We start from the raw sequence: 108,761 nt of genomic DNA on the forward strand, positions 1-108,761 counted from the left end.
TACTGCAGGGGGGACCCTGTGGGAGAGTAGGACGCCGCCGAACAATTTTTAGGGAAACCCCCGCACCATTGGTGCGGGGGTTTTCTGCGTTCCGGGTCTTTTTCAGAAGACGACGTCCGCTGTTTTCACGACGTCCGCGTCCCGGCCCGGTGCGCTGTGGAATTGCCAGTACAGGTTGGTGTGCGCGATGACCTTGTCCGGGGTCGGGGCGCCGTACTGGGTCAGGTCCTCGGTAGTGTGGGCGTCGGTGACCAGGGCGGCGTCGTAGCCGCGGGTGATCGCGCCGTGCAGGGTCGCGCGGATGCAGATGTCCGTCTGGGCGCCCGCGACGACGATGCGGCCCACCCCGCGATCCGCGAGGACGGACTCCAGGTCCGTGGCCTCGAAGGAGTCCGGGTAGTTCTTGTGGACCAGGGGCTCGTCGTCGTGCCGCTTCAGCTCGGCCACGTACTGCCACTGGGTGCTGTCCCGTGGCATGTCCTCGTCGGCGTGCTGGACCCAGATGACGGGGACCCCCGCGGTGCGGGCCTTGTCGATCAGAGAGTCGATGTTCGCGATCACCTGGTCGCGGTCGTGTGCTTCCGCCATCACGCCGTTCTGCACGTCGATGACGAGCAGCGCGGCGTTGGGGCGGTCGGGGAAATTCGTCATGGGGTCACAGTAGAGGCGTATTACCGTGGGCGGCATGGGAGTTGAGCGAGGTCAGGGGTATGTCGTGCGGGCTGTGCGGGAGGAGGAGTGGGGGGATGTGAAGCGGTTGCGGCTCGACGCGCTGCGGGACCCCGTTGCTCATCTCGCGTTCCTGGAGACCTATGAGGACGCCGCCGCCAAGCCGGACGCGTTCTGGCAGGAACGGGCGGCGCAGGGACGCGGGGTGCGGCAGTTCATCGCCGAGGCGCCCGGTGGCGAGTGGGCCGGGTCGGTCACCGTGCTCGTGGAGGAGGCCGGGGGCACGGACTGGGCGGGGAACGCGGTCGAGCGGCAGCAGGGGCATGTCGTCGGGGTGTTCGTGCGGCCGGAGCACCGGGGGAACGGGCTGATCCAGGAGCTGCTGGACGCCGGGGTGGCGTGGGCCTGGGAGCAGGAGGCGGAGCGGGTGCGGCTCTTCGTGCACGCCGACAATCCGCGGGCTCAGGGTGCCTATCTGCGGGCCGGGTTCGAGCCGACCGGGCTCGTGGTGTCGTTCTCGAAGAACGAGGACGAGCGGGAGCTGGAGTTCGCGCTAGACCGGTAGGTCCAGGTCCTCGTGGGGCCAGCGGGCGCGGGCCTGTTCGCGGGAGCGGAGCAGGGCCAGTGTGGGCAGGCCCTGGGCCGGGCCGGTGGTGAGCAGGTCGGGGAGCTGGGGGACGGGGGCCACCGCAGCCACGTCGTCCAGGATCAGGGTGAGTGGTGGGTCGAGCCGACCGGAGGATGACCGTTCGGCCATGCGCCGGCCGTGCTCGACCACGCTGGAGACGAGGGCCGTCAGCAGGGGCATCGCGCCCGGCCGTGTCCTGGGGTCCTCGATGGGTTCACCGACCACATAAAGCGTGCCCCCTTCGTGCACGAAGGAATCCAGGGCGAGCGTGTCGGTTCGGTGTGGGGTGCACGATTCCCGGATGTTGACCGTGAGGAGCGCGGACAGCGCCCGGCTGGTCAACTCCTGCGCGATGTCCCGGCGTTCCGGGTACGAGGTGAGGGCCGCCTCCAGCTCGCCCGCCGAGCCGGGGGCGGCCTTGGGGTGGGTGCGCAGGGTGCGTACCGCGTCCTGGAGCTGGGTGCCCTGGGTCCAGCGGTGGACGTGGCGGATGGTGCGGCCGTCCAGTGCGGCGGCGTGCAGGTAGCTGCGCAGCAGGGTGGTGGCGGTGTCGGTGACGGCCTGGTCGATGCGGGCGGTGGGCCGGACGGGGGCGAGGAGTGCCGTCGCGCGGCTCAGGGCGGTCGCGCGGTCCTCGCAGCCCGCGGTGGGGGACCAGTGCAGGCGGGCCGGGGTGTCGCAGCGGTGGGTGGGGTCGTAGAGGAGGACGGGGCCGAGCTTGGCCCGCGCGTCCTTGGTCTCCTGCCACAGCGCCGGGTTCGAGGTGACGACCAGCGCGGGGCCGGGGGCGTCCTGGAGGGCCGCGCCGGCGGAGGCGTGGCGGGTCTCGGGGGTGGCGTAGAGCAGGGGGCCCTGCGGAGCCGGGACTTCGGGTGGGAGCTGTTCCACGACGGGCTCGGGTGGTGCCGTGGGGGTCGGCTGCTCGGCGCGGGGCTCGGGAACCGTCTCCGGCGCCTTCTCCAGCGCTCCTTCCGGCACTCTTTCCGGCACCGGGGCCGCCACGGGCCGCGTGTGTCTCCGTACCCGCCCCGCGCGCCAGCGGGCGATCGTGCCGAGGGCGAAGACGGTCAGGACGAGCAGGATCAGCAGCTGGCCGATGAACAGGCCCCAGAACAGGCCCCAGCCGGGGAGCTGGGCCGGTGGGGTGCCCGCCCAGGCGCCGGTGATGTCGTGCGGCTGGGCGACGAGATGGCGTATGGCCAGCGGGGTGCGGGTGAAGGCGAGCGGGGTCGGCCAGGTGCCTCGGGCGAAGAGGGCGGCCAGGCCGGTCGCCGTCCAGACCAGCACCGTCATGCCCAGGAGGAAGCCGAGCAGGCCGACCAGCAGGCCGTCCGGAATGCCGCCGCTCTGGCCCGCGCGTCCGGTGTCCCGGCCGTCCCGCTCGTCCGTGCGCACCCGCTGCTCCCTACGCCACCGTCGATTCGGAGTCGGCCACGTGCTGTTCCACGAAGGCCGCGGCCCGTTGCTCGGCCTCCAGCTCGGCGGCGCGCAGGGCGTCGTCGGCGAGGTCGTCCGAGGACTCGGTCATCGCGCGGTCGGTGAAGACCAGCGCGCGTTCCGTCTCGGTGACCAGGTGTTTGACCACCTGGACGTTGCCGTTGACGTCCCAGACCGCGATGCCGGGGGTCAGCGTCGGGATGATCTCGACGGCCCAGCGGGGCAGGCCGAGGACGCGGCCGGTCGCTCTGGCCTCGTCGGCCTTCTGGGCGTAGATGGTCCTGGTGGAGGCCATCTTGAGGATCGCGGCCGCCTCCTTCGCCGCCGCGCCGTCGACCACGTCGGAGAGGTGGTGGACGACGGCGACGAAGGACAGGCCGAGGCGGCGGCCGAACTTCAGCAGCCGCTGGAACAGCTGGGCCACGAACGGGCTGTTGATGATGTGCCAGGCTTCCTCGACCAGGAAGATGCGCTTCTTGCGGTCCGGCCTGATCCAGGTGTGCTCCAGCCACACACCGACGATCGCCATCAGGATGGGCATGGCGATGGAGTTGCGGTCGATGTGCGAGAGGTCGAAGACGATCAGCGGGGCGTCCAGGTCGATGCCGACCGTGGTGGGGCCGTCGAACATGCCGCGCAGGTCGCCGTCGACCAGGCGGTCGATCACCAGGGCGACGTCCAGGCCCCAGGCCCGTACGTCGTCTATGGCCACGTTCATCGCCTCGGCGGACTCCGGCTCGGGGTGGCGGAGCTGCTCGACGATGTCGGTGAGGACGGGCTGGCGGTCGACGATGGTCTCGTTGACGTAGGAGTGGGCGACCTTGAGGGCGAAGCCGGAGCGTTCGTCCAGGCCGTGGCCGAGCGCGACCTCGATGATCGTGCGGAGCAGCGCGAGCTGGCCCGTGGTGGTGATCGCGGGGTCGAGCGGGTTGAGCCGGATGCCGTGGTTGAGCGCGGAGGTCGGGTCGAGCCGGATGGGGGTTATCCCCAGCTCCTCCGCGATGAGGTTCCATTCGCCGACGCCGTCCTCGCCCTGGGCGTCCAGGACGACGACCTGGCGGTCCTTGAAGCGGAGCTGGCGCAGGACGTACGTCTTCTCCAGCGCCGACTTGCCGTTGCCGGACTCGCCGAGGACCAGCCAGTGCGGGGCGGGGAGCTGCTGGCCGTACAGCTGGAAGGGGTCGTAGATGTAGCCCTTCCCGGAGTAGACCTCGCGGCCGATGATGACGCCGGAGTCGCCGAGGCCGGGTGCGGCCGTCGGCAGGTAGACCGCCTGGGCCTGCCCGGTGGAGGTGCGCACCGGGAGCCGGGTGGTCTCGACCTTCCCGAAGAGGAAGGACGTGAAGGCGTCGGTCAGGACGGACAGCGGATCTCGCATGGAGAGCCTCTACCTTCGGATGCCGGTGGCGAACGGGAGGGTGTTCACGAACGCGCGGTGGTGCTCGCGGTCGCACCACTCCAGCTTCAGGTACGACTTGCCCGCCGAGGCGCGGATGGTGCGCTTGTCGCGGTTGAGGGCCTCGGGGGAGCGCGCGGAGACGGTGATGTAGCCGACGAGGTTGACGCCCGCGGCTCCGCTGGCGAGGTCCTCGCCGCGCTGGTCGAGGCGGGAGTGGGCGGCGACGTCGCGCGGGTCGACGGTGCGGTTCATCTTGGCCGCGCGTGAGGCCTCGGCCTCGTCGTTGGTCTTCTCCGTCAGCATGCGCTCGATGGCGATCTCGGTGGGTTCGAGGTCCATGGTGACGGCGACGGTGCGGATGACGTCCGGGGTGTGGACGAGGAGTGGGGCGAGGAAGTTGACGCCGACGGGGGTCATCGGCCACTCCTTCACCCAGGCGGTGGCGTGGCACCAGGGGGCGCGGGTGGTGGACTCGCGGGTCTTGGCCTGGAGGTAGGTGGGCTCCATGGCGTTCAGCTCGGCGGGCCAGGCGTTGCGCTGGGTCATGGCCTGGATGTGGTCGATGGGGTGGTCCGGGTCGTACATGGAGTGGATCAGGGAGGAGAGGCGGCCCTGTCCCAGCGGCTGGCGGACGCGGATGTCGGCTTCCTGGAGGCGGGAGCAGATGTCGGTCAGCTCGCGGGCCATGACGATGGCGAGTCCGGCGTCGCGGTCGAGCTTGCGGCCTGCCTGGGGGCGGGCGGCGCGGGCCATGGCGTGGGCCTCGGCGGCCAGGTCGCGGTTGTAGCTCATGCAGGCGACGAGGTAGGCGCGGTGCTGCTCGCTGCTGGTGGAGACCATGGACTGGAGCTGGTCGTAGGAGTTCTGGAGCCACTCGGGGGAGCGGCCGTCGCCGCGCAGGACGACGTCCTTGGCGTGGGCGTCGGGGTCGGCGGGCAGCGTGCGGGCGAGCATCTGGATGCGGGTGACGAAGCCGTCGCCGTTGGCCACGTGCTTGAGGAGGGTGCCGAAGCGGTCGACGAGGGCTTCCTGGTCCTCGGAGTCGCGCAGGCCGACGCCGGGGCCCTCGATCTCGATGGCGGCGGTGACGGTCTTGCGGTCGGCGTGCAGCAGTACGGCGATCTCGTCGGGGCCGAAGGGTGCGGCGAGCCAGTTGATGCGGCCGATGCCGGGGGGCGGGCCGATCTCGACCTCGCGGCCGTCGAGGCGGATGCCGGACTCCATGACGGGGGAGCGGTAGACGGCCTCGCGCTTGACGGTGCGCTTGTAGGAGCGGTTGATCTCGAACCACTTGTAGAAGGTGCGGCGCTTGTACGGCACGTAGACCGCGGCGACCGCGAGCATCGGGAGGCCGCTGAGGAGGGCGATGCGCAGGGGGAGGGCGGGGACGAGGAGGCCGCACATCATGCCGAGGAACGCGCCGACGACGATCAGGGCGATCTCGCCGGACTCGCGGTTGCGGCCGACGATCGCGTTGGGCCGGGCGCGGCCGATGAGATAGGTACGGCGGGGCGTGACCGGATGGGACAGGTGGGCCTCGGTCGTCAACGCCCGTCACCTCCTGAGCGGTTGGTGCTGCTGTTGCGGGTGTTGCCTGCGTGCGGGGTGTTGACCGGGCTGGGAGCGCGGGGTGCGGGGGCCGCGGCGGGGGCGCTCTGGGGGGTGCGGCCGCTGTGGGCGGCGACGCCGCCGGAGGCGGGGTTGGCGGGGCGGGGGGTGCTCGCGCTCTGTCCGCCGCCGCCCGCGCCGGTGTCGGCGCGGGTGCTGTGGGTCTTGATGCCCTGGGCGACGAGGGTGGCGGGGGAGCTGATGACGGCGGCGGCCTTGCCCTCGGCGCCCTGCATGATGCGGTTGTTGCGGGAGCCGGCGATCTCGTCGCCGAAGCCGGGGACGAAGCGGTAGATCATCGCGCTGGCGAAGATGGCGAGCAGGATGATGGAGAGGCCGGAGACGACGGCGCCGAAGGCGTCGGGGCCGCTGGCGCCGGAGAGGGCGCCGGCGAGGCCGAGGACGATGACGATGACCGGTTTGACCATGATGACGGCGATCATGATGCCGGCCCAGCGGCGGACGTGGCCCCACAGGTTCTTGTCGACGAGGCCCGCGTAGACGACGGTGCCGAGGAGGGCGCCGACGTAGAGCAGGGCGGCGCGGATGACGAGTTCGAGCCAGAGGACGCCTGCGGCGAGGATGCTGACCAGGGAGACGACGATCAGCATGATGGGGCCGCCGCCGATGTCGTCGCCCTTCTCCAGGGCGCCGGAGAAGGTGCCGAAGAAGGTGTCGGCCTGGTCGCCGGTGGCCTTCGCCAGGACGTCGGTGACGCCGTCCGCGGCGGAGACGACGGTGTAGAGGATCAGGGGGGTGAAGGCGGAGGCCAGCACCGTGAGCCAGAGGAAGCCGACGGCTTCGGAGATGGCGGTGGTGAGGGGGACGCCGCGTACCGCTCGCTTGGCCACGGCCAGGAGCCACAGGACGAGGGTGAGGATGGTGGAGGCGGCGAAGACCACCGCGTACTGCTGGAGGAACTTCTGGTTCGTGAAGTCGACGTTCGCCGTCTCCTTCACCGCGTCGCTCAGCTTCCCGATCGTCCAGGAGGCGGCATCGGCACAGCCCTTGGCGAGCGAGGCGAGGGGGTCGAGGGAGGAGGTGAGGGGGTTGTCGGTGGTGAGGCCTTTGCGGGAGGAGCCTCCGCCGGTGCTGTCCTTGTCGCAGAAGTCGCGGGCCGCGCCGTGGATCAGGTCGCAGGGGTCGTTGCTCTTCGTGGGCTTCGGCGAGGGCGCCGCGAGGGCGCGGGTGGCCGTGAGGACGGCCGTGGCCTGGAGGGCCCCGACGATGCCGGTCAAGGTGAGTACGCGGTGATCAGCGCGCATAGGTGAACCCTCCGTACTCCTCGACCGTCTTCGACATGTCGTCCGCGCTGGAAGCCTTGTCGTCGCCGGGGACCGGTGCCGGTCCTTCCTGCTGGGAATGCGTGATGATCTTCCAGTCGTCGGCTGCCCACTGGAGTTGCATCGTGATGGTGAACCAGCTGTTGGTGACCGGGTTGGTGGACTTGGTTCCCGCCAGTCCCAGCAGCCCGCTGCACCAGACCGCGACCGTGGCCGTGTCGTCACCGGGCGCGGTGACCTTGGTGCCGATCGGGCTGGTCCGTGAGACGAAGGTGGACCCCTCCGGGGCGGCGCCGTCCGCACTCAGGCCGAGACTCTGATTGAAGGCGGACGTGTAGGCCTCGTCCATCTCCGCCTTGGAACTCTTCACTCTGGAAGGGGTCATGACGGTCTGGAGGACGGAGTCACGCCGCGCTTTGTTGAACATCTCCGCGGAACCCAGCGCCACCGCGTAGTTCGCCGCCGCGCTTTCCGCGCCCTGTTGGGTGTGCGGGAAGTGGGTGGGGATGCCGTTTTCGGTGGTGGGGACCGGGGTGGTGCCCGAGGCGGCTGTGGGGGCGGCCGGTTGGTGGGGGGCGCCCTTGGTGGGGGTGGAGGGTGAAGAGGAGTTGTCGCGGTTGGCGAAGGCGATGGCTGCGATGAGGAGGACGACTACGCCGACGACGGTGATGAGGCTGCGGGAGGAGGAGCGGGGGGTGCGGCGGGGGGCGCCGCCGTAGGGGTCGCCGCCGGGGAGGTGGGTGCGGGTGTGCCCGGTGTCGGGGTAACCGTGCTCGCCTGAGGTGCTCATGCCGCGTCCGCCCTCTCCGCCTTGTGTTCATACGACGGTAGCCGGGCTGGCCCTCGCGCGGGCGCGGTGTGGTGACTGGACATCAGGGAAACGCGACCTCGAGTCCGGGCGTCAGACGGCCATGCCGTACACGATGGTGAACAGCGTGCCGAGGGAGCCGATGATGAAGACCCCGGTGAGGCCCGCGATGATGAGTCCCTTGCCCTGTTCCGCGCTGAAGGTGTCCCGCAGCGCGGTGGCGCCGATGCGCTGTTTGGCCGCGCCCCAGATGGCGATGCCGAGGCAGAGCAGGATGGCGACGGCCATCACCACCTCGATCATCACCTTCGCCTCGTTGCCCAGGCTGCCGAAAGGCCCCCAGTCCGGGGCGATTCCGCCGATGATGGTGTTGATGTCTCCCTTGTCGGCCGCAAAGAACATGTAAGTCACCGCCCCTGATGGGTAGTTGTGCCGCTCCTCTGCGGTGCGCAGAGGTTGGGACTCATTGTCGCCGACAACGTCGCCGTCGTATGTCGACTTGGCGGCATTCACAGGCGGGTCTCGTACATTTGGCGCGTACGGTCACTCTGTGTATCACGGCAGGTCACGCCGGGCAATGACGCGGGAGCGAAACCTGTGGTGTGGTTCCGTCGTTGGGCTCTTTTACGGCCCTTCGGCTTCCCGGCACGGTTTCTGACGGCCGGTCGGGTGAGGCGTCGAGACGATGTTCTCACGCCGGGTCAGCGCGGTTTGAGTCCGTGCAGCAGCAGGTGGACGTGGGCGTCCAGCCCGGCCAGGGCCTCCTCGGCGTCCAGGGCGCAGCCCGCGATGAGGGCGGCGAGACCGTGCAGGCTCGCGGCGGCGGCGAGGGTGATGCGCTCGGGGTCGCCCTGGACGATCTCGCCGCGTTCCTGGGCGTCGACGAAGGTGCGGGTGAGGGTGCCGAGCGACTGGTCGACGGCGGTGGCGAGCAGGTCGGAGCTGTCGGGGTCGTGCTTGCGCGCGAACATCAGCTCCAGCAGCTCGGGGTTGTCGACGGCGAAGCCGAGGTAGGCGCGGGCGAGGGCGGTCATGCGCCGTTCGAGGTCGGCGTCGGGGTCGTCGGCGGTCGCGGCGGTGAGGGCCTGGTTCAGCCGCTGGTAACCCGCGAGGGCGAGGGCGTCGAGGAGGGCCTGCTTGTCCTTGAAGTGGCGGCCGGGGGCGGCGTGGCTGACGCCGGTGGCGCGGGCCAGCTCGCGCAGGGAGAGGGCGGCGGCGCCCTTCTCGCGCAGGGTGCGTTCGGCGCTCTCCAGCAGGGCGGCGCGCAGGTCGCCGTGGTGGTACGGGCGGCTGGTGGAGATGCGCGGCATGCGGGTCATCGTATCCCGATGTTGTCGGTGCCAGCTTTGTTGGCGGTGGCTGCATTGTTGTCGTTGACATCATTGTTGGCGTTGCCTACATTGAGGCCATGGCCGATACGAGCGAAGCGCGCGGTGCGCGCCAGTGGAACGTGGACCGTCTGCCCGATCTGAGCGGCCGTACCGCCGTGGTGACCGGTGCCAACAGCGGGATCGGCTTCGCCGCCGCCTTCGCGCTGGCGCGGGCCGGGGCGCATGTGGTGTTCGCGGTGCGGGACCCGGCGCGGGGCGCCGCCGCCGCGGGGCGGGTGAGCGGCAGCACCGAGGTGCGCCGCCTGGACCTGGCGGACCTGGACTCGGTGCGTGAGTTCGCGGCCGGCTGGGACCGTCCGCTGGACCTGCTGATCAACAACGCAGGCGTGATGATGCTGCCGGAGGGGCGGACGAAGCAGGGCTTCGAGACCCAGTTCGGCACCAACCACCTCGGGCACTTCGCGCTGACCAACCTGCTGCTGCCGCACGTCACCGACCGCGTGGTGACCGTCTCCTCGGGGCTGCACCGGGGCGGGGACGGCCGGATCAGCTTCGACGACGTCAACCTGCGCGGCCGCTACACCCCGACCCGCGCCTACGCCCAGTCCAAGCTGGCCAACCTCCTCTTCACCCTGGAACTCCAGCGGCGCCTGGCCGAGGCGGGGTCCGGAGTGCGCGCCCTCGCCGCCCACCCCGGCTACGCGGCCACCAACCTCCAGAGCCATGCCGCCAGCCCGCTGGCCCGCCTCTTCATGGGCGTCGGCAACAAGGTGTTCGCCCAGGACGACAAGGGCGGCGCCCTGCCCACCCTGTACGCGGCGACCGTGGACCTGCCCGGCGCGTCCTACGTCGGCCCCGGCGGACTCGGTGAGATGCGCGGCGCCCCCGCGCTGGTCGGCCGCAGCGCGGCGGCGAGCGACCCGGTGGCCGCACGGCGGCTGTGGACGCTCTCCGAGGAGCTGACCGGGGTGGACTGGGGGCTCGGGGCGCCCGCGACCGGGGATGTTGACAGGGTGTGACCGTAGGGCAGGCGGAGTGTGACCGGCATCGATAGGGTGGACGGGCCGACGGCGGGCCCGTGACGGGGAGATTCACAGGAGAATCTCAACGACGGCCGGGCAGGTTTCTCACCCTGGGGGGACAGAGTGAGGACTGATGAAGCGCAGCGTACGCAACCCGGTCACCTCGCGGCCCGCCCTGCTCGGCGCGGTGGTGATGCTCGCCCTGACCTCGGCGTCGGTCGCGGCCGCCGACGACGGGCGCGGCCCGCTCGAGGTGACCGTCACGGCGCCCGCCGACGCGCGGACCGCCCGGGTGGGCGCGCTGTTCGACGCGGACCGCGCGGGGCGGCCGGAGCGCGCCCACTTCTGCACCGCCTCGGTCGTGCACAGCCCCGCCCACGATCTGCTCGTCACCGCCGCGCACTGCGTCACCCACACCGGTAGCAGGCTGTTCTTCGCGCCGGGCTACCGGGACGGCCGGGCGCCGTACGGGATGTGGCCGGTGGGGGAGTGGGTGCTGCCGGAGAGGTGGACGGCGGACCGGGACGAGGACAGCGACGTGGCCTTCGCGCACGTCGGTGAGGTGGACGGCAGACGGGTCGAGGACGTGGTCGGCGGGAACCGGTTCGCCGCCGGGACCGTGGCCGGGGCGAGTGCCGTCACCCTCTTCGGCCTGCCGGACGCCCGTGAGACGCCGGTGATGTGCACCGACCGGCCGGTGGCGCGCGGCCGTACCCAGCAGCGGGTGCACTGCCCCGGCTTCAGCGGCGGGACGAGCGGGAGCCCGTGGCTGAACGGGTCCGGGCAGGTCGTCGGGGTGCTCGGCGGACACCAGCGGGGCGGGTCGACGGCGGACGTCTCCTACAGCGTGGTGCTCGGCCGTGCGGCGGCGGCGCTGTATCGGACGGCGACTGGGACCTGAAAGCGCGTCTGAACGGTCACGGATAGGCCGAATTATTGGCCCGAGGGTCGGCCACGGGGGCAAAGCGGCCTTGAACCGCCACTTCATGGGGGAGGGTTGACCCGTGCGCAAAGTATGGGTGGCCGGGGGCGCCGCGATCGGGCTCGGACTGAGCTTCGTGATGCTGCTCGTCGTCGGGGTGTACATCGTCGCGGGCAACCTCGCGGGCGGGGTCGCCGCCGGCGGTGTCGGGCTGGCCAAGGGGGCCGTCCCGGCGGCGTACCAGACGCTCGTGCAGAAGTGGGGCAATCTCTGTCCTGCCATCAACCCGGCCTTGCTGGCCGCCCAGTTGTACCAGGAGAGCGGGTTCGACCCCGGTGCGCGCAGCCCCGCGAAGGCGCAGGGGATAGCGCAGTTCATCCCCGGCACCTGGGCCACCCACGGGGTGGACGGGGACGGTGACGGCGACCGGGACGTGTGGGACCCGGCGGACGCGATCCCCTCGGCCGCCTCATACGACTGCGAACTGGCCAAGTACGTCAAGGACGTTCCCGGTGACGCCTCGGCCAACATGCTGGCCTCGTACAACGCGGGCGCGTACGCGGTCATCCGGTACGGGGGCGTGCCGCCGTACCGGGAGACGCGGAACTACGTGAAGACGATTCAGACGCTCGCCAAGAGCTTCGCCGCGCCGGTCACCCGCGTCGACCCCTCCCGGCAGGCCGCCGGGGCCATCGCCTACGCGCAGAGCAAGCTCGGCACCCCGTATCTGTGGGGCGGCACCGGCACGACGGCGCAGAGCGGGCGGTTCGACTGCTCGGGGCTGACGCAGGCGTCGTACGACCAGGTCGGGATCAAGCTGCCGCGGGTGGCGAACGACCAGTACAACGCGGGACCGCATCCCGCGCGGGACGAACTGCTCCCCGGTGACCTGGTGTTCTTCTCGCACGATCCGAACGACTCGCGGGCCATCCATCACGTGGGGATCTACGTGGGCGGCGGCTACATGATCGACGCGCCGCGCACGGGTGCGGTGATCCGGTTCGACCCGATCGACGGGGGAGACTACTTCGGTGCCACCCGGGTCACCGAGGATGGCGCGAAAGCGCTGCCCACCCGGGTGTAGCGGAGCGTCAACCCACCCCCTGAGCTGCGGGTACGGGTATCTCTTCGATAACGTACGCGTGATCATTCGGTGGAGGGTGGAACGTATTCACAGGTGCTGTGCGTTCCTGTTCACGTAGCCGAGCAGACGTCAGTGCGCCAGTGCAACGGAAGCGGATCTACGACCCACGGGGGTTGGCGCGACGCACACTGGGTGCGTCCGGTAAGACGACGAAGGGGCCGCAGCACCATGGCTGTACTCGCCGAATCCGGATCGAACCCCGACGTCGAACTGCTGTACGACATCAACGGCCTGGCGAAGTCCGCTCCGCACTGGTTCGACCGGGTGATGGAGTTCGTCGGTGAGTACGGGCTGCCGGTGGCCATGGTCCTGCTGGTGCTGGCGTGCTGGCTGACGGTCCGGCGCAAGGGCGGCCCGGACGCGGTGTCCTCGGTGGCCGCGCTGGTCTGGGCGCCCCTCGCGGCGGCCGTCGCCGTACTGGTGAACGTCCCCATCCGGGGCTTCGTGGAGCGGCCCCGCCCGTTCCTGGACCACCAGGGGCTCGACGTCCTGATCGCGGGCAAGAGCGACTACTCCTTCGTCAGCGACCATGCGACGATCACCATGGCGCTCGGCGTGGGTCTCTTCGTCGCCAACCGCCGCTTCGGCATCGCCGGTATCGCGCTCGCCCTGCTGGAGGGCTTCTGCCGGGTCTACATGGGGGTGCACTACCCGACCGACGTGATCGGCGGCTTCGCCCTCGGTACGGCGGTCGCGCTGCTGCTCTCGCCGCCCGCGACGGCGCTGCTCACCCCGCTGGTGCGGGCCATCGCCCGATCCCCGCGCGCGGGACGGCTGGTGAGTGCCCGTCCGGTGGGCGGTGAGCGCGGGGACGCGCTGTTCTCCGGCGGGCGCGAGCCGGCCGGGACGGGGGAGAAGGACCTGGCCGCCTAGGGGGCGATCACAGACTCACCGGGAAGGCCGCGGCGCATGGTTGCCGCGGCCTTCCCGTATGTCACAGGCCCTGCGCGTAACCGAAGAAGCGGTCCGGGTCGTAGCGCTTCTTCACCTCGGCGAGCCGGGTGCCCGCGCTGCCGTAGTAGGCGCGGCGCCAGTCGGTCAGGGCGGCGTCGGTGTAGTTCTGGTAGGCGGCGCCGGAGGCGTGGGGACGCATCGCGGTGTGGGTCGAGTCCAGCCAGGAGCGGGCGGCCGTGCCGGAGGTGCCCGCGTCCCAGGAGGCGAGGTACTGGGCCAGCATCCGGGAGCGGCGGTGGACGAAGGCGGTCGCGGTGGGGGAGACCCGGTTGACGGCGCCGCCCAGCGCGGTGAGCGCCACACTGCCCGCGCCGCCGGACATCGCGCCGACCCGCTTCAGCACGGTTTCCACGCCCGCGGCGGACAGCGAGCGGTCGAAGAAGTCGGAGCGGGCCGCGTAGGTCTCGCGGTGCAGGGCGCCGCGCGGGGAGCGGCCGGGGGCGGTGCCCGGCAGATGGCACTGGGCGTCGGTGGCGAAGGCGGAGCAGCCCGCGTATATCTCCATCGCCTCCTCGTAGCCGTGGCGGCGGAGGGAGACGGCGGAGGCGTCGGCGCCCGCGCGGTGGGCGAGGCGGTCGACCGCGTTCTCCAGGTCCACCCGGGTGCCCATGGAGAAGACGGAGACGGAGACGGTCGGGGTGCGGCCCCCGGCGCGTTCCAGGTGCAGCGCGGACCAGATCTCGTCCGGCTGGGCGGGCCCCCACTCCTGCCAGGCTTTCAGCACCGCCGCCGCCTTCGCCCAGGGCCAGCGCAGCGAGGCGGTGACGGCCTGCGGGGCGGGGTGGGTGGTGAAGCGCAGCTCGGTGACGACGCCGAAGTTGCCGTTGCCCGCGCCGCGCAGCGCCCAGAACAGGTCGGCGTTCTCCCGGGCGTTGGCGGTACGGGTACGGCCGTCCGCCGTGACCAGGGTGGCCTGGGTGAGGTTGTCGCAGGTGAGGCCGTAGGCGCGGGAGGCGACGCCGTGGCCGCCGCCGAGGACCAGCCCGGATATCCCGACCGTCGGACAGGAACCGGCCGGTATGGTCGCGCCCTTGGCGCCCAGCGTCCGGTACACGTCGATCAGCTTGGCCCCCGCGCCCACCACGGCGTGCCCGCCCGAGACGCCGACCCGGTTCAGCGCGGACACGTCGACGATCAGCCGGCCGTCGCCGGAGGAGTAACCGGCGTACGAATGACCGCCGTTGCGGATCGCCACCTTGATCCGGCGGGCACGGGCGTACGCCAGCAGGGTGCGGATGTCGGCCGGGTGGGCCGGGTAGGCGACGGCGGCCGGGCGCAGGGTGTCGAAGCGGGTGTTGTAGAGGCGGCGGGCCGGGGTCCAGGCGGCGTCGCCGGGGCGGACCAGGGTGCCGTCCAGGTCGCGGGCGAGGGCGGTCCAGTCGGCGGCGGCCTTCACGGACGCCGTGGTCATGGTCGTGGTGGCCCCCGAGAGGGCGGCACTGGACCCGGAGGGCCCCGGCCGGGCCGAGGAGCCGCCCGGCGCGCATCCGGTGAGTGCGGTGAGGGCGGTGGCGCCGCCCGTGAGAAACGTCCGCCGGTCCATGTCGCTCGCCGTCCCCTCGCCCCTGCGGTGACCCTTCGGGGAGCCAGACGGTGCGCGGGGGGCCGGGGTTCCGGGCGGGGGCGAGAACGCGTCAGATGCGGGCGGGCGCCGCGACCTTCGTGTGTCCTGGCCGTGAGCGTTCCGTAACCTCACCGGGCCGACGGCAGGGGTTCACCCCTCGTTCACTTCGGGCCATCGGCGGCTTCACCTGTTCTGCCTAATTTCGGCCGTAGCCGGTACGGAGTGCGGACAAGATGCACTCGCGTACCACCCAACGTCGCACGCCGCCTTCGCGGCGGCTCCTGGAAGGAACTTCCGAACGTGAAGCTTCAGCGCAAGAACCGGCTGCGCGCCCTCTCGCTCGGTGCGGTCGCCGTCTCCGGTGCCCTGGCCCTGACGGCGTGCGGTTCCGACGACACGGGCACGAAGCCGGGCGGTTCGTCGTCGTCGGCCGCGGCCGGTTCGATCAAGTGCGACGGCGCCAAGGGCCAGCTGCTGGCCGACGGCTCCTCGGCGCAGAAGAACGCGATCGACGCGTGGGTGAAGAACTTCTCCCAGGCGTGCGGTGTGCAGATCAACTACAAGGGCGCCGGTTCCGGTGCCGGTGTGACCTCCTTCAACCAGGGCCAGATCGCGTTCGCCGGGTCCGACTCCGCGCTGAAGCCGGACGAGGTCGTCGCCTCCAAGAAGGTCTGCAAGGGCGGCCAGGGCATCGACCTGCCGATGGTCGGCGGCCCGATCGCGCTCGGCTACAACGTGCCCGGCGTGGACGACCTGGTGCTGGACGCCCCGACGCTCGCCAAGATCTTCGACAGCAAGATCCAGAAGTGGAACGACGCGGCGATCAAGAAGCTGAACCCCTCGGCGAAGCTGCCCGACCTGAAGATCCAGGCGTTCCACCGCTCCGAGGACTCCGGCACCACGGACAACTTCACCAAGTACCTGATCGCCACCACCCCGGACAACTGGAAGTACGAGGGCGGCAAGGCGTGGCAGGCCAAGGGCGGCCAGGCGGCCTCCGGGTCGGCCGGTGTGGCCCAGGGCGTCAAGCAGAACCAGGGCGCGATCGGCTACTTCGAGCTGTCCTACGCCAAGGACATGACCACCGTGGCCGTCGCCACCGGCGCGAAGACCCCGGTGAAGCCGTCCACCGACTCCGCCACCGCCGACATCGCGGCCGCCAAGGTCGTCGGCACGGGTGCGGACCTCGCGCTGAAGCTGGACTACAACACCAAGGCCGAGGGCGCCTACCCGCTGACCCTGGTCACGTACGAGATCGTCTGCGACAAGGGCAACAAGCCCGAGACGCTGCCCGCGACCAAGGCGTTCCTGACCTACCTCGCCAGCGAGGACGGCCAGAAGGTGCTGTCGCAGAACGACTACGCGCCCATCCCCGAAGAGATCATCGCCAAGGTCCGCACGACCGTCGCCTCCCTGAGCTGACCTGATCCCGCGTGTGCGCACCGGCCCCGCTCGTGGGGGGCCGGGCGCACCGTCCGGTGCACCGCCGCCCGGAGCCGTACCCCGCGTACGGCTCCTGTGAGCCGCCCCGCGCGGCTCAGCAGACCGGAGAACCCGATGGACATATCGACGACAACCGACGTACCCCCCTCCCCGCGGCCCGACGCCGACGGACGGCGGACCGCCCGCGGTGTGAGCCGCCCCGGTGACCGGGTCTTCCTGGCCCTGTCCCGCGGCTCCGGCATCCTGCTGCTGGTGATCATGGCCGCGATCGCGGTCTTCCTCACCTACCGGGCGTGCCTGGCGATCAGCGCCGACGACGGCAACTTCCTGACCACCTTCGAGTGGAACACCAACGCCGACCCGCCGGTCTTCGGCATCGCGGTGCTGGCGTTCGGCACGGTCGTCTCCTCGGTCGTCGCCATGGCGCTGGCCCTGCCGATCGCGGTCGCCATCGCGCTGTTCCTCACGCACTACGCCCCGCGTCGGCTGAGCGGCCCGATCGCCTATGTGATCGACCTGCTCGCCGCCGTGCCCTCGATCGTCTACGGCCTGTGGGGCGCCCTGATCCTCGTCCCGCACATGCAGGGCCTGTACGGCTGGCTCGACGAGTTCCTCGGCTGGACCGGGATCTTCGCCTGGAACGGCGGCGCCCCGCGCGCGATGCTGACCGTCGGCATCCTGCTGGCGATCATGATCCTGCCGATCATCACCAACGTGAGCCGCGAGGTCTTCCGCCAGGTGCCCCGGATGCACGAGGAGGCCGCGCTGGCCCTCGGCGCCACCCGCTGGGAGGTCGTCCGCATGGCGGTGCTGCCCTTCGGGCGCTCCGGCGTGATCTCCGCCGCGATGCTGGGCCTCGGCCGCGCGCTCGGCGAGACGATGGCCGTGGCCACCGTGCTCTCCCCGAGCTACGACATCCAGGCCAGCCTGCTCGACCCCGGCGGCGGCACCTTCGCCCAGAACATCGCCTCCAAGTTCGGTGAGGCGTCCGTGCAGGGCCGGGACGCGCTGATCGCCTCCGGTCTGGTCCTGTTCGTCATCACCCTGCTGGTCAACGGCGCGGCCCGCGCGATCATCGCCCGCCGCAAGGAGTACTCGGGGGCCAACGCATGAGTACCGCACTGAATCCCCTGGACGGCGCCGGTGTGCGGCGCGGCGCCGGGCTGCCGAAGTGGTCCCTGTGGGCCGTCGCGGCCGGGTCGGTCGCCCTGGCCGTCGGCATCGGGCTGGTGGCCGGCCTCACCAGCCGCGTCCAGTGGGGCCTGATCGCCGCCCTGCTGTACGTCCTCGGCACCTACCTGGTCGCCGCCCGCGCGGAGGGCCGACGCCAGGCCAAGGACCGGGTCGCCACCGCGCTGGTCTGGGTGGCGTTCCTGCTGGCCCTCGTCCCGCTGGTGTCGCTGGTCTGGACGACCGTCTCGCGCGGTGTGAAGGTCCTCGACGGCTACTTCCTCAGCCACTCGATGGGCCTGGTCGCCGACTCCGAGCCCGGCGGCGGCATCTACCACGCCATCCTCGGCAGCCTGGAGCAGGTCGGCCTGGCCACCGCGATCGGCGCCCCTATCGGCGTGCTGACCGCGATCTACCTGGTGGAGTACGGCCGGGGCAGGCTCGCCCTGGTGGTGACCTTCTTCGTCGACGTGATGACGGGCATCCCGTCCATCGTCGCGGGCCTGTTCATCCTCAGCCTGATGCTGATCCTCGACCTCCAGCCCTTCGGGTTCGCCGGTTCGCTGGCCCTGGCGATCCTGATGATGCCGGTGGTGGTGCGCTCCACCGAGGAGATGCTGAAGCTGGTCCCGAACGAGCTGCGCGAGGCGTCCCTGGCGCTCGGCATCCCGAAGTGGCGGACCATCCTCAAGGTGGTCCTGCCGACCTCGCTCGGCGGCATCACGACCGGCGTCATGCTGGCCGTCGCCCGGATCGCGGGCGAGACCGCGCCGGTGCTGCTGCTGGTGTTCGGCAACCCCTTCATCAACGCGAACCCCTTCGAGGGCGCCCAGGCGTCGCTGCCGCTGTACATCTACCAGCAGTACGCGCAGAGCGCGGGCTCGGGAGCGGCGTACGACCGTGCCTGGGCGGCCTCGCTGACGCTGATCGCGTTCGTGATGATCCTCAACCTGGCGGCCCGCGGCATCGCCCGCTGGAAGGCCCCCAAGACCGGTCGCTGACGCGACCTCCTCAGTGACCGACTGGAAGTGAAGCAATGGCCAAGCGAATCGATGTGAGCGGGCTCACCGCCTTCTACGGCGCCCACAAGGCGATCGAGGACATCTCGATGACCGTGGAACCGCGTTCGGTGACGGCGTTCATCGGCCCCTCCGGCTGCGGCAAGTCGACGTTCCTGCGCACCCTGAACCGGATGCACGAGGTGACCCCCGGCGGCCGCGTCGAGGGCAAGGTGCTGCTGGACGACGAGGACCTGTACGGCAGCGGCGTCGACCCGGTGTCGGTGCGCCGCGAGGTCGGCATGGTGTTCCAGCGTCCGAACCCGTTCCCCACCATGTCGATCTTCGAGAACGTGGCGGCGGGCCTGCGCCTGAACGGCGGGTACCGCAAGAGCGAGCTGGACGACGTGGTGGAGAAGTCGCTGCGCGGGGCCAACCTGTGGAACGAGGTCAAGGACCGGCTGAACAAGCCCGGCTCCGGCCTCTCCGGCGGTCAGCAGCAGCGGTTGTGCATCGCGCGGGCCATCGCCGTGCAGCCCCGGGTGCTGCTGATGGACGAGCCGTGCTCCGCGCTCGACCCGATCTCCACCCTCGCGATCGAGGACCTGATCGGGGAGCTGAAGGAACGGTTCACGATCGTCATCGTGACCCACAACATGCAGCAGGCGGCGCGCGTCTCGGACCGTACGGCCTTCTTCAACCTCGCCGGGGTGGGGCAGCCGGGCAAGCTGGTGGAGATCGACGACACCGAGCGGATCTTCTCCAACCCGTCGGTGCAGGCCACCGAGGACTACATCTCCGGCCGCTTCGGCTGAGCCGCCGAGCTCCTCGCGGTGCTGCATGGCGGTGCCACCGCGAGGAAACGGAAAGGGCCCGCCCCCGGTGATCCGGGGGCGGGCCCTTCTCCTTCTGCCCGGGCGGTCCTACAGCACGGCCAGATTGACCAGCTCGAAGGCGCCCGCCGCGACCAGCGCGGCGGCCGGCATGGTGATGAACCAGCCGAGCACGATGTTCTTGGCGACGCCCCAGCGGACCGCGTTGACCCGCTTCGTCGCGCCCACACCCATGATCGCCGAGGTGATGACGTGGGTGGTGGAGATCGGCGCCTTGAACAGGAACGCCGTGGTGAACATGATCGACGCGCCGGTCGCCTCGGCGGCGAAGCCCTGCGGCGGGTCCAGCTCGATGATCTTGCGGCCCAGGGTGCGCATGATGCGCCAGCCGCCCGCGTAGGTGCCGAGCGACAGCATCAGCGCACAGGAGATCTTGACCCAGACCGGGATCGGGTCGCCGAAGGTCTCGTTGCCGGAGATCACCAGGGCGAGCACCACGACACCCATGGTCTTCTGCGCGTCCTGGAGGCCGTGGCCGAGCGCCATGCCCGCCGCCGACAGCGTCTGGGCTATGCGGAAGCCGCGCTTGGCCTTGTGCGGGTTGGACTTGCGGAACAGCCACAGGATGGCCGTCATCACCAGATAGCCGCCGATCAGACCGACGACCGGGGAGAGGAACATCGGGATGACGATCTTCTCGACGACGCCGCTCCACAGCACGTCGATGCCGCCCGCCAGCGCCGCGCCCACCATGCCGCCGAACAGCGCGTGGGAGGACGACGAGGGCAGGCCGAAGTACCAGGTGGCGAGGTTCCAGACGATCGCGCCGATCAGCGCGGCGAAGAGGATGGCCATTCCGCGTGAGCCGTGCGGGGTCTCGATCAGGCCCTCGGAGACGGTCTTGGCGACGCCGGAGCCGAGGAAGGCACCGGCGAGGTTCATCACGGCCGCCATCGCCAGCGCGGCGCGCGGGGTCAGCGCGCGCGTCGACACCGAGGTGGCGATCGCGTTCGCGGAGTCGTGGAAGCCGTTCGTGTACGTGAAGCCGAGCGCGACCGCGACGGTCACGATCAGAGCGAAGGTGTCCATCGACGCCTCAGGACTCCTTGACGGCGATGGTCTCCACCGTGTTCGCCACGTGTTCGAACGCGTCCGCCGCCTCTTCCAGCACGTCCACGACCTGCTTGAGCTTCAGCACCTCGATCGCGTCGTACTTGCCGTTGAAGAGCTGGGCGAGCAGCTTGCGGTGGATCTGGTCGGCCTGGTTCTCCAGCCGGTTGACCTCGATCCAGTACTCGGTGAGGTTGGACATGGTGCGCAGGTTCGGCATCGCCTCCGCCGTCAGCACCGCGGCCCGCGCCAGCACCTCGATCTGCTGCTCGACGCCCTTCGGCAGCTCCTCGATGTTGTAGAGGACGACCAGGTCGACGGCCTCCTCCATGAAGTCCATGATGTCGTCGAGCGACGAGGCGAGGTTGTAGATGTCCTCGCGGTCGAACGGCGTGATGAAGGAGGAGTTCAGCTGGTGGAAGATCGCGTGCGTGGCGTCGTCACCGGCGTGTTCCGCGGCCCGCATACGCTCTGCGATCTCGGCCCGGGCGGAGGAGTCCGCCCCGAGCAGTTCCATCAGGAGCTTCGAGCCGGTGACGATGTTGTCCGCGGACGCGGCGAACATGTCGTAGAAGCTCGTCTCCCTGGGGGTCAGACGAAAGCGCACGTGTGGTCCTCGGGATGCTTTGGTTTCGGTCAGGCTGATGCTAGGCGCATCATCCGGCCACGGCTATCGGGCCATCCCCCAGTGTCGCCCATCGGGCGCCGTGCTCGGCACGGGGGACCTTCGACCGGTCCGCTACCCCGCGAAGTTCGTTACCATATACCCACCAGGGGTATATGCCCCCGACCGTCCCGAGATGGAGGCCCGCGATGACGACGACCGAGGCCGGCGCCACGCACGGTTACCACCACCAGAAGGACGAGCACCTCCGGCGGCTGCGCAGGATCGAGGGCCAGATCCGGGGCCTCCAGCGCATGGTCGAGGAGGACACGTACTGCATCGACGTGCTCACCCAGGTCTCCGCCTCCACCAAGGCCCTGCAGTCCTTCGCGCTCCAGCTGCTGGAGGAGCACCTGCGGCACTGCGTGGCGGACGCGGCCCTCAAGGGCGGCGACGAGATCGACGCGAAGGTGGACGAGGCGACGAAGGCGATCGGCCGCCTGCTGCGCACCTGAGCTAGGCGGCGGCCACGCGGTCCTCGGTGACCCGGAGCACCTCGTCTATGTGTGCCAGGCTCAGCCGGTCCTCGGCGGCCGAGGCGGCGATCATCAGCTCGCCGCACAGTTCTATCTCGGCCAGGGCCACGTGGTCCTGCACCGCCGTACCGCCGACCGGAGCCACGCGCGTCACCTCTTCCTAGCCGGTACCGGCTTCCTAGAGTAGGGATCGCGCCACACGCCGCGCATGGCACGGACGGGCTAGTCCACGCGCGACGGTCTGACTAGGGGCCTGCCCGGCGGATCATGGCGCGGACGCGGGGCCTGGCACGCCCATCTGCGGCGTTGTCGTCACTCGCCGACGCTCCGCGTCGACTCCCTCCTCCGCCTTGCAGCTGGACGCACCAGGCCCCGCTCGCCGGGGTCGATCGGCACCGCTGCTTCCCCGCACCCTGATCCGCCGGACAGGCCCTAGTCGGCCGGGGCCCCCTCCTGGTCCTCCGCGAGGCGGCCCGCGTAGATGTCCTCCGGGCGGGGGAGCGTCACGTCGGCCTCGGTGCCGAAGGCGTGCAGCAGGGTGGTGGAGGCGACCGCGACGGCCGCCGCCTGCCGTCCGTTGACGAAGCTGAAGCGCTGACGCAGCTTGCGGACGCGGCCCTCGTCGTCGAGGTACGCGTCGAACGGGACCTCGGCCGTGGCGAACCCTTTCGCCGCCGCGGCGAGCGACGCCCGGTTGTCCGCCGAGGCCGCGCGGGCCGCGCTCGCCAGGTCGGCGGTGCCCCGGTAGTGCCGTACGGGGGTCCCGCCGACGCTCGTACGGCCCACATAGGTCGCGGTGCGCGTCCCGCGCAGCACCTCGGCCGCGGCGTACGGGTCGGTCGCGCCGCCGGTGACCAGGTTGCCGTCGGAGGCCGTCGCGGCCGCCACCCGGACCCATTTGTCGGCGGGCACGCCCGCGCCCCGGTTCTTCATGAACAGGGCGCCGGGGGTGAGGAGTTCGGTGATGGGCCGGTGCTCCGGGGTGCCGGTGGGGTCCGCCGGGAGGACCACGGTCAGCTCGCCGAGGCGGCGCCCGAAGTCGTAGACGCCCCGGCCCCGGATGGTGACCCGGGTGCCGCCGGTCGCCATCTCCATGGAGGTGGTGGCCCGGGCGGTGCCCGCGTCGCGCAGGGTGTCGGCGGCCTGTCGGAGCACGGCCACCGGCTCGCCGCCCGCGCCGTTCACCCCCTCGGCGGCGACTCCGCTGCCGGAACACCCCGAGGCGCCCGCCCCGAGCCCGACCGTGAGTCCCATGATCCCCACCGCGACGCCGGTCCTGCCCGCGCGCGTGTGCTGCCGCCGATCCATGGCCTGCCTTACCCCCAGCCGGTTATGTCCGTCACTGGCCCCCTGTCTTCCCGGTTAACGACGGGTAGGGAGTGCCGTCACGCGCTGTCCGGGCCCAGGAGCGGACGGGAGGGGGCCGGGAGGGGGCAGCGCACGCCCCGGCGCGCGGCCGGTAGCGTGGCGCCGTGGCGTCTGAGGAGGGCCCCGAGGGGGCGCGGGAACACCGTACGGAGACGGCCGAGCAGGGGCGCTTCTGTGTGGCGCGGTGCAGTTGCGGCTGGCGGGGCCCGGCGCGCCGGGCGCGCAGCCAGGCGCGGACCGACGCGGAGGGGCACCTCGGCGGAGCGTGAGCGCTCCGGCGCGCGCTCCCGACTTTTTGCCCGCGCTTTCAGTGGTGTTCGAGTTCAGGGGTGTGCGAGCCGCCGGGTGAGGGCGTCGAGCAGATCGCGGTCGCGGGGATGGCTGATCCGGGTACGTGCCTCGGCGGGCGTCAGCCACTCCACCCGGTCCACCTCGGAGTTGGGCACGAAGGCACCGGAGACGGCTTCGGCGGCCCAGTACCGCACCTGCTTGGGGCGCCCGTCGACCGGGTAGCGCAGCGTCGGCAGCTCGGCCCCCAACTCGGCCGCGTAGCCCGTCTCCTCCCCCACCTCGCGTACCGCCGCCGCCTGGGCGGACTCGCCCCGCTTGAGCTTGCCCTTGGGATGCGACCAGTCGTCGTACCGGGGGCGGTGCACCAGGCACACCTGGAGGGCGCCGGTGCCGGGTGCCCGGCGCCACAGGACGCAGCCCGCGGCACGGATCAGCTTGGGGAGCGCGTGGGGGCCTGCGGGCACGGGGGCTCCTCCGGGGTCAGGACTGCCAGGTCTGCTGGAAGGTGAACCGGGCGGCTTCCACCTCGTGGCGCTGGTCGGCGTGGAGGACGCCGAGGGCGTAGGCCGTGGCGGTGGCGATCCGGGGGGTGCGGGCGGCCTGGGCGGCCTCGGCGGCGGCCTCGGCGGCGTCCCGGTGCCGGGTCAGGGCCTCGGCGGCCGGGCCCAGCCGGGGGTCGGCGGGGGCGGTGTGCGGGATCTCGCGGGCGTAGCGGTGCAGGCGGAGCAGGAGCCGGACCTGGTGCCAGGGGCCGTCCTGGGGGTGCGGAACGGGGTCGGGGGAGAGGCCGTGGATCAGGGCCTGCGCGTTGTAGGGGTCCCCGGCGGTGACCAGGGGCAGTGCGGCGACGGCACCGGCGAGGCGGTCCTCGGCCGCGGCGGCCAGCGGGCCGAGTCCGGTGCCGGGCGCGGCGGGCGCGAGGGGGACCTCGCTGGCGAGCAGGGCCACCCGGTCGGCGACGGCATGGAAGCGGGCGGAGCCCAGCGCCTCCAGCGTCGCGGAGTGGGCACGGGTCCGGGCCAGGGTGAGCCTGCGCTCCAGCAGCGCGCCCGCCTTGGCCGCGCCCACGGTGAGGCTGCCGCGCTCGGCGACCGGTGCCGGGGCGCCCGCGTGGACTACGGCCCGTACCGGTACCGGAGTTGACCCGGACAGCCGGTGCAGCGCGAGCAACAGCCGGTCGAGCCGGGCTTCTTGTGCGTGCTCCAGTGCCAGGGTGCCCGACAGCCAGGCCAGTTCGGTCCGCATGGCGTCGGCCCAGGCGGGGTCGAGCAGGGTCCGGAAGGTGTGCAGGGCGGCGCTGATCCGGCGGGCGGAACGGCGCAGCGCGCGGCCGGCGTCGGCGGCGCCCTCGGCGCCGCCCGGCCCGTTCCCGGTCTCCCGGAGTGCCCGCAGGAACTCGGTGGCCTGCGCCCGCAGATACGCGGCGAGGTCGTCCCCCGCGGGGTCCGTCCCGGCGGGGAGAACCCCCGCCGGGACGGTCTCCGGGTGGGGCCGGTCAGGGTGTCGTGGTGCCACGCCGGCGCCTCCGGGCGTCAATGAGCATCTCCTGGACGTTGCGCAGGGGCTGGCCCTCGGCGTCGGTCGCGTGCCGGGTCCACTCGCCGTCGGGGCCCAGGTGCCAGGAGGCGGTGGTGTCGGACATGCCGGTGTCCAGCAGGCGGTTGAGGGCCGCCCGGTGGCCGGGGTCGGTGACCCGGACCAGGGCCTCGATCCGGCGGTCGAGGTTGCGGTGCATCATGTCGGCGCTGCCGAACCACACCTCGGGCTCGCCGCCGTTGCCGAAGGCGAACACGCGGGAGTGCTCCAGGAACCGGCCGAGGATCGAGCGGACCCGGATGTTCTCGGAGAGGCCCTCGACGCCGGGCCGGACCGCGCAGATGCCGCGCACCCAGATGTCGACCGGCACGCCCGCCTGGGAGGCCCGGTAGCAGGCGTCGATGATCGCCTCGTCGACCATGGAGTTGACCTTGATCTTGACGAAGGCCGGACGGCCCGCGCGGTGGTGCTGGATCTCCTTGTCGATGCGCGATATCAGGCCGTCCCGCAGGGACTTGGGGGCGACCAGCAGGCGGCGATAGGTCTCGCGGCGGGAGTAGCCGGAGAGCCGGTTGAAGAGGTCGGAGAGGTCCGCGCCGACCTGCTGGTCGGCGGTGAGCAGCCCGAGGTCCTCGTACAGCCGGGCGGTCTTCGGGTGGTAGTTGCCGGTGCCGACGTGGCTGTAGCGGCGCAGGGTCTCGCCCTCCTGGCGGACCACCAGCGACAGCTTGCAGTGCGTCTTCAGCCCGACCAGGCCGTAGACGACGTGGCAGCCCGCCTCCTCCAGCTTGCGCGCCCACTTGATGTTGGCGTGCTCGTCGAAGCGCGCCTTGATCTCGACCAGGACGAGGACCTGCTTGCCGGACTCGGCCGCGTCGATCAGGGCGTCCACTATCGGGGAGTCGCCGGAGGTGCGGTACAGCGTCTGCTTGATCGCCAGTACGTCCGGGTCCTGCGCGGCCTGCTCCAGGAACGCCTGCACGGAGGTGGAGAAGGAGTCGTAGGGGTGGTGCAGCAGCACGTCCCGCTGGCGCAGCGCGGCGAAGATGTCCGGCGCGGAGGCGGACTCCACCTCGGAGAGGTCGCGGTGGGTGCCCGCGACGAACTTGCGGTACTTCAGCTCCGGCCGGTCCAGGCCGTGGATGCGGAAGAGGCCGGTGAGGTCGAGCGGGCCGGGCAGCGGGTAGACCTCGGCCTCGGAGATCTTCAGCTCGCGCACCAGGAGGTCCAGCACCTCGCGGTCGATGTCCTCCTCGACCTCCAGGCGGACCGGCGGCCCGAAGCGGCGCCGCATGAGTTCCTTCTCCAGCGCCTGGAGCAGGTTCTCCGCGTCGTCCTCCTCGACCTCCAGGTCCTCGTTGCGGGTGAGCCGGAAGGCGTGGTGCTCCAGCACCTCCATGCCGGGGAACAGCTCCTCCAGGTGCGCCCCGATCACGTCCTCCAGCGGGACGAACCGGCCGGGGCTGCTCTCCAGGAAGCGGGACAGCAGCGGGGGCACCTTGACGCGGGCGAAGTGCTTGTGGCCGCTGACCGGGTTCCGTACCACGACGGCCAGGTTCAGCGAGAGGCCGGAGATGTACGGGAAGGGGTGCGCGGGGTCCACGGCGAGCGGGGTCAGCACGGGGAAGATCTGGTGCCGGAACAGGGTGAACAGGCGGGCCTGCTCCTTGTCGGTCAGCTCGCTCCAGCGGACCAGGTGGATGCCCTCCTCCGCGAGCGCGGGGGCGACGTCCTCGTGGTAGCAGGCGGCGTGCCGGGCCATCAGCTCGCGCGAGCGGGACCAGATCATCTCCAGCACCTCGCGGGGCTGGAGCCCGGAGGCGGATCGGGTGGCGACCCCGGTGGCGATACGGCGCTTCAGGCCGGCCACCCGGACCATGAAGAACTCGTCCAGGTTGCTGGCGAAGATGGCGAGGAAGTTGGCGCGCTCCAGCAGCGGGGTGGTCGGGTCCTCGGCCAGCTCCAGCACGCGCTCGTTGAAGGCGAGCCAGCTGCGCTCCCGGTCCAGGAAGCGGCCCTGCGGCAGCGGGGCGCCGTCCGTGACCCGCTCCTCGTACACGTCGAGGTCGGCGTCGAGATCGGGTTCCAGGTCGGAGACGGTCGCCGCGACCGTGTGCGGCCGGTGGGCGGCGATCGAGCCCACGGGGGGCTGCGGCCGCAGGGTGGCGTCGGGGGACGGGTGGGCCGGTACCTGGGCTTCTCGCTGACTCATGAACCCATTCTTCCGCGCCAGGGGCGTTACGGCAGCGTCTGTTTCCAAGTGATCCGCGGGAACGGACGCGCCGCCTTCGGCCCCCTCGGGGCGCGGCTCGGGGTGGGGGGCCACGGGTTCCATCGCCCGAGGGTCGCAAGCGGTTCTGAATCAAGGGTTACGGGCACATGACGTCCGGGAAATCGGGGGGCGGCCCGCAGGGGACCGCCCCCGCCGGTCAGCCGGTACGGCGGCGCAGCACCGCGAAGGAGGCCGCGGTGAGCAGCGCGGTCACGACCAGCAGCACGGCGCTGGTGGTGAGCTGGAGGGGCCAGTAGTGGGAGGCGGGGTGGAACTCGGAGAACAGCCCGGTGCCGCCCTGCTGTGCGTACAGCTGCTCGCACGGCATCCTCAGGTGCCCCGTGCACTCGGGCGTGGGGACGTGCGCCCCGGTCCGGGTCACCATGCCGTGCGCCACCTCCACTCCGGAGAACTCGCCCGCGTACCCGTCCCTGAATCCGGTCACCTCGGTCACCGGCGGCCACAGGTACGGCATGAGCCAGTGGGCCCCGCCGAACAGCAGCGCCGAGACGGCCACGCTGATACCGAGGGCGGCCAAGGTGCGGCGGACCAGGAGGCCGGTCAGCGTGCCCACGGCGAGCGCGGTCAGGCAGGCGACGACGATCGTCGGGCCGTTGGCGTGGAAGGTGAAAGGAGCCCACCAGGCCGGGCGGCGGTCCGGACGGTCCTCGAGCGCCCCCCAGGCGGACCGGTGCAGGGCCACCAGGAGGGTCGCGCCCGCCGTGAGCACCGCCGCGGGCAGTGCCAGCCGGACCGCCAGCCAGCGCACCGGAGTGACGCCCTGGGTCCAGGCCATCAGCGCCGTGCCCGACTCCAGCTCCCGCGCGGTCAGCGTGGCGCCCGCCCAGGCGGCCACGACGAACGGCAGCAGCATCATGGCGTACGTCAGGAACGTGTAGACGGTGGAGTACGAGCCCATGTCGATGGCGCACGTGCTGAACCGACGGCACGCCTCCAGTCGGTGCCAGGCGCGATCCTCCTCGTCCGCGAGGGGACCCGCCGCCCACAGCAGCAGGCCGCCGATCACCACCACCAGGGCGGCCCAGACGATCAGCGCCCAGCGGTGCAGGAGGAAGGTCCAGCGGGCCTGCCGCGGATGTGCGGGGGCCGCTGAAACGGTCAGGGTGCTCACGCGGCGCGCTCCTCGGTCAGGGTGAGCGCGGGCGCGTCCGCGCCGCGCAGGTGGGCGAGGACGAGGTCCTCCAGGGTGGGGGTCTCGGTGCGCCAGTCGCCCGGCACCGGACCGGTCGGCCGGATCAGCGCGGAGAGCTGGCGCCCGGTGGTGCGGGACTCGACCACCGTGTGCCCGGTCAGCCCCTCGTTCTCGGCGGGCCCGGCGACGCGCAGGTGAGCGGCGAGCAGGTCGTCGATGTCGCCGGCCAGCCGGACCCGGCCGGAGCCGATGAGCAGCAGGTGGTCGCAGGACTCCACGACCTCGGCGACGACATGGGAGGACATGGCGATGGTGGTGCCGTGTTCGGCGGCCGTGCCCATCAGCACGCCCATCAGGTCGTGCCGGGCGAGCGGGTCGAGGTCGGCCATCGGCTCGTCCAGCAACAGCAGTTCGGGCCGCTTGCCGAGGGCGAGGGCGAGTGCGACGCGGGTGCGCTGGCCGCCGGAGAGGGACCGTATCCGGGCCCGGGGGTCGAGGTCGCCCCCGGCCACGATCCGCTCCGCACCGGCCGCGTCCCAGTGGCCCGGGTTGAGGTCGGCGCCCATGCGCAGCGTCTCGGCGACCGTGAGCTGCGGGTAGAGCGGCTTGGTCTGCGCGACGTAGCCCACGCGGGTCCGGGCATCGGCCGGAGCGGTGCCGAGGACGCGCAACTCGCCCTCGGTGGGCGGGACAAGACCCGCCGCGATCGCGAACAGGGTGCTCTTACCGGCCCCGTTGGGACCCACCACGGCACAGACCCGCCCGGCGGGCAGCCGGAACGCGCAGTCGCGCAGTGCCCAGCGGCCCCGCCGCCCGTACCGTCTGCCGAGGCCCACGGCCTCGATCGCGGTGTCGCTCATGAACGTTCTCCCTGGAAGTTCTTGTCGAGTACGGCCGTGAAGAGGGCCGCCATGTCGTCCCGGTCCCACCCGGCCCCGACCGCCCGCGCCGCCCACTGCTCCAGCTCGGCCCGCAGTGGCGAGTCGGCGGGGGCGGCGCCGAGCGCGCGGCGGACGAAGGTGCCCATGCCGCGCCGTGCCTCCACCAGCCCCTCCCGCTCCAGCTCGCGGTACGCCTTCAGGACGGTGTTGGGGTTGATGGCGGTGGCCTCCACCACCTCGCGGGCGGTGGGCAACTGGTCGCCGGGGCGCAGCAGTCCGAGGCGCAGGGCCTGTTTGGTCTGCTGGACGATCTGGACGTAGGTGGCGACCCCGCTGTGCCGGTCGATGCGGTATTCGACCACGCGCTGAACCACCCTTTCACTAATTGAGTAGTGAAAGGGTGGGGTAGAAGAGGGGCGCCCGTCAAGTCCGGACGCCCCTCAACTCAGTTCACACAGGCCAGGGTTCACGTCTCCGTGCGGTACATCAGGTCCGTCTCGTGGGTGGTGAAGCCCAGCCGCTCGTAGACCGACACGGCCGCCTTGTTGTCCGCGTCGACGTAGAGCATCGCCGTCGGCAGGCCGCGTCCGGCCAGGTGGCGCAGGCCGATCGTGGTGAGCGCCTTGCCGAGGCCGCCGCCCTGGCGGCCGGGGCGCACCCCGACGACGTACACCTCGCCGAGCCCCTCCTCGGTGTGCTCCTTCGTCCAGTGGAAGCCGGTCAGCTCGCCGTCCTGCTCGGCCAGGAAGAACCCGGCCGGATCGAACCACGCCTCGCTCTCCCGGTCGTCCAGGTCGCGCCGGGTCAGCGAACCCTGCTCGGGGTGGTGGGCGAACGCCGCCGCGTTGACCGCGAGCCACGCCTCCTCGTCCCGGCCCGGCTCGAAAGCCCGCACCGTCACGCCCTGGGGCAGCACCGGATCGGGCAGCTCCAGGCCGGTCAACGGCCGCCGCATCTGGCGCAGTTCGCGGAACAGGGTCAGCCCCAGCACCTGGGCGAGATGCCGGGCCGCCGGATGCCCGCCGTGCGCCCACACCCGCAGCCGCTTGCCGGAAGCGGCCAGCAGCGCGGTGCCCAGCGCCCGGCCGTGCCCGCGTCCCCGGTGCGAGGGCCGCACGACCAGCTCGGCGGCGGGCGCCTCCACCGGGTCGGTGTCCTCCAGCTGGGCGTAGCCGACCAGCTCGTCCCCCGCGTACAGCAGCAGATGGGAGACGCCCGCGCGGGCGCCGCCGCGCAGTTGCAGCCTGCCCTGCTCGGACACCGGCTGCTGACCGTCCTCACGGGCGGCCTCGGCCAGGAGGGCGAGCACGGCCTCGGCCTGGCCCGGCGTGAGTGCGCTGTGCGTCTCTAGGGAGCGGGCGGGGAAGGACCGTACGGAGTCGTCGCTGCTCATGCGTACGAGGGTACGGCGCGCGCCCCGCGCCGGGTGCTGAAGGAATACCGTTTCCGTGCCGAGGGGTCGGGCGGGGAGAATGCGGGGCATGGGACATCTGGACGTGGCGCATCTCGAGTACTACCTGCCGGACGGGCGGGCGCTGCTCGGTGATGTGTCGTTCCGCGTCGGTGAGGGCTCGGCCGTGGCGCTGGTCGGCCCGAACGGCGCGGGCAAGACGACGCTGCTCAGGATCATCGCGGGCGAACTCGACGCGCACGGCGGCAAGGTGAGCGTCAGCGGCGGCCTCGGGGTGATGCCCCAGTTCGTCGGCGGCGTCCGGGACGGCTCGACCGTCCGCGACCTCCTCGTCTCCGTCGCCCCGAAGCGCATCCGTACGGCCGCGAAGGCGGTCGACGAGGCCGAGCACGCGATCATGACCGTGGACGACGAGGCCGCGCAGATGGCGTACGCCCAGGCCCTCTCCGACTGGGCCGAGGCCCAGGGGTACGAGACGGAGACCCTGTGGGACATGTGCACCACGGCCGCCCTCGGCATCCCCTACGACCAGGCTCAGTGGCGCCAGGTGAACACCCTGTCCGGCGGTGAGCAGAAGCGGCTGGTGCTGGAGTACTTCTTCCGGGGCCACGACGAGGTGCTGCTGCTGGACGAGCCGGACAACTACCTGGACGTGCCCGGCAAGCGCTGGCTGGAGGAGCAGATCCGGGCCACCCGCAAGACGGTGCTGTTCATCTCGCACGACCGGGAGCTGCTGGCCCGCTCCGCCGAGCGGATCGTCAGCGTGGAGCCCGCCGAGGGCGGCGCCGACGTCTGGACGCACGGCGGCGGCTTCGCCACCTACCACGACGCCCGCCGCGAGCGCTTCGCCCGCTTCGAGGAGCTGCGCCGCCGCTGGGCGGAGAAGCACGCCCAGCTCAAGAAGCTGGTGGTCACCCTCCAGCAGGCGGCCTCGGTCAGCCACGAGATGGCCTCGCGGTACGCGGCCGCGCAGACCCGGCTGCGCAAGTTCGAGGAGGCCGGGCCGCCGCCCGAGCCGCCGAAGGAGCAGGACATCCGGATGCGGCTGCGCGGCGGCCGTACCGGCGTGCGCGCGATCACCTGCGAGGCGCTGGAGCTGACCGGGCTGATGAAACCGTTCGACCTGGAGGTCTTCTACGGCGAGCGGGTCGCGGTCCTCGGCTCCAACGGCTCCGGCAAGTCCCACTTCCTGCGCCTGCTGGCCGGGGCGGACATCGCGCACACCGGGCTGTGGAAGCTCGGCGCCCGGGTGGTGCCGGGGCACTTCGCGCAGACCCACGCCCACCCCGAGCTGGTCGGCCGCACCCTGCTGGACATCCTGTGGTCCGAGCACTCCCACGCGCGCGGCCCGGCCATGTCGATCCTGCGCCGCTACGGCCTGGACCGGCAGGCCGAGCAGAACTTCGAGCGGCTCTCCGGCGGCCAGCAGGCCCGGCTGCAGATCCTGCTGCTGGAACTCGCCGGGACCACCGCCCTGCTGCTGGACGAGCCCACCGACAACCTCGACCTGGAGAGCGCCGAGGCCCTCCAGGAGGCGCTGGAGGCGTACGAGGGGACCGTGCTGGCCGTCACCCACGACCGCTGGTTCGCCCGCTCCTTCGACCGCTTCCTGGTCTTCGGCTCCGACGGCCGGGTCCGCGAGACCCCGGAACCGGTGTGGGACGAACGCCGGGTGGAGCGCGCCCGCTAAGACTCCTGGTGCGTGTCCGGCGGGGGTGTCGGTGCGCCCGGCAGCCGGACGGTGGCGACCGTGCCGCCGTCCGGGGCGCGGTCGAGCGTCACCTCGCCGCCCGCCTGCTGCACCGTACGGGCCACGATGGACAGCCCGAGGCCCGAGCCGGGCAGTGCGCGGGCGCTGGGGGAGCGCCAGAACCGGTCGAAGACGTACGGGAGTTCCTCGGCGGCGATGCCCGGACCGTGGTCCCGTACGGTCAGCACGCCGTCGGTCAGCCGGACCTCGACCGTGCCGCCCTCGGGGCTGAACTTCACCGCGTTGTCCAGGATGTTGACCACCGCGCGCTCCAGCGCGGAGGGCTCCGCCCGGACGAACCAGGGCTCCAGGTCCGCCATGAGCGTCAGCTCCGGCCCGCGCAGCCGGGCCCGGCGCAGCGCCTCCTGAACGGTCTCCTGGAACGAGAACACCTGGACCCGCTCCCCGCGCTGCCCCTCCGAGCGGGACAGCTCCTGCAAGTCACCGATCAGCGCCGCCAGTTCGGTCATCTGCGCCTTCACCGAGGCCAGCAGGGCCTTGCGGTCGGCGGCCGGGATCGGGCGGCCCGTCTCCTCGCTGCGGGTCAGCAGCTCGATGTTGGTGCGCAGCGAGGTGAGCGGGGTGCGCAGCTCGTGCCCGGCGTCCGCGATCAGCTGCTGCTGGAGGTCGCGGGACCCGGCCAGCGCGGTCGTCATCGAGTTGAACGACCGGGAGAGCCGGGCCACCTCGTCGTCGCTGTCGTCGGCCACCGGGATGCGGACGGCCAGGTCCTCGGTGCGGGCCACGTGCTCGACCGCCTCGGTCAGCTTGTCCACCGGCCGGAGTCCGGCCCGCGCCACCGCGAGCCCGGCCACACCCGCGCCCACCACCCCGATGCCGGAGACCAGCAGCAGGATCAGCGCCAGGTCGTTCAGGGTGCGCTGGGTGTCCTTGAGGGAGAAGGCCACCATCACGGCGACCTCCGGGTACGGCTGCGTACCGGGTGCCCCGCCGACGGGCACGGCGCTGGTCATGACCCGTACGTCGTCCCCGTTGGAGTCGACGCCGTCGCGCAGGGTGCGGCGGCCGAGGGTGGCGTTGCGGGCGGCGGCCACGTCCGCAGGGGTGGTCTTCACCGTGCCCTCGGAGAACGGGGTGACGCAGGTCTTGCCCTCGGCGGTGACGATCTGGAGGTACAGGAAGGACGGCGGGCCCTCGTCGGCACCCGGGGACTGCGGGCAGGTCAGCAGCAGCGTGGTCACCTGGTCGGGGCTGAGCGGCCGGCCGAGGCTCTGCAGCCGCTCGTCCATCTCGCTGTAGAGCTTGCCCTGCACGATGAACCAGCAGGTCACCGACACCGCGGCCACCGCGAAGGCGACGGCCGCCGCGACCAGCATCGCCAGCCTCGCCCGGATCGGCAGCGCCCGGTAGCGGCGCATCAGCCGCCTCACTCGGCGCCGCCCGGCCGCAGCACGTACCCGACGCCCCGGACGGTGTGCACGAGCCGGGGCTCGCCGCCCGCCTCGGTCTTGCGGCGCAGGTACATCACGTACACGTCCAGGGAGTTGGAGGAGGGCTCGAAGTCGAAGCCCCACACCGCCTTGAGGATCTGCTCCCGGGTCAGCACCTGGCGCGGGTGCGCCATGAACATCTCCAGCAGCGTGTACTCGGTACGGGTCAGCTCCACCGGCCGCTCGCCCCGCCGGACCTCCCGGGTGGCGAGGTTCATCCGCAGGTCGCCGAAGGTGAGCGCCTCGTCCTCGCGGGCCTCGGCGGACACGGTTCCCGCGTACGAGCTGCGCCGCAGCAGGGCCCTGATACGGGCGAACAGCTCGTCCAGCTCGAAGGGCTTGACCAGGTAGTCGTCGGCCCCGGCGTCCAGTCCGGTCACCCGGTCCCCGACCGTGTCACGGGCCGTCAGCATCAGGATCGGGGTGGTGTCCCCGGTGTTCCGGATGCGGCGGGCGGCGGTCAGACCGTCCATGCGGGGCATCTGGATGTCCAGCACGACCAGGTCGGGCCGGTAGTCCCCGGCCTGCTCCAGCGCGTCCGCTCCGTCGACGGCGACCCGGGTGTCGTACCCCTCGAAGGCGAGGCTGCGTTCCAGGGCCTCGCGGACGGCCGGTTCGTCGTCGACGATCAGGATGCGCTGGGGGTCACGGTCGCCTTCGGCGGGGCTCATCGCTGGCGGTACCTCGTGGGTGCGGTGGGGCGTGGACGAGAGGTTCTCAAGCCTCGCACGTTTCGGCTCCGCCGCGTCCGAGGCCGGGGGGTCAGACCCCGGCCGGGGTCAACCGGGTCAGGGCGTTGAGCCGGTTCAGCGGCACCTTGCGGCGGTGCGGGCGGGCGGCGGAGGTGCGCAGGCCCATCAGCTGGGGCGCGGGGGTGGGCAGCTCGGGCAGACGGCGGGGGGTGGGGTCGGGGGCGTGCAGCTCGTGCGCCACCTCGAGGGCGACGACGACGTTCGCCGGTCCGGAGACAGGGGCCTGGTGCGAGACGCGCTTGATCATGACGTTCTCCCTGCTGCTCGGTACTGCGTGTGCTGGAGCCTTCAGCTGGTGGAACCCGCCCGCAGCTTCGCGAGGTCGGCCTTGACGGTGTCGACCGGGATGGCGAAGCCGAGCCCGATGCTGCCCGCGTCCGTGGACGAGGAAGCCTGGGAACCCGAGGAGTACATGGCGGAGTTGATCCCGATCACCCGGCCGGAGGCGTCGATGAGGGCGCCGCCGGAGTTGCCGGGGTTGAGCGAGGCGTCGGTCTGGATGGCCTTGTAGGTGGTGGTGGCGGAGCCGGTGTCGCCGTTGAACTCACGGCCGCCGAACTGGAACGGCCACTGCTCGTCGCCGTTCTGTCCCTGGCTGCTCTGGCTCTCGTCGGTGGACACCGTCACGTCCCGGTCGAGCGCGGAGACGATGCCGCTGGTCACGGTGGAGGTCAGCCCCTCGGGGGAGCCGATCGCCACGACCGTGTCACCGACCTGGACGCCCGAGGAGGTGCCGAGCGGCGCCGCCTTGAGCCCCGAGGCGCCCTCTATCTTCAGCAGCGCCAGGTCCTTGGAGCTGTCGGTGCCGACCACGCGGGCGGTGCGGCTGGTGCCGTCGCTGGTGCGCACCTTCACCGAGGAGGCGCCGGAGACGACGTGGTTGTTGGTGACGATCTCGCCCGCACTGCTGACGATCACGCCGGAGCCGGTGGACGAGCCGTTTGCGAGGGTCGCGTTGACCTCGACGACGCTCGGGGTGAGCGCGGCGGCGATGTTCGCCACGTCGCCCTTCTTGCCCGCCGCGACCACCGGGGTGGCCGTGTCGGTGGCGGTGGTGTCGTGCCCGGTGAGCTGCTGGAAGGCGTAGGCGGTGCCTCCGCCGACCGCGGCCGCGACCAGCGCGACCGCCGCGAGCAGCGTGACCGGACCACCGGGACGCTTGCGCCGCCGCCCGGACCCGCTGCCGACGGTGGGTGCGTGGGCGGGCGGCGGCGGCCACTCGGGGTGCACGTCAGCCGCGTGGGGAGCCGCGTACGGCGGTGCGGGGGTTCCCTGCGGATGCTCGTACTCGTGGCCGCCGGTGCGGCGCGTGGTCTCGGTCATACGAGGAGCATGTCCCGCGACCATGAGAGCTTCCTGAGGCCCGCCTGAGAACCCCGGCAGAACCACCTTCGGTTCCGATGAGACCTCGCTGACCTGCGATTTCAGCCCGCGCAACCGCAGCTGGCGCGGACCTGGAGGCGGGACGGGAAGGTCTTCAGCCGCTCCCGGCGGGAGCCCGCCACGCGCAGGCCGTCGTCCAGGACGAGGTCGACGGCCGCGCGGGCCATCGCCGGGCGGTCGGAGGCCACCGTGGTCAGCGGCGGGTCGGCGAGACCCGCCTCCTTGATGTCGTCGAACCCGGCCACCGCCAGCTCGCCCGGCACGTCGAGGCGCAGCTCGCGGGCGGCCCGCAGCACTCCGATGGCCTGGTCGTCGGTGGAGCAGAAGATCGCGGGCGGTCTGTGCGGCCCGGCGAGGATCTCCAGCGCGACCCGGTAGGCATCGTAGCGGTTGTACGCGGCCTCGAAGAGGCGGCCCTCGGTGGACAGGCCCGCCTCGGCCATCGCCCGGCGCCAGCCCTCCACGTGGTCGGAGACCGGGTCGCCCACGGCCGGGGTGTCGGCGGTGCCGCCCATGCAGGCCACGTAGTCGTGGCCGTGCTCCAGCAGATGGCGGACGGCGAGCTGGGCGCCGCCCAGGTCGTCGGTGGTGACGGCGACGTCGTCGATGGCCTCCGGGCGCTCGTGCAGCAGCACCACGCGGGCGTCCCACGCCTCGATCTCGGCGGCGGCCTGGTCGTTCAGCGCGTGCGAGACGAGGATGAGACCGGAGACCCGCATGCCGAGGAAGGCCCGCAGATAGTGGACCTCGCGCTCGGCGATGTAGTCGGTGTTGCCGACCAGGACCATCTTCCCGCGCTCGGAGGCGGCCTGTTCGACCGCGTGCGCCATCTCCCCGAAGAAGGGCTGGCGGGCGTCCGGGATGATCAGACCTATCAGGTCGGTACGGCGCGAGGCCATCGCCTGGGCCACCCGGTCCGGGCGGTACCCCAGCTCGTTGATCGCCGCGAGGACACGCTCGCGCGTGGCCGGGGCGACCGGCCGGGGTCCGTTGTTGATGACATAACTGACCACGGCGGTGGAGGTACCCGCCAGCCGTGCCACATCATCCCGAGTCACCTTCGCCACGCGCGGAGTCTACGCGGATCGACCCGCTCTGGGCAGGGCATACGTGGTGCGGATACCGGGTCGGTACCGGGGCCGACGGCGGCCGGGGATGCCCTCGCACTACCCCGGCCGGAGCCGCTCTAAGCCTCCGCCGTGACCCCGCTGCCCTCGCGGACCGCGGAGGTGTCCCCTTCGGCCCCCTTTGCCCGGCCGGACGCGGCCCGCCCGGCCTCCGCCCGCTTGGCCTCGGCCCGCTTGGCCTCATCGGCGGCCCGGTCGGGCTTCTCCGGGGTGACGAAGCGGTATCCCACATTGCGGACGGTGCCGATCAGCGACTCGTGCTCCGGGCCGAGCTTGGCCCGCAGCCGCCGTACGTGCACGTCCACGGTGCGGGTGCCGCCGAAGTAGTCGTAGCCCCAGACCTCCTGGAGGAGCTGGGCGCGGGTGAAGACGCGGCCGGGGTGCTGGGCCAGGTACTTCAGCAGCTCGAACTCCTTGAAGGTCAGGTCGAGCACCCGGCCCTTGAGCTTCGCGGAGTAGGTGGCCTCGTCCACGGAGAGGTCGCCGTTGCGGATCTCCATGGGGGAGTCGTCGCCGACGAGCTGCTGGCGGCCCATGGCGAGCCGGAGCCGGGCCTCGACCTCGGCCGGGCCCGCGGTGTCGAGCAGTACGTCGTCGATGCCCCAGTCGGCGGTGACGGCGGCGAGGCCGCCCTCGGTGACCACCAGGACGAGCGGACAGCCCGGTCCGGTGGAGCGCAGCAACTGACACAGGCTGCGCACCTGGGGGAGGTCGCGGCGGCCGTCGACGAGGATGACGTCGGCGCCGGGGGTGTCGACGAGAGCGGGACCCTCCGCCGGGGCGACCCGCACGCTGTGCAGCAGCAGGCCGAGCGCGGGGAGCACCTCCGTCGACGGCTGGAGGGCGTTGGTCAGGAGCAGCAGAGAACTCATACGTCTGGTTCCTCCTCGGTCCCTGCGAGGACGTATCCGGTGCGGTACATGCTCTGCGTTCCCGTCGGCCCCGTATACCGGCGGCACGCCCGCCTCGTATACAACGCGTCCGAAAGCACAAAAGGACCCGGGGGCTTCGCTGCCCGAGTCCTCTGCCCAGCAGAATAGCCCACATGAGCAACCGTCCGGCGGGTCATGCGCCACGTTCCACCATTCGTCCGAATTCCGAGACGGGCCAAGACACCACTGTCCGGACTTTTCTGCGTACGGCCGACGGAATTCCGGTGGATTCCGTATACGATCCCGGCCCCGCCGTATACGAAACGGCCCCGGCCGATGTGGTCTTCGTGGTCGCGCACGGCTTCACCGGGGACGTGGACCGGCCGCACGTGCGCCGGGTGGCCCGCGCGCTGGCCGCGTACGGGGCGGTGGTGACCTTCTCCTTCCGGGGCCACGGCGCCTCCGGCGGGCGCTCCACGGTGGGCGACCGCGAGGTGCTGGACCTGGCGGCGGCCGTGGAGTGGGCGCGCGGCTTCGGGCACGCGCGCGTGGTGAGCGTCGGCTTCTCCATGGGCGGCTCGGTGGTGCTGCGGCACGCGGCGCTGAACCCCGGCACGGTCGACGCGGTGGTCTCGGTCAGCTCGCCCGCCCGCTGGTACTACCGGGGCACCGCGCCGATGCGCCGCCTGCACTGGCTGGTCACCCGCCCCTCGGGCCGCCTGGTCGGCCGGTACGGCTTCCGCACCCGTATCCACCACCGCGACTGGGACCCCGTCCCGCTCTCGCCCGTCGAGGCGGCCGCCCGGCTGGCACCGGTGCCGCTGCTGGTGGTGCACGGCGACAGCGACGGCTACTTCCCGCTCGACCACCCCCGGATGCTCGTGGACGCGGCCGGTGCGGCGGGCGAACTCTGGCTGGAACCGGGCATGGGCCACGCCGAGAACGCGGCCGGTGACGAGCTGCTGGCCCGGATCGGCCGCTGGGCGCGGGCGCGCACCGGGCGGGGGACGGACTAGCCTGGGCGGCACCGTCTTTGTTTGTTCTGTCTTTGTCTGTTCTTTCCCGCCGTCCGATGAGGAACGAGATGCCCAAGGTCACGGTGCGCTACTGGGCCGCCGCGAAGGCCGCGGCCGGGATCGCCGACGAACCGTTCGACGCCGACTCGCTGGCCGAGGCGCTGGCCGCGGTGCGCGAACGGCATCCCGGCGAACTCACCCGCGTACTCCAGAGGTGCGCGTTCCTCGTCGACGGCGCTCCCGTCGGGACCCGCGCGCATGAGACGGTACGGCTGGCCGAGGGCGGCACGGTCGAGGTGCTCCCGCCGTTCGCAGGAGGATGAGGCGTTGAGCGACCAGCAGTCGTACGAGGGCGGCCCCTACTCGGGGTACGACCCCTACGGGCAGCAGCGGACACCGGGCGAGTGGGCCCCGCCCCCCGGGCAGCCGCAGTACCCGAACCCCTACGCCGACCCCTACGGGACCCAGCAGGCGCCCGCCCAGCAGTGGCAGGGGCAGACCTGGGACACCCAGAACCACGCGCGGATGCCGGTGGCCGAGCAGCCGTACCAGCAGGCCCCCGCGCCCCAGCCGGAGCAGGCCCCCGCGCCGGAGCAGGAGGCCGAGCCCGCTTTCGGTCCCGCCACCCTCGCCGGGAACGCCCGGATCACCGACGCCCAGCGGGCCCGCCTGGAGGGCCGCTCGCCGGTCATCGAGCCCGGCATCCAGCCCGCCGCGCTCACCGCCCTGCTCGGCGTCCTCCTCGCGGTGGCCGCGCCGCTGGGCTCGTACGCCCTGGTGGTGCCGCTGGTGCTGCTCCAGGCCGTGACGGCCGCGGGCTGGTTCCGGCTGAACGGCATGTGGCCCGCCCGGCAGGGCATCGCGCTGGCCTTCCTCGGCGGCCTGGTCGCCGACGCGGCGGTGCTGGCGGCGGGCCGTGCGCACGCCCCGGCCGCGATCCTCGGCCCGCTCGGCATCTGGGTCCTGCTGGCCCTGGTCCTCCAGCTCCGCTCGCACGCCTCGCCGGACGAGCGGATGTACGGCCTGATGGCCACCGTCGCCTCCTCGGCGCTCGCCATCCTCGCCACCGGCTTCCTGGGCGCCTCCGCGCACGCGGTGTCGGTCGGCGCGGCGGCGGTCGCGGTCGCCGTCCTGGCCCGCGCGCTGCCCCTGCCGACCCCGGTCTCGGTCGTCGTCTCGCTGCTCGCGGCGGCGGGCACCGGCCTCGCGGTCGGCAACCTGACCGGCCTGGGCACGGGCGGCGCGGCCCTCGGCGCGGGCGCGGCGGTCTGCGCGCTCATCGGCCACCGGGTCGCCAGTTACGACTACCCCTCCCGCTTCGTCCACTTCACCGCGGGCGTCGCCCTGCCCCTCGCGGCGGCGGCCCCGGCGGTCTGGCTGCTGGGCCGCGCCTTCGGCTGACCGGCGTACCCGGCCGGGGGCTGTTTCCGGCCGGGGTTTCCGGAAAGTGGTGGGGTAAAAGCGGGAAAAGCCGCAGTCCGGCGCGGGCCCGTCACAGGTGATCCACAATTTCCGCCCGGCCGGTCCCGGCGGGGCTACGGTGGCGGCGCCGGAACCGAGCCGCCGACCTCTGGGGAGAACATGCGGGCCCTGCGAATACTCCTGATTCTCGTCGTGATCCTGGGCGGGCTCTTCGTGCTCGCGGACCGGGTCGCGGTGCATTTCGCCGAGGGTGAGGTCGCGGACCGGATGCGGGCGCGGGAGAACCTCGCCTCGACGCCGGACGTGGACATCAAGGGCTTCCCGTTCCTCACCCAGGTCGCGGGCGGTTCGCTGGACGACGTGGGCCTCGGCATCAAGGACTACTCGGCGCCGACCGGCACCGAGGGCCGGGTGATCCGCGTCGACGACCTGAAGGCCGACCTGAAGGACGTGAAGTTCTCCAGCGACTACTCCTCGGCGACCGCCGCGAGCGGCACCGGGTCCGCCACCATCGCCTACGACCAGCTGATGAAGGCCGCCAAGACCGAGCCGACCGAACTGGCGCCCGGCATCACGGCCCAGATCACCGGCCTCGGGGACGGCGGCAACGGCAAGATCAAGGTCTCGGTGAAGCTCGGCATCCCGGCGCTCGGCATCGAGCGGACCTTCCCGGTGCTCAGCTCGGTCGACGTCAAGGGCGGCAAGGTCTCGGTGCACGCGGACGCCCTGCCGGTCATCGCGGGCGCCAACCTGGCCGACGGCACCTTCCGCCAGATCACCGACTTCCAGCAGGCCCTGGACCAGCTGCCGGGCGGTATCGCGGTGGACAGCGTGCGGGCCACGGCGGACGGTGTGGAGATCGGCGTGACGGGTTCGAACCTGAAGCTGGGCGGGTAGGACCCGCGCGAGCCTCGTACGCCTGTCCGACTGGCGAGACGCGTTGTCCGTGACGCGGTTGTGCGGCGGACGTGAAGACCGACGGAAGCGCCCGACGGCCCGGATTCCGGGCCCGAGGGCGCTTTCCGCGTCCCGGGGCATGTGTGCGCGGACCAGGATGCGGACGATCGTGTCTCGCTATATGACACGCCGGTGACACGTGCGCCCGGACCTCCTTACGATCGACGGCATGAAGCGACAGGCGGATCTCACGAAGCGGCGGGCAGTGGACCTGTGCCGCGTCTCCGCCATGCTCTGTCGCCCCTTCTGAGCGGAAGTCACCGCACTCCCGCATCTCCCGGCCGCCCTGCTGGAAGGGCACTCGTGTGCCGTCGCGCCCGTATGCGCGCGGCCACCCCTCTCACCGCACGCCACCGTGACTGCCCCGGAGGAGAAAAGCATGAGCCGCAGCGACGTCCTGGTCGACGCCGACTGGGTGCAGGAGCACCTCGACGACCCGACCATCGCCCTCGTGGAGGTGGACGAGGACACGTCCGCCTACGAGAAGAACCACATCCGCGGCGCCATCCGCGTCGACTGGACCAAGGACCTCCAGGACCCGGTCCGCCGTGACTTCATCGACCAGGAGGGCTTCGAGAAGCTCCTCTCGGACAAGGGCATCGGCAACGACACCCTGGTCGTCCTCTACGGCGGCAACAACAACTGGTTCGCCTCGTACGCGTACTGGTACTTCAAGCTGTACGGCCACGACAACGTCAAGCTCCTCGACGGCGGCCGCAAGAAGTGGGAGCTGGACGCCCGCGAGCTGGTCCCCGGCGACGAGGTGCCCGAGCGCGCCAAGACCGAGTACCAGGCCAAGCCGCAGAACACCGCGATCCGTGCCTTCCGTGACGACGTGGTGGCCGCGATCGGCAGCCAGAACCTGGTCGACGTGCGCTCGCCCGACGAGTTCTCCGGCAAGCTGCTCGCCCCGGCCCACCTCCCGCAGGAGCAGTCGCAGCGCCCCGGCCACGTGCCCAGCGCCCGCAACATCCCGTGGTCGAAGAACGCCAACGACGACGGCACCTTCAAGTCCGACGAGGAACTGAAGGAGCTGTACGCGGCGGAGGACGTCGACCTCGCCAAGGACACCATCGCCTACTGCCGCATCGGCGAGCGCTCCGCGCTCACCTGGTTCGTGCTGCACGAGCTGCTGGGCGTGGAGAACGTCAAGAACTACGACGGTTCCTGGACCGAGTACGGCTCGCTGGTCGGCGTGCCGATCGAGCTGGGCGCGGCCAAGTAAGCAACCCGACCGACCTTCCGACCTTCTGGTCTTCTGGTCAGACCTCTTACGGAGAAAGACATGTGCGGAGCGAAGGCAGGCGGCCCGGACGCCTCGGCGATCAAGCCCGGTGAGACCACCATCCAGGGGCAGGTGACGCGGGACGGCGAGCCGGTGACGGGCTACGTCCGCCTGCTGGACTCGACGGGCGAGTTCACCGCGGAGGTCCCCACCTCCGCCACGGGCCAGTTCCGCTTCTACGCGGCCGAGGGCACGTGGACGGTACGCGCCCTGGTGCCCGGCGGCACCGCCGACCGCACGGTCGTCGCCCAGCAGGGCGGTCTGGCCGAGGTCGCCATCGCCGTCTGAGGCGTACGCGGAGTCGAGCGGCCGGAGCTGGGGCCGCGCCCACCGGGTTGGACGCCTGGGGCGCGGCCCTTCCGGCTGTCCGGCCCTACTCTGGACACATGTACGCACGGCGGCGTCGCTGGTACTTCGTGATGATGGGGGTCTGCGTCGTCCTCTTCGTCCTCGCCTGGGCCGTGGTCCGGATCTGGTCCGTCCCGGCCGCGGTCGGCATGTGCCTGTTCGCCATGGTGATCCCGCCGGTGGCCGCGATGGTCGCCAACCGGCGGGGCCCGGAGGACCGCTGGTGGGACTCCCCATCCGGGGACAAGCAGTCCGACGAGTGGTGGGACGAGCTGGACGGCAAGAAACCCCCGCGCTCCTAGTAGACGAGGGCCTGGGTGCCGTCCGCCATGACCTCCTGCACGAAGACCTGCGCCCCGGCGATCCGTACGCCCTCCAGGACGTCGCCCTCGCCGATGTCCCGCCGTACCGCGCACTGCGTGCACAGCGTGACCCGCCCGGCCGTCAGCACCGACTCCAGCAGGTCCTGCAGCGGTGCCGCGTGCGGCAGCTCGAACTCCGCCGCCCGCCCCGGCAGCGCGAACCACGCCGACTCCCCGGTCAGCCACACCGAGACCTCGACCCCACTGGCCACGGCCACCGCGGCCACCGTGAACGCCTGCGAGCACCGCTCCGGGGCGTCGGCGCCGGAGGTCACCTTGATCACGAGCTTGTTCGCCATGACCGAATCGTAATCCGGGGCCCTGCAACTACATGAACATGCCATGAGTCTGGTGGGGGGCGCGGATGACGGAGTCCGTGCTTTCCAGTCCTGTGGGGGGACGACACGTTGAGCACCACTGAAAGCCCGGAAAGAGCGGTATCCGAGCCACCCGGGACGTCCGAGCCACCCGGGGCCGCGCCCGCGCCGGCGCCGCGCCGGAGGGGGCGTACCGCGCGGCGGCTGGCCCTGGCCGTGGTGCTCGGGCTGGTCGCCGGGACCTGCGCCGGGTATCTCGTCCAGGCCGGCCGCACGCCGGACAAGCTGCCCTCGCTCTCCCAGCCGACCCTGGCGCAGGCCGCGGGCAACGGCCCCGCGCCGTTGTCCGCCGCCCAGGACCACCAGGTCAAGATGGACGGCGATCTGCGCAAGCTGCTGCTGAAGAGGCCGGACGGCACCCGCGCGAATCCGGCCATCGACAGCGACGACGGCTGGCTGGACCTCAGCGCCTACGCGGACCTGTACACCGAGCCGGACGGGGCCTTCCGCGATCTCCTCGGCGACGAGTTCCGACGCGCCGCGGTCACCGGCTGGGTCGAGTCCGGTGACCGCACCGTGGAGATCCGCCTGGTCCAGTTCCGCCAGGTGGAGACACGGGCCGCCATCGACCGGGCCGCCGATGCCCGTATCTGGGCCGCCGATGACGCCCACACCCGGAGCTGGCCCGTGCCGGGCACGGGCGACGGCGAGTTCTTCGTCCACGACCGGCCCGACAGCCGCTTCGGCCCCGGCTACCAGGCCGAGGCACATGCCTGGCGCGGGGACATCGTCATGGAGATGTGGGTCTTCGGCACCAAGCCGATCCCGCCGGCCAGGGTCCGCGAGCTGGCACGACAGCAGATGGAGCGGTTGTGAGCACTGACGCCGTGAGCACCGACGCCGTGAGCGCCGACGTTGCGGGCACCGACGCTGCGGGCACTGACGCCCCGAGCACTGACGTTGCGAGCAGGCCTGCCCGCCCCCGCCGCACCACCGCGATCGTGGGCGCCGCACTCGCTCTCGCCACCCTCGCGGGGATCGGCTGCACCGCCGCCGTGGTGCACGGGGCCGACCGCTCGCCGGGCGCGCCCGCCTGGCGGCTGCCGGAGGCCGCGAAGGAGAAGCCGGCTCAGGAGAAGCAGTCCGGGCTGCGCGCGCTGCTCCTGCCCTTCGGTGAGGAGCGGTACGTCCGGGGCCCGGACCTGGACAGGTTCGGCTCGGACACCGAGCTGACCGGACGGCAGACGTCCGACCTCCTGCGCCAGTCCCTCCGGAGCCTGCCCCGGACCCAACGGCTCCGGCTGGAACGGCAGTACGAGAAGAACCCGGTCAAGGGCATGGCGATGCGCAGTTACACGAGCACGGCCTGGGTCGGCGAGGACTCCGACGCCTTCACCGTGGAGATGCTGCTGACCCGGGCGGACCAGAAGACCCTCCGCTCGCGCAACCACGCCCAGCAGGAGTTCCTCGACACCATGAAGGTCTTCCGCAAGGGGCCCGCGATCAAGGGGCACGAGGACCACGCCGCGTGCTTCCTGTCGCCGGCCGTCGAGGGGGAGAAGCTCGAGGTGATGTCGTGCTCCGGCTACGTCGGAGACATCGGCGTCAACGCCTGGATCGAGGGCGCCGCGCCGCTCGACCGGAAGGGGGCCGCCGACATGATGCGCGCCCAGTTCGACCGCATCAAGGAACCGGGTGAGGCCGTATGACCGAGTCACAGACCCCGCCGATGCCCGAGCTGCCGCCCGCGCGGTGCGGAAAGGACCGCCGCCGCACGCGCGCGGCCCTGCGCTGGACCGCCGTCCTCGCCGTGTTCGCCCTCACCGGGGCCGGGACGGCGTACGGGATCAGCCGGGCGGACCGCGCGGACCTGCCCGGTCTCGCCACCCGCTCCGACGGGCGCTGGGAGTACCCGGCGCTGGTCAGGCCCCCGCTGCCGTCCGGCAGCCCCGGACCGCTGGCCGCCGGGAACAGGGCGGGCACGCACTACGCCGACCTGCGTGCCCTCCTGCTGCCCGCGCCGGAGAACGCCACGGTGGACAAGGCGCTGTCCGGCGCGGACGGCTGGCTGCCGGTCAAGGACTTCCTGGCGCAGTACGACGGTTCGGCACGCCACCAGCTGGGACAGGAGCTGACCGACCTCGGCCTGCGGCATGTGACGAGTCGCGGCTGGACCACCCCGGACGGCACGCGCACCCGCATCGATCTGCTCCAGTTCGCCACCGCCGAGGTCGCCGAGGAGTCGGAGGGCTCGTTCGCGAACTACGCGGTACCCAGGCATCCGCTGCGCGGCACTCCCGCCTTCGAGCCCGCGGGCTTCCCGGAGGCGGCCCGGCTGGACAAGGTCTGGCTCGCCGGGTTCGCCGAGACCGAGCCGTACGGCAAGGAGCAGACGCGGGTGGCGTACGCGACCGCCGGGGACACCGTCGCCATGGTCACGCAGTCCCGGCCGGGGGGTGCGGCGGCGGTGCCGTTCTGGCAGACGGTGACGTTGCAGAGCGAGCTGCTCGCCTGAGGGCCACCTCGCCAGGAGACTCTGACCCCGGCCGCGTAAGCTGGGCGCGGCTCTGTCGTACGTTCACTTCCGCTCAAGGAGCACACCCGTGGAGATCTTCTTCGAACTGCTGCTGGTCCTGGTCTGCGTCGGCGTGATCGCCTTCGCCGGACTGACCGTGAAGAAGCTGTACCAGGGCCAGCGCTGACGTAACGCCCCAGAACCGACAGGAACGGCCGCTCATGATCGAGATCCCGTCTGACCTGCACAAGGACCTCGTCCCCCTCGCCTTTCTGCTGGGCAACTGGGCGGGCGCGGGGGTCCACGACTTCCCCGGCTCCGAGAAGTGCAACTTCGGCCAGGAGGTGAGCTTCACCCACGACGGCCGGGACTTCCTGGAGTACCAGTCCCGCACCTGGGTCCTCGACAACGAGGGCAACAAGGTCTGCCCGCTGGAGTCCGAGGCCGGCTTCTGGCGGATCGACGCCGAGCGCAAGGTCACGGTCACGATGACCCGTGACGACGGTGTGGTGGAGATCTGGTACGGCGAGCTGGCGGACAAGAAGCCCCAGATCGACCTGGTCACGGACGCCGTCGCCCGCACCCCGGAGTCCCCGGCGTACACCGGCGGCAAGCGCCTGTACGGCTACGTCAAGGGCGACATCATGTGGGTCGGCGAGAAGCAGACCCCCGAGGTCGAGCTGCGCCCCTACATGTCGGCCCAGCTCAAGAAGGCCGTCACCCCGGAGGACGTCGAACGCTGGGCGAAGGACCTCCCGGACGACATGCCGGACGACGGCATCGCGTTCTTCAAGTAGGCCCGCACACCGGCGGACCGGTCGCCCTGATCACGCGGGACGACCGGCTCGGCGGCCCTACACTTCCAGTGTGGTGAGCACCGACTGGAAGAGTGATCTCAGGCAGCGCGGTTACCGGCTGACTCCGCAGCGGCAACTCGTGCTCGAGGCCGTGGACGCGCTGGAGCACGCGACGCCGGACGACATCCTCGTCGAGGTCCGCAGGACGGCCTCCGGGGTCAACATCTCCACCGTGTACCGCACGTTGGAGCTGCTGGAGGAGCTGGGGCTCGTCAGCCACGCCCACCTCGGGCACGGTGCGCCGACCTATCACCTCGCCGACCGTCACCACCATCTGCACCTGGTGTGCCGGGACTGCGAGAACGTGATCGAGGCGGACGTCGAGGTCGCCGCGGACTTCACCGCGCGGCTGCGCGAGCAGTTCGGGTTCGACACCGACATGAAGCACTTCGCGATCTTCGGCCGGTGCGCGGACTGCACGCGGAAGAGTTCCACCACCCCGTCGTAGGCTGGCCCGTATGAAGAGCCCCCTGCTGTCCCTGCCCGGCGCCGTTCCCGCCGAGGGCGTGGACGAAGGCGTCGCCGCCCACTACGGCGACCTGTTCCGCGAGCAGCGTGCGCTCGCCGACGGCACCGGTTTCGTCGACCTCTCCCACCGGGGCGTCGTCGCCGTGACCGGCGCGGACCGGCTGAGCTGGCTGCACCTGCTGCTCACCCAGCACGTGAGCGATCTTCCCGTGGGGGAGGCGACCGAGGCGCTGGTCCTCTCCGCCAACGGGCACATCGAGCACGCCCTGTACCTGGTGGACGACGGCACGACCGTCTGGGCCCACGTCGAGCCCGGCACCCAGGAGGCGCTGATCGCCTACCTGGAGTCGATGAAGTTCTTCTACCGCGTCGAGGTCGCCGACCGCACCGCCGACACCGCGGTGGTCCACCTGCCCGCGGGCTCCATCGCCGAGGTCCCCGAGAGCGCGGTGGTCCGCGAGACGCCGTACGGCCGTGATCTCTTCCTGCCGCGCGAGGAGCTGGAGGAGTTCGCCGCGCGTTCCGGTCCGGCGGCCGGGCTCCTCGCCCACGAGGCGCTCCGGGTCGAGCAGCACCGGCCCCGCCTCGGCTTCGAGACCGACCACCGCACCATCCCGCACGAGCTGGGCTGGATCGGTACCGCCGTGCACCTGCAGAAGGGCTGCTACCGGGGCCAGGAGACGGTCGCCCGCGTGCAGAACCTGGGCAAGCCGCCGCGCCGCCTGGTCTTCCTGCACCTCGACGGCAGCGACGTCCACCTGCCCCCGCCCGGCACCGAGATCCGCCTCGCGGACGACGGCCCGGACGGCCGCAAGATCGGCGTGGTGACGACCTCCGTACGCCACCACGAACTCGGCCCGGTCGCCCTGGCCGTCATCAAGCGCAACACCCCCATCGACGCGCGGCTCCTGGCCGGAGACACGGCGGCGGCGCAGGAGACGGTGGTCGAACCGTAGGGCTTGTCTGGACGTTGTCGGGTTGAGGGGGGTGGGCCCCCTCAATCTCAACCTCTATAAGCGGGGAGAGCCCCCAGCAGCCACTTTGTTGGAGTGGGGCAACGGCACGGTACGGGGAGTCCCTCACTGGCAGCCGGGCTCACCCTGCAAATGCCGAGAGGCGCGGCTCGACGCCCTGGCGCGCACCGCGCTCGGGCTCGGGGCGTACGCCTGGGTGCTAACAGGCGCAGTGGGCCGCGTGTGGCGGGGCCACTAGGGGGTCCGGGGTGCGGCGGGTGGTGCCGGTCGGGGTTTCGACGGAGAAGCCCTCACGCGTCCAGTACTCCATGCCGCCGATCATCTCCTTGACCCGGTAGCCGAGTCGGGCGAGCGCCAGGGCCGCGCGGGTGGCGCCGTCGCAGGCCGGGCCCCAGCAGTAGGTGATGACGGGAGTCGCGGGGTCCAGGACGGCAGCCGCCCGCTCCGGGATCTCGGCGGTCGGCAGGTGCAGCGCGCCGGGAATGCGCCTGTGGGCCCATGCCTCCGGGCCGCGGGAGTCGAGCAGGACGAAGCCGGGCGCGCCGGACTCCAGCGAGGCGTGCACGTCGGAGACGTCGGCCTGGAAGGTGAGGCGGGCGGCGAAGAAGGCGGCTGCCTCGGCGGGGCCGGCCGGGGGCATCCGCAGGGCGGGGCTGATCTCGGTGACTGTCATGCCGTAGACGCTATGGCCGGGGTCCGTCGCGGAGAACCGATGATCCACGGCCTTTCCCGCACGCCGCCGGGTGATCCGTGGTATCTCTCGGCCATGACCGCCGATTCCCTCGATCTCACCGACATACGCATCCTGAGTGCCCTCCAGGGCAACGGACGCGCCAGCTACGCCGAGTTGGCCCGCGCGGTCGCCATGTCGCCGAGCGCGGTGACGGAGCGGGTGCGGCGGCTGGAGGAGAGCGGGGTCGTCACCGGCTACTCGGCCGTCGTCAGCCCGGAGGCGCTCGGCCTGGACATCCTCGCCTTCGTCCGACTGCGCTACCCCACCGGCAACTACAAGCCGTTCCACGACCTGCTGGACAGCACGCCCGAGGTGGTGGAGGCCCACCATGTGACGGGCGAGGACTGCTTCGTGCTGAAGGTCGTCGCCCGTTCGATGCGCGACCTGGAGCGGGTCACCGGGCGTATCGCGGGCCTCGGCTCGGTCACCACGAGCGTCGTCTACTCCAGCCCGCTGCCGGGACGCTCGGTGACGGCGGTGGTGGCACAGGGGCCCGGCTAGACCTCGACCAGGATCGTGAAGGGGCCGTCGTTCACCAGGGAGACCCGCATCTGGGCGCCGAAGCGGCCCGTGGCGACCGTGGCGCCGAGGGCGCGGAGCTGGGCGACGACCTCGTCCACCAGTGGCTCGGCGACCGCGCCGGGGGCGGCCGCGTTCCAGGTGGGGCGGCGGCCCTTGCGGGCGTCGCCGTAGAGGGTGAACTGGCTGATGACCAGCAGCGGGGCGTCGATGTCGCTGCACGACCTCTCGTCGGTGAGCATCCGCACCGACCAGAGTTTGCGGGCCAGTTGGGCCGCCTTCTCCTTGGTGTCCTCGTGGGTCACGCCGACCAGGACGCACAGGCCCTCGCCCTCGATCGCGCCCACCGTCTCGCCGTCCACGACGACGCTCGCGCCGTCCACCCGTTGCACCACCGCACGCATGCGCCCCATCATGCCGTGCGCCGGGCGCGCGCCCGTACAGGGGGCCCGCAACCGATCAATACCCCCCCATCCAGGGCCGTTCGGGGGCAGTCGGTCACATAGCGGCCACCGGGGGTGGCACGATGCTCCCACACGCCGGTCGAGGGGACGGTCCACCGCACATGAGCACACCGAGCACCAGTGGTCCGGTCACACATAGGCCGCCCGCACAGCGCGCCGACAGCCCGCCGCCCGGTCCACTGCCCGAAGAGCCCCGGCCGTCCGTACTGGCCCCGCTGAGCCTGCCCGAACTGCGCGCGCTGCGCCGGGACGCCCAGCGCGACGAGGCCGACCTGAGCTATGTCCGGCGCCTCCTCCAGGGCCGGATCGACATCCTGCGCGCCGAACTGACCCGGCGCGGCGGGGCCCGGCTGCCGGTGCCGGTGGACGGGTCCGTGGTGGAGCGGCTGTCGGAGATCCTCGCCGACGGCCCGGCCCGCCACCGTTCCTCCGCCCGCCATGTCACGCTGGGCACCCCGTACAGCGAGGAGTACGGCAAACTCGCGGCGGAGATGCTCGCCGAGGTCGAGCTGTCCGACCTGACCGCCCGCACGGACACCGAACTGGGTGACGCGATGGGCCGGTTGACCCAGTACGAGCAGGAGATCTCGCACCGCCGCCAGGGCCTCCAGCGCACCACCGACGACTGCGGGGACGAGATCGCGCGCCGGTACCGGGCGGGCGAGGCACAGGTGGACGACCTGCTGGCCTGAGCGGCGGGGCCGCGGATGGAGCCGGATGCCGGGGCGCGGGAAATGCGCGCGACACCTGGCGGGTCCCCCGCCTACCGTGGCCCCATGATCGACGTACGCCCCGCGGGCGAGGACGAGTTCGACAACTGGCACCGCGCCCTGGACACCGGTTTCCTCCAGGACCCGGTGCTCACTGAGGAGCAACGTGCCGCGAGGCTGCGGCAGTTCGAGCCGGGCCGCCTGCTCGGCGCCTTCGACGGCGGCCGCTGCGTGGGCACCTTCCGCTCCTTCGCGCAGGAGGTCACCGCGGTCGGCGGCGCGTACGTTCCGTCCAACGCGATCTCCAACGTCACCGTCTCCCCGACGCACCGCCGCCGCGGTCTGCTCACGCGCATGATGCGCGAGGACCTGGCGGCCGCGCGGGAGCGCGGGGACGTGATCGCCACGCTGATCGCCGCCGAGTACCCGATCTACGGTCGTCTCGGCTTCGGCCCCGCCACCTGGGCGACCAACTGGAGCGTGGACGTCGGCCGTTCGGGGCTCGACCCGCGCTGGGCGGGCCCGGCGGACGGTGCCCGGATCGACCTGGTGGACGGCGCCGAGGTGCGCGCGCTGGGCCCGAAGCTGTCCGAGCGGGTGCGCGCGGTGACGCCGGGCGCGATCGGGCGGGACGAGCTGTGGTGGGACGCCCGTACCGGGGTGGCCCGCTTCGGCCGGGACTGGACCGAGCCGTTCTACGCGGTGTACCGGTCCGCCTCCGGCGAGGTCGAGGGCCTGGTGGCGTACCGCTGCGAGGCCAAGTGGGAGGGGCAGCAGCCGGAGAACGCGGCCAAGGTGGACTGGCTGACGGCCGCGACCCCGGCGGCCGAGGCCGCGCTGTGGCGCTACCTGTGCTCGATCGACTGGATCGCCCACGTCAAGAGTGGCTGGCGGGCGCCCGACTCCCTGCTGCCCTTCCTGCTGCCCGACGTGCGCGCGGCCCGCGTCGAGACGTACACGGACTGGCTGTGGCTGCGGCTGCTGGACGTCCGGCGGGCGCTGGAGGCGCGGACCTACGAGCGGTCCGGGTCGCTGGTGCTCGAGGTGCTGGACGAGGACGGCACGGCGGGCGGACGGTACCGGCTGGAGGTGTCGCCCGAGGGGGCTTCGTGCACCCCGGCGGGCGGCGCGTCCGCCGAGCTGACGCTGCCGGTGGCCGAGCTGGCCACGGTGTGGCTCGGGGACGGCTCGCTGACCCGGCTGGCGGCGCTCGGCCGGGTCCAGGAGGAGCGGGAGGGCGCCGCCCGGGTGGCCGACGCCCTGTTCCGCACGTCCGGGCGGCCTTGGTGCCCGGACTCCTTCTGACCGCGATCGTCGGTCGCCCGTCCGCGGCGTGCCGTGCTGATGTGCCGGTATTCGGTTGTGGCTGTGCGTGTGTTCAGTTGTGACTGTGCACTCCCGCCACCGGGAGTCTTCCCAGCCGAGTGGGCTGACCAACGTACGCGGAAACAAGGGCGTCCGGGAGCGGTATCGAGCCAACTCCTCATCAGATAATGGAAGATGACGTGAATTCACGATATTCCGGCAACTGGTCGTGATGCCCTTGGGGCATGCGCACGGCCGAGGTCTCGGAAGGAGTCGGCGTGAACGACAGGAGACTGACGGTCGCGGACATCGCCGAGGTACTGCGCGAGCGCATCCGGACCGGCGCGCTCCGGGCGGGGCAGCTGATGCCCACTCAGGCCGATCTGGCAGCCGAGTTCGGTGTGGAGCGCGGTGCCGTGCGTGGGGCCCTGCGGGCACTGCGCGACGAGGGTCTGCTCACTGATGTCACCAAGGGCAGCCCGCCGCGCGTAGCGGAGCCCGCCCCCGCGCAGGACGCCCCCCGGCCCACGATGGTCGCCCTGGCCCCCCGGCTCGCCGAGGCGTTCACCGCGTCCCACGTCCGGGTCGACGCCGTCTGCCTGACCGCGGAGAACCTGATGCTCGCCCTCGCCGAGCCGCTGCGCCGCATCCACGAGGGCCGGGACCGCCCCGAGCGCGTCGACGTACGCGTCCTGCTGCCCTCGCGCGACATCAGCCTCGCCTTCCCGGTCCCGGTGGACCCGGCGGGCGACGACGCCGACCCGGTGCACCGGCGCTGGCTGGCGATGCGCAACGCCCAGGGGCAGGTCCTGCAGTACAACCTCGACGCGCTGCGCGCCACGCACGACATCGACGTCCATGTCGCCTTCCGCGCCCTGCCGTTCACCCCGCCGGTCAAGCTGTACCTGCTCAACGGCGCGGAGGCGCTGTACGCGTACTACATGGTCACCCGGCGCGAGGAGCCCACCGACACCGGCACCCTGGAGATGTTCGACACCCTCGGTTCGGAGTCCATGCTGTTCTCCTTCGAGAGGCGGTCGGGCCAACGTGACGCCTCCTTCGTGGAACAGTCGCAGAAGTGGTTCGACGCCCTCTGGGAAACCATCACCACGGACCTGACACTCTCCTAGTGACTTCTGAGACGACGGAGACGACACCGGATGAACCGGTAGCGACCGAAACGGTTGAGAAGAAGACCGCCTACGAGACCGAGAAGCTTCGGGAACTGATCGGCGCGAGGGTCGTGCTCTGGGACTTCGACGGCCCGATCTGCCGGCTCTTCGCCCGGCACCGCGCCGAGCGGGTCGCGGCCGGGCTGGTGGAGTGGCTGGCCGGGCGCGGGCTGCACGGTCTGCTCAGCGAGGACGAGCGGGACACGCTGGACCCCCAGGTGGTGCTGCGCGCGGTGGACCGCCGCCATCCCGGCAGCGAGCTCGTGGCCGAGCTGGAGGAACGCCTCACCCAGGACGAGCTGCTGGCCGCCGCATCCGCCCTGCCGACCGCGTACGCCGACCCGCTGATCCGGACCTGGACCGCGGTGGGCTCCCGCCTGGCCATCACCACCGACAACTCCCCCCACGTGGTCCGCGCCTACCTCGCGGGCCGGGGCCTGACCGGCTGCTTCGCCCCCCACATCTACGGCCGCACCGCCGACGTGCGCCGCCTCAAGCCCGACCCGCACTGCCTCGACCGGGCCCTCGACGCGCTGGACGCACCCCCCGGCTCCGCCCTGATGATCGGGGGCGCGGCCACCGATGTGGTCGCCGCCGAGCGGGCCGGGGTCCGCTTCCTCGGCTACGCGGGCGGCGAGCGCACGGCCGAGCGGCTCCGGGCCGCCGGCGCCGACACGGTCCTCACCTCGCTGCAGCCCTTGCTGACGGCGCTCCGGCGCCCGACGGGCTGACACGGCGCGAGCGGGCGGGCGGCGTTCCGCAGGGCCGGTCTGTCCGCTCCCACTATGCTTTGTCCCCTGCTGCGGTGGCCGAGCCCGGCGCGCAGCGGTGTCGGGCGGACGAGCGGACGGAACGGCATGGATGACGAGCGTGACGGCTCCCGGGACGCCTGGGAGCTGCTGGTGGACGGTCCCGGCGCGACCTGCGTGCTGTTCGACTTCGACGGCCCGCTCTGCCGCCTGTTCCCCTTCGGCACGTCCATGGCCGTGGCCGCGGATCTGCGGCGGACCCTCGCCGACGACGGGGCCATCCAGGCCCTGTCCGCGGCGGAACGCACCGACAAGGACCCGTACATGGTGCTGCGGGCCATCCACCGGGTGCCGCGACTCGGTGATCTGGTGCGGCGGCTGGACGCGCGGCTGACCGAGGGCGAGCTCGCCGCCGTGTCCGCGGCGCTTCCCACCGCGGGGGCGGACCGGCTGGTGCGGTGGCTGTCCGGCCGGGGCGTCCGGCTGGCCGTCGTCACGAACAACGCGGCCGACGCCGCCGACCGGTACCTCCGGCGCCATGACCTGCGCGGCTGTTTCGAGGCCATTCACGGCCGGGGTGCCGATCCCGGCCTGATGAAGCCGCATCCCGATGTCCTGCGCCGGGCCCTGCGCGGTCTCGGTCTCCCGGCGGGCGACGCGGTGATGATCGGGGACACGCCCGCCGACTTCGCCGCCGCCGAGGAGGCCGGGGTCGCCTTCATCGGATACGGCCGCAGCCACGACAAACGCAAACTGCTCCGCGACGCGGGCGCGAAGATCGTCATCGCCTCCTACGAATCCCTGCTCCTGCGCGCCGCGTCCGGGGCGGAGCCGGGCGCGGCGCGGGACCGGGCAGCTGTGGACGGTCCGTCCTCTTCCTGACCGCACCCGCTGACGGCACCATGAGCTGCAGAGCGTCAACTCATCGGTGCCGAGGGGGAAATGGTGGCGGACTCCACGTTGCGCGACCGGGTGGCGAACGGCTGGGCCCGGGCCGAGGGGACGGTGACCAGGGTTTCGCTGCTCACGGTCTTCGCCGTCGGGCTCGTCGCCCAGTTCGTCAAGCCGGTCGGGGACGCCCTCGAAGGCAAGGCGTACATCGGAGGGGCCCTGCTGAGCCTGGTGGGCTACGCGCTCTACAGCGAGGTCCAGCGGCTGAACTCGGCGCACGAACTGCAGCGGCAGGCCACGGAGCGCATGGTGGCCGCGGTCGACAGCCTGCGGCGCCAGAACCCGGCCGCCGACCTGCGCTTCGACCCCGACGGCATCGCCGCGGAACTGCGCGGGGTCCTGTGGTCGGGCCACCGCGTGGAGCTGGCCACCATGGCGTTCACCGCGGAGAATTTCGTCCACCCGCTCAAGCGGATGCTGGGCGGGCTCCCGGTCGACTCGCGGCGCGAGGTGAAGGTCAGGGTGCTCGTGCCGGACTTCACCCAGCCGGTCAGCGTCCCCGGGCGGGTGCGGGCGGACGGCACGCTGGAGGACTCGCCGGGATTCCGCGCCAGGCTGCTGGCCAAGGTCTCCGAGTACGCCGGTGACCTGGGGGAGATGCGCAGCCGCATGCGCTCCAACCATCAGGGGACCCTGACGGTGGAGTTCAGGGTCCTGCACCACACGCCGGAGGCCAAGCTGTACCTCCTCAACGACGAGCAGGCGATCCACGGGACCTATGACAAGTTCGAGCTGCGGCCCAACGAGTACGACGAGGAGGAGGGCCGGCTGTTCGACCTGATCGGCAACCGGATGCCGATGATCCGGTGGCACCGGGACGCGGGCACGCTGGCGCGGGAGATGGTCATCGGCTACCGGACCATGTTCGACATGTACTGGGAGCTGGCGCGCCCGCTGACCGTGGAGCCGCCGCCGCCGAACGGCCGGGTGCCCGCGCCCCGGCGGCAGGAGGGCTGAGCGCGGCGTCCTCCGGGCGAAGCCGCCCTCCATGCCCGATGCTGAGGGGTGATGCTGCTCTTCCTCGACATCGACGGCCCGCTCATCCCCTTCGGCGCCCCCGACGCCGCGTACCAGGTGTTCGAGCGGCGCGCCGGTCTGCCGCCGGGCGGGGGAGGGCATCCGCTGCTCGACCGGGTCGATCCGGGGCTCGGGGCGCGGCTGACGGCGCTGGGCTGTGAGCTGGTGTGGGCGTCGACCTGGATGGACGACGCCAACGAGGTGCTCGCGCCCTGGCTGGGCCTGCCGCCGCTGCCGGTGGTGCCCTGGCCGGACGAGGACGAGCCGCCCGCGCTGATCCACTGGAAGACGCGCCCGCTGGTCGAGTTCGCGGCGGGCCGCCCGTTCGTCTGGATCGACGACGAGATCACCGAGGCCGACCGGGCGTACGTCGCCGTCCACCACCCCGCTCCGGCCCTGCTGCACCGCGTGGACCACGACTACGGGCTGACCGAGGCGGACTTCCGCACCCTGCGGGAGTGGCTGGACAGGCAGGCGCCGGACTGACCGCGCTCAGGCGGCCGACCGCTCCCCGGCCCACCGGCGCCGCAGGTGCGACTCGGTGATCGCGGGCGGCGCGTACTCCATGTCGAGGGCGCCGACGTCCGTACCGGGCGGGACCACCGCGTCGATACGGTCCAGGATCTCGTCGCTCAGGGTGACCTTGTCGCCCGCGAGGAGGTCGTCGAGCTGTTCCATCGTGCGCGGGCCGATGATCGCGGAGGTGACGCCGGGGTGGCTGATCACGAAGGCCAGCGCGAGGTGGGTCAGCGAGACACCGGCCTCCTCGGCGACCGGGATCAGCCGCTCCACGGTGTCCAGGCGCCGCTCGTCGCGCAGATACCGGAAGCCGTAGGTGGAGCGGTGGGTGTCGGGGGCCTGGTCCTTGCGGTAGCGCCCGGTGAGCATGCCCCCGGCCAGCGGGCTGTAGATCAGCGTGCCCATGCCGTACCGCTCGCACACCGGCAGCACCTCGCGCTCGATACCCCGGTTGAGCAGCGAATACGTCGGCTGTTCGGTGCGGAAGCGCTGGAGCCGGTGGTGTTCGGCGACCCACTGCGCCTCGACGATGTCGGAGGCGGGGTAGCCGGAGGTGCCGATCGCGCGGACCTTGCCCGCGCGCACCAGGTCGGTGAGGGCGGAGAGGGTCTCCTCGATGTCGGTGTCCGCGTCGGGGCGGTGGATCTGGTAGAGGTCGACGTGGTCGGTGCCGAGCCTGCGCAGCGAGTCGTCCAGCGCCCGGGTCAGCCAACGCCGGGACGCGCCCTGCATGTTGGGGTCCACCCCGTCGGCGTTCATGGGCAGCCGCGCCTTGGTGGCCAGCACGACGGAGTCCCGCCGCCCCTTCAGCGCCTTGCCGACGATGCCCTCCGACTCCCCGTACGAGTACATGTCGGCGGTGTCGATGAAGTTGATCCCGGCGTCCAGCGCCTTGTGGATCATGCGTACGGAGTCGTCGTGGTCGGGGTTGCCGACGGCGCCGAACATCATCGCGCCCAGGCAGTAGGGGCTGACCTTCATTCCGGTGCGGCCCAGCGTGCGGTACTTCATGAGTCTCCTCCCATCCGCGGTGGCCAGGGCCCGCCGCGGCGCGTTACGCTCACGAAAACGGAACGGTGTTCCGGGAAGAACGATACGGAACGCTGTTCCGGTTAGCAAGTGGAGGTCTGGCATGACCGACGCCGAGCCGTCCCGCCCCCGGCTGCGGGCCGACGCGCGGCGCAGCGTCGACACGCTGCTCACGGCCGCCGCCGAGGTGTTCGCCGAGTCCGGCGTGGACGCGCCCGTACGCCAGATCACCGCGCGGGCGGGGGTCGGCGCGGGCACCCTCTACCGGCACTTCCCGCAGCGCTCCGACCTGATCGCCGCCGTCTTCCGGCACGAGGTCGACGCCTGCGCCGACGCCGCGGCCGAGCTGGCCGCCGACCAGGACCCCGTCGAGGCCGTGCGCCGGTGGCTGCTCCGTTTCACCCACTTCATCGCCACCAAGCGCGGCCTCAGCGCCGCCCTGCACTCCGGCGACCCGGCGTACGACAGCCTCCCGGCGTACTTCCAGCTCCGCCTGGTCCCCGCCCTGGAGGGCCTCCTCGGCACGGCGGTGAAGGCGGGCCGTATCCGCGCCGACATCGCCCCCGACGACCTCCTGCGCGTCGTCGCCAACCTGACGCTCCCGGCTCAGGACGACGACGGCCACACGACGCGCATGCTGGGGTTGCTGATGGACGGCCTGCGGTACGGGAGCGGGGGCGCGGGCGCGGGGGAGGGCTCGTGATCTCGGAGTACCAGCAGGCGCTGCGGGACCGCTGTCTGGCGGCGCCCGTGCTGCCGGTGCCGCCGCCGTGGCGGCCGGTGGGGGACGGGCTGATCCCGGTGGGCGGGCTGCTCGGCATCGGCTTCGCCGTGCACCCGGAGACCGGGCACGACCTGGTGATGGTGGTGTCCACCAGCGGGCACGGCCTCATCGACGCGGTCACCGGCGAGCGGCTCGCCCGCGACTACGACCCGGACCCCGAGACGGACACCCCCGACCTGTCCCCCGACCTCAGCTGCCCCGGCCTCGGCCCGGTCGCGGGTGTCCCGATCCGTATCGCGGGCCTCTTCGGCGGCGGCCTGCACAGCGGCTCGGGCACCGGCTGGACGGTGCGCGTGGCCTCCCCGGACTGGCCCCATCACCGCGTCCTCCTCTCCGCGGACGGCGGCATCAACTCCGGGCCGCCCGGCGAGACGTGGTGGCACATCTTCCACTCCACGTACTCCGAGTTCCGTACCGCGGGCTTCTCCCCGACGGGCCGGACCCTCGCGGTCGCCACGAGCAGCGACCTGGCGCTGTGGACCGGGGGCGGGCGTGGGCGTGACTGAGGGGCGGCTCGACGCGGCGTGGCTGCGGGCCTGGTGCGAGCGGGGAGGGGGCACCGTCGTCCCGGCGACGGACGCGAGCCACCGGGCGGCGGACGCCCTCGTGGACCTCACCCCGATCCCGTCGGACCTGACCACGCTGTACTGGGTGCTGGCCGAGGTCCGCCTCCCCGACGGCCGCTCCGTCCATCCGCCCGCGACCGTCGCCGCCCTCTTCCGCGAGCATGGCGAGATCGAGATCCCGGGCGAGGAACCGGCCCTGGTCTTCGCCGCGACAGCCGACGGCCACGCCTGCGCCCTGTCCGGCTCCGGCCGGGTCTGGCAGGCCACGAGTCCGTCCGTGACAGCCCGGTTCGACCTGCTGGCGAGCAGCCTCCGGGAGTTCCTGGAGATCAGCGGGTGACGCCCGGTGTGCGACCCGCGGAGGGTGGGCCCGCTCAGCCGGAGGGGACGAATTCGTACCCCGATCATTCATGCCCACGATGGAGACGGTGATGCCGTCCGGGGTCTCCCAGGGCGTGTAGCTCTTGTCGGCGTAGCGGGTGCCCGCCCACGACTCGGCGTCCACGGTGACGTCCTCCCCGACGGCCGTGGCGAACTCCCCGCACGCCCGGGCGCTGCGTCCCGGCCGGAAGGGCGGCCGTAGACTCGCGCGCCATGGAAACAATCTTCGAGCTGGGCGAGATCAGCTGCCCCTCCGGCACCCTGGTCGTCGTCGACGGCGGCCATCTGGGGCTGTGGAGCGGGGAGCGGTCGCCGGTCGAGATCGACCCCGTGCTGCTCGGCATCGAGGACGCGGAGATGGCCGAAGAGGTGCGCCGCTCGGTCGACTTCGCCGTGGTCGGCCCGGACGCCACGGCCGCCGCCCGGAGCTTCGACCGGCAGCCGGGTGCCCTGCTCCACGACATCCCGGCGTCCCAAGTGCCGCACTTCACGCGGCTGTTCGACGAACACTGCCAAGTCGGCGGTCTGGACGCCCGTTTGGAGCCGCTGCCCAGCCGTGAACCCCACGCCCACCGCGCCCGCCGTACCGCGGCCGAGGGCGGCGGGAGCTTCCTGATGTTCGGGGTGCCCGTCGTCGCGGTGGGCGGGCTGCCCCGCGACCGCCCGCTGCCGGTACTGGCCACCCGGACCGGGAGCGAGCCGAGCTGGACGGAGCTGACGGTCCGTACGAGCGAGGCTCCTGCGGTCAGCTCCGTACCGCTGGGCCACGTCGGCGTCGACTGGGCCCGCCTGCTCTTCGGCGACGTCGACGCCCTGAACGCCTGGGAGCACGACGAGCCGGTGGACGGTCTGGCCGACGTCGCCTTCTGGGGCGCCGCCGCCGACGAGGCAGCGGCGGCCTTCGCCGCCCCCGAGCTGGGCGAACCGGGCGAGCCCGGGGTCTGTGGCTGGGCCGGGCTGCCCGTGGCGGAGGCCGTGGACAAGACCCGCGCGGTGCGGGCCTGGGCCCAGGAGACCGGCCGCCGCCTGATGGTGGACTTCCGCCCCCACTCCCACCACTGGCAGATCATGCGCGGCCTGCGCGCCTCGGAACTCGACTCCGGCACGCTGGACCTCGGCCCGGCCCGCGTGCTCTGCGCGATGACGACATGCGGAGACGGCTACTTCCCGGTGGCGGCGGACCTGGACGCGGCGGGGGGCGTGGTCGCGGTGCGGGTGACGTTCGCATAGTCGTCGCGGCCTACCTGGAAGCCTTCAGGGTGCGGTCCAGCAGGGGGAGCAGGCGCTCCCAGTGGCGCTCCAGCCCGGCGGCGTTGAACGCGTCGGTGTCGGACATGGTGAAGCCGTGGGTGGTGCCGGGGTAGATCTCGGAGGTGTGCTCGACACCGGCCGCGTCCAGGGCCTGGTTGAGCTCGGCGAGCGCCTCCGGCGTCAAGTCGCCCTCGGCGTGGCCGAGATGGACCCGTGCGGTGATCTCGGCGAAGAGGCCGGGGCCGTCGACCCCCACGGGGCCGTGGAACGCGGCGACGGCCGCCACCCGGTCGGGGTGGGCCGCGGCGGTGCGCATCGCGTAGAGGCCGCCTATGCAGTACCCGGTCACCGCGACCGGCCCGGCGCCGACCTCGGGCTGGGCGGTGAGGAACCGCAGGTAGGCGTCGGCGTCCCTGCGGACACGCTCGGCGGTGTGCGCCTCGATCAGGGGCATCAGCCGGGCGAACACCGCGGGCCGGACCTCTTCGCCGATGTGCTCGGGAAGCTCGATCAGCGGCGCCGGGCCGTGCCGGTAGAAGGAGTTGGGGACGAGCACGTAGTAGCCGTGCCCGGCCAGTTCGCGGGCCATCTCCCGCAGCACGGGCCGGATGCCGAAGCCGTCCGCGTACATCAGCACCCCGGGGTGCCGCCCGCCGCGGTCGGGGAAGGCGGCGAAGGCGTCGGCGTGGCCGTCCGCGGTGGGGACCCGCAGTGTCTTGGTGGGCATGAGTTCTCCTGTCGTGGTCGATGCGTGGAAGCTGTGATCGACACGACGGAGGCGGAGCCCGCGCGGCAGCGCGACAGCCCCGGCCGTACGGCGGACCCGAACCGGCCCGTACGGCGCTCAGGAGAGCACCGGGTCACCGATCCGTGTGTGGCGCGAGGCCGTCCCGGTATACATGGCCGCACAGCCTAGCCGACGGGATGTGAGCCGACGCGCTCAATCCGAGGCGGTCCGGGCGGGCTTGGCAACGATCAGCAGTACGGCGAACACGAGCGGCGCGACCGCCTGGTACCCGATCCAGACCTCACCCCCGGCGCTGCCGCCCCGCCACGCGATCAGGGCGCCGATCAGCGCCGTCAGGACCCAGCCGCTGTCGTAGGCGATCATGAGCCGCGTGTACGTGCGCATCGACCGGCTGCGGGTGTAGCCGATCTCGACGACACCGCCGACCAGCAGGACCACGCCCGCGACGGCCATCAGCCAGGTCGACGTGCCGAGCAGTCGGCCGAGCGGGGCGGCGCCCGCCAAACAGGCGAGGGCCAGCACCACCTTGAAGGCGCCATCGGCGATGGCCCCCACTGTCCGGCGGTTCACGCGCGGTGCCACGGCCTGGGCCATGAGTGGTCCCCCTCGGAGCTCGTCCTGTCGATTCCGTAACGAGATTATGGCAATAATCAAACTATGAGAATGACGAGAGCGGAAGCCAAGGAGCGAAATCGCCGTGCCCTGTTGGACGCCGCGTTCCAGGTCGTCGCCCGGCGCGGCCAGCTGGCCAGGCTCGATGAGGTCGCCGCACAGGCGGGCCTGACCACCGGCGCCGTCTACTCGCTGTTCGGCAGCAAGAGCGGCCTGGTGCTGGCCCTCGTCACCGACTACCTGCGGCCGTACTACGAGGAACTCGAGCAGGCGGTCCCGGCCGAACTGGATCTGCTGGACGCGGTCGAAGCCTTCGCCCGGCACTCCCGTCGGAGCTGCGACGCCCCCGACGCCCGGGCCGTCCTGTCGCTCCAGGTCACCGCACTGGACATGGCCCTGCACGACCCCGACCTGGGAGCCCGGCTCGCGGCGTCCGTACGGTCGCAGGAGGAGCAGCTGGCCGCGCTGTTCGCCGGGCGGGCCCATGGCGGAGGCGTGGTGACGCCGGATCAGGCCCGCCGCCTGGTCACCGCGCTCCGCGCCCTCCTCGTCGGCCTCACCCAGGGCGTCACCCTCGCCCTCGCCCCGGAGGCCGACGAGCAGTACTTCGCGGACGCGGCCCGCGCTCTGGCGGCAGGCTGGTGACGACACGTCTTCACCGGGCTGGACGCTGTGTCCCGCCAGCGCCGCCCGCCACCCGATCCGCTCGGGCGCCGGCCCGGGCGGATCGGTGGGGCCGGTACGCGGCGTCACATACGGTCGGCCCATGATGATCAGATCGGGCGATGTGCGCAGCCTCGGCCGCCCTGCCTCCGAGGCGCGGTTGCACTTCGGGACGGAACTGCAGGAGATCGGCGGCGGGCCGCGGCGCCGCTTGCTCATGGTCGACGACGAACCTGCCTTCGAGCTCAGCTTCTACTGCGGAACGTGCCCGTTGCTGTTCCGCCGCTTGGCGGGCGCGAAGGAGAAGCTGTCCCTGGAGAGCGTGCAGGAAAGGCTCGCCGGGGCGCTGGACGATCCGGACGACGGCGGCGTGATCGAGGCGTTCGGTGCGTTGCTGCCGGAGGGCGAGTACCTTCCGTTGCTTCTGAGCGTGGAACCCCGGCTGGTCGTCCCCGGCCAGGAAGGCGACTACTTCAGCGGCGAACAGGTCACGACGTGGGGGGTCGATCAGTTCTGGGGTCTCCCGGAGTACCCGCACACCCCGTACTACCGGACCTTCGAGACATCCGTCGACGCGGATGCCCACCTCTACGAGTTCGTCGTGCCCATGGTCCCTCCGACGTGGAACGAGAGAGAGCGTGTCGAGGAGTACGTCGCGCTCATGGAGCGGGGAACAGTCCCCACGGCGGTGGCGGTCTCCACGCTGGACGTGTGCGAGCCCGCCGTCGGGATGCCGATCGACCATTACCGACACTGGGGCCTGACCCACTTCCTCCTCGACGGCCACCACAAGCTGGAGGCTGCTGCCGAAGCCGGCCGGCCGGTGCGGCTCCTCTCGCTCCTGACCCTGGGCGAGAGCCTGGCCGGAGCGGACGACTGCGCCCGGCTGCCGGCTCTACGCACCCGACCCCGCTCGACCCGGACGACCGGTCCGGTATGAATGGGCGCCCGGACCGTCTCGTCGTCGACGAGACGGCTGAGGTCCGTCATCTGCACTCGCTCCCGCCAGTCCGACAGGACCAGCGCTTCATCAGAGGTGAGCGCCATGGAGGCGTATGGACCACTCACCCGCGTGGATGACGACTGCGGCCTCCATGGTGTTGCGATGTGGAAAGCCCCGAACCCGCCCTCACCGCTTCGGATCTGCACGTGGTGATGTGCTGTGTGATGTGCACCTTTACCTGTACGCCATGCTGAGCTGCACTGTTGATGGGGAGTTGAACCCCGCGTTGCTCTTCACGCGCCAGGAGTGGGCTGGAAAACCGCCGGCCCTCGGTGTGTGCACGCCTCCGAAGCAGCTACCTGCTCCACATCGTCCCCGTCTGCTGGACCACTCAGTCCAGCAGATCCACCTCCCAGTTCGTACGCTGGATCCGCACATCGACCTCGCGGATCTCCCGCGCGAGAACATCCGCCTGACCGCGCAGTTCCGCGACCGGAAGCGCGGAAAGCATCACCAGCTCGGACCGGAGCTGTCGGCCGTATCCCCGCTCGCCGCTACCCGCCGCAGCGTCCGCCGCCGCGGTGACCACGGAGTGACGCAACCGCAGGACGTCCCGGCGTGCGAGAGCATCGGTGAGCGTCCCGTCGGGACGCATCTCCACGGTGGCATTGGTCCGGTTGATCCGCCGGATCAACGTTTCCAGAGCGCTCAGCACCTCATCGGCCTCAGCCAGCAACTGGGCGGCATCCTCGGCGGGCGTCTCCCCCTCCTGGTACCGCGCACTGCTGACGACGCGCGCTCGCAACTGTTCTACACGGCGCGTCGCTTCCGCACGTTCTGCCAGTGCCTCAGCAAGCTTCACTGTCTGCACCTCCCCCTCCATGAGCTCGCACGAGTATACGAGTGCGAACCAGCTCATACGCACTTGGATTTTGCTCCACAGGGGCTCTGACCAGCCACTGGAACGAGAGCGGACAGTGACCCGGGGTCGAGCGAGGTGCCGTCACACCCCCGGCACAAAACTTTTGCAAGCGGGTGCTTGCAAAAGTTAGCGAGGGTGGGCATGGTGGAGGCATGGCATCGCTCAACGTCGGCAATCTCGGTGAGTATCTGCGCGAGCAGCGGCGCAACGCCCAACTGTCGCTGCGGCAGCTCGCCGACGCCGCCGGGGTGTCCAATCCGTACCTGAGCCAGATCGAGCGCGGGCTGCGCAAGCCCAGCGCGGAGGTGCTGCAGCAGGTCGCCAAGGCGCTGCGGATCTCCGCCGAGACGCTGTACGTCCGCGCGGGAATCCTCGACGCCGAGCGGGACCGGGACGAGGTGGAGACGCGCGCCGTCATCCTCGCCGACCCCTCGCTCAACGAACGGCAGAAGCAGGTCCTGCTCCAGATCTACGAGTCCTTCCGCAAGGAGAACGGACTCGGTGGCGAAGGCCCCGTACGACCCGAGGAGCCCGTGGGTACGGAAGCGCAGCCGAGCGACACCCCCGTGAGCGGCACCCGCACGGACGACGGCAGTGATGCCGGTCCGCGCCGGACGGCCGGATGAAGCCGGACCAGGGCTCCGGCCACCGCACGCGGACCACACCAACCTCAGCCGAACGCGAATCCGGGAGGACTTTCACCATGGCCATCACCGACGACCTGCGCAAGACCCTCAGCGACCCGACTCCGCTCTACTTCGCCGCCGGTACCGCCGATCTCGCCATCCGGCAGGTCCGCAAGGTGCCCTCGCTGGTCGAGCAGCTCCGCGCCCAGGCCCCGGCCCGGATCGAGCAGGTCCGCGGCACCGACCCCAAGGTCGTCCAGGAGCGGGCCACCGCCCGCGCCAAGGAGGCGCAGGAGACCATCCAGACCAAGGTCAACGGCCTCATCGGCAACCTCGACGTCGACCTGAAGAAGGTCGGCGAGCAGGCCCAGGATCTCGCCCTGCGCGGTGTCGGCGTGGCCGCCGAGTACGCCGTCAAGGCGCGTGAGGCGTACGAGAAGGTCGCCGAGCACGGCGAGCAGGCCGTGAAGACCTGGCGCGGCGACGCCGCCGAGGAGATCGAGGAGCTCGCCATCGCGGTCGAGGGCCAGCCCGAGCCGGGCGTGGTCAAGGAGACCCCGAAGCCTGCCGCCGCCGCGCCCGCCGCCGGTCCGGCCGTCGCCAAGCCCGACCCGGCCGCCAAGAAGCCCGTGGCGAAGAAGCCGACCCCGGCTCCGGCCCCGGCCGCCGCCCGCAAGGCTCCGCAGACGAAGAAGCCGACCCCTCCGGCCAAGTGACGGCGGACGGCGGAAGAGGTACGGGCCGGGCACCATCAGGGTGCCCGGCCCGTTCTCCGGGTAGCGTGACGGCAGCGAACCAGAAGGCCCCGAAAAGCAAGGAGCGGTGGGCAACATGCTGATGCTGGGCTTCGAGGGGTTCATGGGACTCCTGAAGATCGTCCTCATGGCACTGGCCGCCTTCGGGCTGTTCGACGCGGCCATCCGGCGTGAGGACGCGTTCCGCGCGGCCGGTAAGCAGAACAAGATCTTCTGGCTGGTCATCCTGGGCATCGCCCTCGTGGTCAGCTACCTCTTCTCGATCCTGTCCATCCTGCCGATCGCGGGCGCCGTCGCCAGCATCGTCTACCTCGTCGACGTCCGCCCCGCCGTCAAGGCGCTCACCGGCGGCAACCGAGGCGGCTGGGGCCGCGGCAAGGGCCGGGGCGGCAGCAGCAGCGACGGCCCGTACGGCCCGTACAACGGCGGCCGCTGAGAGCTCCGCCGGTTCAGCGGGACGGCCCCGGCGGACCACCGGGGTCGGCGGCGGGTTCGCGCTGTTCGCGGCGGACCGGCCGGACCTGGCCGAACTGTTCGCGGCGATGGGCGTGCTCGGCTTCGGCGTCGGCGGCTCCTCGGCCGCGATGCCAGCATCGGCCCGGCCACCTCTCGCCCGCCGACGCCCATCCCGTGAGTCGGCCGCGGTCATCCCGACACTGGAGGTTCCATGCCCAAGGGCTACTGGGTCAGCGCCTACCGCACCATTTCCGACCCCGAGAAGCTGGCCGCGTACAACGAGCTGGCCGGTCCGGCCGTCGCGGCCGGGGGTGGCCGGGTCCTCGTCCGTGGCGGTCGGACCGTGGCGCATGACGCCGGGATCGCCGAGCGCACCGTCCTGATCGAGTTCGACAGCTTCGAGCAGGCCGTCGCGGCGCACGAGAGCGCGGCCTACCAGGAGGCGCTGGCCGCCCTCTCCGACGGCGTCGAGCGCGACTTCCGCATCGTCGAAGGCACCGACTGACCGAGGTCCGGTCGGATCTTCACGGAAGGACTCTGCCGGGAGCCCCGAGGACGGGCCGTCGGCGATCGTGCTGCCGCGTCCGGCTCGGACGATGCCCGTCCCCTCGTGGCAGCTCCCTACGCCACCCGGTCCAGCAGGACCACGGCCACGTCGTCCGTCAGCTCGTCGCCGTTCAGGTGGCGGACCTCGCTGACGGCGGCGCGGAGCAGTTCCTCGCCGCGCAGGCCCTCGGAGAGCTGGCGGTGGATCATGTCGACCATGCCGTCCTGCCCGAGGCGGGGGCCGCCGGGGGAGGTGCGGCCCTCGATGAGGCCGTCGGTGTAGAGCATGAGGCTCCACTCGGCGCCCAGCTCCACCTGGGTGCGGGGCCAGCGGGCGCCCGGGAGGAGGCCGAGGGCGGGGCCGTTGTTGTCGAAGGGGAGCAGCCGGGGGACCGGGGTCGCGCCGGGGCGGATCAGCAGCGGGGCGGGGTGCCCGGCCAGGCAGAGGCCCGCGCGGCGGCCGTCGGGGGCGATGTCCACCGTGCAGAGGGTCGCGAAGATCTCGTCGTCCGAGCGCTCGTGCTCCAGCACCTCCTGCAGCGTGCCCAGCAGATCGTCCCCGCACAGCCCGGCCAGGGTCAGCGCCCGCCAGGCGATGCGCAGCTCCACGCCGAGCGCGGCCTCGTCCGGGCCGTGGCCGCAGACGTCGCCGATCATGGCGTGCACGGTGCCGTCGGGGGTGCGGACGGCGTCGTAGAAGTCGCCGCCGAGCAGCGCGCGGGAGCGGCCGGGGCGGTAGCGCGCGGCGAACCGCAGCGCGGCGCCCTCCAGCAGCGGCGTCGGCAGCAGCCCGCGCTCCAGGCGCCGGTTCTCCTGCGCGCGCAGCCTGCCCTCCGCCAGCCGCCGCTCGGCGGTGTCGGAACGCTTGCGCTCCACCGCGTACCGGATGGCGCGGCTGAGCAGCCTGCTGTCCAGCTCGTCGCGGAAGAGATAGTCCTGGGCGCCCACCCGCACGGCCTCGGCGCCGCGCTCGGCGTCGCCGGAAGCGGTCAGCGCGATCACGGCGTGCCGCGGGGCCAGCTCCAGCACCTGGCGGAGCACGGCCAGCTCGTCGCCGTCCTCGGTGTCGGTACGACCGGCGGCCGGGAGGGCGAGGTCGAGCAGGATGCACTGCACCTCGGGGGTGAGCAGCCGTCCGGCCTCGGTGAGGTTGCGGGCGGTACGCACGCGGATCGGCCGGCCGGCCGAGTCCCGCAGCTCGGGGACCAGCGCGCCGGACGGGTCGTCCTCGACGAGCAGCACGGTGAGCGCCGCGCCGAGGGCGGCGGTGTCGCGGTGCGCCTCTTCGGTGAGGGCTACGGCCGAGACCTGCGCCGGACCGCACTCGGCGGCCGGGACTGCTCTCTGCCGCGGTACGGGTACGGGCATGTCCTGGTTTCCTTCCCTCCCCCCGAGGGCACGGCGGCGTCGAGGGTCCTCGGGCCGCCGACCGGTGACCCTAGCGGTACCGGCCACCCGGACGGAATGGGGCGGCCCGCGTCCGGAACGCGTAGTCCGCTGTCATATGCCGTGCTCCGTACCGCAGTTGGGCGCCGCGGCGGGGGGCCCGGGATGACGAAGCTCACTTGGTTCCGCCCCGCCCGCGTGCCGTTGGTCACAGGGCGCGGCGATGTGTGGCGCCGGTCACGCGTCCGGGCGTACGACCCCCAGGATCGGCATGGTGCCCGCGCCCGTGATGGTGACCGTGCGGCCCGGTCGCGGGGCGTGGATTATCTTGCCGTCGCCCACGTACATCCCGACGTGGGTGGCGTCCGCGAAGTAGATGACGAGGTCGCCGGGGCGCATCTCCGTCACGTCCACGTGCGGAAGCTGCTTCCACTGCTCCTGCGAGGTGCGCGGGATCGGGGTGCCCGCGTCGGCCCACGCCTGGGAGGTCAGGCCGGAGCAGTCGAAGGAGTCGGGGCCCTCGGCCCCCCAGACGTACGGCTTGCCGAGCTGGGCGGTGGCGAAGGCGACCGCCTTGGCCCCGGCGGAGGTGGCGGTGGCGGTGGAGGTTGCCTTCGCGGCGTCGGCCGCCTTCTTCAGGACGCCGGTGTCCAGCCAGGCGGCCTGTGCCTTGCGGGCGGCCTGCCGTTCCAGCTCGGCCAGCCGCTCCTTCTCCTTCTTCTCCAGCCGGGACTCGAGCTTCTCGGCGTCCGCGATCCGCTCCTGGACGGTCTTCTGGGCGGCGGCCTTGTCCTTGCGGTCCTGCTCAAGCTTCGTCCAGCGGGCGGCCGCGTCGTCGGTGTCCCGCTTCAGCTGCCGCTCGACGCGGTCGGTCTCGGCGATCAGCTTCTTGGTGGCCCGCGCCCCGTTCAGCAGGGTTCCGGCGCCGTCCGCGAAGTGCTCCGGGTCGTCGCTGAGCAAGAAGTGCGCCATGGGCGGCAGTCCGCTGTCCCGGTACTGGGCGCGGGCGGCGGCCCCCGCCTGGTTCTTCAGCTCGGCCAGCTTGGTGCGGGCCGCGTCGGTCCGCTTCTCCAGCCGGGCGAGCTGGACGGACTGCTTCCGCGTCTTCTCCTCGGCCGCGTTGTAGGCGTCGGTGGCGACGGCCGCGTCGTGGTACAGGCCGTCGAGCCGGGCGCGGACCTTCTCCAGTTCGGCGTCGGGAACCGGGGCCGGCGCGGGAGTGGGCGCGGGGGTCGCGCTCGCGGAGGGTGTCGCGGAGGGGTCGGCGGGTCCGGCCGTTACCGACGCGAACGCCGTGCCCGGCACCGCCAGTACGGTCACCGCGCAGACCACGGTCACGGCGGCGGCGAGCAGCCCGCGCTTGCCCCTACCCATAACAGTCCCCCCAAGCTGATTTACCGTCAGTAACTTACGGTCCGTCCGCAGGATCGTGCCACGATCCCGCGCGAAGTGACAGAGGTCGTACGAAGTCGTACTTCCCCGGCCCCCGACGCCTCCCCGCGCCCCTCCCGCGATCTTCCCGCCCGTCTGACGAACCGGACCCGGAGATCGTTCCCCCGAGATTCCGAACTCCCCGCGATTCCCTCGAACAGGTGAACAGGCGTCAGCGGGGTGCCAACGCCTCCCAGGTCAGCGTCACTTCTCCCTGCCGCCAGCGGGCGGGCCCGTCCGTCACCGGCCAGTCGGCCGTGAGGTCCCGGACCGTGCGCAGCCAGCGCTGGCGGGCGCCGTAGGCCGCGTAGGGCGCGGCGGCGGCCCAGGCGCGGTCGAAGTCGCGCAGGAAGGCGTGCACCGGCTCGCCCGGCACATTGCGGTGGATCAGCGCCTTCGGCAGCCGTTCGGCCAGGTCGGAGGGGCGCTCCAGCGAGCCGAGCCGGGTCGCGAAGGTCACCGTGCGCGGCCCCTCCGGACCGAGCGCCACCCAGACGTGCCGCCGTCCGATCTCGTCGCAGGTGCCCTCCACCAGCAGCCCGCCGCGCGACCCCGCGCCCGCCGGGGCCAGTCGCGCGCACAGCCCCCGCCAGACGGCGGCGACCTGCTCCTCTTCGTACTGGCGCAGCACATTGGCGGCCCGGATCAGCAGCGGGCGGCCGGGTACCGGGATCTCGAAGCCGCCGTGCCGGAAGGCGAGCCCGTCGCGCTCGTACGGTTTCGCCGCCGCGACCCGCTCCGGTTCGATCTCGACGCCGACCACGCGCGCGTGCGGGGCGGCGGTACGGAGCCTGCCGAGCAGTTCGACGGCGGTCCAGGGGGCGGCCCCGTACCCGAGGTCGATGGCCAGCGGGTCGGCCGCGCGCCGCAGTTCGGCGCCGTGCGTGGCGGCGATCCAGCGGTCCATGCGGCGCAGTCGGTTGGGGTTGGTCGTCCCGCGCGTCACCGTGCCCACCGGGCGGGACGTCGCGCGGGTTGCCATGTCTACGAGGGTAAGCGGGCGGGACGGTGACCCCCGTCCGAACGGTTGAGCGAACGCAGGTCATGATTGGGTAAAACCGCTTGATCGGGAAATGGGAAGAACCCCCACCGCTGTTGCACCCCTCGGAGGACTCGGACGGTCCTCCGGCAGGCGGGCCGCAGCGAGGAGGAAGCCCAGTGAGCCAGTACGTCAGCAGGCTCGGGCGCCGCTCCCCGGCGACGCCCCCGCGGCTGCGGCTGCACCGCAGGCCCCGCCGGGTCGCCATGCTCTCCGTGCACACCTCACCGCTCCACCAGCCCGGCACCGGCGACGCGGGCGGGATGAACGTCTACATCGTGGAGCTGGCCCAGCGGCTGGCCGCGATCAACATCGAGGTCGAGATCTTCACCCGGGCCACCGCCGGAGACCTCGCCCCCACCGTCCAGCTCGCCCCCGGCGTCCTCGTCCGGCACATCGACGCGGGCCCCTACGAGGGACTGGCCAAGGAGGAGCTGCCCGCCCAGCTCTGCGCCTTCACCCACGGCGTGATGCAGGCGTGGGCCGGTCACCGCCCCGGCTACTACGACCTCGTGCACTCCCACTACTGGCTCTCCGGCCACGTCGGCTGGCTCGCCGCCCAGCGCTGGGGCGTCCCCCTGGTGCACGCCATGCACACCATGGCCAAGGTCAAGAACGCCAGCCTGGCCACCGGCGACACCCCCGAGCCCGCCGCCCGCGTCATCGGCGAGACCCAGATCGTCTCCGCCGCCCGCCGCCTCATCGCCAACACCGCCGAGGAGGCCGCGGAGCTGGTCCGGCACTACGACGCCGACCCCGCCAAGGTCGCCGTCGTCCACCCCGGCGTCAACCTGGACCGCTTCCGCCCCCTGGACGGCCGGGCCGCCGCCCGCGCCCGCCTCGGCCTGCCGCAGGACGCGCTGATACCGCTCTTCGCGGGCCGCATACAGCCCCTCAAGGCCCCCGACGTGCTGCTGCACGCCGTGGCCCATCTGCTGGACGAGCGCCCCGAGCTGCGCCGCCGGCTCGTCGTCCCCGTCGTCGGCGGGCCCAGCGGGAGCGGTCTCGCCAAGCCGGAGGGCCTGCAGAAGCTCGCCGCGCGGCTCGGCATCGCGGACGTCGTGCGGTTCCGGCCCCCGGTCGGGCAGGAGCAGCTCGCGGACTGGTTCCGGGCCGCGTCCGTGCTGGTCATGCCGTCCTACAACGAGTCCTTCGGGCTGGTCGCCATCGAGGCGCAGGCGGCCGGCACGCCGGTGCTCGCCGCTTCGGTCGGCGGGCTGCCGGTGGCCGTGCGCGACGGCGAGACCGGCTTCCTCGTCCAGGGCCACGACCCCGCCGACTACGCCCGCGTGCTGCGCCGCTTCGCCGACGACCCCGGCCTGCCCGACCGCATGGGCGCCGCCGCCGCGCGGCACGCCCTCGGCTTCGGCTGGGACGCCTCCGCCGCCGCCACCGCCGACGCGTACGCGGCCGCCACCCAGTCCCACCGCCGTCGCGTACGCTCGCAGCATGGCTGACACCGAGGCGACGGAACGGGCCGCGCGCACCGTCGAGGACGCGCTGAAGGACGCCGAGCTGGAGTGGGAGAACCCCGGACCGGGCTCCTACGTGGTCACCCTCCCCGGCACCGCCAAGCTCTCCACCACCGCCTCGCTGCTGGTGGGCCGCCACACCCTCTCCGTCAACGCCTTCGTCATCCGGCACCCCGACGAGAACGAGGCGGGCGTCCACCGCTGGCTGCTGGAACGCAACCTCAAGCTGTACGGCGTGAGTTACGCGATCGACACGCACGGCGACGTCTACGTGACCGCCCGCGTCCCGCTCGCCGCCGTCACCCCCGAGGAGGTCGACCGCCTGCTCGGTCAGATCCTCGAAGCGGCCGACGGCGCCTTCAACACCCTGCTGGAACTGGGCTACGCCTCCGCGATCCGCCGCGAGCACGCCTGGCGGGTCTCGCGCGGCGAGTCCACCCGCAACCTGGACGCGTTCACGCACCTGCTCGACCGCGACTGAGCCTCGTTCAGGCGCCGTTGCGGTAGCGGCCCGGTGTGACTCCGACCAACTTCTTGAAGTGCCGGGTCAGATGGGCCTGGTCGTAGAACCCGGCCGCCACCGCCACCTCACCCGGCGGCACCCCGTCCAGCAGCAGCCGCCGGGCCCTGCCGACTCTTCGCGAGGTCAGGTAGCGGTGTGGGGCGATGCCGTACGCGGCGCTGAACGCCCGTACCAGGTGGGCGGGATGGGCGTGCAGCAGTGCGGCCGCGTCGGCCAGGGCGAGGCCGTCGGTGAGGTGCTCGTCGAGGAGTTCACGCAGTCGGCGCGCCAACACCGGGTCGGGACGCGGAGGTTCGGGTTCGCGGCGACGGAGGTGGTCCCGCAGGCGCTCACCGACGAGCACGAGCCCGCTTTCCGCGGCGAGTTCGTCGCCGGGGCGGGCGAGCGCCCGGTGCAACTGACCCACGTGCTTGCGCAGTTCAGGGTCCCGCAGGTCGGGCTGGTCGACGGCGGAGCCGATCAGATCGTGGCTCAGCCTGCTGCCGTCCAGGTACAGCACCCGCTTGCGGAAGCCGTGCGGGGTGGCGGGGGAGCCGTTGTGCGGGACGTGCGGGGGCAGCAGGGTGACGGTGTCGCGCGGGGTGCCGTGCTCGTGCCGGTCGAGGTCGTACCGTACGGCGCCGTCGTCCACGATCAGCAGCGTCCAGGCGTCGTGCACGTGCATCGGGTACGCGTACTCGGTGAACCGGGCGTGGAAGACCTCCACGACACCCGGTACCGAGGGGCGCCACGCGGAGACTTCCGGCTGGTCAGCGGCCACGCAAGAAACGTACAAGACCCGGCGGGGCAGTGGTCGGCAGTCTCGGGGCATGGACGAACAGCCCCTGCGTTTCGACACCAAGATCGCCGTGCTCCTCCGGGACGACCTCGCGCCCTGGCAGCGCCTCAATGTCACATCGTTCCTGGTCAGCGGCCTGGGCAGTCAGGTGCCCGAGGTGATCGGCGCCCCGTACGAGGATGCCGACGGGGTCGCCTACCTGCCGATGTTCCGCCAGCCGGTGCTGGTCTTCGAGGCCACGAAGGAGGTGCTGCGGGCGGCCCACACCCGTGCCCTGAACCGGGTGCTGCCCCGCGCGGTGTTCACCGCCGACCTCTTCGCCACCGGCAACGACACCGACAACCGGGCGGCCGTACGGGCCGTACCCACCGCCGACCTGGATCTGGTCGGCCTGGCGGTGTACGGCCCGAAGGGCGGGGTGGACAAGGTGGTGAAGGGGGCCAGGATGCACCCGTAGGTCAGGCGGCCTTCTCCACGGCGGGGTGGGCCGGGGCCGCGGGAGCGGTGATCTCCGCGGCCTCCGCCGGCAGCCCCCGCATCAGCAGCGCGTACCCCAGGCCCGCCACCGTGCCGATGACCGCGCACGCGCCCCAGAGCCACGCGGCGCCCAGGTGGTCGATGACCGCGCCGGACATCAGCGGGGCGACCAGGGCGGCGACGGACCAGGACAGGCTGTAGACGCCCTGGTAGCGGCCGCGGCCGTGGACGGGGGAGAGGCGGACCACGAGGCCGGTCTGGGTCGGCGCGTTGACGATCTCGGCGAGGGTCCACACGCAGACGGTGACCGCGAAGACCCCGACCGACCCGGCGAAGGCGGTGAGCCCGAAGCCGTAGCCCGCGAGCAGCGAGGAGATCACCAGCAGGCGGCGCGGGTCGCGGTGCTCGATGAAGCGGGTGACCGGGATCTGGAGGGCGACGATCAGGACGCCGTTGACGGCGATGGCGGTGCCGTAGTCGGCGGGGGAGAACCCGGCCTGGCCCATGGCGACCGGCAGGCCGACCGAGCCCTGCATGAAGAGGAGGGCGACGAGGAAGGACAGGCCGACGACCGCCATGTAGCGCCGGTCGCGCAGCACCGTACCCAGGCCGATCTCCGGCTCCCCGGCCTCCTTGGCGGCGGGCGCGGGGCGGGACTCGGGGAGCTTGAGGAAGACCAGGACCGCGCAGACCAGCGTCATCCCGGCCTCGATGAGGAACCCGGCCAGATAGCTGAACTCGGCGATGAAACCGGCGGCGACGGACGAGACCGCGAAGCCGAGGTTGAGCGCCCAGTAGTTCAGTGAGAACGCCCGTACCCGGTCCTCGGGGCGCACGATGTCGGCCATCATCGCCTGTACGGCGGGCCGGGACGCGTTGTTGGCGGCGCCGACGAGGAAGGCGACGGCCGCGATGGCCACCGGGTCGTGCATGAAGCCGAGCAGCGCGACCGAGAACGCGGTGCCGAGCTGGGCGATCAGCAGGGTGGGGCGTCGGCCGAGCCGGTCGGCCATCACCCCGGCGCCGAGCGAGGAGACGACCCCGCCGAGGCCGTGCAGGGCGGCGACGAGACCGGCGTAGGAGGCCGAGTAGCCGCGGTCGAGGGTGAGGTACAGCGCCATGAAGGTGGCGACGAAGGCGCCGAGCCGGTTGACGAGGGTGCTGGCCCACAGCCACCAGAAGGCGCGGGGGAGTCCCGAGACGGACGATCTGGCGGCGGCGACCAGCCGGCCCGGTACGGCGGTGGACATGGGCGGGACCCCCCGGTAAGTGGCGCTTGCGGTACTCGGAACTTACTGGGGTGGGGTCGCCGCAGGCCACTGGATTAACAGAAGCCGTCAACCGTCGGCGGCCGGACGACGTGCCGAAGGGGTGGATTACGCTCTGAGGCATGGCCGACGCACCGTACAAGCTGATCCTCCTCCGCCACGGCGAGAGCGAGTGGAACGCGAAGAACCTGTTCACCGGCTGGGTGGACGTCAACCTCAACGAGAAGGGCGAGAAGGAGGCGGTACGCGGTGGCGAGCTGCTGAAGGACGCCGATCTCCTGCCCGACGTGGTCCACACGTCCCTCCAGAAGCGCGCGATCCGCACGGCCCAGCTCTCGCTGGAGGCCGCGGACCGCCTCTGGATTCCCGTGGAGCGCAGCTGGCGCCTGAACGAGCGCCACTACGGCGCCCTCCAGGGCAAGGACAAGGCGGCGACGCTGGCCGAGTTCGGCGAGGAGCAGTTCATGCTCTGGCGCCGCTCGTACGACACCCCGCCGCCGCCGCTCCCCCGCGACGCGGAGTACTCCCAGTTCGACGACGCCCGCTACGCCGACCTCCCGCCGGAGATCCGTCCCCAGACGGAGTGCCTCAAGGACGTCGTCGAGCGGATGCTCCCCTACTGGTACGACGACATCGTCCCCGACCTCCTCGACGGCCGCACCGTCCTGGTCGCCGCCCACGGCAACTCCCTCCGCGCCCTGGTCAAGCACCTGGACGGCATCTCGGACGAGGACATCGCGGGCCTCAACATCCCGACCGGCATCCCGCTCTACTACGAGCTCGACGCCGACTTCAAGCCGATCACCCCCGGCGGCAAGTACCTCGACCCGGAGGCGGCCAAGGCCGCGATCGAGGCTGTGAAGAACCAGGGCAAGAAGAAGTAGGTTTTGCGATCACGCCCCCGACCTGCGCGTACGGCGCGGGGCGGGGGCGTTTTCACGGGCATCCGGGATGCGGTCCCCGCGCTCCCTGTGGGAGACCTCGTGACGGGTCAGGGTGGTGATGCCGGAGACGGCGCATGAACGCGTGGCCAGATCGCGCTGGGACAGGCCTCCCTCGGCCCCCTTCGCGGCCACTCCCCTCGAACGAGGACCCCGCTTACCTGATCGCAGACCGCTCACCCGATCAGGGAAGGCAGCCCCCGACGCCCCGACCGACCACCCGCCCCCGCCGAACCGGCCACCCCGGCTACACCGAGACGCTGCCACGGCAACCCGAGAGCGCTGGGCGGGCGCGGCGCTTAGTACGCATCGCGCTCACCACCCAGGACCTGTTACCAGCACCTTGCTGCGTCAGAGGCTCACGCCGGTCAACCGGCGTACGACCTGAACGACGTCCAGAACACGGGCGCCGGGGTCGGTGAGCACAACGTCATACGGCAAGTCGTCGCACACCAGCAAGAACACCCGTCGGTCATCACCACCGCGGCCTCTTCGCCGGTTCCGAGTACGATGCGCGGCCGGCGCTGGCAGGTCACCGCTTGGCCATCGGCGTAGCCCGACCGTCGGTTGGGTCCCGGACACCTTCTCCGGGCCGCCCCCGTACAGGCCGGGGATGTCAACCATTCCCTGCGGAGCTGGAACCCCCGGAAGCCGACCGCGCGTGAGTGACCCTAGCCCCGGGCACTGACAACTCGCACTGGCACAGGTCAGTCGAGCCATACGAGCATCGCGTCGCCCGCCGTCGCGGCCGCCTCGAAGAAGTGGGTCAGGCCGTCGTACCAATGGCGCCCCCACCCGAGCATCCCCACGTCCCACCCGAGGGGGTACACCTCGGCCCGCGTCAGCTCATCCGGGCTCACACCTTCGATGAGCTGGTCATAGGAGAAGGCGCGGAGCGTGTGCGCCGCCAGCTGGACATGCTCGGGGTGCAGGTATCGCGGGGGCCCGTACCCCCAGTCCTCCTCGGTGAACGTTTCCTCGCCGTGGATGATGTCCACGGGCATGCCGGTGCGGGCCAGCAGGAAGCGGATCAGGTCCCACGCCTTGTACGTGCTGAAGTGGCGGCTCGCCGTCGAGGGGCTCTCCGGCTGGTCTTCGGCTTCCCGGACCTCGTCCGCGTGCTCCAGCGCCCACTCGGGGTCCTGTACGGCCCGTGCGAGCTGGGCCGGTGTGACCCGCAGGTACTCGCCGATGATGCTCATGGCGGAAGAGTAGGCAGGGCCACTGACATGGCCACCGTCAAGGCTGACGTGGTGTGAGCGCCGGTGTGCGGCAGCATGGGGCCCGGCAAGGCCCCCGCAGGGCTCCGCGTACTCGGATGACGGGATGTCATGAACCACCCACAGCCCAGCGGCAGCGCCTGGCACCGCCCCATGCTCCCCCGCCCCAGCACCGAACGGCACCGCACCGCCACCGTCCTGGAGCTGTTCTTCGACCTCTGTTTCGTCACCGCCGTCGCCCAGACCGCCGCGGCCTTCGAGCATGAGCTGGCGGCCGGGAAGGTCGGGCACGGAGTGCTCGGGTACGTGCTCGTGTTCTTCGCCATCTGGTGGGCGTGGATGAACTTCACGTGGTTCGCCTCGGCCTACGACACCGACGACGTGCCGTACCGCCTGCTCACCCTCCTCCAGATCGCCGGTGCGCTGGTGCTGGCGGCGGGGGCGTCGAAGGCGCTGGAGGAGTACGACTTCACGGTCATCACCTACGGGTACGTCCTGATGCGGCTGGCCATGGTGAGCCAGTGGCTGCGCGCCGCCCGCAACGACCCGGAGCGGCGGCGGACGTGTCTGCGGTACGCGGTCGGCATCCTCGTCGTCCAGCTCGGCTGGGTCGCGCGGCTGTGGCTGCCGGACGGCGCCGGGCTGTGGTCGTTCCTCGTCCTCGTCGTCGCCGAACTCGCCGTCCCCGCCTGGGCGGAGCGCGCCGGACGCACCACCTGGCACCCGCACCACATCGCCGAGCGGTACGGCCTGTTCACCCTGATCGTCCTCGGCGAGTCCATCACCGCCGCGACCGCCACCGTCCGCGCCGCCCTCGACACCGAGGTCTCCCTCGGCGACATCGCCCCGCTCGTGGTCGGCGGCATCCTCACCGTCTTCGCCATGTGGTGGCTGTACTTCACCCAGAGCGCGGCCGAGAAGCTCAACTCCCTGGGTACGGCGCTCCGCTGGGGCTACGGCCACTACGTCGTCTACGCCTCCGCCGCGGCCGTAGCCGCCGGACTCGCCGTCGAGATCGCCCACCTCACGGGCCACGCGCACCCGAGCAGGCTGGCGGTCGCGGCCACCTACACGGTGCCGGTCGCGCTGTACGTCGCCGTACTAAGGCTGTTGCACCGAGGGGCCGCCAAGTTCGGTGTCCTGGACGGCATTTGGGCAGCGGGAGCCCTCGCTGTCCTCGCGGTCACCTTCACCCCGAGCCCGGTACTGGCCACCGGGTGCGTGATGTCGGTGCTCGTGGCGGCCGTCGTCGTGGTGTCGGGGCGGTCGGCCACGCGGGGCCGCGCCGAACGAACCGCCTGATCCGGACAGGTTCGGCCGGGGGGTGCCGTGAGCGGGCCGGATGGGCCACGCTGTTGCCGGTGGACACCATTCGCCGCGTGATCGTGGGGCTGGGAGCGGCGATGCTGCTCGTGCCGATCGCCGCCTGCTCCCAGGACCGTTCCGACACGGGGAAGCCCGCGCCGCGCGGTGCGGCGCCGTCACCGCACACGTCAGCCGCCGAGATGCCGCCGCCCGACGACCCGAGCCTGACCTCGGGGAGCGCGGTCAGGGAGTTCGGCACGGGCAAGAAGGGGGACGCGCTCCTCGTCGAGGTGCGATGCCGGGGCGAGGGGACGCTGAAGGTGGTCATACGCTCGGTGCGCGTGTCCTTCCCGGTGGAGTGTTCCGCCGGGAAGGACAGCACGATTCACGACGAGATGGCCGTGACGGGATCGGACCGCGCCGGGACCGTGGCCATCACCGCGCCGTCGGCGGTGCGGTGGTCACTGACCGTGCGCCATGGTGCGGCGGCACAGGCGGACCGGCCGGGCGTCGGCTGACCGGCGGCGCCGTCGTCCTCAGCCGCACTGGCAGGGCGCGCCCTGCTGGCAGCCGCAGCCGCAGCCCGAGCCACAGCCGCAGGCGGCCACCAGCGGGAGGCTCCTGGGCCGGGCGGCCTGTTCGGTATCGCGGTCCTGGGTGGGGTCGGGCGTGGTGCTCGGGGATTCGGGCATCGGTCCTCCTCGACACGGGGGCCAGGTGCCCCCGCCCATTTCATGCCCGCTCCACCGGGCGCATCAACGGCGCACAGATGCGCCCGCACGCCGCGAATCACCACCACGAGCCCCCTGGGCGCATGCTCCATGGCATGAACGCCGGCCAGGCAAGGCTTGGGCCGGTCCCGGCCAACTCGCGCCGGACGCGAGCCGGCTCAGCCCCCGGAGGTGCCCGTGCCCTCCTGCTGCTGGAGCTCGTCCGCGTGTTCGCCCGTCACCAGGTACACGACCCGCTTCGCGACGGCCACCGCGTGGTCCGCGTAGCGCTCGTAATAGCGGCCCAGCAGGGTGACGTCGACGGCCGTCTCGATGCCGTGCTTCCAGCGGTCGTCGATGAGGTGCTGGAAGAGGGTGCGGTGGAGGAGGTCCATCTCGTCGTCGTCCTGCTCCAGTTGGAGCGCGAGGTCGACGTCCTTGGTGATGATGACCTCCGCCGCCTTCGCCATCAGGCGCTGCGCGAGCTGGCCCATCTCCAGGATCGTCGCGTGCAGGTCCTGCGGGACCGCGCGCTCGGGGAACCGCAGCCGGGTCAGCTTGGCGACGTGCTGGGCGAGGTCGCCCGACCGCTCCAGGTCGGCCGACATCCGCAGCGAGGTGACGACGATGCGCAGGTCCGTCGCCACCGGCTGCTGCCGCGCCAGCAGGGCTATCGCGCGGGCCTCCAGGTCGTGCTGGAGCTCGTCGACCCGCTGGTCCGCCTCGATCACGCTCTCGGCCAGCTTCAGGTCGGCGTCCAGGATGGCGGTGGTGGCGCGCCCGATGGCGGAGCCGACCAGCCGGGCCATCTCCACCAGACCGTCGCCGATCGAGTCCAGTTCCTCGTGGTACGCGTCCCGCATCAGGTTCCCTCTCCTACTACGTGTCCTCGGGGGGCCGGATTCCGTGGCCGGTGCGAACCCCACGCTCCCACGTTCCGTCCCGTACGCGTCCGTTTCCGCCCGCACGAATGAACCATCACTGGATGGAAGGTGAACTCTGGGCGACGAGTGCCCGAGGTCGCACGACGGCGGCTGTGGTCAGGCCGCACGTCATGCCTAACCTTGAGCCATGGACGTGAACGCGGCGGTCGCCGCAGCGGCAGCGATCGCCGGTGTGCTCACCGGTGTCATCGCCATGCTGGCGTTCCGCTGGAGCGAGAGCGACCAGAAGCGCCCCACCCGCACCTCCCTGCACACCGACGCGGTGCTCCCGCCCGGCGTGGACACCGTGCTGTCGGTGCTCCGCTCCTCCGCGGTCGTCCTCGACGAGGCCGACGCCGTGGTCAAGGCCAGCTCCGCCGCGTACGCCCTGGGCCTCGTCCGGGGCGGCAAGCTCGCCGTGGAACCGATGCTCCAGATGGCGCGCGACACCCGGCGCGACGGGGAGATACGACAGGTCGAGCTGGACCTGCCGCGGCGCGGCACCGGCCGGGGCGAGGCCCTGGCCGTCTCCGCGCGCGTGGCCCCGCTCGGCTCCCGGCTGGTGCTGCTGCTGGTCGAGGACCTGACCGAGGCCCGTCGCATCGAGGCGGTACGCCGTGACTTCGTGGCCAATGTGAGCCACGAGCTGAAAACCCCTGTGGGAGCGCTCTCCCTGCTCTCCGAGGCAGTCATGGACGCCGCCGACGAGCCCGACGCCGTGCAGCGCTTCGCCGGGCGGATGCAGATCGAGGCGACCCGCCTGACCAACCTGGTCCAGGAGCTGATCGACCTCTCGCGGGTGCAGAACGACGACCCGCTGGAGGACGCCGAGCCGGTGCGCGTGGACGAGCTGGTCGCCGAGGCCGTCGACCGCTGCCGCCACCAGGCCGGCACCAAGCAGATCAACATGGCCACCGCGATCCAGGACCCGCCCGGCGCGGTACGGGCCGGGCTGCACGTCTGGGGCAACCGCGGCCAGCTCGCCGCCGCCCTGGGCAACCTGGTCGAGAACGCCGTCAACTACTCCCCGGCCCACACCCGCGTCGGCATCTCCGCGCGCCGGGTCTCCGCCCCCGGCGGCGACCTGATCGAACTCGCCGTCACCGACCAGGGCATCGGCATCTCCGACAAGGACAAGGAGCGCATCTTCGAGCGCTTCTACCGCGTCGACCCCGCCCGCTCGCGCGCCACCGGCGGCACCGGCCTCGGCCTCGCCATCGTCAAGCACGTGGTCGCCTCGCACGGCGGCGAGGTCACGGTCTGGAGCGCCGAGGGCCAGGGCTCCACCTTCACCCTGCGGCTGCCGGAGGCGGGCGTCGCCCGCGACCGCGCGGCCAGGCACCCGGAACTCGACGACGAGCCCGGGCCCGCCGATCAGTCCCCGTACGCTCCGCTTCCCTCCCCGGAGGTCCTTCCGTGACCCGAGTGCTCGTCGTCGAGGACGAGGAGTCCTTCTCCGACGCCCTGTCGTACATGCTGCGCAAGGAGGGCTTCGAGGTCGCCGTGGCCGCGACCGGCCCCGACGGCCTGGACGAGTTCGAGCGCAACGGCGCCGACCTGGTCCTGCTCGACCTGATGCTGCCGGGGCTGCCCGGCACCGAGGTGTGCCGCCAGTTGCGCGGCCGCTCCAACGTCCCGGTGATCATGGTGACCGCCAAGGACAGCGAGATCGACAAGGTCGTCGGCCTGGAGATAGGGGCCGACGACTACGTGACCAAGCCCTTCTCCTCGCGCGAGCTGGTCGCCCGTATCCGGGCCGTGCTGCGCAGGCGCGGCGAGCCGGAGGAGGTCACCCCGGCCGCGCTGGAGGCGGGCCCGGTCCGGATGGACGTCGACCGCCATGTGGTGACGGTGTCCGGGGCCAAGGTCGACCTGCCGCTGAAGGAGTTCGACCTGCTGGAGATGCTGCTGCGCAACGCGGGCCGGGTGCTGACCCGCATGCAGCTCATCGACCGGGTGTGGGGCGCCGACTACGTGGGGGACACCAAGACCCTCGACGTCCATGTGAAGCGGCTGCGCGCCAAGATCGAGCCCGACCCGGGCGCGCCGCGCTATCTGGTGACGGTGCGCGGGCTGGGCTACAAGTTCGAGCCGTAGGCCGCCAGGGCGGTCGGAACGTGAGTGAGGGTGGCACCCCGGCCCGGGGTGCCACCCTCACTCATGTCCGGGGCGTGCTCAGTTGCCCGCGGCCGCCGACTGCGACGCGGAGTCGCTCGGCTGGGCGGCGGGCGCCGAGGCCGACGCGGGGGCGCTCGCCTTGTCGCCCGCGGGCTTGTCGCCCGCGGACGGGCTGCCCGACGGCGAGGAGGTGGCGGCGGCCGGCGCGGACGGCACGTCGCTCGGGCCCCAGCCGCTGAAGAAGCTGGTCGCCGGGACGACGAAGGCGCGCAGGCTCACCGCGCCGGTCTTGCTGAAGGTGAAGGTGACCTTCTGCGCGTTGCCGTTCTGGACCGACTCGCGGCCGCTGGCCAGGACGGCGGAGGCGTTGTCCTTGCCGCCGATGACGAGACGGCCGTGCGCCGGGACGGTGAGCTGCTGGCCCTTGGCGGGCTTCAGCTCGACCTTCTCGTTGCTGCCCGCGACGGCGATCGACTGGAGCGTCTGGTCGGTCGAGCCGTCGTTGAACAGCGTGGCGGCGACGGCGGCCGGGCCGTTGGCCTTGGCGTCGGGCTGGGTGATGACCAGGGCGTTCTGGACCTTGATGGCCCCGACGCTGGTCGCCGCGTTGTCCGGCCTGATCTCCAGGGTCTGGGCGTTGTTTCCGGCGCCGCAGGCGGCGAGCGAGGCGATCGAGAAAGCGAGGACGGAGGCGGCGAGGGCGCCGCGTCGAAGGCTGCTGCTCACGGCGGCGGCAACTCCTTGAACGCAGGGGCGGCTTGTGTTGTAAAGCCACCTTAAGGATGTGTCAGCGCTCTCAGGCTACCGAGCCGTTCGCGCGGCGCCGCACCCGACCCTCCCCTGGCGTGCGGCTTCCGTCCTGCTGGGGGTACGTCGGGCGGCCGCCGATCACCGCCGGGGCGCTTTGCCGGAACGCGCGTCCGCCATTCGGAAAATCACCCGTGACGCCGTTGACGGCATCCCGGCGACACACCGCGACACTCCGGCCGACATTTCTGTGAAGGAATGCGCGCGTGTCCGGAATTGATCACCGCCGGGTGGCGTGATCAATTCCGGATTCGTCTCGTACCCGACTCCGGTCATCGAACAGGGGAGCGGAAGTCGTACGCTTGGAAGCGGGCAAACCGGTACATTCGGCAGATCGGAGCGGCTCTCCGGCGCGTGTGACGCACCTGTTTCACTCTGCACGCAGAGCCGCTCCCACCTGCGAATTCCCGGTTCCGCAGGTGGTCCGCAGCACGTTCGTGTCGCTGTTGTCAAGCCCCGAGATATGCTCTGACCTGCGAAAACGCCATTCAGAAGACGCCGTATCCGTGTTACCCTGGATAGCCACGGAAGGGGTACCTGTCACATGACGTTCAAGGTTGGCGACACCGTGGTCTATCCCCATCACGGGGCCGCGCTGATCGAGGCTATCGAAACTCGTCAGATCAAAGGCGTGGACAAGACCTACTTGGTGCTGAAGGTCGCCCAGGGCGACCTGACGGTACGTGTGCCAGCGGACAATGCGGAGTTCGTCGGCGTGCGTGATGTGGTCGGTCAGGACGGGCTGGAGCGGGTCTTCGAGGTGCTGCGCGCGCCGTACGCCGAGGAGCCCACGAACTGGTCGCGCCGCTACAAGGCAAATCTGGAGAAGCTCGCCTCCGGCGATGTCATCAAGGTCGCGGAAGTCGTGCGTGACCTGTGGCGTCGTGAGCGCGAGCGCGGACTCTCCGCCGGTGAGAAGCGCATGCTCGCCAAGGCCCGCCAGATCCTGGTGAGCGAGCTGGCCCTCGCGGAGAACACCAACGAGGACAAGGCCGAGGCGCTGCTGGACGAGGTACTCGCCTCCTAGACGCCTGGTGGGCGGCGTGCCGCGCCCGCTTTCAGGTCCAGCGCAGCAAAATGCCGTGGTGCCCGATGACACTCACCCTGTCGCCGGGCGCTGCGGCATATTCGTCCCCCCTGCCCGCCGCGCCTACCCCGCGCGGCTCGATGCACTCGATGCATTTTTCTTCGTCCCGCGACCCCGCTCCGGGGCTGACGACTCGACCGCGGTCACGGAAAGGGTCCGGTCAAGACGTCGCGCCCAGGGGCTCCTCCAGGCCATACCCACCGGGCCCGAGCACACAAACCTGACAGGAACCGATGTCTGACGAATCGCGTCCCGCGCCCGCCGAGCCGCGCCAGGACAGCCGTGTCGCCGCCGTGATCCCCGCCGCCGGCCGGGGCGTACGCCTCGGTCCGGGCGCCCCCAAGGCGCTCCGCGCGCTGAACGGCACGCCCATGCTGATCCACGCGATCCGCGCCCTGGCCGCCTCCCGGCACGTCTCCCTGGTGGTCGTCGTCGCCCCGCCGGAGGGCGCCGCCGAGGTCAAGTCGCTGCTGGACGCGCACGCGCTCCCCGACCGCACGGACTTCCTGGTCGTGCCCGGCGGGGAGAGCCGCCAGGAGTCGGTCCGCCTGGGCCTGGACGCCCTGCCCCCCGCCTACGACATCGTCCTCGTGCACGACGCCGCCCGCCCCCTCGTCCCCGTCGACACCGTGGACACGGTCGTCGAGGCGGTGCGCGACGGCGCCCCGGCCGTGGTCCCGGCGCTGCCGCTGGCCGACACGGTCAAGGAGGTCGAGCCCGCGGGCACCCCCGGCGAGCCCGAGCCGGTGCTCGGCACGCCCGAGCGGGCCCGGCTGCGCGCCGTGCAGACCCCGCAGGGTTTCGACCGCGCGACCCTGATCCGCGCCCACGACACCGTCACCGAGGACGTCACCGACGACGCGAGCATGGTCGAGCGGCTCGGCGCGCGGGTCGTGACCGTGCCCGGCCACGAGGAGGCGTTCAAGGTGACCCGGCCGCTGGACCTCGTCCTCGCGGAGGCGGTCCTCACCCGCAGGAGGCTCAACGATGGCTTCTGAGACCCCCGCCCAGGAGACCCCCGCCCGGGAGATCCCCGTGCTGCCCCAGGTCGGCATCGGCACCGACATCCACGCTTTCGAGGACGGCCGCGAGCTGTGGTGCGCCGGGCTCAAGTGGGAGGACTCCGGGCCGGGACTCGCCGGGCACTCCGACGCCGACGTGGTCGCGCACGCCGCCTGCAACGCGCTGTTCTCCGCCGCCGGGCTCGGTGACCTCGGACAGCACTTCGGCACCGGCCGGCCCGAGTGGACCGGCGCCTCCGGGGTCACCCTGCTCACCGAGGCCGCCCGGATCGTGCGGGAGGCGGGCTTCGCCATCGGCAACGTCGCCGTACAGGTCGTCGGCCCCCGCCCGAAGATCGGCAAGCGGCGGGACGAGGCGCAGCAGATCCTCGGCGCCGCCGCCGGAGCCCCGGTCTCCGTGTCCGGCGCGACCACCGACGGGCTCGGCTTCCCCGGCCGCGGCGAGGGGCTGATGGCCATCGCCACGGCGCTCGTGGTGCGCGTGTCGTAGGGGCGTGCGAGGGTACCCGCACAGCCACCGTCGATCGAGGAGGATCTTCATGTCCGCTGCCCTGTCCGACCGGCTCAAGTCCCTGCTGGACACACGCGTGTTCATCGTGGTCGGCACCGTCCAGCCCGACGGCAGCCCGCAGATGTCGCCGGTGTGGGTGAAGCGCGACGGGGACGACGTCCTCTTCTCCACCACGGTCGACCGGCGCAAGGAGCGGAACCTCAAGCGCGACCCGCGGGTCACCGTCGTCGTCATGGACCCGGAGAACCCCTACGAGTACGCCGAGATCCGCGGCACCGCCGAGCTGACCACCGAGGGCGGCCAGGCACTCATCGACGAGCTGTCCCTGAAGTACACCGGCAAGAAGTACGCCGAGTTCAACCCGGCCTCCGCCGACGACGCCGAGCGTGTCGTCGTCCGCATCACCCCGCGCAAGGTGGTCGGCAGCCTCTGAGAGGGCCGTTTTGCCGTCCGGGCGCATTGCATCGCAATGCGCCCACTACCCTGGTGGCGTGACCATTCGCCTGTACGACACCAGCGCCCGGCAGATCCGCGACTTCACCCCGGCCCAGCCGGGCTGTGTCTCGATCTACCTGTGTGGCGCCACCGTGCAGGCCGCACCGCACATCGGGCACATCCGCTCGGGCCTGAACTTCGACATCATGCGCCGCTGGTTCGCGTACCGCGGCTACGACGTGACGTTCATCCGCAACGTCACGGACATCGACGACAAGATCATCGCCAAGTCGCACGAGCAGAAGCGCCCCTGGTGGGCCATCGGGTACGAGAACGAGCGGGCGTTCAACGACGCCTACGACGCCCTCGGCTGCCTCCCGCCCACCTACGAGCCCCGCGCCACCGGCCACATCACCGAGATGATCGAGATGATGCAGGGCCTCATCGAGCGCGGCCACGCCTACGAGGCCGACGGCAACGTCTACTTCGACGTGCGCTCCTGGGGCGACTACCTGGAGCTGTCCCGGCAGGAGCTGGACAATCTGCTCCAGCCGTCCGGCGAGGGCGAGACCGGCAAGCGGGACCCGCGGGACTTCGCCATGTGGAAGTCGGTCAAGCCGGGCGAGCCGAGCTGGCCGACGCCCTGGGGACCCGGCCGCCCCGGCTGGCACCTGGAGTGCTCGGCCATGGCGCACAAGTACCTCGGCGACGTCTTCGACATCCACGGCGGCGGGCTGGACCTGATCTTCCCGCACCACGAGAACGAGATCGCCCAGGCCAAGGCGTTCGGCGACGACTTCGCCCGGTACTGGGTGCACAACGCCTGGGTGACCATGGCGGGCGACAAGATGTCCAAGTCGCTCGGCAACAGCGTGCTGGTCTCCGAGATGGTCAAGCAGTGGCGTCCCATCGTCCTGCGCTACTACCTCGGCACCCCGCACTACCGCTCGATGATCGAGTACAGCGAGGAGGCGCTGCGGGAGGCCGAGATCGCGTTCGCGCGCATCGAGGGCTTCATCCAGCGCGCGCTGGAGAAGGCCGGCGGCGAGGTCGAACCGGCCGCCGAGGTGCCGCCCGCCTTCGCCGAGGCGATGGACGACGACCTGGGCGTGCCGCAGGCCCTCGCCGTCGTGCACACCACCGTCCGGCAGGGCAACAGCGCGCTGGCCGCCGACGACAAGGAAGCGGCCGTCGCCCGCCTCGCCGAGGTCCGCGCCATGCTCGGCGTCCTCGGTCTCGACCCGCTGGACCCCCAGTGGGCCGGTGAGGGCGGCGAGCGCGGCGAAGACCTCCACGGTGTGGTGGACAGCCTGGTCCGGCTCGTCCTGGAGCAGCGCGAGTCCGCCCGCGGCCGCAAGGACTGGGCCACCGCCGACGCCATCCGCGACCAGCTCGGACAGTCCGGCCTGGTCGTCGAGGACAGCCCGCAGGGCCCGCGCTGGAGCATCGGCCCGCGCTAGGCCCGGCCCACGGCGGGCTTGATCGAATGTGCCGCCCGGCCATCCGGGCGGCACACTGCATACATACGTACGAACGCTCACGGAGACGGGTAACTCATGGCGAACAACCGCCGCATGTCCGGCAAGAAGGGTGCCCAGATCGGCAGCGGCGGCCAGCGGCGCCGTGGCCTGGAGGGCAAGGGCCCCACGCCTCCCGCCGAGGCGCGCAAGGGCCACGCCAAGCAGCGCGCCGCCGCCGCCAAGGTCCGCCGCGCCCAGGGCCGCCCCCAGCCGCGCAAGGGCGCCGGCCGCTCCACCTCCGAGCTGGTCGTCGGCCGCAACCCGGTGTACGAGGCACTGCGCGACGGCGTGCCCGCCACCATGCTCTACGTCCAGCAGTTCATCGACAACGACGAGCGCGTCCGCGAGGCCCTGCAGCTCGCCGCCGAGCGCGGCAACATCCACCTCATGGAGGCCCCGCGCCCCGAGCTGGACCGCATGACGAACGGCCTGAACCACCAGGGCCTCGTCCTCCAGGTCCCGCCGTACGAGTACGCGCACCCCGAGGACCTGGCCGCGGCCGCCTACGACAAGGGCGAGGACCCGCTGATCGTCGCCCTCGACGGCGTCACCGACCCGCGCAACCTCGGCGCCGTCGTCCGCTCGGTCTCCGCCTTCGGCGGGCACGGCGTGGTCGTGCCCGAGCGCCGCTCGGCCGGGATGAGCGCCGGTGCCTGGAAGTCGTCGGCCGGTGCGGCCGCGCGTACGCCGGTCGCCCGGGCCACCAACCTCACCCGGACCCTGGAGCAGTACAAGAAGGCCGGGATCACCGTGGTCGGCCTGGCCGCCGACGGCGAGGCCGAGGTGGGCGACCTGGCGGCGCTGTCCGGCCCGGTCGTCGTCGTGGTCGGCAGCGAGGGCAAGGGCCTCTCCCGGCTGGTCGGCGAGACCTGCGACCACCGGGTGCGCATCCCCATGCCAGGTGGCGCGGAGTCCCTCAACGCCGGTGTCGCGGCCGGTGTGGTGCTGTACGAGGCGTCCCGCCGCCGCTCCTGAACGGCCGTTCGGCACTTCCCCCGGATGCGGTAATTCCGGGGGGAGCCCGGCGTTCACGACGACTTTGACGCGGCCCGGACACATCGGGCCGGTCAAAGCAGTGTCCTAACTCGGCGTCACTCGGTTAGATGAGTGTGGACACCAGAACACCCCGCACGCCCACGGGTGACCGCTCGTCGGGCTTCGACGAGGTTCCCGCGCTGAGCATGGTGAAGGTGCCGAGCGATCCGGCGCAGGTCATCGTCAATCACGCCAGCTTCCGCGTGCAGCTGGGGTCGGCGGGCAGGCGCGCCCAATCCCCGAGAATCGCCCGGCATCTGAGCGCCGCCCAGGACACCTCCCGCATGTCCGCCGCGGGCACGGCGGGCGCGGCCACGGGTCGGCGCCGTCCGGTCGTCTGGAGCGGCCGGTCCGCGCCCGACGACACCGGCACCCACCGTCTGCTCCAGGCCGTCCGGGGCAGCAGCGTCCGCCACCCCGACGAACCGGCGGGCGCCACCCAGGTCATCCCGCGCCTCGACCCGGACCACACCGGCTACGCGGACGCCTACGACCGGCTCGACGCGACCGTCGAGACCCCGGTCCTCGGCCCCCAGCGCACCGGCCCCGACGGCGGCACCCGGCTGCTGCCGCACATGCGCCCCGTCGGCAGCGCCTACGACGAGCCGTCGTACGGTGACGCGTCGTACGGCGACGCGTCGTACGGGGGTGCGGGTCACAGCGAATCGCCGTACGCGGACGACGAGTTCGACCCCGACGAGCCGCCCGTCCGGCCCGCCGGCGGCCGGGCCGCCCGGCGCCACGGCGACGACCTGGCGCGGCACGCGTACTACCCCGGCCGCCGGATGAACCTCGGCGTCGTCCTGCTCCCGCTGCGCGTCTTCCTCGGCTTCATCTCCGCCTACGCGGGGATGGGCAAGCTGTGCGACCCCGTCTACTTCGACGGCGGCGAGCGCGGCTCGATGGTCAAGTGGCTCAACACCCTGCACCCGTGGGACGTGGCCGAGCCGCTGCGCCAGTTCGCGCTGCACCACCCGGTGGGCTCCGGGCTGGTCATCGCCTTCCTCCAGGTCCTGGTCGGCGTGCTGACCATCCTCGGCTGCTGGCAGCGGGTCGCCGCCGCGGTGGGCGCGCTGCTCTCGGCCGCGCTCATCGTCACCGTCAGCTGGAAGACGGTCCCGGCCTACGACGCGCCCGACATCATCTACCTGGCCGCCTGGTCCCCGCTGGTCATCGCGGGCGCCCCGGTCTACTCCGTGGACGGCAGGCTCGCGGGCAGCGCCTGGCGCGTCCTCGGCCCGCGCGCCGCGCTGTGGGACCTGCGCCGGTACGTACTGCGCCGGGGCGCGCTGATCACGGGCATCACGGTCGGTCTGACCCTGCTCGTCGGCTCGCTGCTCGGCGGTGCGGTACGCGACTCGAGCCGGGTGGTCGTGCCCGGTCCCGGTGAGGCGCCGCGCAACAACCAGCCGGGCTCGCCGCTGCCCTCGGAGCCCGGTGCCCCGCGCAGGCAGGCCAGCCCGTCCGCGTCCAGCTCGCCCACGGGCAGCGCCTCGGCCGGGGCGAGCCCGTCCGGCGCGGCGGGCACCCCGGGCGCGGGCCGCACGGCCGGTACGGCTCCGGCCGCGCCCAGCCAGACCCAGGGCACCACGGGCCAGGCCCCGCCGCAGCGGACCGCCCCGACCACGGGTGGCGGCGGCGCCCCCAGCACCACGGCGGGCCCGACCAGCGCGGGCGGGACCGCGACGGGCGGCACCGGCTCGGGCACCTCGGGCGGCGGCACCGAGTCCGGCGGCGGTACCGAGTCGGGTGGCGCCTCCACCGGCCAGCCCGGCCTGGTGGGCGGCCTGTTCGGCAACAACTGACCCGCCCCACGCCAAGGGCCCCGTACCTCGCGGTGAGGTACGGGGCCCTTCGGCGTGTGCTCGTCAGGCGCGGTCGGCGTCCAGTTCCTTGGCGGCCTCGGTGAGGTCCTTGACGGTGTCGATGGCCCGCCAGTAGGAGCCCTGCGGCAGCGGGAACCCGGCGAGCTTGCGCTCACGGGCCAGGCGGGGGAACGTGGCGCGCTCGTGGTCGCCCCGGTCGGGCAGCAGGTCGCGGAACTCGGGGGAGAAGACGTACACACCGGCGTTGATCTCGACGGTGGACGGCGGGGCCTCGATGAAGTCGGTGATGTGCCCGAAGCCGTCCGTGCGCACGGCGCCCCACGGGATGCGCGGCCGGGCCAGCGCGAGGGTGGCGACCGCGTCCCGCTCGGTGTGGAAGTCGGCCATGTCCCGCAGGGAGAAACGGGTCCAGATGTCGCCGTTGGTGGCGTACCAGGGCCGGTCGGGGCGGGGGAGACGCGCGGCGGCGTACTTCAGGCCGCCGCCGCGGCCGAGCGGCTCGGTCTCCACGACGGTGGTGACGGACAGCGGCAGATCGGCCGTGGCCAGCCACTTCTCGAGAACCTCGGCGAGATGGCCGCAGGAGACCACCACGTCGGTGACGCCCTCTTCGGCCAGCCAGTTCAGCTGGTGGCCGATGATCGGGGTGCCCGTGCCGGGGATCTCGACCATCGGCTTGGGCCGGTCGTCCGTGTAGGGACGCAGCCGGGAACCCTGGCCACCGGCCAGGACGACGGCTTGAGTGGGGCGCGACGCGACGTTCGGATGGGTCATGCCCCGAACTGTACGTGGCGCCCCGGCCGACGCCAGGGGCACGACAGGCCGCCTGCGCTCGCGCGGGTGGTGCGGTGGGCTGTGGGTGGGGCGGCTGTGTGGCGGCCGTACATGTGCGGGCGAGCCACGTGCTGGCAGCCCGTGTGCGGGCAGGGCGGGCGAGCAGCCCATGTGTGGGCAGCCTGTGTGGTGGGCGGCTACGTGCCGGTCGGCTATGTGGCAGTCACCTATGTGCGTGGCAGCCGTGTGCCGACCAGCCGTGTGCTGGTCGGCCATGTGTGGGGTCGACCCATGTGCGGGCGAGCCATGTGCCGACCAGCTACGTGCTGAGCCCCCATGTGCCGACCCGCCATGTGCCGACCCGCCACGTGCCCACCGGCCACATACCGATCAACTATGTGCCGCCAGCACGCCCGTAGCGAAGGACGTGTCGCACACCGGGCGGGCGTAGGACTGGGCGCGGGAGGCGCCGTAGAGGCGGACCGCGGCGCGGCCCAGGGTGCGGGCGATCGAGGTGCAGTGCTCGGCGAGCGCCGGGTGGCCGTTGACCGCCTGCTGGAGGTGGGTGAGGACCACGCCGGGGTTCTTGTCCTGAAGCTCGGTCAGCAGCCGGTCGCGCAGGACGTCCTGGGGCGCCGCCTTCTTGGCGGTGACCGTACGGGCGGTACCGGCCTTGGCGGGGGCCTGGGCCGGGGCGACGTCCGAGGCGGTGAGCACCGAGCCTTCGGAGTCCCCGGACCAGTTGACCCGGGTGACCGCGAGGGTTCCGGAGAGCACCAGGACGACGGGCAGGACGAGGGCGAGAGTGCGGCCGATCCGGCGGGCAGGGCCGCCCCGGTGGCCGCGTCGCGTCTGAGGGGTGGTGGAGTGCGTCACGCGAGTGAGGGTAGCGCCCGGTGATGATTTGGCGACATTTAGTCACCCTTACGGGGGATGAAGTCGTGCGGCTTTCTGGGTAGGGGGTTGACGTCGGCCGCCCGAATTGATCCCTGTGCCGGGATATCCGCCCAACCGTGCCGGGTGTGCGGAAGGGGGCCCCGCGGGACCCCCTTCCTGTGAACTGCCTGTGTGCTCCGGTCAGTCGGAGAGGCGCTCGCCCGTGGAGGTCGAGAACACGTGGATCTCGCCCGGCCGCGGTACGACGTGCAGCGTGGAGCCCTTCTCCGGCACCTGGCGGCCGTTCACCCGGACGACGAGGTCCCGGACGTCGCTGCCGACCTCGACGGCGCCGTAGACGTAACCGTCGGCGCCCAGCTCCTCGACGACGTTCACCGCGACGGCGAGACCGGCCGGGGCGTCGGCGCTGTCCTTGGTCAGCGCGGTGGCTGCCGCGCCGCCGCCCAGCTCGACCACGTCGAAGTGCTCGGGGCGGACGCCGACCGTCACGGTGGTGTCGCCCCGGTCCGCGGCGGCCGAGAGCGCGTCCCGGCCGACCGGCACCACGCTGTTGCCGAACTTCACGCCGCCGTCGGTGATCGGCACCTCGACCAGGTTCATCGCGGGGGAGCCGATGAAGCCCGCGACGAAGAGGTTGGCGGGGCGGTCGTACATGTTGCGCGGGGTGTCGACCTGCTGGAGCAGGCCGTCCTTCAGCACGGCCACCCGGTCGCCCATCGTCATGGCCTCGACCTGGTCGTGGGTGACGTAGACGGTGGTGGTGCCCAGGCGCCGCTGGAGGGAGGCGATCTGGGTGCGGGTGGAGACGCGGAGCTTGGCGTCCAGGTTGGACAGCGGCTCGTCCATGAGGAAGACCTGCGGCTCGCGGACGATGGCGCGGCCCATGGCGACACGCTGGCGCTGACCGCCGGAGAGGGCCTTCGGCTTGCGGTCCAGGTACTCGGTGAGGTCGAGGATCTTGGCGGCCTCCTCGACCTTCGCCCGGATGTCCGACTTGTTGACGCCCGCGATCTTCAGGGCGAAGCCCATGTTGTCGGCGACCGTCATGTGCGGGTACAGGGCGTAGTTCTGGAACACCATGGCGATGTCCCGGTCCTTGGGCGGCAGGTGGGTGACATCGCGGTCGCCGATGCGGATGGCGCCGCCGTTGACGTCCTCGAGCCCCGCGAGCATGCGGAGCGAGGTGGACTTGCCGCAGCCGGACGGGCCGACGAGGACGAGGAACTCGCCGTCCTCGATGGCGATCTCCAGGGCGTCGACGGCGGGCTTGGTCGCCCCCGGATAGATCCGGGTCGCCTTGTCGAACGTGACAGTGGCCATGGTGAGGGGCCCCCTTCTACCGGCAGGAACGTGCCGGACGATCCGTTGTAGGAAGGTGGTTCGGGTGGTTCACCCAGGTGAACCAGCTCAGGACCGTACCCGCCGCTCACCTGCCCTGTCAGTACCCGGACGCCCCCGAATTTCCCTCACCACCCCACACCCCCGCATGGGTACACTTCACAGACGGCGGCCCCAACCCGCCCACGCCTCCTTAGCTCAGTTGGCCAGAGCAACGCACTTGTAATGCGTAGGTCGTCGGTTCGAATCCGACAGGGGGCTCTGGAGAATCCCCAGGAATCACCCACGTGACCTGGGGTTTTTTCTGTCTCGTTACCTTGATCCCGCCGGGGCGTCAGCGCCGGAGTCTTCCTGGTGGCCGACCGGTGGCCGACTGGTGGCCAAGCGTGCCAACGGCGTGCAACAGCGGTGGCCGACACCCGAGACCGGGCGGGACTCGGCGATCAGTGGACGGAGGAGTTCCGTGGGACTGCGCGCGTCCTCGAGCAGCATCAGCGCCGAGGAGCGCAGTTGGGCGCCGGCACGGGCCTCGACGACACGGGGGTCCACCGCGGTCAGCTTCTCCGGAGCGGAGTCGTCCGCGTTCACCATGCCCATCGACAGGAGCTCCCGCAGCACCTCCCGGTCCTCGCCGCGCATCACGGCGGAGCAGGTCGACATAGACCGCACGCGCTCTGGCGCTACGAGCGTGCGACCGGTACCGCGGCCGTGATTCGTGTCCGTGGTCGGTTGATGGGTGGCGCGTCGTTCAATTCGCCTGTGCAAGCGGGTGGTTCAGGTCCGGGCGGGCTGGTGCGGCGGCTTCTTCGCGGCGCCGGCGCGGCGCTGGACTTCGGGCGGGCCGAGCCGCGCCCGATGCCCGTCGGCGGCAGGGGTGAGCACCCCGGCACCGTGGCGCCGGGCCCACCGGGCCCGCGCACGGGCGAAGCCACCGGGCCACCCGTGACGGGCGAGATCGCTGGTCACGGCCGGAGCACCGGCTCCTCGTCCTCCTCCGTGCCGAGTCGGAGGCCCAGATGGTGGGCTCGGTATCCCGCCTGGAAGCGGCTCTCCGCGCCCAGTTCGTCCGTGACCTCCTTCACGTGACGGCGCAGGGTGCGCGTCGCCATCCCGAGGCGTTTGGCGATCGCCTCGTCCTTCAGGCCCGACATCATCAGCCGCAGGATCGTGAGTCTCAGCGCTTCGGGAGGCTGCGGTGTGCCGGGCTGTGTCGCGTCGAAGGGGCGGCCTGACTCCCACAGGTACTCGAACATCCGGTAGAGGAAGCCCACCACGGTCGGATCGGTGACGACCGAGGCGCCCTGCGGCTGGTCCGCCACCCGCTGCTGCGGTACGAACGCCGTCTCCCGGTCGAAGATGATGATCCGGTCGAACGCCTCGGCGGTGGTGCGGATCTCGGCGCCGGCCGCCGACACCGCACGCACGTACCTCTGCGTGCTCAGGCTGGCCCGAGCGCTGTGCTGGTACAGGGTGCGCAGCCGGACCCCGCGTCCCCTCATCGCCAGGCTCTCGTCGATGATGCCGCGCAGCGTGTCGGGACTGCGGCCGCCGCCCGGCTGGATGCTCACCATCTCCTCGGCGCACAGCCGGGTCATCAGGGAGAGTTCCCGCCGGACCTCGTGCGCCTCGCCGAGGAAGCGCACCCCGTCAGCGTGCCGCCCGGTGCGCTCGTGCTGGGTGAACAGCGGTGCCAGGGGGCGTAGCCGGGTGTGGATGTCCACCAGTTCCGACTGCCGACGGCGGATCTCCTGCTCCAGGGGGGCCCGGATGGCTATCTCGGCGATCGCGGGGTCCACCGGAATCAGGCCATCCGTGCGGCCGTCGGACAGCAGCAGGCCGAGCTCCAGCAGGTTGTCCCGCGCCTGAGCCGCCTTCTCGTCCGTCAGCCCTGGTTCGATACTCCCCGCGGTCAGATCGGAGTCGCGGAGCACACCGTTCCGCAGCGCCCACTCGTAGACGGCCAGCGACTCCGGCGCCAGCTGAGCCACGCGGCCGGCGGTTTCTGTCCCTGAATGGTCCATTTGTCGAGAGCCTCTTCCGGTCTGTCCACATTGGGACACCGAGTATCTCCCCACGTGGCCCGCGATCGCTGAGAGGGTCTTCTCATCGCGCTGGACGGCACGCGTCGCGCGATTCCTGAAAAATTCCGCAGAGGGGTGAATCATGCGCAGAATTGACTTTCTGCGTTCCCTTGAGATTCAGCAGACCAAGCCCTTCCTGAAGGCTCTCGAAGGGCGTTTTCGCGAGGACGGGATCGAGGCGAAGCTCTTCCTCGCAGACGGCGAATGCGGCCCGGACGACTTCCCCCGTGATGACGACTTCCCCGGTGAATCCGAGCGGGTTCCCGGTGACATATCTGCCGACGAACTCGCCAAGAAGGTCGACAACGACATCCTCGCCGGCCGCGGCCTGCGGATTCCCGCCCATCAGGACGCGGTGCTGATCCAGACCGCCGACATGGGACATCCGGTGATCAGCAAGCCGCTCCGGGACTGCATGGGCGCCGGCACGGTCTCCATCCCCGACGGGGCCGCCCTCGAACGCCACCTGGCCGACGGCGAGCACCCCGACATCGTCATCACGTGCGAGCTCGACGACCGTGCGGCCCTGCCCGCGAAGGTCGAATCCCTCCGGCAGCGCCATGCCTTCACCGATCGGTCCTTCCTCCGGCAGATCGCGGTGGCGGTCGGAGCGGTGGCCGCCCGGACCGACACCGACACCGATACCGATACCGACACCGAGGATGGGAACGGCTGACATGCGTATGGACGGCTACAGAAGGGTCCTCGCCCATCCGGGTGTCGGCCTGCTCATGGGGCTGGGATTCATCTCGAAGATCGCGGTCGTCGCGATCCCCGTCGTGATGAACCTGAGCGTCGTCCTCGGCCTCGGCCGCGGCTTCGGCGCCTCCGGCCTCGTCATCGCGCTCTGGACGGTCGGCGTCGCCATCGGCGGCCCCGTCCAGGGCAAGTTGATGGACCGCTACGGAGTGCGCCCGGTGCTCGCCGTGTCGGTGGCCGGCCAGGCCCTCTTCTGGGGGTTCGGACCCTCCCTGCCGTACGGGGTGCTGAGCGCCTCGGCGGTGGCCTGCGGCCTCCTGAACCTCCCCGGCTTCGCGATCGTACGGCTCCGGCTGGCCGTGGCCATCCCCGACGAGCAGCGGCACACGGCCTTCGCGCTGGACGCGATGACCTCCAACATCTCGTACATGGTCGGCCCGGCGCTCGGCGTCACCATCGCCACCGTCATCTCCAGCGACATGTCGATGCGTGGCCTCGGTCTGGTCCTGACCATCGCGGGAATCGGCCTGTGGCTGTTGAACCCGCAGGTCAGGGAGGTGGCCGACGGTGCGGAGACGCCGTCCGCCGAGCCGGCGAAGGTCTCTTTCCGTACCTGGTTCAGCCCCGCTCTGGTCCCGGTGCTCATGGCGACCACCGCCACCACCCTGGCCACCGCCGGCTACGAGGTCGCGATCGTCGGCGGCCTGCGCGAGGCCGGCCAGGTGTCGTGGTCCGGCCTGGTCCTCACCGTCTGCGGACTGTGCTCCCTCATCGGCGCGCTGCTCTACGGCACGCTGAAGAAGCCCCCGACGTTCGCCCTCATCTCGGCGATGGTCGGCCTGACCACCGTCCTGGGCGGCTTCGCCACCGGCGACTGGCGCTGGCTGTGCCTGGCGATGGTGCTGCCCGCGGCCCTGTGCTCGCCTTCCTTCGCCTCGACGGCCGGCGCGGCCAGCAAGCTGGCGCCGGCCGGCGCCCGGGGAGTGGTCATGGGCTGCTACAGCGCCGCCCTCACCCTCGGCAACAGCATCGGGGCCCCGCTCTCCGGCATGGTCCAGGACTCGACGAGCGCCGTGTGGGCCTTCGTGGTCATCGGCGCCGCCAGCACCACGCTCTCCGTCCTGGCGCTCGCGGGCAACGCCTGGTTCGCCAGGCAGCCGGACACCGAGCCCACGCCGCCCGCCCTGGCCGAGTCCGTCGCCTGATCGCGTCCACGGGCCGCGACGCGTCCCCCGCGCCGACAGCGCCACCTCAGCGAGGAGTTCCCGTGACCATCAAGGACTACGTCGCGATCGTCGACGCTTCGTCCTTGCGGGCCGCCCCCCCCAAGAAAAGGAGTTCCGGATGCAGCCCATGACCGAGGAGCAGTGGCGGGCGTTCGTCCTCACCGGCACCCGCACCGCCAAGCTGGCCACCCACCGTGCGGACGGCCGACCACACGTCACCCCGGTGTGGTTCCTCCTGGACGACACCGCCGACGGCCGTACCGAGGTGGTCTTCACGACCTGGCACGCCTCGCTCAAGGCCCGCGCCCTGCTACGGGAGCCGCGGTTCGCGCTGTGCGTGGACGACATGGAGGCCCCGTACGCGTACGTGATGCTCGAGTGCACGGCGCGCTTCACACAGGATGATCCGGCGCAGCTGCGGGAGTGGGCGACCCGGATCGGCGGCCGGTACATGGGCGGCGAACTGGCGCAGCGGTACGGGGAGCGGAACTCGGTCCCGGGAGAGTATCTGGTACGGGCCAGTATCGATCACGTCATCGCCCGGCAGGGGATAGCCTCCTGATCTTTCACGGCACCGACATGGCTCAACCCGTAGGTGTCCACTGTCAGTTGATCGTGGTTCGTCGGGTCAGGCAGACGGTTACCCCGGACGCCACCAGGCGCCCGGCACCGGCAGGCAAGCAGGCTCGGAGCGGTCGGCTCGCTGAGCCGGCAATGCCGGAGCGCGAGCGGAATGCCAGGAGCCGCCTCGGAGTCGACCTGTCCGCGCCGGGCCCGCTCGGCGGTATCGGCGATCACGCCGGCCTTCTTGCGCTGGACGTCCCGCAGCGCGGCGTCCGACCCCTTGGGCCAGCTCGCCGTAGATCGCACCGGTCATGGAGGTGTCGGACTGGCCGTGTTCTTCTGTGGCCCCGAGGGGAGGCGCTCCGGTGGGCAGCCGGTGGACAGACGCCTTTGGACGGGGCAGCATAGGGCAGCGTGGAGAACCCCGTCGCGCATGGTCTGATCAGGTAAAACGTCACGAGCCAGCATCACAGGGCACGACGCGACATGAACGCTCTCGGTCGTGTGCTGCGTAGGTCGTCGGTTCGAATCCGACAGGGGGCTCCATCGAGGTCCAGGTCGGGAGGCATTTGACCTGGGCCTTCGCGGTTTCTTAGGTCTGCTGAGCAAGGAGAAACGCTGTGCCCCTGGTGTCCGTCGTGATGCCCGTCTACAACTCGGCGGCCACTCTCGGGGCCGCGGTCCGGTCGGTGCTCACGCAGACGCACGGCGACCTGGAGCTGCTGGTCACCGACGACAAGTCCACCGACGGCTCCCTGGATCTGCTCATGGAGTTCGCCCGGCAGGACGAGCGGGTGCTGCCGCGGTCGGCGCCCGAGCAGGGCGGGGCCGGACGGGCCCGGAACCTGGCGATCGAGCGGGCCCGGGGGGACTACGTCGCGTTCCTCGACAGCGACGACATGTGGCTCCCGGAGAAGACCGAGCGGCAGCTCGAGTTCGCCGCCCGGGGGAGCGCGCCGCTGACGTTCACCTCGTACTACAAGATGGACGCCGATTACGACGGTGAGAGCACCGAGTTCCGTCCGAACGGGCGGGTGATCCCTGCTCGGGAGCATGTGGACTACCGCGCGATGCTGGTGCGGGACCACATCGGCGCGCTGACCGCCATGTATGACCGCAATGTGTTGGGCACGAGGCTGATGCCGGAGATGCGGAAGCGGCAGGACTACGCCCTGTGGCTGTCGATCATGCGGGACGGGGCCGACGCGCGGGGTCTGCGCGAGCCGCTGGCGGTGTACCGGGCTCACCAGGCGGGATCGCTGTCCTCCAACAAGCTGTCCCTCGTCCAGTACAACTGGGAGCTGTACCGCGAGCACGAGGGGCTGTCCGTCCCGCGGGCGACGCGGGCGCTGGCCGGTGCCGTGTGGCAGTCGCTGCGTAACTCGCGGATCTAGCGGGTTTCTTGGTGGCCGCCGTTCCCCCGCCTAGGGGCGTAGGGAGCGGCGGCACCCGGACTCCTGGTCTCACCCGGCTCAGCGCTCGCGCAGCTCCAGGGTGCAGCACTTCACGCTGCCGCCCGCCTTGAGCAGTTCGGAGAGTTCGACGCCGATCGGCTCGAAGCCGCGGGCGCGCAGCTGGGTGTGCAGGCCCTTCGCGGCGGCCGGGAGGAGCACATGGCGGCCGTCGGAGAAGGCGTTCAGGCCGAAGACGGCGGCATCCTCGGCGGAGGCGAGCACCGCGTCCGGGAACATCTCCCGCAGCACGGCCCGGCTGCCGGGCGTGAACGCCTCCGGGTAGTACATGATCTCGTCGTCCGAGAGCACCGACAGCGCGGTGTCTAGGTGGTAGTGCCGGGGGTTGACGAGGGTCAGCGAGGTCACCGGCAGCCCGAAGAACTCCTGCGCCTCGGCGTGCGCGCGGATGTCGGTGCGGAAGCCCGTACCGGCCAGGACGCGGCGGCCGACGGTGAGGATGTCGCCCTCGCCCTCGTTGATGAACTCCGGCCACAGCACGTCCTGGTAGCCCTGCTCCTGGAACCACCGCAGATACGCGGGGCCCTCGGCGGTGCGCTCGGCGTGCCGGAAGCGGGCGCCGTACACCTTGCCGTCCACCACGGTCGCGCCGTTGGCGGCGAACACCATGTCGGGCAGGTCCTCGACCGGCTTGATCTCCTCGACGGTGTGGCCCAGCTCGATGTAGAGGTCGCGCAGGCCCTCCCACTGGCGCAGGGCGAGCGAGTTGTCGGTGGCGCGCTCCGGGTTCATCCACGGGTTGATCGAGTAGGTGACGTCGTAGTGCCGCGGGCGGCACATCAGGAGCCTGCGGCGGGTGGCGACCCGCGCGGGCCGCTCGTCGCGGGCGGCCGAGTCGGTGGCGGGGATGGTGTCGCTGACAGGCACGGGGTCTCCTAGGCGGGTGCTCACAGGTGGTGAGGGAAGGGTGGTCCGGGGTTTCCGGCCCGCCCACGGGGTGGGCGGACGGGCCGGGTGGAACAGGGGCGGCGCGGCGGGGTCAGCCGGTGACGGCCGCGTCCTCGCGGGCGCCGGTCGCGGCGGCCGGGTCGTCGGGGGCCGGGGCGGGCTCGTCCGAGGCGCGCAGACCGGCCTGGGCAAGTGCCGCCGCCAGTACGCCGAGGATCGCGCAGGTGACCCAGATCCCGTCGCCCCACTGGGTCCACACCAGCATGCCGAGCGCCGGTCCGACCGCGGAGCCGAGACCGAAGACGGCCTGGGAGGCCGCGATGTAGCGGCCGCGCACCCGCTCCTCGGCCTTGGCCGGGTGCGCCCACAGGGTCGGCCCGCTGACCATCAGGCCGCCGACGCTGACCGCCGTGGTGAGCAGGATCAGCGCGGGCACGCTGCCCGGCAGACCGAAGCCCGCGATGCCCAGGCAGTACACGAACGTGCCGACGGTCGCCGCCGTGCTCGCCCGCCACCGGCTCACCCGGGCCGTCACCGCCAGCTCCAGGCTGATCAGCAGCACCGAGGACAGGGTGAGGACCACGCTGTAGAGCGCGGTGGAGTGGCCGGCGTCGGCCAGGTCGATGGGCAGCACCGCGAAGAACTGGGCGTACACCAGCGCGCTGAACAGCATCGACGTCAGATAGAACAGGAATCGGTGGTCGCGCAGCATGACGCCGTACGCCGAGCCCTTGTCCTGCTCGGCGGCGGCCGCGTCGGCCGGGCCCTGCGCGGCGGTCTTCCCGGCGGGCTTCGGCAGCAGGGTGGCGGCGAGCAGGGCGTAGGTCAGGGCGGTGGCGCCGTCGAACCAGAACAGCAGGTTCCAGTTGATCTGGATGAGTGCCGCGGCCAGCAGCGGCCCGGCGGCGGCACCGATGTTCATGGCGATCCGCAGCATCGAGAAGCCCATGACCCGGTACTCGTCCGGCATCAGCTCGCTCAGCATCGCGGAGGCGGCGGGCCGGTAGGACTGGGTCATCAGGCCCAGCAGGACCACCAGGGCGAGCAGCACCGGATAGCTGCCGGGGGTGGCCAGCCACGGGATGACGAAGACCAGGACCGAGGACCCGCCCATCGCGGTGACGATGGTGGTGCGGCTGCCGAGCCGGGAGGCCAGTTCGCCGCCCAGCACGGTGCCCGCGACCGCGCCGACGCCGTACGCGCCGAGCAGGAAGCCCGCCCGGTCGACGCCGTAGCCGCGGTGCGTCAGGTACAGCACCAGGAAGGTCTGGACGAAGGCGCCGAGCTGGTTGAGCAGCACGCCGCCGAGCAGGTAGCGGACCGCGCGCGGCGTCGACCGCAGCGCGTCGAGGACACCTGGGGCGTCGTCCTTGGACTTGGGCACACTCATCGCGTCACTTCCGTCTGGATGGTCTCAATGGGGGGAGGGTCAGGTGCCGATGGCCTGGTCGAAGGAGAAGACGCCGTCCGGGTCGTACTTCTCCTTCACCTGTGTCAGGCGCGCGTAGTTGGCGCCGTAGTAGGCCGTGCGCCAGTCGGTGAGCTCCGGGTCGACGAAGTTCTGGTAGGCGGAGCCGGTGACGTGCGGGGCCATCGCGGCGTGCAGGCCGTTCAGCCAGTCGAGGTTGGCGTCGACCTGGGCGGGGCTGTCGTCCTCCGTCCACGCGGTGTCCATCGACACCAGGAACAGGGTGTCGCGGTGCACGAAGGCGGTGGCGTCCGGGGCGATCCGGTTGATGGCGCCGCCCCAGGAGAACAGCCCCGCGCCGCCGCCGTCGCCGTTGTGGCTGCCGGGCCAGCGCTCCACCCACGACAGCAGGGTCTGCACCCCCTCGGCGGCCAGCGGCTCGCGGATGTAGTTGGAGCGCAGCGCGAACTGGTCGCCACTGGTGGCGTGGACCATGTACTTGTTGGCCTCCCAGAACGTCCGCTCGGTCACGTCCCGCGACACGGGGGCCGCGGCGGACAGCACCGGGTCCAGGATCTCCAGGCAGTCCCGCGCCGAGCCGAAGTACTGTCCCTGCAGCGTGACTTCGAGGTTGTCGCGGATCGCGCGCAGCCCCGTGCCGTACGTCCACACCCCGAGCCGGGCCGCGAAGTCGTCCGGTGCCAGCTCGACCATGCGCTGCCCGGCGTCCAGCACGGCGGCGGCGTCCGCCCACTTCCAGGTGAGGTGGAAGGTGGTGACGTCGGGCACCGGGCGGGCCTGGAAGGTGAGGGAGACGTTAATGCCGAAGTTGCCTCCGCCGCCGCCCTTGCACGCCCAGAACAGGTCCGGGTTCTCCCGCTCACTGGCCACCACCAGGGAACCGTCGGCCAGCACGACCGAGGTCTCCACCAGGGCGTCCGCGGTCAGGCCGTAGCGACGGGCCGCGAACGCCGCGCCGCCGCCCAGCGCGAGACCGGCCACGCCCACCGTGGGGCTGGTGCCGGTGGAGAAGACCATCTCGTGCGGCTGCATCGCGTCGTAGACGTGGCTGATCTTCGCGCCGCCGCCCGCCGTGACCAGCCCGGTGGAGCCGTCGGCGGTGGTGCCGGTGAGGCGGCTGAGGTCGATGACCAGGCCCTCGTTGACCGAGTAACCGGCGAAGCTGTGGCCGCCGTTGCGGGCCACCACGGGCACGCCCTGCTCCCGGGCCCAGGTGAGGGCCCGCTGTACGTCCTCGGTGTGGGCCGCGGTGACGACGGCCGCCGGGGTGCGGTCGCCGTAGCGGGTGTTGAACAGCTTGGAGCCCACCCGGAACCCCGCGCTGCCCGGCAGGAACACGCGGCCCGCCACCTGCCCGGCGAGCGCCCGGAAGTCGGCACCGGCCATCTCAGACCACCTCTTCGAGGCAGGAGACCCCGCTGTCGGCGTCCGCGCCGTACCGCTCCCACCGCTCGTGCAGCCGGACCCGGCCGTCGGCCAGGACCTCGGGTGTGTTCACACTGCGGCCGGAGATCACCCGCCCGTCGTCCAGGACCATGCTGTACGAGAAGCTGATGACGCCCGCCGGGTCGCGGGTGCCCGCCAGCGAGCCGCGCCGGACGTCGCCCCCGGCGAACTCGGCCCACACCAGGTCCCCCTGCTGCCGGTAGAGCGCCACGGGTGCGTGCGCCGCCGGGTCCGTGAGGACCTTCCTGAATCGCTTGCCGTCGTAGTCGATCACGTCAGCCATGGAAGCGGCGCCCGGAGTTGCCCGGAAGAGCGGCGGCCGACGGCCAATCAACCGGCTGCCGGGGACCCCCTGACCGGGGTTGACCGGTGTTGCCGGTCATGGCTTCCGGTCAACGCCCGCACCCTCTGGAATCGGGTTGTCACTCGGCTTCAGGAGGCGAACAGCGCGTGGACGACAACGGCGCACACATCGGCGCGGACGGCGGGCCCGGCACGGACGGCGTGCTCCTGCTCATCGGCTGCGGCATGCGCAAGTACCGCGAATACCTGCTGGCCGGTGCGGCCGCCGCCCACCCCGTCTGGCTGTTCACGGGCGAGGAGCCCGACTGGCAGGCCCCCTACCTCACGGGTCACACCGTGGTGGACGTCATGGACCGCGCCGCCGTGCTCGCGGCGGCCCGGGAACTGGCGGCGGACGTCCCGGTGCGGGCGACGCTGAGCTGGGACGAGACCCTGATCGTGACCACCGCGCACGTCGCGGAGGCGCTCGGGCTGCCCGGCGCGGGCGTGGACGGGGTGGAGGGCTGCCGGGACAAGTTCCGCAGCCGCCGGCTGCTCACCGAGGCGGGGGTCGCCCAGCCGCGCTTCGCCTACGTGGACACCGCCGAGGAGGCGCTCACGGCGGCCGCGGAGATCGGCTACCCGGTCGTCGTCAAGCCGCGCGGGATGGGCGCCAGCATCGGCGTCGTGCTCGCGGCCGACGCCGACGAGGTCGCCGGGGCGTTCCGCACCGCCGACGAGGCCAGCCAGATCGGCGCCGTGCCCTACCGCAGCGGCGCGCTGGTCGAGGAGTACCTCGACGGCCCGGAGATCAGCATCGACGCCGCCGTCGTCGACGGCGAGTACCACCCCATGTTCGTGGCCCGCAAACAGGTCGGACTCTTCCCGTACTTCGAGGAGATCGGCCACCACGTCGCGGCCGACGACCCGCTGCGCACCGACGAGACGCTGCTCGGCATGGTCCGTGCCGCGCACCGCGCCATCGGCTACCGCCACGGCATCACCCATACCGAGGTGAAGCTCACCGCGCGCGGCCCGGTCATCGTCGAGATCAACGGCCGTCTCGGCGGCGACCTCATCCCGCGCCTGGGCCAGCTGGCCACCGGCATCGACCCGGCCCGCGCCGCCGTGCGGGCCGCACTCGGCCTGCGTCCCGACTTCACCGACACCGAGCACCGCACGGTCGGCATCCGCTTCGGCTACCCGCCCGAGGACTGTGAGGTCCGCTCGGTGCTCCCGCCGACCGAGGCCGAGGGCCTGCTGGCCGCCGAGGCGATCGCCGAGCCCGGCACCGAGCTGCGGCTGCCGCCGAACGGCTACCTCGCCCGGCACTCCTACGTCGTGGTCACGGGCGCGGACCCGGCCGAGACCGACGCGCGGCTGGACGCGGCGGCGGCCCTGGTCCGCCTCGACGCCCGGCCGCTGGCCGTGCCGGTCCCGGCCTGACGACGCGGGGGACCGCCGCCTCCCGCGAGCACCTGCCGCACCGCAAGTCCCTTTCCGCTTCTTCCCGGTCTTAATGGAGTTCTCTCATGGCACACCGCACCGTCGAACTGCTCGCCGTCGGCGCCGGCCCGGCGAACCTCGCCCTCGCGGTCGCGCTCGAGGAACTGGCCCCCGAGCTGGCGGGCCGGACCCTCGTGGTCGAGCGCGAGGAGGACATCGTGTGGCAGCGGGGCATGCTGCTGCCCGAGGCGCTGAGCCAGGTCTCCTTCCTCAAGGACCTGGTCACCATGCGCAATCCGCGCAGCGGGTTCTCCTTCCTCAGCTTCCTCCAGGCCCGCGGCCGGCTGGACGCGTTCGTCAACCTGGGCAGCTGGGTGCCCTACCGCAGCGAGATATCGGAGTACCTCCAGTGGGTCGCCGACTCGCTGGAGCGGGTCGACGTCGAGTACGGGCGTGGGGTCGCGTCGGTGACTCCGGTGCTCGGCGAGAACGGCGAGGTCAGCGGCTGGACGGTCGAACTGGCCGACGGCGACACGGTCGGCTGCCGCTACCTGGCGGTCGGCGCCGGGCGGGACGCGCATGTCCCGGCCGTGTTCGAGGGGCTGCCCGCCGAGCGCGTCGTGCACTCCACCCAGTACCTCCAGCGCATCAGGTCCGTCCCCACCGACCGGCCGCTCCGGGTCGCCGTCGTCGGCGGGGCGCAGAGCGCGGCCGAGCTGTTCGGTGCCGCCCTGCGCGACCTGCCCGACTGCCGGCCGACCATGATCATGCGCTCGATCGGCCTGAACGGCTACGAGAGCAGCAAGTTCACCAACGAACTCTTCTACTCGTCGTTCGTCGAGGACTTCTACCAGGCCGCCCCCGACGCCCGCCGTCAGCTGCTCGCCGAGATGCACCGCGCCAACTACGGCGGCCTCGCCCCGGCCACCCTCGACGGCCTGTACCGGCAGTTCTACCAGGACCGGCGGGACGGCACCGACCGGCTCGGCATGCTCACCATGACCGACATCACCGGCTCCGCGACCGACGGCGACGACATCGTGCTGACCCTCGCCGACCGCCGCAGCGGCGCCGTCAGCGAGCTGCGCACCGACCTCGTGCTGCTCGGCACCGGCTTCGACCGGGCGATGCCCCGCCTGGTCCGCGACCTCGGCGCCCAGCTCGGCCTGGACGACTTCGCGGTCAGCCGTCACTACCGCCTGGACCTCGGCCGCCCGGCCACCGGCGGCCTCTACCTCCAGGGCGTCAACGAGGCCACCCACGGCATCGCCGACTCCCTGCTCAGCGTGCTGGCCACCCGGTCGGCGGAGATCACCGCGGACCTCCTCGCGCACCGCGCCGAGCACCCGGCCGGGGAGCGCGAGCCCGCCCTCGCCGCCTGACCACCGCCCGCTCCCAGCGTCCCAGCAGCCCCCGCAGTCCCCGCAGTCCCCGCAGCCTCAGCAGAAGGACGACACCCCGTGCTGATCAAGAACCTCCACCGCGCCGGTCTCACCCACGAGAACGGCCTCGACGCCCAGCGTCTGCTGCCCTGGCCCGAGTTGAACGCCCCCTTCGAGGGCTCCTGGTGCGTGATCCGCCCCGGCACCGCCTCGACCCCGCACGCCCACCACGAGTACGAGATCTTCATCGCCCTGCGCGGCGAAGCGTTCCTGGAGTCCGGCGGCGAGCGGGTGCCCTTCGCCGCGGGCGACATCGTGCACTTCCCGCCGCACCAGGAGCACCGCGTCGTCAACGACTCCGACACCGACTTCGAGATGTACAGCGTGTGGTGGGACGCCGAGATGTCCGAGCGCTTCACCGCCCGCCACACCAGCCAGGAAGGCGTCGGCGCATGACCTCCGACCAGCGGCGCACCGTCATCATCGGCCCCCCGCCCACCCCCAACGGCGATCTGCACGTCGGCCACGTCGCGGGCCCCTACATGGCCGCCGACGTGCACGCCCGCTACCTGCGCGCCACCGGCCGACCGGTGCTGTACACCACCGGCACCGACGACAGCCAGACCTACGTGGTCTCCAGCGCGGCCAAGCTCGGCACCGCCCCCGAGGTCCTCGCCGACAAGTCCTGGCACGACATCCGCGAGACGCTCACCCTGATGGGCATCTCCGTCGACGGCTTCGCCCCCTTCGACGACGGCTACCGCGCGATGGCCCTGGACTTCCTCACCCGGCTGCACGAGGCGGGCAAATTCACCCTGCGCACGGTACGGCTGCCCTACGTCGAGGCCACCGGCGAGTTCCTGATGGAGGGCCTGGTCAGCGGCGGCTGCCCGGTCTGCCTGGCGGTCAGCCGGGGCGGGCTGTGCGAGAGCTGCGGACACCCCAACAACTTCACCGAGCTGACCGACCCGCGCTCCACCGTCGACCCCGACGCCGAGGTCACCTACCGCGAGACCGAGATCCTGGTACTCCCGCTGGAGGAGTACCGGGAGCGGCTCACCGCCTTCCACGAGGCCAAGGCATCCACCTGGCGGCCGCACATCGTGCAGTTGATGCGGGAACTCCTGGCCCGCCCGCTGCCCGACTTCCCCATCACCTACCCGACGGGCTGGGGCATCCCCGCCCCGTTCCCGGAGACCCCGGGCCAGGTGATCAACGCCTGGGCGGAGGGCATGCCCGCCTCCATGTACTGCACGGCGGTCGCTCAGCGCGCCCACGGCGAACAGCCCGCCTCGGACGACGAGTTGTGGCTCGCCGAGCAGGGCATCCGGCTGGTCTACTTCCTCGGCTTCGACAACGCCTACTTCTGGGGCCTGACCCACCTGAGCCTGCTCCTCGCCCACGAGGGCCGGTACGTCGTCCCGGACGCCATCGTCTGCAACGAGTTCTACGAGCTGGAGAACGAGAAGTTCTCCACCAGCAAGGGCCATGTGGTGTGGACCCGCGACCTGGTCCGCGAGGTCCCGCGCGACCTGGTCCGCTTCCACCTCGCGCTCACCGCCCCCGAGCACGCCCGTACCAACTTCTCCCGCGCCGCGCTGGAGAAGATCACCGCCGAGCGGTTGGTCGAGCCGTGGAACCGGCTGGCCGCCCTGCTCGGCAAGGCGGTCGCGGAACTCGGCGCCCAGGGCGCGGAGCTGCCGGTGTCGGAGGCGGCCAACGCGCGCCGGGCGGCGATGGCCGAGCGGTTCGCGTCCGGGTACGCCCTGACCGGGTACAGCCTCAGCCGTACGGCCGACCTGATCCCGCTGCACACCGCGCGCCTGCTGGGCCGGGCCGAGACCCTGCTCGACGGGCTCACCCCGGCCGGCCGCGAGGCGGACCTCGCGGAACTGGGCGACCTGTTCGCCGAGACCCGGACCCTGCTGGCCGCGGCCTCGCCGATCCTCATCGACCTCGCCGAACGGGCCCGCCCCGACGGCGGCTTCGACGGCACCTTCGCACTCGTTCCGGCCGAGCGGTCCACCACGGCGTTCACCGTCCCGGTGTTCGGCTGACCCCGTCGCGGCCGGTGCGCCCGGACCTCCCTCCGGACCCACCGGCCGCACCCCCGTCTCCGTCCCGTCCCGTTCCCGATCAGCGAAAGGAGGTGCCCGATGCGGATCACCGTGGTGGGCGGCGGTGTGATCGCGCTGCTGGCGACCGTGGAGTGCGCCCTCGACGGACACCGGGTCACGGTCGTCGACCAGGGCCCCATCCCGTACAGCCGGGCCACCTCCTTCGACCAGCACCGCATCCTGCGGGCCCTGCACCCGGCCGACCCGGCCGCCACCGGGGCCGCGCTCCGCGCC

At 71.9% G+C, this 108,761-nt stretch carries 120 protein-coding genes and 2 tRNA genes (1 of these 122 running past the window's edge); 70 read left to right on the plus strand and 52 right to left on the minus strand.

The window, feature by feature from the left end; translation table 11 throughout:
- Window positions 1–102 precede the first annotated feature (102 nt).
- Window positions 103–651: an isochorismatase family protein gene (locus ACIPPM_RS24600; protein WP_401451527.1), complete on the minus strand. Its 549-nt coding sequence runs from the start codon at window positions 649–651 to the stop codon at window positions 103–105.
- 34 nt (window positions 652–685) lie between these two features.
- Between ACIPPM_RS24600 and ACIPPM_RS24605 the strand changes: the two genes are divergently transcribed.
- The gene (locus tag ACIPPM_RS24605) at window positions 686–1,234 is read left to right on the plus strand and encodes a GNAT family N-acetyltransferase (RefSeq protein WP_401451529.1); all 549 of its coding nucleotides are present in this window, start codon (window positions 686–688) and stop codon (window positions 1,232–1,234) included.
- Here ACIPPM_RS24605 and ACIPPM_RS24610 read toward each other — a convergent pair.
- The 7 genes from ACIPPM_RS24610 to ACIPPM_RS24640 all read right to left on the minus strand — a co-directional run bounded on the left by ACIPPM_RS24610 (window position 1,223) and on the right by ACIPPM_RS24640 (window position 9,142).
- Window positions 1,223–2,692: a type VI secretion protein gene (locus ACIPPM_RS24610; RefSeq protein ID WP_401451531.1), complete on the minus strand. Its 1,470-nt coding sequence runs from the start codon at window positions 2,690–2,692 to the stop codon at window positions 1,223–1,225. The two genes, ACIPPM_RS24605 and ACIPPM_RS24610, sit on opposite strands and share 12 nt — an antisense overlap.
- Before the next feature lie 10 nt (window positions 2,693–2,702).
- Window positions 2,703–4,112: an ATP-binding protein gene (locus ACIPPM_RS24615; protein ID WP_401451534.1), complete on the minus strand. Its 1,410-nt coding sequence runs from the start codon at window positions 4,110–4,112 to the stop codon at window positions 2,703–2,705.
- 9 nt (window positions 4,113–4,121) lie between these two features.
- Window positions 4,122–5,681 carry an SCO6880 family protein gene (locus ACIPPM_RS24620; RefSeq protein ID WP_401451537.1) on the minus strand — a complete coding sequence of 520 codons (1,560 nt, stop codon included), beginning with the start codon at window positions 5,679–5,681 and terminating at the stop codon, window positions 4,122–4,124.
- Window positions 5,678–7,006, minus strand: a complete 1,329-nt coding sequence (locus ACIPPM_RS24625; RefSeq protein WP_401451539.1) for a hypothetical protein — start codon at window positions 7,004–7,006, stop codon at window positions 5,678–5,680. Before ACIPPM_RS24625 ends, ACIPPM_RS24620 begins: the two co-directional genes overlap by 4 nt.
- Complete coding sequence (locus ACIPPM_RS24630; RefSeq protein WP_401451541.1) at window positions 6,996–7,814, minus strand: hypothetical protein; 819 nt, start codon at window positions 7,812–7,814, stop codon at window positions 6,996–6,998. Before ACIPPM_RS24630 ends, ACIPPM_RS24625 begins: the two co-directional genes overlap by 11 nt.
- 111 nt (window positions 7,815–7,925) lie before the next feature.
- Window positions 7,926–8,234, minus strand: a complete 309-nt coding sequence (locus ACIPPM_RS24635) for a hypothetical protein (RefSeq protein ID WP_356777353.1) — start codon at window positions 8,232–8,234, stop codon at window positions 7,926–7,928.
- Window positions 8,235–8,533: 299 nt separating this feature from the next.
- Window positions 8,534–9,142, minus strand: coding sequence for a TetR/AcrR family transcriptional regulator (locus ACIPPM_RS24640; RefSeq protein ID WP_401451543.1), 609 nt, complete (start codon window positions 9,140–9,142; stop codon window positions 8,534–8,536).
- Between the two features lie 98 nt (window positions 9,143–9,240).
- On the opposite strand from ACIPPM_RS24640, the gene ACIPPM_RS24645 reads away from it, so the two are divergent.
- The 4 genes from ACIPPM_RS24645 to ACIPPM_RS24660 all read left to right on the plus strand — a co-directional run bounded on the left by ACIPPM_RS24645 (window position 9,241) and on the right by ACIPPM_RS24660 (window position 13,124).
- Window positions 9,241–10,182, plus strand: coding sequence for an oxidoreductase (locus ACIPPM_RS24645; protein WP_401451545.1), 942 nt, complete (start codon window positions 9,241–9,243; stop codon window positions 10,180–10,182).
- A 136-nt stretch (window positions 10,183–10,318) separates the two neighbouring features.
- Window positions 10,319–11,086: a trypsin-like serine peptidase gene (locus tag ACIPPM_RS24650; RefSeq protein WP_401451547.1), complete on the plus strand. Its 768-nt coding sequence runs from the start codon at window positions 10,319–10,321 to the stop codon at window positions 11,084–11,086.
- A gap of 160 nt (window positions 11,087–11,246) precedes the next feature.
- A complete protein-coding gene (locus tag ACIPPM_RS24655) occupies window positions 11,247–12,191 on the plus strand; it encodes an NlpC/P60 family protein (RefSeq protein ID WP_401452467.1) in 945 nt (314 codons plus the stop codon).
- A gap of 228 nt (window positions 12,192–12,419) precedes the next feature.
- The gene (locus tag ACIPPM_RS24660) at window positions 12,420–13,124 is read left to right on the plus strand and encodes a phosphatase PAP2 family protein (protein WP_401451549.1); all 705 of its coding nucleotides are present in this window, start codon (window positions 12,420–12,422) and stop codon (window positions 13,122–13,124) included.
- Window positions 13,125–13,185: 61 nt separating this feature from the next.
- Here the strand turns inward: ACIPPM_RS24660 and ACIPPM_RS24665 are convergent, their stop codons facing one another.
- Window positions 13,186–14,748, minus strand: coding sequence for an FAD-binding oxidoreductase (locus ACIPPM_RS24665; RefSeq protein ID WP_401451551.1), 1,563 nt, complete (start codon window positions 14,746–14,748; stop codon window positions 13,186–13,188).
- A 321-nt stretch (window positions 14,749–15,069) separates the two neighbouring features.
- Here ACIPPM_RS24665 and pstS point away from each other — a divergent pair, with 321 nt between their 5' ends.
- The 4 genes from pstS (at window position 15,070) to pstB (ending at window position 19,195) form a co-directional block, all read left to right on the plus strand.
- Entirely contained in the window at window positions 15,070–16,191 is a 1,122-nt protein-coding gene (gene pstS, locus ACIPPM_RS24670; RefSeq protein ID WP_401451553.1) for a phosphate ABC transporter substrate-binding protein PstS, read from the plus strand.
- 135 nt (window positions 16,192–16,326) lie between these two features.
- Window positions 16,327–17,325: a phosphate ABC transporter permease subunit PstC gene (gene pstC, locus ACIPPM_RS24675; protein ID WP_401451556.1), complete on the plus strand. Its 999-nt coding sequence runs from the start codon at window positions 16,327–16,329 to the stop codon at window positions 17,323–17,325.
- Window positions 17,322–18,383, plus strand: coding sequence for a phosphate ABC transporter permease PstA (gene pstA, locus ACIPPM_RS24680; RefSeq protein WP_401451559.1), 1,062 nt, complete (start codon window positions 17,322–17,324; stop codon window positions 18,381–18,383). The genes pstC and pstA overlap by 4 nt, the downstream gene beginning before the upstream one ends.
- 35 nt (window positions 18,384–18,418) lie before the next feature.
- Window positions 18,419–19,195 (plus strand): phosphate ABC transporter ATP-binding protein PstB, encoded by a 777-nt coding sequence (gene pstB, locus ACIPPM_RS24685; RefSeq protein WP_389005362.1) that lies wholly within the window; start codon window positions 18,419–18,421, stop codon window positions 19,193–19,195.
- A gap of 108 nt (window positions 19,196–19,303) precedes the next feature.
- On the opposite strand, the gene ACIPPM_RS24690 is transcribed toward pstB, so the two are convergent.
- Both ACIPPM_RS24690 and ACIPPM_RS24695 read right to left on the minus strand, forming a co-directional pair.
- Window positions 19,304–20,302: an anion permease gene (locus ACIPPM_RS24690; RefSeq protein ID WP_389005360.1), complete on the minus strand. Its 999-nt coding sequence runs from the start codon at window positions 20,300–20,302 to the stop codon at window positions 19,304–19,306.
- Between the two features lie 7 nt (window positions 20,303–20,309).
- Window positions 20,310–20,930 (minus strand): DUF47 domain-containing protein, encoded by a 621-nt coding sequence (locus tag ACIPPM_RS24695; protein WP_030804247.1) that lies wholly within the window; start codon window positions 20,928–20,930, stop codon window positions 20,310–20,312.
- A gap of 206 nt (window positions 20,931–21,136) precedes the next feature.
- On the opposite strand from ACIPPM_RS24695, the gene ACIPPM_RS24700 reads away from it, so the two are divergent.
- On the plus strand, window positions 21,137–21,442 hold the full coding sequence (locus ACIPPM_RS24700; RefSeq protein WP_393594621.1) for a metal-sensitive transcriptional regulator: 306 nt from the start codon (window positions 21,137–21,139) through the stop codon (window positions 21,440–21,442).
- A 1-nt stretch (window position 21,443) separates the two neighbouring features.
- On the opposite strand, the gene ACIPPM_RS24705 is transcribed toward ACIPPM_RS24700, so the two are convergent.
- Both ACIPPM_RS24705 and ACIPPM_RS24710 read right to left on the minus strand, forming a co-directional pair.
- The gene (locus ACIPPM_RS24705) at window positions 21,444–21,608 is read right to left on the minus strand and encodes a hypothetical protein (protein WP_393595360.1); all 165 of its coding nucleotides are present in this window, start codon (window positions 21,606–21,608) and stop codon (window positions 21,444–21,446) included.
- Between the two features lie 287 nt (window positions 21,609–21,895).
- The gene (locus ACIPPM_RS24710; RefSeq protein WP_401451562.1) at window positions 21,896–22,771 is read right to left on the minus strand and encodes a hypothetical protein; all 876 of its coding nucleotides are present in this window, start codon (window positions 22,769–22,771) and stop codon (window positions 21,896–21,898) included.
- A gap of 164 nt (window positions 22,772–22,935) precedes the next feature.
- On the opposite strand from ACIPPM_RS24710, the gene ACIPPM_RS24715 reads away from it, so the two are divergent.
- A complete protein-coding gene (locus ACIPPM_RS24715; RefSeq protein ID WP_389005354.1) occupies window positions 22,936–23,100 on the plus strand; it encodes a hypothetical protein in 165 nt (54 codons plus the stop codon).
- 54 nt (window positions 23,101–23,154) lie between these two features.
- Here the strand turns inward: ACIPPM_RS24715 and ACIPPM_RS24720 are convergent, their stop codons facing one another.
- The 7 genes from ACIPPM_RS24720 to mshD form a co-directional block, all read right to left on the minus strand.
- The gene (locus ACIPPM_RS24720; protein ID WP_401451564.1) at window positions 23,155–23,586 is read right to left on the minus strand and encodes an NUDIX hydrolase; all 432 of its coding nucleotides are present in this window, start codon (window positions 23,584–23,586) and stop codon (window positions 23,155–23,157) included.
- A 16-nt stretch (window positions 23,587–23,602) separates the two neighbouring features.
- Entirely contained in the window at window positions 23,603–24,637 is a 1,035-nt protein-coding gene (locus ACIPPM_RS24725) for a CHAD domain-containing protein (RefSeq protein ID WP_401451566.1), read from the minus strand.
- Window positions 24,618–26,870, minus strand: coding sequence for an RNA degradosome polyphosphate kinase (locus ACIPPM_RS24730; RefSeq protein ID WP_401451568.1), 2,253 nt, complete (start codon window positions 26,868–26,870; stop codon window positions 24,618–24,620). The genes ACIPPM_RS24725 and ACIPPM_RS24730 overlap by 20 nt, the downstream gene beginning before the upstream one ends.
- 217 nt (window positions 26,871–27,087) lie before the next feature.
- Complete coding sequence (locus ACIPPM_RS24735; protein ID WP_401451570.1) at window positions 27,088–28,062, minus strand: ABC transporter permease; 975 nt, start codon at window positions 28,060–28,062, stop codon at window positions 27,088–27,090.
- A complete protein-coding gene (locus ACIPPM_RS24740) occupies window positions 28,059–28,943 on the minus strand; it encodes an ABC transporter ATP-binding protein (RefSeq protein WP_401451572.1) in 885 nt (294 codons plus the stop codon). Before ACIPPM_RS24740 ends, ACIPPM_RS24735 begins: the two co-directional genes overlap by 4 nt.
- Window positions 28,940–29,326, minus strand: a complete 387-nt coding sequence (locus ACIPPM_RS24745) for a GntR family transcriptional regulator (protein ID WP_389005343.1) — start codon at window positions 29,324–29,326, stop codon at window positions 28,940–28,942. The genes ACIPPM_RS24740 and ACIPPM_RS24745 overlap by 4 nt, the downstream gene beginning before the upstream one ends.
- A 104-nt stretch (window positions 29,327–29,430) precedes the next feature.
- Window positions 29,431–30,357, minus strand: a complete 927-nt coding sequence (mshD, locus tag ACIPPM_RS24750) for a mycothiol synthase (protein WP_401451574.1) — start codon at window positions 30,355–30,357, stop codon at window positions 29,431–29,433.
- A gap of 88 nt (window positions 30,358–30,445) precedes the next feature.
- Between mshD and ACIPPM_RS24755 the strand changes: the two genes are divergently transcribed.
- Window positions 30,446–32,065, plus strand: coding sequence for an ABC-F family ATP-binding cassette domain-containing protein (locus tag ACIPPM_RS24755; RefSeq protein ID WP_393594638.1), 1,620 nt, complete (start codon window positions 30,446–30,448; stop codon window positions 32,063–32,065).
- Here the strand turns inward: ACIPPM_RS24755 and ACIPPM_RS24760 are convergent.
- From ACIPPM_RS24760 to ACIPPM_RS24785, 6 genes are all read right to left on the minus strand, one after another.
- Window positions 32,062–33,504 (minus strand): sensor histidine kinase, encoded by a 1,443-nt coding sequence (locus ACIPPM_RS24760; protein ID WP_401451577.1) that lies wholly within the window; start codon window positions 33,502–33,504, stop codon window positions 32,062–32,064. The genes ACIPPM_RS24755 and ACIPPM_RS24760 overlap by 4 nt on opposite strands.
- 8 nt (window positions 33,505–33,512) lie before the next feature.
- Window positions 33,513–34,247, minus strand: a complete 735-nt coding sequence (locus ACIPPM_RS24765; RefSeq protein WP_401451579.1) for a response regulator transcription factor — start codon at window positions 34,245–34,247, stop codon at window positions 33,513–33,515.
- A 91-nt stretch (window positions 34,248–34,338) separates the two neighbouring features.
- Window positions 34,339–34,575, minus strand: coding sequence for a hypothetical protein (locus tag ACIPPM_RS24770; protein ID WP_401451581.1), 237 nt, complete (start codon window positions 34,573–34,575; stop codon window positions 34,339–34,341).
- Window positions 34,576–34,616: 41 nt separating this feature from the next.
- Window positions 34,617–35,651, minus strand: a complete 1,035-nt coding sequence (locus ACIPPM_RS24775) for a S1C family serine protease (protein ID WP_401451583.1) — start codon at window positions 35,649–35,651, stop codon at window positions 34,617–34,619.
- Window positions 35,652–35,752: 101 nt separating this feature from the next.
- Window positions 35,753–36,778 (minus strand): LacI family DNA-binding transcriptional regulator, encoded by a 1,026-nt coding sequence (locus ACIPPM_RS24780; RefSeq protein ID WP_401451586.1) that lies wholly within the window; start codon window positions 36,776–36,778, stop codon window positions 35,753–35,755.
- 119 nt (window positions 36,779–36,897) lie between these two features.
- The gene (locus ACIPPM_RS24785) at window positions 36,898–37,710 is read right to left on the minus strand and encodes a winged-helix domain-containing protein (RefSeq protein WP_401451589.1); all 813 of its coding nucleotides are present in this window, start codon (window positions 37,708–37,710) and stop codon (window positions 36,898–36,900) included.
- A 173-nt stretch (window positions 37,711–37,883) separates the two neighbouring features.
- On the opposite strand from ACIPPM_RS24785, the gene ACIPPM_RS24790 reads away from it, so the two are divergent.
- The 8 genes from ACIPPM_RS24790 (at window position 37,884) to ACIPPM_RS24825 (ending at window position 43,040) form a co-directional block, all read left to right on the plus strand.
- On the plus strand, window positions 37,884–38,726 hold the full coding sequence (locus tag ACIPPM_RS24790; RefSeq protein ID WP_401451592.1) for an alpha/beta hydrolase: 843 nt from the start codon (window positions 37,884–37,886) through the stop codon (window positions 38,724–38,726).
- 68 nt (window positions 38,727–38,794) lie between these two features.
- Window positions 38,795–39,049, plus strand: coding sequence for a MoaD/ThiS family protein (locus ACIPPM_RS24795; protein WP_401451594.1), 255 nt, complete (start codon window positions 38,795–38,797; stop codon window positions 39,047–39,049).
- The gene (locus tag ACIPPM_RS24800) at window positions 38,985–40,127 is read left to right on the plus strand and encodes a hypothetical protein (RefSeq protein ID WP_401451596.1); all 1,143 of its coding nucleotides are present in this window, start codon (window positions 38,985–38,987) and stop codon (window positions 40,125–40,127) included. Before ACIPPM_RS24795 ends, ACIPPM_RS24800 begins: the two co-directional genes overlap by 65 nt.
- Window positions 40,128–40,307: 180 nt before the next feature.
- Entirely contained in the window at window positions 40,308–41,045 is a 738-nt protein-coding gene (locus ACIPPM_RS24805) for a DUF2993 domain-containing protein (RefSeq protein ID WP_401451599.1), read from the plus strand.
- Window positions 41,046–41,274: 229 nt separating this feature from the next.
- The gene (locus tag ACIPPM_RS24810) at window positions 41,275–41,355 is read left to right on the plus strand and encodes a putative leader peptide (protein WP_362163317.1); all 81 of its coding nucleotides are present in this window, start codon (window positions 41,275–41,277) and stop codon (window positions 41,353–41,355) included.
- Between the two features lie 129 nt (window positions 41,356–41,484).
- Complete coding sequence (locus tag ACIPPM_RS24815) at window positions 41,485–42,330, plus strand: sulfurtransferase (RefSeq protein ID WP_401451601.1); 846 nt, start codon at window positions 41,485–41,487, stop codon at window positions 42,328–42,330.
- 60 nt (window positions 42,331–42,390) lie between these two features.
- Window positions 42,391–42,678, plus strand: a complete 288-nt coding sequence (locus ACIPPM_RS24820) for a DUF1416 domain-containing protein (RefSeq protein WP_070025150.1) — start codon at window positions 42,391–42,393, stop codon at window positions 42,676–42,678.
- Between the two features lie 98 nt (window positions 42,679–42,776).
- Entirely contained in the window at window positions 42,777–43,040 is a 264-nt protein-coding gene (locus tag ACIPPM_RS24825; protein WP_389005314.1) for a DUF3099 domain-containing protein, read from the plus strand.
- Here ACIPPM_RS24825 and ACIPPM_RS24830 read toward each other — a convergent pair.
- A complete protein-coding gene (locus tag ACIPPM_RS24830; RefSeq protein WP_401451605.1) occupies window positions 43,037–43,399 on the minus strand; it encodes a DsrE family protein in 363 nt (120 codons plus the stop codon). The two genes, ACIPPM_RS24825 and ACIPPM_RS24830, sit on opposite strands and share 4 nt — an antisense overlap.
- Window positions 43,400–43,633: 234 nt before the next feature.
- Between ACIPPM_RS24830 and ACIPPM_RS24835 the strand changes: the two genes are divergently transcribed.
- The 6 genes from ACIPPM_RS24835 (at window position 43,634) to ACIPPM_RS24860 (ending at window position 48,213) form a co-directional block, all read left to right on the plus strand.
- A complete protein-coding gene (locus ACIPPM_RS24835; protein ID WP_401451607.1) occupies window positions 43,634–44,293 on the plus strand; it encodes a hypothetical protein in 660 nt (219 codons plus the stop codon).
- Window positions 44,294–44,418: 125 nt separating this feature from the next.
- Window positions 44,419–45,126 carry a hypothetical protein gene (locus ACIPPM_RS24840; RefSeq protein ID WP_401451609.1) on the plus strand — a complete coding sequence of 236 codons (708 nt, stop codon included), beginning with the start codon at window positions 44,419–44,421 and terminating at the stop codon, window positions 45,124–45,126.
- The gene (locus tag ACIPPM_RS24845) at window positions 45,123–45,932 is read left to right on the plus strand and encodes a hypothetical protein (protein WP_401451611.1); all 810 of its coding nucleotides are present in this window, start codon (window positions 45,123–45,125) and stop codon (window positions 45,930–45,932) included. The genes ACIPPM_RS24840 and ACIPPM_RS24845 overlap by 4 nt, the downstream gene beginning before the upstream one ends.
- Before the next feature lie 221 nt (window positions 45,933–46,153).
- On the plus strand, window positions 46,154–46,729 hold the full coding sequence (locus ACIPPM_RS24850; RefSeq protein ID WP_401451613.1) for an FABP family protein: 576 nt from the start codon (window positions 46,154–46,156) through the stop codon (window positions 46,727–46,729).
- Window positions 46,730–46,799: 70 nt separating this feature from the next.
- A complete protein-coding gene (locus tag ACIPPM_RS24855) occupies window positions 46,800–47,237 on the plus strand; it encodes a Fur family transcriptional regulator (RefSeq protein WP_393594665.1) in 438 nt (145 codons plus the stop codon).
- Between the two features lie 10 nt (window positions 47,238–47,247).
- Window positions 47,248–48,213 (plus strand): YgfZ/GcvT domain-containing protein, encoded by a 966-nt coding sequence (locus tag ACIPPM_RS24860; RefSeq protein ID WP_401451615.1) that lies wholly within the window; start codon window positions 47,248–47,250, stop codon window positions 48,211–48,213.
- Between the two features lie 217 nt (window positions 48,214–48,430).
- Here the strand turns inward: ACIPPM_RS24860 and ACIPPM_RS24865 are convergent, their stop codons facing one another.
- The gene (locus tag ACIPPM_RS24865) at window positions 48,431–48,904 is read right to left on the minus strand and encodes a rhodanese-like domain-containing protein (protein WP_401451617.1); all 474 of its coding nucleotides are present in this window, start codon (window positions 48,902–48,904) and stop codon (window positions 48,431–48,433) included.
- A 93-nt stretch (window positions 48,905–48,997) separates the two neighbouring features.
- Here ACIPPM_RS24865 and ACIPPM_RS24870 point away from each other — a divergent pair, with 93 nt between their 5' ends.
- Complete coding sequence (locus tag ACIPPM_RS24870) at window positions 48,998–49,465, plus strand: Lrp/AsnC family transcriptional regulator (protein ID WP_401451619.1); 468 nt, start codon at window positions 48,998–49,000, stop codon at window positions 49,463–49,465.
- Here the strand turns inward: ACIPPM_RS24870 and dtd are convergent.
- Window positions 49,462–49,887 carry a D-aminoacyl-tRNA deacylase gene (dtd, locus tag ACIPPM_RS24875; RefSeq protein ID WP_401451621.1) on the minus strand — a complete coding sequence of 142 codons (426 nt, stop codon included), beginning with the start codon at window positions 49,885–49,887 and terminating at the stop codon, window positions 49,462–49,464. The two genes, ACIPPM_RS24870 and dtd, sit on opposite strands and share 4 nt — an antisense overlap.
- A gap of 161 nt (window positions 49,888–50,048) precedes the next feature.
- Between dtd and ACIPPM_RS24880 the strand changes: the two genes are divergently transcribed.
- From ACIPPM_RS24880 to ACIPPM_RS24910, 7 genes are all read left to right on the plus strand, one after another.
- Window positions 50,049–50,639 (plus strand): aerial mycelium formation protein, encoded by a 591-nt coding sequence (locus ACIPPM_RS24880; RefSeq protein WP_401451623.1) that lies wholly within the window; start codon window positions 50,049–50,051, stop codon window positions 50,637–50,639.
- Window positions 50,640–50,723: 84 nt separating this feature from the next.
- Window positions 50,724–51,962, plus strand: coding sequence for a GNAT family N-acetyltransferase (locus tag ACIPPM_RS24885; RefSeq protein WP_401451625.1), 1,239 nt, complete (start codon window positions 50,724–50,726; stop codon window positions 51,960–51,962).
- A gap of 245 nt (window positions 51,963–52,207) precedes the next feature.
- A complete protein-coding gene (locus tag ACIPPM_RS24890; protein WP_401451628.1) occupies window positions 52,208–53,092 on the plus strand; it encodes a winged helix-turn-helix domain-containing protein in 885 nt (294 codons plus the stop codon).
- Window positions 53,092–53,865 (plus strand): HAD family hydrolase, encoded by a 774-nt coding sequence (locus ACIPPM_RS24895; protein WP_401451630.1) that lies wholly within the window; start codon window positions 53,092–53,094, stop codon window positions 53,863–53,865. The genes ACIPPM_RS24890 and ACIPPM_RS24895 overlap by 1 nt, the downstream gene beginning before the upstream one ends.
- 126 nt (window positions 53,866–53,991) lie before the next feature.
- Complete coding sequence (locus tag ACIPPM_RS24900; protein ID WP_401451633.1) at window positions 53,992–54,765, plus strand: HAD family hydrolase; 774 nt, start codon at window positions 53,992–53,994, stop codon at window positions 54,763–54,765.
- 63 nt (window positions 54,766–54,828) lie between these two features.
- Entirely contained in the window at window positions 54,829–55,791 is a 963-nt protein-coding gene (locus tag ACIPPM_RS24905) for an ATP/GTP-binding protein (RefSeq protein WP_401451635.1), read from the plus strand.
- Between the two features lie 51 nt (window positions 55,792–55,842).
- On the plus strand, window positions 55,843–56,337 hold the full coding sequence (locus ACIPPM_RS24910) for an HAD domain-containing protein (protein ID WP_401451637.1): 495 nt from the start codon (window positions 55,843–55,845) through the stop codon (window positions 56,335–56,337).
- Window positions 56,338–56,343: 6 nt separating this feature from the next.
- On the opposite strand, the gene ACIPPM_RS24915 is transcribed toward ACIPPM_RS24910, so the two are convergent.
- On the minus strand, window positions 56,344–57,381 hold the full coding sequence (locus ACIPPM_RS24915) for an aldo/keto reductase (RefSeq protein ID WP_401451639.1): 1,038 nt from the start codon (window positions 57,379–57,381) through the stop codon (window positions 56,344–56,346).
- Window positions 57,382–57,502: 121 nt separating this feature from the next.
- Between ACIPPM_RS24915 and ACIPPM_RS24920 the strand changes: the two genes are divergently transcribed.
- The 4 genes from ACIPPM_RS24920 (at window position 57,503) to ACIPPM_RS24935 (ending at window position 60,360) form a co-directional block, all read left to right on the plus strand.
- Window positions 57,503–58,102, plus strand: a complete 600-nt coding sequence (locus ACIPPM_RS24920; protein ID WP_401451642.1) for a TetR/AcrR family transcriptional regulator — start codon at window positions 57,503–57,505, stop codon at window positions 58,100–58,102.
- On the plus strand, window positions 58,099–58,689 hold the full coding sequence (locus ACIPPM_RS24925; protein ID WP_401451645.1) for a hypothetical protein: 591 nt from the start codon (window positions 58,099–58,101) through the stop codon (window positions 58,687–58,689). Before ACIPPM_RS24920 ends, ACIPPM_RS24925 begins: the two co-directional genes overlap by 4 nt.
- On the plus strand, window positions 58,676–59,089 hold the full coding sequence (locus ACIPPM_RS24930; protein ID WP_401451647.1) for a hypothetical protein: 414 nt from the start codon (window positions 58,676–58,678) through the stop codon (window positions 59,087–59,089). The genes ACIPPM_RS24925 and ACIPPM_RS24930 overlap by 14 nt, the downstream gene beginning before the upstream one ends.
- A gap of 254 nt (window positions 59,090–59,343) precedes the next feature.
- Window positions 59,344–60,360 (plus strand): hypothetical protein, encoded by a 1,017-nt coding sequence (locus tag ACIPPM_RS24935; protein ID WP_401451649.1) that lies wholly within the window; start codon window positions 59,344–59,346, stop codon window positions 60,358–60,360.
- Window positions 60,361–60,370: 10 nt separating this feature from the next.
- Here ACIPPM_RS24935 and ACIPPM_RS24940 read toward each other — a convergent pair whose 3' ends face one another.
- Window positions 60,371–61,108 carry a dienelactone hydrolase family protein gene (locus ACIPPM_RS24940; RefSeq protein ID WP_401451652.1) on the minus strand — a complete coding sequence of 246 codons (738 nt, stop codon included), beginning with the start codon at window positions 61,106–61,108 and terminating at the stop codon, window positions 60,371–60,373.
- A 213-nt stretch (window positions 61,109–61,321) separates the two neighbouring features.
- Window positions 61,322–61,723 carry a hypothetical protein gene (locus ACIPPM_RS24945; protein ID WP_401451655.1) on the minus strand — a complete coding sequence of 134 codons (402 nt, stop codon included), beginning with the start codon at window positions 61,721–61,723 and terminating at the stop codon, window positions 61,322–61,324.
- A 69-nt stretch (window positions 61,724–61,792) separates the two neighbouring features.
- Between ACIPPM_RS24945 and ACIPPM_RS24950 the strand changes: the two genes are divergently transcribed.
- Together ACIPPM_RS24950 and ACIPPM_RS24955 are read left to right on the plus strand one after the other, a co-directional pair.
- A complete protein-coding gene (locus tag ACIPPM_RS24950) occupies window positions 61,793–62,386 on the plus strand; it encodes a TetR/AcrR family transcriptional regulator (protein ID WP_401451656.1) in 594 nt (197 codons plus the stop codon).
- Window positions 62,387–62,507: 121 nt separating this feature from the next.
- Complete coding sequence (locus tag ACIPPM_RS24955; RefSeq protein ID WP_401451659.1) at window positions 62,508–63,344, plus strand: hypothetical protein; 837 nt, start codon at window positions 62,508–62,510, stop codon at window positions 63,342–63,344.
- Window positions 63,345–63,738: 394 nt separating this feature from the next.
- On the opposite strand, the gene ACIPPM_RS24960 is transcribed toward ACIPPM_RS24955, so the two are convergent.
- Entirely contained in the window at window positions 63,739–64,209 is a 471-nt protein-coding gene (locus tag ACIPPM_RS24960) for a DIP1984 family protein (RefSeq protein WP_401452469.1), read from the minus strand.
- Between the two features lie 212 nt (window positions 64,210–64,421).
- On the opposite strand from ACIPPM_RS24960, the gene ACIPPM_RS24965 reads away from it, so the two are divergent.
- From ACIPPM_RS24965 to ACIPPM_RS24980, 4 genes are all read left to right on the plus strand, one after another.
- On the plus strand, window positions 64,422–64,895 hold the full coding sequence (locus ACIPPM_RS24965) for a helix-turn-helix domain-containing protein (RefSeq protein ID WP_401451662.1): 474 nt from the start codon (window positions 64,422–64,424) through the stop codon (window positions 64,893–64,895).
- A gap of 77 nt (window positions 64,896–64,972) precedes the next feature.
- On the plus strand, window positions 64,973–65,611 hold the full coding sequence (locus tag ACIPPM_RS24970) for a hypothetical protein (RefSeq protein WP_401451665.1): 639 nt from the start codon (window positions 64,973–64,975) through the stop codon (window positions 65,609–65,611).
- Between the two features lie 115 nt (window positions 65,612–65,726).
- A complete protein-coding gene (locus ACIPPM_RS24975) occupies window positions 65,727–66,086 on the plus strand; it encodes a DUF2516 family protein (RefSeq protein ID WP_401452471.1) in 360 nt (119 codons plus the stop codon).
- Window positions 66,087–66,317: 231 nt separating this feature from the next.
- On the plus strand, window positions 66,318–66,611 hold the full coding sequence (locus ACIPPM_RS24980) for a DUF1330 domain-containing protein (protein ID WP_401451668.1): 294 nt from the start codon (window positions 66,318–66,320) through the stop codon (window positions 66,609–66,611).
- A gap of 116 nt (window positions 66,612–66,727) precedes the next feature.
- Here ACIPPM_RS24980 and ACIPPM_RS24985 read toward each other — a convergent pair whose 3' ends face one another.
- The 3 genes from ACIPPM_RS24985 to ACIPPM_RS24995 form a co-directional block, all read right to left on the minus strand.
- Complete coding sequence (locus ACIPPM_RS24985) at window positions 66,728–68,020, minus strand: PP2C family protein-serine/threonine phosphatase (protein ID WP_393594694.1); 1,293 nt, start codon at window positions 68,018–68,020, stop codon at window positions 66,728–66,730.
- A gap of 255 nt (window positions 68,021–68,275) precedes the next feature.
- Window positions 68,276–69,412 (minus strand): NlpC/P60 family protein, encoded by a 1,137-nt coding sequence (locus tag ACIPPM_RS24990; RefSeq protein WP_401451670.1) that lies wholly within the window; start codon window positions 69,410–69,412, stop codon window positions 68,276–68,278.
- A 229-nt stretch (window positions 69,413–69,641) separates the two neighbouring features.
- Window positions 69,642–70,451 carry a class I SAM-dependent methyltransferase gene (locus ACIPPM_RS24995; protein ID WP_401451672.1) on the minus strand — a complete coding sequence of 270 codons (810 nt, stop codon included), beginning with the start codon at window positions 70,449–70,451 and terminating at the stop codon, window positions 69,642–69,644.
- A gap of 176 nt (window positions 70,452–70,627) precedes the next feature.
- On the opposite strand from ACIPPM_RS24995, the gene mshA reads away from it, so the two are divergent.
- Together mshA and ACIPPM_RS25005 are read left to right on the plus strand one after the other, a co-directional pair.
- Entirely contained in the window at window positions 70,628–71,965 is a 1,338-nt protein-coding gene (mshA, locus tag ACIPPM_RS25000) for a D-inositol-3-phosphate glycosyltransferase (protein ID WP_401451675.1), read from the plus strand.
- On the plus strand, window positions 71,958–72,461 hold the full coding sequence (locus ACIPPM_RS25005; RefSeq protein ID WP_401451677.1) for a YbjN domain-containing protein: 504 nt from the start codon (window positions 71,958–71,960) through the stop codon (window positions 72,459–72,461). Before mshA ends, ACIPPM_RS25005 begins: the two co-directional genes overlap by 8 nt.
- Window positions 72,462–72,468: 7 nt before the next feature.
- Here ACIPPM_RS25005 and ACIPPM_RS25010 read toward each other — a convergent pair whose 3' ends face one another.
- Window positions 72,469–73,314: an AraC family transcriptional regulator gene (locus ACIPPM_RS25010; RefSeq protein ID WP_401451680.1), complete on the minus strand. Its 846-nt coding sequence runs from the start codon at window positions 73,312–73,314 to the stop codon at window positions 72,469–72,471.
- Here ACIPPM_RS25010 and ACIPPM_RS25015 point away from each other — a divergent pair.
- Complete coding sequence (locus tag ACIPPM_RS25015) at window positions 73,313–73,738, plus strand: DUF2000 family protein (RefSeq protein ID WP_401451683.1); 426 nt, start codon at window positions 73,313–73,315, stop codon at window positions 73,736–73,738. The genes ACIPPM_RS25010 and ACIPPM_RS25015 overlap by 2 nt on opposite strands.
- 1 nt (window position 73,739) lies before the next feature.
- On the opposite strand, the gene ACIPPM_RS25020 is transcribed toward ACIPPM_RS25015, so the two are convergent.
- Window positions 73,740–75,008 carry an MDR family MFS transporter gene (locus ACIPPM_RS25020; protein ID WP_401451685.1) on the minus strand — a complete coding sequence of 423 codons (1,269 nt, stop codon included), beginning with the start codon at window positions 75,006–75,008 and terminating at the stop codon, window positions 73,740–73,742.
- Between the two features lie 140 nt (window positions 75,009–75,148).
- On the opposite strand from ACIPPM_RS25020, the gene ACIPPM_RS25025 reads away from it, so the two are divergent.
- A complete protein-coding gene (locus ACIPPM_RS25025) occupies window positions 75,149–75,910 on the plus strand; it encodes a phosphoglyceromutase (protein WP_401451687.1) in 762 nt (253 codons plus the stop codon).
- A 764-nt stretch (window positions 75,911–76,674) separates the two neighbouring features.
- Here the strand turns inward: ACIPPM_RS25025 and ACIPPM_RS25030 are convergent.
- Complete coding sequence (locus tag ACIPPM_RS25030; protein ID WP_401451689.1) at window positions 76,675–77,169, minus strand: YfbM family protein; 495 nt, start codon at window positions 77,167–77,169, stop codon at window positions 76,675–76,677.
- Between the two features lie 129 nt (window positions 77,170–77,298).
- On the opposite strand from ACIPPM_RS25030, the gene ACIPPM_RS25035 reads away from it, so the two are divergent.
- Both ACIPPM_RS25035 and ACIPPM_RS25040 read left to right on the plus strand, forming a co-directional pair.
- On the plus strand, window positions 77,299–78,489 hold the full coding sequence (locus ACIPPM_RS25035; protein WP_401451691.1) for a low temperature requirement protein A: 1,191 nt from the start codon (window positions 77,299–77,301) through the stop codon (window positions 78,487–78,489).
- Window positions 78,490–78,548: 59 nt separating this feature from the next.
- Window positions 78,549–79,010, plus strand: coding sequence for a hypothetical protein (locus ACIPPM_RS25040; protein WP_401451693.1), 462 nt, complete (start codon window positions 78,549–78,551; stop codon window positions 79,008–79,010).
- Between the two features lie 18 nt (window positions 79,011–79,028).
- Here ACIPPM_RS25040 and ACIPPM_RS25045 read toward each other — a convergent pair whose 3' ends face one another.
- Complete coding sequence (locus tag ACIPPM_RS25045; protein WP_389005227.1) at window positions 79,029–79,184, minus strand: hypothetical protein; 156 nt, start codon at window positions 79,182–79,184, stop codon at window positions 79,029–79,031.
- Window positions 79,185–79,381: 197 nt separating this feature from the next.
- Window positions 79,382–80,065, minus strand: coding sequence for a phosphate signaling complex protein PhoU (gene phoU / locus ACIPPM_RS25050; protein WP_393605832.1), 684 nt, complete (start codon window positions 80,063–80,065; stop codon window positions 79,382–79,384).
- Window positions 80,066–80,273: 208 nt separating this feature from the next.
- Here phoU and ACIPPM_RS25055 point away from each other — a divergent pair, with 208 nt between their 5' ends.
- Window positions 80,274–81,545, plus strand: coding sequence for a sensor histidine kinase (locus tag ACIPPM_RS25055; RefSeq protein WP_393594719.1), 1,272 nt, complete (start codon window positions 80,274–80,276; stop codon window positions 81,543–81,545).
- Window positions 81,542–82,222, plus strand: a complete 681-nt coding sequence (locus tag ACIPPM_RS25060; RefSeq protein ID WP_031183999.1) for a response regulator transcription factor — start codon at window positions 81,542–81,544, stop codon at window positions 82,220–82,222. The genes ACIPPM_RS25055 and ACIPPM_RS25060 overlap by 4 nt, the downstream gene beginning before the upstream one ends.
- Before the next feature lie 78 nt (window positions 82,223–82,300).
- On the opposite strand, the gene ACIPPM_RS25065 is transcribed toward ACIPPM_RS25060, so the two are convergent.
- Window positions 82,301–82,969 carry a DUF461 domain-containing protein gene (locus ACIPPM_RS25065; RefSeq protein WP_401451697.1) on the minus strand — a complete coding sequence of 223 codons (669 nt, stop codon included), beginning with the start codon at window positions 82,967–82,969 and terminating at the stop codon, window positions 82,301–82,303.
- Window positions 82,970–83,594: 625 nt separating this feature from the next.
- On the opposite strand from ACIPPM_RS25065, the gene ACIPPM_RS25070 reads away from it, so the two are divergent.
- The 7 genes from ACIPPM_RS25070 (at window position 83,595) to ACIPPM_RS25100 (ending at window position 90,465) form a co-directional block, all read left to right on the plus strand.
- The gene (locus ACIPPM_RS25070) at window positions 83,595–84,077 is read left to right on the plus strand and encodes a CarD family transcriptional regulator (RefSeq protein WP_050374646.1); all 483 of its coding nucleotides are present in this window, start codon (window positions 83,595–83,597) and stop codon (window positions 84,075–84,077) included.
- Between the two features lie 293 nt (window positions 84,078–84,370).
- Entirely contained in the window at window positions 84,371–85,135 is a 765-nt protein-coding gene (gene ispD / locus ACIPPM_RS25075) for a 2-C-methyl-D-erythritol 4-phosphate cytidylyltransferase (RefSeq protein WP_401451700.1), read from the plus strand.
- Window positions 85,125–85,649, plus strand: coding sequence for a 2-C-methyl-D-erythritol 2,4-cyclodiphosphate synthase (gene ispF, locus ACIPPM_RS25080; RefSeq protein WP_401451702.1), 525 nt, complete (start codon window positions 85,125–85,127; stop codon window positions 85,647–85,649). The genes ispD and ispF overlap by 11 nt, the downstream gene beginning before the upstream one ends.
- Before the next feature lie 49 nt (window positions 85,650–85,698).
- Complete coding sequence (locus ACIPPM_RS25085; RefSeq protein WP_401451705.1) at window positions 85,699–86,103, plus strand: PPOX class F420-dependent oxidoreductase; 405 nt, start codon at window positions 85,699–85,701, stop codon at window positions 86,101–86,103.
- A gap of 58 nt (window positions 86,104–86,161) precedes the next feature.
- Window positions 86,162–87,565 (plus strand): cysteine--tRNA ligase, encoded by a 1,404-nt coding sequence (cysS, locus tag ACIPPM_RS25090; protein WP_401451707.1) that lies wholly within the window; start codon window positions 86,162–86,164, stop codon window positions 87,563–87,565.
- Between the two features lie 96 nt (window positions 87,566–87,661).
- Window positions 87,662–88,600: a 23S rRNA (guanosine(2251)-2'-O)-methyltransferase RlmB gene (rlmB, locus tag ACIPPM_RS25095; protein WP_393594732.1), complete on the plus strand. Its 939-nt coding sequence runs from the start codon at window positions 87,662–87,664 to the stop codon at window positions 88,598–88,600.
- A gap of 128 nt (window positions 88,601–88,728) precedes the next feature.
- Window positions 88,729–90,465, plus strand: a complete 1,737-nt coding sequence (locus ACIPPM_RS25100; protein WP_401451709.1) for a DoxX family protein — start codon at window positions 88,729–88,731, stop codon at window positions 90,463–90,465.
- A 63-nt stretch (window positions 90,466–90,528) separates the two neighbouring features.
- Here ACIPPM_RS25100 and ACIPPM_RS25105 read toward each other — a convergent pair whose 3' ends face one another.
- The 3 genes from ACIPPM_RS25105 to ACIPPM_RS25115 form a co-directional block, all read right to left on the minus strand.
- On the minus strand, window positions 90,529–91,260 hold the full coding sequence (locus ACIPPM_RS25105; RefSeq protein ID WP_393594736.1) for an NDP-sugar synthase: 732 nt from the start codon (window positions 91,258–91,260) through the stop codon (window positions 90,529–90,531).
- Window positions 91,261–91,650: 390 nt separating this feature from the next.
- Complete coding sequence (locus ACIPPM_RS25110; RefSeq protein ID WP_401451711.1) at window positions 91,651–92,136, minus strand: hypothetical protein; 486 nt, start codon at window positions 92,134–92,136, stop codon at window positions 91,651–91,653.
- A 201-nt stretch (window positions 92,137–92,337) separates the two neighbouring features.
- On the minus strand, window positions 92,338–93,477 hold the full coding sequence (locus ACIPPM_RS25115) for an ABC transporter ATP-binding protein (protein WP_401451714.1): 1,140 nt from the start codon (window positions 93,475–93,477) through the stop codon (window positions 92,338–92,340).
- Between the two features lie 205 nt (window positions 93,478–93,682).
- Between ACIPPM_RS25115 and ACIPPM_RS25120 the strand changes: the two genes are divergently transcribed.
- Window positions 93,683–93,756 (plus strand) — tRNA-Thr (locus ACIPPM_RS25120).
- Window positions 93,757–93,807: 51 nt separating this feature from the next.
- Here ACIPPM_RS25120 and ACIPPM_RS25125 read toward each other — a convergent pair.
- From ACIPPM_RS25125 to ACIPPM_RS25135, 3 genes are all read right to left on the minus strand, one after another.
- Window positions 93,808–94,155: a hypothetical protein gene (locus ACIPPM_RS25125; protein WP_401451716.1), complete on the minus strand. Its 348-nt coding sequence runs from the start codon at window positions 94,153–94,155 to the stop codon at window positions 93,808–93,810.
- 114 nt (window positions 94,156–94,269) lie between these two features.
- Window positions 94,270–94,461: a hypothetical protein gene (locus ACIPPM_RS25130; protein WP_401451718.1), complete on the minus strand. Its 192-nt coding sequence runs from the start codon at window positions 94,459–94,461 to the stop codon at window positions 94,270–94,272.
- Window positions 94,458–95,483, minus strand: a complete 1,026-nt coding sequence (locus ACIPPM_RS25135) for a LuxR C-terminal-related transcriptional regulator (protein ID WP_401451720.1) — start codon at window positions 95,481–95,483, stop codon at window positions 94,458–94,460. Before ACIPPM_RS25135 ends, ACIPPM_RS25130 begins: the two co-directional genes overlap by 4 nt.
- 175 nt (window positions 95,484–95,658) lie before the next feature.
- On the opposite strand from ACIPPM_RS25135, the gene ACIPPM_RS25140 reads away from it, so the two are divergent.
- The 5 genes from ACIPPM_RS25140 to ACIPPM_RS25160 all read left to right on the plus strand — a co-directional run bounded on the left by ACIPPM_RS25140 (window position 95,659) and on the right by ACIPPM_RS25160 (window position 99,459).
- Window positions 95,659–96,252, plus strand: a complete 594-nt coding sequence (locus ACIPPM_RS25140) for a hypothetical protein (protein WP_401451722.1) — start codon at window positions 95,659–95,661, stop codon at window positions 96,250–96,252.
- A 7-nt stretch (window positions 96,253–96,259) separates the two neighbouring features.
- Window positions 96,260–97,480, plus strand: a complete 1,221-nt coding sequence (locus tag ACIPPM_RS25145; RefSeq protein WP_401451724.1) for an MFS transporter — start codon at window positions 96,260–96,262, stop codon at window positions 97,478–97,480.
- 139 nt (window positions 97,481–97,619) lie between these two features.
- On the plus strand, window positions 97,620–98,063 hold the full coding sequence (locus ACIPPM_RS25150) for a PPOX class F420-dependent oxidoreductase (protein ID WP_401451726.1): 444 nt from the start codon (window positions 97,620–97,622) through the stop codon (window positions 98,061–98,063).
- Between the two features lie 462 nt (window positions 98,064–98,525).
- Window positions 98,526–98,611, plus strand: a tRNA-OTHER gene (locus ACIPPM_RS25155).
- Window positions 98,612–98,685: 74 nt separating this feature from the next.
- Entirely contained in the window at window positions 98,686–99,459 is a 774-nt protein-coding gene (locus ACIPPM_RS25160; RefSeq protein ID WP_401451728.1) for a glycosyltransferase family 2 protein, read from the plus strand.
- Window positions 99,460–99,537: 78 nt separating this feature from the next.
- Here the strand turns inward: ACIPPM_RS25160 and ddaH are convergent, their stop codons facing one another.
- The 4 genes from ddaH to ACIPPM_RS25180 form a co-directional block, all read right to left on the minus strand.
- Window positions 99,538–100,404, minus strand: a complete 867-nt coding sequence (ddaH, locus tag ACIPPM_RS25165; protein ID WP_401451730.1) for a dimethylargininase — start codon at window positions 100,402–100,404, stop codon at window positions 99,538–99,540.
- A gap of 112 nt (window positions 100,405–100,516) precedes the next feature.
- Entirely contained in the window at window positions 100,517–101,815 is a 1,299-nt protein-coding gene (locus ACIPPM_RS25170) for an MFS transporter (RefSeq protein WP_401451733.1), read from the minus strand.
- Between the two features lie 39 nt (window positions 101,816–101,854).
- On the minus strand, window positions 101,855–103,240 hold the full coding sequence (locus tag ACIPPM_RS25175) for an FAD-binding oxidoreductase (protein ID WP_401451736.1): 1,386 nt from the start codon (window positions 103,238–103,240) through the stop codon (window positions 101,855–101,857).
- A gap of 1 nt (window position 103,241) precedes the next feature.
- Entirely contained in the window at window positions 103,242–103,574 is a 333-nt protein-coding gene (locus tag ACIPPM_RS25180; protein WP_401452473.1) for a hypothetical protein, read from the minus strand.
- Between the two features lie 176 nt (window positions 103,575–103,750).
- On the opposite strand from ACIPPM_RS25180, the gene ACIPPM_RS25185 reads away from it, so the two are divergent.
- The 5 genes from ACIPPM_RS25185 to ACIPPM_RS25205 all read left to right on the plus strand — a co-directional run.
- On the plus strand, window positions 103,751–105,028 hold the full coding sequence (locus tag ACIPPM_RS25185) for an acetyl-CoA carboxylase biotin carboxylase subunit family protein (RefSeq protein ID WP_401451739.1): 1,278 nt from the start codon (window positions 103,751–103,753) through the stop codon (window positions 105,026–105,028).
- A gap of 86 nt (window positions 105,029–105,114) precedes the next feature.
- Entirely contained in the window at window positions 105,115–106,410 is a 1,296-nt protein-coding gene (locus ACIPPM_RS25190; RefSeq protein ID WP_401451742.1) for a lysine N(6)-hydroxylase/L-ornithine N(5)-oxygenase family protein, read from the plus strand.
- A gap of 78 nt (window positions 106,411–106,488) precedes the next feature.
- Complete coding sequence (locus tag ACIPPM_RS25195) at window positions 106,489–106,866, plus strand: cupin domain-containing protein (RefSeq protein ID WP_393594753.1); 378 nt, start codon at window positions 106,489–106,491, stop codon at window positions 106,864–106,866.
- Window positions 106,863–108,467: a class I tRNA ligase family protein gene (locus ACIPPM_RS25200; RefSeq protein WP_401451745.1), complete on the plus strand. Its 1,605-nt coding sequence runs from the start codon at window positions 106,863–106,865 to the stop codon at window positions 108,465–108,467. The genes ACIPPM_RS25195 and ACIPPM_RS25200 overlap by 4 nt, the downstream gene beginning before the upstream one ends.
- 99 nt (window positions 108,468–108,566) lie before the next feature.
- Window positions 108,567–108,761, plus strand: partial view of an NAD(P)/FAD-dependent oxidoreductase gene (locus tag ACIPPM_RS25205; protein ID WP_401451748.1) — the 5' portion only. Its footprint extends 927 nt past the window's final position; the window shows 195 of its 1,122 coding nt (coding positions 1–195); it begins with the start codon at window positions 108,567–108,569; its stop codon lies beyond the right edge, outside the window.

This window comes from Streptomyces sp. NPDC090119 (genome assembly GCF_044747085.1).
Classification (GTDB): domain Bacteria; phylum Actinomycetota; class Actinomycetes; order Streptomycetales; family Streptomycetaceae; genus Streptomyces.

Coding starts and splice junctions, on each gene's coding strand:
- ACIPPM_RS25115 (WP_401451714.1), bottom strand. CDS start 93,477: ATGGCCACTGTCACGTTCGACAAGGCGACCCGGATCTATCCGGGGGCG.
- ACIPPM_RS25190 (WP_401451742.1), top strand. CDS start 105,115: ATGGCACACCGCACCGTCGAACTGCTCGCCGTCGGCGCCGGCCCGGCG.
- ACIPPM_RS25170 (WP_401451733.1), bottom strand. CDS start 101,815: ATGAGTGTGCCCAAGTCCAAGGACGACGCCCCAGGTGTCCTCGACGCG.
- ACIPPM_RS25175 (WP_401451736.1), bottom strand. CDS start 103,240: ATGGCCGGTGCCGACTTCCGGGCGCTCGCCGGGCAGGTGGCGGGCCGC.
- mshD (WP_401451574.1), bottom strand. CDS start 30,357: ATGAGCAGCGACGACTCCGTACGGTCCTTCCCCGCCCGCTCCCTAGAG.
- ispF (WP_401451702.1), top strand. CDS start 85,125: ATGGCTTCTGAGACCCCCGCCCAGGAGACCCCCGCCCGGGAGATCCCC.
- ACIPPM_RS24645 (WP_401451545.1), top strand. CDS start 9,241: ATGGCCGATACGAGCGAAGCGCGCGGTGCGCGCCAGTGGAACGTGGAC.
- ACIPPM_RS24945 (WP_401451655.1), bottom strand. CDS start 61,723: ATGGCCCAGGCCGTGGCACCGCGCGTGAACCGCCGGACAGTGGGGGCC.
- ACIPPM_RS25025 (WP_401451687.1), top strand. CDS start 75,149: ATGGCCGACGCACCGTACAAGCTGATCCTCCTCCGCCACGGCGAGAGC.
- ACIPPM_RS25020 (WP_401451685.1), bottom strand. CDS start 75,008: ATGTCCACCGCCGTACCGGGCCGGCTGGTCGCCGCCGCCAGATCGTCC.
- ACIPPM_RS24940 (WP_401451652.1), bottom strand. CDS start 61,108: ATGCCCACCAAGACACTGCGGGTCCCCACCGCGGACGGCCACGCCGAC.
- ACIPPM_RS25140 (WP_401451722.1), top strand. CDS start 95,659: ATGCGCAGAATTGACTTTCTGCGTTCCCTTGAGATTCAGCAGACCAAG.
- ACIPPM_RS25200 (WP_401451745.1), top strand. CDS start 106,863: ATGACCTCCGACCAGCGGCGCACCGTCATCATCGGCCCCCCGCCCACC.
- ACIPPM_RS25035 (WP_401451691.1), top strand. CDS start 77,299: ATGAACCACCCACAGCCCAGCGGCAGCGCCTGGCACCGCCCCATGCTC.
- ACIPPM_RS24650 (WP_401451547.1), top strand. CDS start 10,319: ATGAAGCGCAGCGTACGCAACCCGGTCACCTCGCGGCCCGCCCTGCTC.
- ACIPPM_RS24740 (WP_401451572.1), bottom strand. CDS start 28,943: ATGAGCGACACCGCGATCGAGGCCGTGGGCCTCGGCAGACGGTACGGG.
- ACIPPM_RS24630 (WP_401451541.1), bottom strand. CDS start 7,814: ATGAGCACCTCAGGCGAGCACGGTTACCCCGACACCGGGCACACCCGC.
- ACIPPM_RS24980 (WP_401451668.1), top strand. CDS start 66,318: ATGCCCAAGGGCTACTGGGTCAGCGCCTACCGCACCATTTCCGACCCC.
- ACIPPM_RS24890 (WP_401451628.1), top strand. CDS start 52,208: ATGCGCACGGCCGAGGTCTCGGAAGGAGTCGGCGTGAACGACAGGAGA.
- ACIPPM_RS24655 (WP_401452467.1), top strand. CDS start 11,247: ATGCTGCTCGTCGTCGGGGTGTACATCGTCGCGGGCAACCTCGCGGGC.
- ACIPPM_RS24880 (WP_401451623.1), top strand. CDS start 50,049: ATGAGCACACCGAGCACCAGTGGTCCGGTCACACATAGGCCGCCCGCA.
- ACIPPM_RS24760 (WP_401451577.1), bottom strand. CDS start 33,504: ATGCGCCGCTACCGGGCGCTGCCGATCCGGGCGAGGCTGGCGATGCTG.
- phoU (WP_393605832.1), bottom strand. CDS start 80,065: ATGCGGGACGCGTACCACGAGGAACTGGACTCGATCGGCGACGGTCTG.
- ACIPPM_RS24985 (WP_393594694.1), bottom strand. CDS start 68,020: ATGCCCGTACCCGTACCGCGGCAGAGAGCAGTCCCGGCCGCCGAGTGC.
- ACIPPM_RS24640 (WP_401451543.1), bottom strand. CDS start 9,142: ATGCCGCGCATCTCCACCAGCCGCCCGTACCACCACGGCGACCTGCGC.
- ACIPPM_RS24790 (WP_401451592.1), top strand. CDS start 37,884: ATGAGCAACCGTCCGGCGGGTCATGCGCCACGTTCCACCATTCGTCCG.
- ACIPPM_RS24600 (WP_401451527.1), bottom strand. CDS start 651: ATGACGAATTTCCCCGACCGCCCCAACGCCGCGCTGCTCGTCATCGAC.
- ACIPPM_RS25005 (WP_401451677.1), top strand. CDS start 71,958: ATGGCTGACACCGAGGCGACGGAACGGGCCGCGCGCACCGTCGAGGAC.
- ACIPPM_RS24850 (WP_401451613.1), top strand. CDS start 46,154: ATGATCGAGATCCCGTCTGACCTGCACAAGGACCTCGTCCCCCTCGCC.
- rlmB (WP_393594732.1), top strand. CDS start 87,662: ATGGCGAACAACCGCCGCATGTCCGGCAAGAAGGGTGCCCAGATCGGC.
- ACIPPM_RS24820 (WP_070025150.1), top strand. CDS start 42,391: ATGTGCGGAGCGAAGGCAGGCGGCCCGGACGCCTCGGCGATCAAGCCC.
- ACIPPM_RS24625 (WP_401451539.1), bottom strand. CDS start 7,006: ATGCGCGCTGATCACCGCGTACTCACCTTGACCGGCATCGTCGGGGCC.
- ACIPPM_RS24995 (WP_401451672.1), bottom strand. CDS start 70,451: ATGGCAACCCGCGCGACGTCCCGCCCGGTGGGCACGGTGACGCGCGGG.
- ACIPPM_RS24900 (WP_401451633.1), top strand. CDS start 53,992: ATGGATGACGAGCGTGACGGCTCCCGGGACGCCTGGGAGCTGCTGGTG.
- ACIPPM_RS24800 (WP_401451596.1), top strand. CDS start 38,985: ATGAGACGGTACGGCTGGCCGAGGGCGGCACGGTCGAGGTGCTCCCGC.
- ACIPPM_RS24990 (WP_401451670.1), bottom strand. CDS start 69,412: ATGGGTAGGGGCAAGCGCGGGCTGCTCGCCGCCGCCGTGACCGTGGTC.
- ACIPPM_RS24615 (WP_401451534.1), bottom strand. CDS start 4,112: ATGCGAGATCCGCTGTCCGTCCTGACCGACGCCTTCACGTCCTTCCTC.
- ACIPPM_RS25045 (WP_389005227.1), bottom strand. CDS start 79,184: ATGCCCGAATCCCCGAGCACCACGCCCGACCCCACCCAGGACCGCGAT.
- dtd (WP_401451621.1), bottom strand. CDS start 49,887: ATGCGTGCGGTGGTGCAACGGGTGGACGGCGCGAGCGTCGTCGTGGAC.
- ACIPPM_RS24870 (WP_401451619.1), top strand. CDS start 48,998: ATGACCGCCGATTCCCTCGATCTCACCGACATACGCATCCTGAGTGCC.
- ACIPPM_RS24755 (WP_393594638.1), top strand. CDS start 30,446: ATGGGACATCTGGACGTGGCGCATCTCGAGTACTACCTGCCGGACGGG.
- ACIPPM_RS24865 (WP_401451617.1), bottom strand. CDS start 48,904: ATGACAGTCACCGAGATCAGCCCCGCCCTGCGGATGCCCCCGGCCGGC.
- ACIPPM_RS25125 (WP_401451716.1), bottom strand. CDS start 94,155: ATGTCGACCTGCTCCGCCGTGATGCGCGGCGAGGACCGGGAGGTGCTG.
- ACIPPM_RS24975 (WP_401452471.1), top strand. CDS start 65,727: ATGCTGATGCTGGGCTTCGAGGGGTTCATGGGACTCCTGAAGATCGTC.
- ACIPPM_RS25055 (WP_393594719.1), top strand. CDS start 80,274: ATGGACGTGAACGCGGCGGTCGCCGCAGCGGCAGCGATCGCCGGTGTG.
- ACIPPM_RS24785 (WP_401451589.1), bottom strand. CDS start 37,710: ATGAGTTCTCTGCTGCTCCTGACCAACGCCCTCCAGCCGTCGACGGAG.
- ACIPPM_RS25105 (WP_393594736.1), bottom strand. CDS start 91,260: ATGACCCATCCGAACGTCGCGTCGCGCCCCACTCAAGCCGTCGTCCTG.
- ACIPPM_RS24845 (WP_401451611.1), top strand. CDS start 45,123: ATGACCGAGTCACAGACCCCGCCGATGCCCGAGCTGCCGCCCGCGCGG.
- ACIPPM_RS24860 (WP_401451615.1), top strand. CDS start 47,248: ATGAAGAGCCCCCTGCTGTCCCTGCCCGGCGCCGTTCCCGCCGAGGGC.
- ACIPPM_RS24765 (WP_401451579.1), bottom strand. CDS start 34,247: ATGAGCCCCGCCGAAGGCGACCGTGACCCCCAGCGCATCCTGATCGTC.
- ACIPPM_RS24970 (WP_401451665.1), top strand. CDS start 64,973: ATGGCCATCACCGACGACCTGCGCAAGACCCTCAGCGACCCGACTCCG.
- ispD (WP_401451700.1), top strand. CDS start 84,371: ATGTCTGACGAATCGCGTCCCGCGCCCGCCGAGCCGCGCCAGGACAGC.
- ACIPPM_RS24825 (WP_389005314.1), top strand. CDS start 42,777: ATGTACGCACGGCGGCGTCGCTGGTACTTCGTGATGATGGGGGTCTGC.
- ACIPPM_RS25070 (WP_050374646.1), top strand. CDS start 83,595: ATGACGTTCAAGGTTGGCGACACCGTGGTCTATCCCCATCACGGGGCC.
- ACIPPM_RS24935 (WP_401451649.1), top strand. CDS start 59,344: ATGGAAACAATCTTCGAGCTGGGCGAGATCAGCTGCCCCTCCGGCACC.
- ACIPPM_RS24805 (WP_401451599.1), top strand. CDS start 40,308: ATGCGGGCCCTGCGAATACTCCTGATTCTCGTCGTGATCCTGGGCGGG.
- ACIPPM_RS25010 (WP_401451680.1), bottom strand. CDS start 73,314: ATGCCCCGAGACTGCCGACCACTGCCCCGCCGGGTCTTGTACGTTTCT.
- ACIPPM_RS25100 (WP_401451709.1), top strand. CDS start 88,729: ATGAGTGTGGACACCAGAACACCCCGCACGCCCACGGGTGACCGCTCG.
- ACIPPM_RS24965 (WP_401451662.1), top strand. CDS start 64,422: ATGGCATCGCTCAACGTCGGCAATCTCGGTGAGTATCTGCGCGAGCAG.
- ACIPPM_RS24690 (WP_389005360.1), bottom strand. CDS start 20,302: ATGGACACCTTCGCTCTGATCGTGACCGTCGCGGTCGCGCTCGGCTTC.
- ACIPPM_RS24710 (WP_401451562.1), bottom strand. CDS start 22,771: ATGGATCGGCGGCAGCACACGCGCGCGGGCAGGACCGGCGTCGCGGTG.
- ACIPPM_RS24910 (WP_401451637.1), top strand. CDS start 55,843: ATGCTGCTCTTCCTCGACATCGACGGCCCGCTCATCCCCTTCGGCGCC.
- ACIPPM_RS25030 (WP_401451689.1), bottom strand. CDS start 77,169: ATGAGCATCATCGGCGAGTACCTGCGGGTCACACCGGCCCAGCTCGCA.
- ACIPPM_RS24730 (WP_401451568.1), bottom strand. CDS start 26,870: ATGAGTCAGCGAGAAGCCCAGGTACCGGCCCACCCGTCCCCCGACGCC.
- ACIPPM_RS24660 (WP_401451549.1), top strand. CDS start 12,420: ATGGCTGTACTCGCCGAATCCGGATCGAACCCCGACGTCGAACTGCTG.
- ACIPPM_RS24885 (WP_401451625.1), top strand. CDS start 50,724: ATGATCGACGTACGCCCCGCGGGCGAGGACGAGTTCGACAACTGGCAC.
- ACIPPM_RS24700 (WP_393594621.1), top strand. CDS start 21,137: ATGACGACGACCGAGGCCGGCGCCACGCACGGTTACCACCACCAGAAG.
- ACIPPM_RS25085 (WP_401451705.1), top strand. CDS start 85,699: ATGTCCGCTGCCCTGTCCGACCGGCTCAAGTCCCTGCTGGACACACGC.
- ACIPPM_RS24815 (WP_401451601.1), top strand. CDS start 41,485: ATGAGCCGCAGCGACGTCCTGGTCGACGCCGACTGGGTGCAGGAGCAC.
- ACIPPM_RS24830 (WP_401451605.1), bottom strand. CDS start 43,399: ATGGCGAACAAGCTCGTGATCAAGGTGACCTCCGGCGCCGACGCCCCG.
- ACIPPM_RS24915 (WP_401451639.1), bottom strand. CDS start 57,381: ATGAAGTACCGCACGCTGGGCCGCACCGGAATGAAGGTCAGCCCCTAC.
- pstA (WP_401451559.1), top strand. CDS start 17,322: ATGAGTACCGCACTGAATCCCCTGGACGGCGCCGGTGTGCGGCGCGGC.
- ACIPPM_RS24775 (WP_401451583.1), bottom strand. CDS start 35,651: ATGACCGAGACCACGCGCCGCACCGGCGGCCACGAGTACGAGCATCCG.
- pstB (WP_389005362.1), top strand. CDS start 18,419: ATGGCCAAGCGAATCGATGTGAGCGGGCTCACCGCCTTCTACGGCGCC.
- ACIPPM_RS24635 (WP_356777353.1), bottom strand. CDS start 8,234: ATGTTCTTTGCGGCCGACAAGGGAGACATCAACACCATCATCGGCGGA.
- ACIPPM_RS24795 (WP_401451594.1), top strand. CDS start 38,795: ATGCCCAAGGTCACGGTGCGCTACTGGGCCGCCGCGAAGGCCGCGGCC.
- ACIPPM_RS24950 (WP_401451656.1), top strand. CDS start 61,793: ATGACGAGAGCGGAAGCCAAGGAGCGAAATCGCCGTGCCCTGTTGGAC.
- ACIPPM_RS24920 (WP_401451642.1), top strand. CDS start 57,503: ATGACCGACGCCGAGCCGTCCCGCCCCCGGCTGCGGGCCGACGCGCGG.
- ACIPPM_RS25015 (WP_401451683.1), top strand. CDS start 73,313: ATGGACGAACAGCCCCTGCGTTTCGACACCAAGATCGCCGTGCTCCTC.
- ACIPPM_RS24810 (WP_362163317.1), top strand. CDS start 41,275: ATGAAGCGACAGGCGGATCTCACGAAGCGGCGGGCAGTGGACCTGTGC.
- pstC (WP_401451556.1), top strand. CDS start 16,327: ATGGACATATCGACGACAACCGACGTACCCCCCTCCCCGCGGCCCGAC.
- ACIPPM_RS24770 (WP_401451581.1), bottom strand. CDS start 34,575: ATGATCAAGCGCGTCTCGCACCAGGCCCCTGTCTCCGGACCGGCGAAC.
- ACIPPM_RS24955 (WP_401451659.1), top strand. CDS start 62,508: ATGATGATCAGATCGGGCGATGTGCGCAGCCTCGGCCGCCCTGCCTCC.
- ACIPPM_RS24665 (WP_401451551.1), bottom strand. CDS start 14,748: ATGGACCGGCGGACGTTTCTCACGGGCGGCGCCACCGCCCTCACCGCA.
- ACIPPM_RS25145 (WP_401451724.1), top strand. CDS start 96,260: ATGGACGGCTACAGAAGGGTCCTCGCCCATCCGGGTGTCGGCCTGCTC.
- ACIPPM_RS25150 (WP_401451726.1), top strand. CDS start 97,620: ATGCAGCCCATGACCGAGGAGCAGTGGCGGGCGTTCGTCCTCACCGGC.
- ACIPPM_RS24605 (WP_401451529.1), top strand. CDS start 686: ATGGGAGTTGAGCGAGGTCAGGGGTATGTCGTGCGGGCTGTGCGGGAG.